Below are 115,343 nucleotides of genomic sequence, written 5' to 3'. Positions count from 1 at the left end.
AATCAACAATCAAATACATTCTGGAACGATAACAAGTCCATTATACCATCATTTGCTGGTGATGACGTTACCGTATTAAAAGATAAAATTTTCTAACGTTAATTTAGCTGTATTTTCCATGTTAAAAAAGGAATATATTTCTAAATAATCTTTTCCTAAAACACGATTCATCACAAAACGGCATTAATTATTGAAAAAAATATAAAAAAAGTGATTGAATTTCAAATCCCTTGGTACGCATGGGTTTAATTGGTATAAAACTTTTAAAAAGGCAAAATGTAATCGTTTACATATGGTGAAAACGGCTTAGAAATGTAATCTGAATTTTATGTTAACATCTTTTTTGTGATATAATATCGAACACAGATAAAGAACCTGTTTATGTAACGATTCTTTATGATGTATGACAAATAAGAGAGAGGAGCTGTTGTGATGACAAGGAATGGATTCCCAAAACAACAGGGCCTATATCGACCTGATTTTGAACATGAGGCATGTGGTATAGGCATGATTGCGAATATTAACGGCAAGAAAACTCACAATATTGTCCAAAACGCGATTAATATTCTGTGCAATTTAGAGCATCGTGGAGGACAATCTGCAGACACAAGCACTGGAGATGGAGCAGGAATTATGACACAAATACCTGACCGATTTTTCCAAAAGCAGTGTGCGAAGGAAAACATCGCTCTTCCGCGAGAAGGAGACTACGGGGTAGGGATGGTATTTTTACCTCGTGACAGACAGCTTCGTATGACGTGCAGAAAAATAATTGAACGTATTGTACAAGAAGAAGGGCAAGCCTTTTTAGGCTGGCGTCCTGTTCCTACAAATGAATCCTTCATCGGTATTGTCGCGGCAAAAAGTATGCCCGCAGTCCGTCAATTTTTCATCAAAAAGTCGGATGCTATAAAAGATCAAATGGCTTTTGAACGTAAACTCTACGTCATTCGGAAATGTATTGAGAAAGTCGTAGCAGAAGAACAGCAATACGAAGATGTCTATGTTTGCAGTTTATCAACACGTACGATTGTCTATAAAGGGATGCTTATTCCAGAACAATTAGATGCCTTTTATATTGATTTGAATCATCCGGAGTTTAAATCTGCTTTAGCACTCGTGCATTCACGCTTTAGTACAAACACTTTTCCTAGCTGGAAAAGGTCTCACCCAAATCGATACACCATACACAATGGAGAATTTAATACGTTACGCGGAAATGTAAATTGGATGCAGGCTCGTGAAAAGCTTTGTCAGTCTGAATATTTCACCGAGGAAGAGCTAGAGAAAATCCTGCCTGTACTCGATGTTGATGGCAGTGATTCATCCATTTTTGACAATACCTTTGAATTTCTGCATCTCTCAGGAAGGTCACTCGCACACAGTGCAATGATGATGGTTCCGGAACCATGGTCGAATGATGCGATGATTCGCGAGGAAAAGCGCGATTTCTATGAGTATCATAGTACGTTAATGGAGCCGTGGGATGGACCGGCGGCACTTGTATTTACCGATGGGAATCAAATCGGAGCATGTCTGGATCGGAATGGACTCCGCCCTGCAAGGTATTATGTAACTAAGGATGGCATGATTGTCCTTGGTTCTGAAGTAGGGGCACTGGATATTTTTGCGGACGATATTTTGTATAAAGATCGATTGACGCCAGGGAAAATGCTGCTCGTTGATTTGGAAAAGGGTGTTATTATTCCAGATGAAACGATTAAGATGCAAATCGCATCTGAACAGCCTTATAAGAAATGGCTGGAAAATAAAATCAATCTGGAGAATCTGGCGGACGCGCATCAGAAAGCGCCATTGTATCGTGGGGAGGAATTGGTCCAGCAGCAATTAGCATTTGGCTATACGCGTGAAGAGCTAACTAAAATTATGAAGCCGCTTGTATCGGAAGGAAAGGATCCGATTGGCTCCATGGGCTATGACTCTCCGCTCGCTGTATTATCGAAAAAGCCGCAGCTTCTGTATAACTATTTCAAACAGCTCTTTGCACAAGTAACGAATCCACCACTGGATGCGATTCGAGAAAAAATTATTACGATGGTAGAAACAACAATAGGAGCGGAAGGAAATCTCGTCCAGCCTACAGCAGAAAACTGTAGACATATTCGGCTTAAAACACCTATTTTACGAAACGAGGAACTTGAGAAAATTCGTGAGCAGCAGTTGGAGGCATTTCGGACCATAACACTGTCTTGCGTTTTCGATGCACAAGAAGGGCAAGGGAAAATGGAAGCGGCCCTCGAAGCTTTATTTGACAAAGCGGATTCGGCTATCGATGCAGGAGTTACATTACTGATTCTCTCAGATCGAGGAGTTTCAGAAGATAAAGCAGCGATTCCTGCATTACTAGCTGTATCCGGTTTGCATCATCATTTAATTCGTAAAGGAATTCGAACAAAGGTAAGCCTGCTTGTAGAGTCTGGTGAACCCAGGGAAGTGCATCACTTTGCTGCGTTAATTGGATACGGAGCAGAAGGGATTAATCCGTATCTAGCACTAAATACCTTTACTGATTTAATGGAAAAAGGTGAATTGGAAGTTGTTACGGAAAAACAAGCACACAAAAGATACGTAGCTTCCGTTACAGACGGGATTATTAAAATCTTATCGAAAATGGGCATTTCAACGATTCAAAGCTATCGTGGTGCACAAATATTTGAAGCGGTCGGTATTCGTGATGATGTGATTGACAGGTATTTTACTGGAACAGCTTCACGACTTGGTGGGATTGGCTTGGATATGATTGAGAAAGAAACGCTAATAAGACATGATGTTGCCTTCCAAGCAAATCGAGTAGGGAACCATAACCTGCCAGCGGGAGATGAGTTCCAATATCGTGAAAATGGTGAAGATCACCAGTATAATCCGAGGACGATTCAAACATTGCAGCATGCTGTCCGCTGCAATGACTATGCACTGTTTAAAACATATTCGAACATGCTGACGGATGAAACAAATAATCTCCAATCTCTTCGTGGGATGGTCCGTTTTAAAAAGCGTATCCCCGTACCGGTCGAAGAAGTTGAACCAATAGAAGAAATTGTTAGGCGTTTTAAAACAGGGGCCATGTCCTTTGGATCGATTAGTAAAGAGGCTCACGAAGCCTTAGCTATCGCAATGAACCGCCTCGGTGGCCGTAGTAATACAGGAGAAGGTGGAGAAGACCCGAATCGTTTTATCCAGGATGAAAATGGAGATTTGCGAAGAAGTGCAATCAAGCAGGTTGCCTCGGGACGTTTCGGGGTAACGAGTAATTATTTAGTTAATGCCGATGAGATTCAAATTAAAGTCGCCCAAGGGGCGAAGCCGGGTGAAGGTGGCCAGCTGCCAGGTGAGAAAGTATATCCGTGGGTAGCAGAGGTTCGTGGTTCCACCCCTGGTGTTGAACTAATCTCCCCTCCGCCACATCATGATATATATTCGATTGAGGACCTTGCTGAGCTGATTTTCAATTTGAAAAACGCTAATCCAAGTGCTCGTATTAGTGTGAAGCTCGTTTCAGCAGTTGGTGTCGGAACAATTGCAGCAGGTGTTGCCAAAGGCCGTGCTGACCATGTTGTAATTAGTGGCTATGATGGTGGAACAGGAGCTGCACCGCGCACAAGCTTAAAGCATACTGGGCTGCCTTGGGAAATTGGTCTAGCTGAAACACATCAAACGCTTCTTTTAAATGGCTTACGTGACCGAATTACCGTAGAAACAGACGGGAAAATGATGACAGGAAGAGATGTAGTCATTGCTTCCTTACTAGGTGCAGAGGAATATGGTTTTTCAACAGCACCCCTCGTTGCGCTTGGCTGCGTTATGATGCGTGTCTGTCATTTAGATACATGTCCGGTAGGGATCGCAACGCAAAACCCGGAATTAAGAAAGAAGTTTAATGGTGACCCGGAACATGTTGTTAATTTTATGCGATTCATTGCTGAAGAAACAAGAGAGCTAATGGCAGAGCTTGGTTTCCGAACGATTAATGAAATGGTTGGAAGGTCGGATGTGCTCGAGGCAAACAAGCTAGACCATTGGAAAGCAAAGGACTTAGACTTATCGGCCTTGCTCTATCGTCCAGAGCTTCCATTTCAAATCGATAATTATGCAACCAAAAGTCAGGATCATGGTATTGAGAAGACATTGGATTATCAAGAGCTTATTCCGATTTGCGAAACAGCAATTGAGGAAGGAAATCCAATTGAATTTACCGTTGCTATCCGGAATATTAACCGAGTTACAGGTACACTTCTCGGTAGTGAAATAACAAAACGCTACGGTGAAATGGGCTTGCCGGAGGATACGATTAAATTGAATTTTAATGGATCTGCTGGTCAAAGTTTTGGCGCATTTATCCCGAAAGGAATGGCGCTTAACCTGATTGGTGATGCTAACGATTTTGTTGGTAAAGGGTTATCCGGAGGTAAAATTATTGTTAAAACAGCTCCGTCTGTAACGTTCCGACCAGAGAAAAATACGATAATCGGAAATGTAGCATTTTACGGAGCATCGAGCGGTGAAGCTTATATTCGTGGGATTGCCGGCGAACGATTTGCAGTGAGGAACAGCGGTGCCACGATAGTAGTAGAAGGTATTGGTGACCATGGCTGTGAATATATGACAGGTGGAACAGTTGTCATCCTTGGTGAAACTGGAAGAAACTTTGCTGCTGGGATGTCTGGTGGCGTAGCTTATGTGTTTGATGAAGACAACACATTCCGTGATCGGATTAATCCAGCCATGGTAAATGTCGGCAGGATCGATGACCCAGAGGAATTAGATGCCATTTATCAACAAATCGAAAAGCATATTAGCTACACAGACAGCGCTCATGCTACACGAATACTTGCTTATTGGGAAAGTTATTCTAAGCAGTTTTTCAAAGTTATTCCAAAAGCTTATGTAAGAATGAGAGAACGAATTAATTACTTGTTAGATAGCGGTTTAGATAGATTGGAAGCAGAGATGACTGCTTTTGAGGAAAGCAAAAGTAACGTTGCAGAAAAGAAGAATCGGAAAATCAAAATTATGTAAAGGTGCGTATCAGAACAATAAAAGGAGGGGGCATTAAATGGGGAAAGTAACTGGATTTATGGAATACGAACGGAAAGCTCGTCCAGGTAGAAATCCTAAGGAGCGAATACAGGACTGGAATGATTATACGATACCGATGACAGACGAAGCGGTACAGCAGCAAGGAGCACGTTGCATGGATTGCGGTGTGCCAACCTGCCACTCTGGTATGGAAATTAACGGGGTAACCTCAGGGTGTCCCGTTTACCACCTTATCCCAGAATGGAATCAGCTCGTATACGAAGGGAAATGGAAAGAGGCGCTAGACCGCGGGCATCAGATGAATAATTTCCCTGAATTTACAGGGATCGCATGTCCGGCACCATGTGAGGGGGCATGTGTCCTTGGGATTAATGAACCAGCTGTTGCAGCTGTTGCTATCCGGACGGTGGAACGTTCGATTATTGAAAAAGGATTTGCTGAAGGGTGGGTAGTTCCCGAACCTCCAAAAATCCGTACAGGGAAGCGCGTTGCTGTCGTTGGTTCAGGACCAGCAGGACTTGCCGCTGCAGCTCAGTTAAATAAAGCAGGGCATTCCGTAACCGTATTCGAGCGTGATAAGCGTGTTGGTGGGCTACTAACTTATGGAATTCCAGAAATGAAGCTTGCATATGAGGTTGTAATAAGACGTGTGGCGATTTTAGAGCAGGAAGGCATCGAATTTGTTACCAACACAGAGGTTGGAAAAGATATAACAGTCGATGAATTAAAAGCTGATTTTGACGCAACCATCCTATGTGGTGGTGCTACCCTCCATCGCGATATGCCAGTTGAAGGTAGTGATTTGAAAGGTATTTATCCTGCCATGGACTTTTTACATGCCAATGTGGAAAGCTTGCTCGATTCCAATTTAGAGGATAAGAAATATATTTCTGCCGCGGATAAAGACGTTATTGTAATTGGTGGGGGAGATACGGGAACCGATTGCTTGGCAACGTCTGTAAGACATAATTGCAGGAGCCTCACACAGTTTGATATCTATGAAAAGAAAAACCTACTACGTGATGAAGAGACAAATCCATGGCCGCAATATCCAAAAATCCATCGTATCGAGTATGGACATATGGAAGCAGAAGCGTATCAAGGGGAGGATCCAAGAGCGTATGCCGTGCAAACAACTAAATTTGTTGGTGACGAAAATGGTCACGTAAAAGAAGTGCATACGATAAACGTTAAAACACGTTATGAGCGTGGGAAAAAGGTTCGTGAAGCAGTTCCTGGAACCGAAAAAGTATGGCCAGCAGACCTTGTGCTAATTGCCATCGGATTTAAAGGACCTGATCAAGATTTGATCAAGCAGCTGAAGGTAGAAACTACGAAAAGTACTACTGTAAAAGCAACCTACGGCAAGTTCACAACGAATGTGGAAGGTATATTTACGGCTGGCGACATGCGCCGAGGACAAAGTTTAATTGTATGGGCGATTAACGAGGGGAGAGCATCCGCGAGAGAATGCGACCGCTATCTAATGGGAGAAACGAAACTACCATAAAGGAAGTAGGAAGGCATGCTGTAATTGTGCAGCATGCCTTTTGGTGTGTTTAGGGTTATATTGTGAATTGATTGGAATTAAACGTATGGTGAATCGGTAATAATAGTATTGGAGCCAAACGGAGATGGAGCGATAAAAATGAAAATGGAGCCAAATTGAAGTGTGACGGTGCAATAATAAAGATAAAGGTGCTAAAGTGTTGTGCGGTGGAGCTATTAATTAGGATTATAGAGCGGTATCTCCAACAAAAACCATTTGCTACGAAAGGTGAGATAGAGTAATATGTACTATAGAAAGAAGTAGCAATGAAGCGAAATGAGGGTATACAATGAGTAAAACATCCATTTATGGACTGACATATAAGCAACTTACCGAATGGCTCGTTGAGCGTGGTGAGAAACGTTTCCGCGCTGATCAGGTCTGGAATTGGTTGTATAAAAAGCGGATTTCAAACTTCAGTGAGATGCGAAATGTAAACAAAGACACCATTGAATTGCTGGAAGAGAACTTTGTCCTGCATACGCTTGGTGAGGAAATCAGGCAAGAATCGAAAGACGGTACAATCAAATTTTTATTTAAACTATCCGATGGTAATTTAATCGAAACGGTTCTCATGCGTTTCCCATATGGATTATCTGTCTGTGTAACGACGCAAGTAGGCTGTAATATCGGTTGTACATTCTGTGCAAGTGGTCTTCTGCCAAAAAGCCGTGACTTAACAAGTGGAGAAATCGTTGAACAAATTATGAACGTGCAAAAGCATTTGGACACGAAAGGTGAAGGGGATCGTGTTAGTCATATTGTTGTAATGGGAATTGGTGAACCACTCGATAACTATAAGAACTTGATGGACTTCCTGTATGTTGTTAATGATGATGGTGGTCTGAACATTGGAGCACGACATATTACGGTATCAACTAGTGGACTTGCTCACAAAATGTATGAGTTTGCAGATACAGACATCCAAGTAAATCTTGCTTTATCTTTACATGCACCAAACAACGAGCTTCGTTCCCGAATTATGAAAATCAACAAAGCATTTCCGATTGAAAAGCTCATGAAGGCTGTTGACTATTATTTAGAGAAGAAGAACCGAAGAATCACGTATGAGTATATTATGTTAAGAGGTATCAATGATCATAAAGAGGAAGCAATTCAGCTTGCTAACCTAATTAAAGACCATCGCCACCTAGCATATGTAAATCTAATACCGTACAATACGGTTGATGAGCATAGTGAATACCAGCGAAGTGAATCTAGTTCCATCCAGCAATTTTTTGAAACACTGAAAGCAAGAGGGATTCATTGTGGTGTCCGTTGGGAAAATGGTGCTGACATTGATGCTGCTTGTGGACAATTAAGAAGTAAACAAATTAAAAAATCAAAAGCAATGTAAAAAAACAGCGCCAGTCTAACGTGGCGCTGTTTTTTATAACCTTTCCACAGCTTTATCCACATCTTGAACAGAAACTGCCTCATCCTGCATCACAGCAACTTGATTTCTGCCAAGTCTTTTAGATTGAAGGAGTAGATCGTCAGCATGGATGTATGCTTGCTTCATACTTAACTTCTGATTCGTTTTGAAATAATACATACCAAATGAAGCGGTATAATAGATGGTTGTATCCTCCGATTTATACTCCGCTTGTGCTGGATTAGCCGCTACATCACGATGTATCTGCTTGAGTAGCTCAACACATGCAGAAAAATCGCGATTCCGAAGAACAATCGTAAATTCCTCCCCACCACTGCGGAATAAAAAGTCACCTTCATCAAGGTGGCTTTTTATTGTATTTGCAAAGTGCTGGATGACAGTATCTCCGACAGTATGGTTAAATGTATCATTAATGATTTTAAATGTATCAATATCGGAGACGATAAGCGCAACATTTTCTTCCGTATGGTTTAATTCATTCATAATTTTATTCATATAGCTACGGTTATGCGTTTTTGTTAAGAAGTCTGTATAAGCCATCTGTTCAAAGCGGTCTCGCTCCATTTTGTGCTGTATGCTTTGATTTTTAATGGCCGCAGATCGACTAACAAGATAGTTGAGGACAAACAAGGCAATGACTGCTTCCCAATGCTGTTCTACAAGGAAAATAAACAATAGTCCATTGGATAATGCCATTTTTAGCGTATCAAAAATGCTTCTTCCTTTGATAAAATTAATCGCATCCTGCCTCGAACCTATATTCCCTGTTAACTTAAATACAGACAACAATAATAGGGACGATATGAAGTCCGTGAATGCAATAATAGCAATAAGGAGTCCCCAAAAACCAAATGGAATTCCCTCAACGTACGGATAAAGTGCATAAAATATGAAATAGCCAATCGTATGGAGGAGTGCTGGTCCTCCAATATTATAAAAGGTATGTAAAAATTCATCTTCGTCCGCGGTACCTGTTCGTTTGCGGTAAAAATAGATGTAAAAGCGATTAATAATTTCAAATAAAAATAGTCCCAAAGGCCCGGTTATTAGGATAAAGGAGAATCCGTAGGAAATACTGTAATCAACATTTACATTTCCTGTTCGGACAATTGTTTTCAAATGGGAATAGAGGGTTGTGAATAATAAATAAACGAGGAAAAATTGTATGTATAGAGACAGGTCTAAGTCAATTGGGCCAGAGACAATAGCTACAGTTAACGAAATGATAAATATACTAGCGATATAAACCTTAAGTTTGTTCATTTGTAGTATTACCTCCAACAAAAAATATAAACGAATATAATCACTGAAATAGAACTAGGTAATTAAGACTAATTTTAAGTCTATCATATCATAAAAAAGTAAAAAAATGCTAAAAAATTTAATTATTTCCGTTTTTTTCGTAACAGTAGCTGTAGAAATTAATAGATTTTGTTTTTATGACAGTGTTCGTGTAGATGGGAGAAGTATAACTCGTTCATTTTAGAGGGAGTGAGATGGCAGGTTTAGAGTACTGCCATCTGATAGTATTGCACGGGATGATTAAGCTCGTTTATGAAAAATAAACCAATTGATAGCTATAAAATATCCTATAATGGGGGAGATTCCATATCCCATTAAAATCACAGGAAAATTCCGGAAAAATGTTGTTATTATTGTCGTGATGAAGTATAAACCTAAGCTAATCGATGTTAATTTTCTTTTTTCTGGAGGAGAAAATAAAAAAGGAATAATAAGAATCAAAAGTGAAATGAAAGCAATAATAAACCAGCCTAATCCTAAACCTTTCGCCATAAACAAGATATCCTCCACATATGGGACAGGTGATAAACGATCTAACTGAATCCAAGAAATGATAATGAGAGTTAGTGGGAGAAATAGTAAAACAAAGCGAATCCTATTTACGTTGTATAAAAGTAAGATACAGCTTGATAGTACAAATGCCGTTACTGCTGATGCATCGGGCTGTAACACTAATAAAATCGCAGTATTAACAACAATTATATAGGAAAGCCACCATTGATTTTTTGCTACTAATGCACCTAGTAAGATAAGCAGAAATGGCAATAATATACTAGATGCATAAAGGCTAATCGGCCCCAAAGAAATCCATCTATGAACGCCTTCAATCCCCGCGTCAACAAAGGTTAATCCCAACAAAACGTAAATAGCAATAATTTTAAAGTAGTTTTTTGCTCTGGTATTTGGAACGCTTTTTGTCTTTTTAGCCATTAAAAAGGACAAAAAGACGAAAAGCTTTGCAGCGATAAGGTTCTGTATCCAGATACTTGTTGGAATATCGTTTAACAGCATAACAAAAGCACCAATGAAAACAGATGGTAGAGCGATTAGAGGTAAATAATTAATATGGAACATGGAATTCTCCTTAGAAGGTATTGATAAAGCCAGTAACAATATAGCATAGGCTGTACTCTTTTATACAATTTTAGCAGATAGATTCTATGTGAATCGAATATTGTTTTCCTTTAAGGTCACAGTATCTGCTAGTAATAGCAGTTGCACTAAATTCCTTCCTAATTGATATCTTATCTGAAAGATAAAGCACACACACTATTTTTCCTAAATCAAATCCAGCATACTTATCGAAGTTTCTGAGTTCGGTAATGACAGTTCACGTGTGTCAGAATCTAGCAAAGGAAACTCAAACGAACAATGCTTCTATTTCAATATAACTTTTGAAACGTAGGAGAGGGGAGAATTAGAAGCAAATGCCAGAGCAGTATATTTTCACCTGATTTTAACAAATTCCCACTTGATTACAAAAGTGCACACATGTATACTTTAATAGTAAAGTTGTTTGCAATAAAGAAAACATGTAAACAAATACGTTTGCATGTTGATGTAATAACGAATACAAAATGTAAACAAGTATACATAAAAGAATACATCGATAGACTCATTGTGTATTCTTTGGAAAAAGATTAATCTATTGATAGATGGAAAAAAGAGAGGGGATTTACAAAAATGGTGAAATCGAGAGTTGCAGCAGTGGATGTTGGAAACGATGCACTGAAAGGGAACTTTGGTAAATTAGAAAATGAATTATACATTCCGAATGTGATTGCACCTGACTTAGAGGATCGTCCTGTTATCGGAATCGAAGAGTTAGATGAAAAAGAGGTCTTGGATAATATTCATATCCGCGTACATTCCCCTGCTTTAGATGAAAATAATATTGTTTATCGCGTAGGGAACCTTGCAACAAAAACGAGCAATTCACAGGAGCTCGATCCAGGTAGCAGTAAATCGGAAGAAGACCAAACGTTAGTTATGCTTTTTGCTGCTTTAGCATTGGATGCAGTATCTACAAAAGATTTTAATGAAAAAAATGATGTGATTGATGCGACGTATACATTAGGGACAGGTCTTCCATTAAGAGAAGTAAAAGATGGAAAAGATGTGGGCTATCGCTCCCAACTACTAGGATCTGTGCACCAAGTGGAATTCCTTGTTACGCCGAAGCATCAAGGCAAAAAGGTAAATATTAAATTCGATGAAGTAAAAGTGTATCCAGAAGGATTTGCAGCATATGTCAATTTGATTATGGATAATGACTTAAAAGTTATTAATAAGGAATTGATCGATAAACAAATTTTAATCCAGGATATTGGTGGCTTATCGACAGATATCGCTGTCATTCGTAATCGAAATGTGGATGATGACAAGGCGCAAGGATTCAATTTAGGTGTCTCTGAGTCATTAGAAGCAATACGTGAAGAAATTCGCTCACGACATGGCGTGGAATTGGACAGCCGTCGTGATGTAGTCGACATTATTACACGAAAAAATGATCGACACCACATCATGGTGAAAGGAAGCAGAACGAACGTCCATGATATTACCGATCACATACTACTTGATTTGGCGAAAAAAGAATATCGCTTCCTAAGAAATGTCTGGGCCAAAAACTCACAATCTGAAATTTGTTATTTTGTAGGTGGCGGTTCTGCCGTATTGAAGGATTACATTAAAGCATTAAATAATAAACTGGATGGCTACAATATCGAATTCTTTGAGGATGAGAATGAAAGCATCTGGATGATGGCAAATGCATACTATAAGTTAATCACCGATTTTATTCGTAAAACAGAGAAAGATACAAAGGAAGAAAAAACGACCGCAAAAGCAAAATAAATAGGGTGAGATCATGTCGAAAAATAGTATAGAGCGTGGACAATCAATCACATTTCGTGTCCCCTCTGATACACCTGATTATCTATTAAAACAATTGCAGCATTTGAAGGAAACAGAGCGCAGAAATTTTTCTAGCACAATTGCGGGTTTTGTCCTAAAGGGGGCAGGTGAAACCTTCAAACGGGAAAGGGAAACGATTACGATTCCCTTGCCGAAGCAACTAACGAAGGAGCAAAGGAGCTGGCTGAAGCATGAGCATTCAGAAGCGCTTATCGGCAGCTTGCTTCATCAATTACTAAGTGATCCGCTGCGTGCAACGACTTTGTTAGCTGGGCTGAATCATAATGTTGCCGACTTGGATGAAGCATCGTACGTTCAAGAGGCACCGATCGAAGAGCCAGCTAGAAACATGGAAGCGGAAATTAACTTGGGTGATGTTGATTTGGATGGTTTGAATCTACATGATGAGGAATTCCCTGAAGAAGAAGAGGATGATGATCCATTAGGTGATTTCTTCTCAAGTATGAACAAATAATGTGGACTCCATTTAAGATAGATTTTATATGATACTAATGGAGAAAAAGATACAAATATCGGATAGGATGAGAATCTTATTCGATATTTTTTTGTTTTTAAAAACTTTTTGCTTTTGAAAAAGGTATATATAGTAAAGACCAGTAGAAGAAGGGGGTTATGCTGTTGGGTGATCAGGAAGCAAAACTCATCAAGAAAATTAAAAAGGGAAATCAACAAGCGTTCAAAAAGCTATATGACATCTACGCGGATTATTCTTTGCGAACAGCCTACGCCATAACAAACAATGCGAGCGATGCATCTGATATCGTTCAGGAAACATTTATCAAGGTATTCCGAAACATTGATTCCTATGATAGCAAAAAGCCATTTAAGCCATGGTTTTATCAAATTTTAGTCAATGAATCGAGAAGATATATGAAAAAGAAGACGAGGGAAGCAGTAAGTGTTGAATCCGAACAACTATTAGACCATTTGAATCAACATGAAACCGAACTGCAGGATTATGAACAACTTGAGATAGCGATGGAGCAGCTGGATGAGCATCATCGAACGATTTTAGTTTTAAAGTATATCAATGGGTTTTCAGAGAAGGAATTGGCTGACATGCTGCAATTAAACATTAACACCGTTAAGTCGAGGCTGTATAAAGCTAGACAAAGATTAAAAGCAGTCATAGGGGGTGCCCAAGATGAGTAGAGACAACTTCGATAAGAAAATTGAATTATTATTACAACAACAGACAGAGGAAGCCACCCATTTAAAAAAGGAAACATGGAATAAAATTAGTGATGAATTATTCCAGAACTCATCCCCATCCGGGCGAACAGCTAGAAGCAAACCTAAAAAGAAACGGAAAGGATTGGTTGTTGTGGGATTAAGTACAGCAGCAGTAATTACGCTATTGTTATTCGGGACGCTAACTGACCAAGGGCAAGCAATGTTCCAAAACCTAAAGGAAATGTTTGTTGACGAGAAGCAGGAAGAAATTGAACTGGAAGGACAAAAAGAAGAGACAAATGTTCAGCTGGAAACAAATGAGGAATTACGCTATATCATTTACGTTGATGAAGAGCGTTATAAGATGGTAGAGGGAGAAGAAAGTGACCGAATTGAACTGATCGAACCATTGGAAGATAGGTATCCAGATGTCTATATGGAAATAACGCGGATTGAGGATACAACAACCGAAGAAGTCGTCGCAGCAATTAAAGCTGAGATTGAACGTGATGAGAAAATGGAATTACGAAGAGAAGAGCGTGTAACAGAGCCAATCGAAGCGGAAATGGTTCAAGGGATGGGACTTGAGTATACAAACGATGCAGGCAAAACAGGGCATCAGTGGGATACACCTATCCACAGGTATTACGTTACAGACGAAGATGAGGGGCAAGTGTTTGTGATTAAGCAAGTATACTTCCTAGAAGCAGCAGAAGGACATGGAGCAAGGTTTCACTATATGCTGGAAAGCTTTAAGGTAGTTAAATAATCGTCGGTAGAAGGTGATTGGAATGTGTGGATTTGTAGGTGTATTACTAAATGAAGAGGCTCGGTTTTCTGAGGAGCATCTATTAGATATTGAACAAGCAAGTCAACTTATCAGCCATCGGGGTCCGGATGAAGCTGGCTTCTATCGTGATGATCATATCGCACTTGCATTTCGCAGGTTAAGTATTATTGATCTAGAGAGAGGCCAGCAGCCCTTTCTTTTTGGAGATGACAGGTACCGGATGGTGTTTAATGGGGAAATCTATAATTATGTGCAGCTTAGGAAGGAGTTAGTCGAAAAAGGTCATCATTTTCATACCGACTCTGATACGGAAGTCGTTGCTCATCTATTTATGGAAGAAGGAACAGGTGCTTTCTCTACCTTAAGGGGCATGTTTGCCATTGTTATTTGGGATAAAGAGGAAAGGAAACTATATGGCGCTCGTGATCGCTTTGGAATTAAACCATTTTACTATGTTGAAAACGAAAACGATCTTATTGTTGCGTCAGAAAAAAAGAGTATTTCATACTTGAATCAAGCTGATAATGTGATGGGTGAGGCACTTCAGCATTATTTATCCTTTCAATATGTTCCCGATCCATTAACGATAACAGAGTCTGTGAAAAAGTTACCAGCAGGGAACTATTTTGAAAAGGAATGGGGAGAGGCTATTAGATGTCGGCCGTATTTCCATGCGCAATTTCAGTCCGTATATGGAAACGAAAGTCAGATTATAAGGCGTGTAAGGGAAGTGTTGCTTGATTCAGTAGAAGTTCATTTGCAAAGTGATGTTCCGGTCGGTTCGTTTCTTTCTGGAGGAATTGATTCTACATTAATTGTTGCGATGGCTAAGCAATTCCAGCCAAATCTAAAAACGTTCTCAGTTGGATTTGCGGATAGCGGCTATTCCGAGATTGAGATTGCCCAGCGGAGTGCAGAAAAACTTGGTGTCGAAAACGTTTCATATGTGATTTCTCCGGAGGAATATGTAGCCCATCTTCCAGAAATTATGTGGCATATGGATGATCCTTTAGCTGATCCTGCGTGTGTCCCGCTATATTTTGTTGCTAGGGAAGCGAAAAAACAAGTCAAAGTTGTCCTGTCTGGCGAGGGAGCTGATGAATTGTTTGGTGGCTACAATATTTATCGCGAAGCAGAATCAATGCGTTTCTTAAATACGTTACCACAAGCGATGCTAACACTTCTTCAGCGTGTTGCAGCGGTAATGCCAGAAGGGATGAAAGGGAAAAACTTTTTGGAAAGGGGGACGACGCCATTACGAGAAAGATATATAGGTAATGCGAAGATGTTTGAGGAGGAAGAGAAACAGAATTTATTGAAAACCTACCATTCAAATTACTCGTATCAAGCGTGGACGAAAAAGCTTTTTGACGAGGTAGATGGACTTCACCCTGTTGAACAAATGCAGCATATCGATATGCATACATGGTTAACGGGAGATATTTTGCTAAAAGCTGATAAAATGACAATGGGACATGCATTAGAACTCCGTGTCCCATTTCTTGATCAGGAAGTATTTGAGGTTGCCAGGAGAATCTCGGTTGATTATAAAATTGCTGATCGAACAACTAAGTCAATTTTACGCAAAGCGGCTGAGGGATTTGTGCCAGATCATGTTTTAAATAGAAAAAAGCTCGGATTTCCAGTTCCAATCAAGCATTGGTTAAGAACGAATTTATACGATTGGGCAAAAGAACTGATTCGTTCAAGTAATACAGACGATATTTTAAATAAATTCGTTGTCCTCGAGTTACTCGAAACACATGCAAAAGGAAATGCTGATTATTCGAGAAAAATATGGACGGTACTCATGTTTATGCTATGGCATCAGATTTATATTGAAAAACACTATATCTTTGGAGGCAAATATGAAAATGAAGAACGGCAAACTTCATAAACAATTAGGAGCAAGTCATGACATATTTTTCGATTCACGCTTGTTCTTTCTCTTCGTTCGGTACTTTTGATTTTTAAAATTAAAAGTACCTCATTTATTGTCACTCAATCTAAAATTTTCTTGGAAACAATCCCTTTTAATGGATAAAAAGCACTGGTAATAAAGTATGTCGACGCTTACCTTGAAGGTTGATTAAAAAGGCTTTTGTGAAGTTTGAAAAAGTTATCGCAAATTAGTTAATAGTGTGCTATAATCACGTTTAAATATTTAGAAAATAATAATGGCAAATGGGGGAAATAGACGTGAAAAAGTTAATGTTACTATTGGCAATTATTGGTATGGCTGTATTAGCTGCCTGTGGTTCTGACGATACATCTGGTTCAGATGGCACAGCTTCTGAAGGTGGAGATACATACACAATTGGTGCGACACAAATTGTTGAGCATCCGTCGCTTGATGCAGCATACGAAGGATTTCAGGATGCCTTGGAAGATGCCGGACTTGATGTAGAATATGATTTTCAAAGTGCGCAAAATGATCAAAACAATGTTAAGCCGATTTCAGATGGCTTTGTAGCAGATGGTGTTGATTTAATCTTCGCAAACTCAACGCCAAGTGCACTGGGTGCCTTGCAGGCAACAAGTGATATTCCGATTCTCTTTACATCCGTTACAGATGCGGTCGATGCCGGGCTAGTCCCATCCATGGATGAAGCAGGTGAAAATATCACAGGTGTTGTTGATTTGCATCCAGATCAAATCGGTGCAACAGTTGAATTTATAAGCACTTATTTCGACGGTGCGAAAGTTGGCATGCTATACAATGCTGGGGAGCAAAATTCAGTTAAACAAGTAGAAACAGTAAAAGAAGCAGCGGAAGGTACAGGACTTGAAGTTGTTGAGCGAACAGTTGCTAACTCTTCAGAAGTACAGCAAGCAGCGAATACACTCGTAGGAGAAGCGGATATTTTCTATATTATTACAGATAACACAGTTGTATCTGCTCTAGAGAGTGTTGTAGGAGTTGCAAATGACCAAGATATTCCATTATTTGTAGGTGAGCCTGACTCCTTGGCAAAAGGTGGTTTCGCTACATTTGGAATTGATTACCATACAATTGGATATCGTACAGGAGAAATGGCTGCGGAAATTTTGACTGGTGAGAAGTCACCAAATGATATTCCGGCGGAGTATCCACCTGAAATTCAATTGTTTATTAATAAGCAAGGCGCTGAGGAGCAAGGTGTCGAGTGGAATGCTGACTGGGATGATACCGCGCAATTCATAGAATAATTCTAATCATAAGGTAACCTTTTTTGGAGCCAGATTATTGTCTGGCTCCCTTCATCATTGTAAGCCCCGTATTTAAAATTTCGTACAGGGGATGAGGATGAACAGGCACTAAAGTAGCGGGAGGAAAAGAATTATGTTTATATCCATGTTTGGAGCTGTTGAATCAGGTGTTATTTATGCCATTATGGCATTAGGTGTTTATTTAACCTTCCGTGTATTGGATTTTCCAGATTTAACAGTAGATGGTAGCTTTGTAACGGGTGCGTCGGTAGCGGCGCTCTCAATTGTAAATGGAGTTCCTCCTATTCTAGCGACCTTATTCGCGTTGCTTGCTGGTTTTTTAGCAGGATGTATTACAGGCTTACTGCATACAAAAGGAAAGGTAAATGCGTTACTTTCCGGAATTCTCATGATGACAGCTTTATATTCTATAAATCTACGCATTTTAGGTCAACCTACTTTATCCATGCTCCATGAAACGACCATCTTCAAGCAGCTTGGTTCGTTCTGGTCTGTGACAGGAATCGATAATGCGTTGAATAGCCTCCTTGGTGTCTTTGGGTTAGACCGATTTCCTTCTACGTGGGCAATCTTAATCATAATGGCAGTTGTGACGGTTATCATTAAGTTAGTTACAGACTACTACTTAAAAACAGAGGTAGGGTTAGCGCTTCGTGCCATTGGAGACAACAAGCGAATGATTCGTAGTTTTTCAGCAAATACAGACAATCTGACTATTGTTGGTGTTGGGTTGTCGAATGGCCTTGTCGCATTATCGGGTGCTCTGATAGGGCAGCTTGGTGGCTTTGCGGATGTGAATATGGGAATTGGAATGATTGTTATAGGACTTGCATCTGTTATTATCGGGGAAGCACTATTTGGCACAAAAACAATTGCACGTGCGACACTAGCTGTGATTGGAGGCGCAATTATTTACCGGATTATTGTAACGCTGGCACTACGCGTTGATTTCCTCGAAACAGGGGATATGAAGTTTATTACGGCTACGATTGTTATCATTGCATTAGTAGCACCAAAAATCCTTCACATGCAAAAGGAAAAGAAACGGCGCATCCAGAAACGCAAACAGCTAGGAGGGGATACGCATGCTTAATGTTGCAAATATATCTGTTACCTTTAATGAGGGAACATTAGATGAAAAGAAAGCTCTGAACGGCATTGAACTGGAAATGATTGCTGGTGACTTTGTGACGGTTATTGGCAGTAACGGGGCAGGGAAATCGACGTTAATGAATGTCATTTCTGGTAATATCCTTCCAGATGTTGGAGATGTCATTATTGATGGGAAGCAAGTTGTCCATCTGCCAGAATATAAACGATCAGCTTTTATTGGCCGGGTGTTCCAGGATCCGATGGCAGGCACTGCGCCATCCATGACAATTGAGGAGAACCTAGCAATGGCCTATTCGCGCGATAAAAAAAGAAGATTGAAGTTTGGTGTAACGAAGAAACGGAAGGATATGTTCCGTGATTATTTGAAAACATTAAATTTAGGCTTGGAGGATCGCCTATCTGCTAAAGTTGGTTTACTGTCAGGTGGAGAGAGGCAGGCGCTTTCTTTGTTAATGGCGACTTTTACAAATCCCAATATCCTACTTCTTGATGAGCATACAGCAGCACTCGATCCATCTCGAGCAGAACTAATCACCTCACTTACGGAGAAAGTAGTAAGAGAATCCGGATTAACAACCTTAATGGTTACCCATAATATGCAGCAGGCATTAGACCTGGGAAACAGGCTAATTATGATGGATAAGGGACAAATCATATTCGAAGCGAATGGCGAAGAGAAAAAGAGATTAACGGTTAAAGATCTCTTACAGGAATTCCAGCGAATTCGCGGCCAGCAATTTGAAGATGACCGTTCTGTACTAGGCTAACTGAGGTTTAACGCATTGATAAATACACACGAACGTTTCCAAGGGGAATAAGTCGTGTGTATTTTTACTTTTGTGATAGGAGATACTCTAAATTCTTATCGTAACAAAGGTTAGTGAGCATCGTTGTAAGGTCGCTCATCAACATTAATGCCTTCTGTGTCTAAATCCACGCTAAAAAAGCATGTAAGCCTCCAAAGAGACCTACATGCTTATTCTAATTTAAATCACACCATGTGCCACCATTGCATCGGCAACACGCTTAAACCCAGCGATATTTGAGCCGATTTCTAAGTTGCCTTCAGCTTCAAATTCTATTGAAGCTGCTAAACAACTTTCATATGTGTTTTTCATAATTTGTTGTAGCTTTTCGTCTACTTCTTCAAATGTCCACGACATACGCATGCTATTTTGTGCCATTTCTAATGAGGAAACAGCAACACCGCCAGCATTTGCTGCTTTAGCAGGGCCAAATAAAATGTCATTTTCTAAGAAAGCATCAATGGCTTCTGGTGTGCAAGGCATATTGGCTCCTTCAGCAACAGCTTTTACGCCGTGAGAAATTAGTTTTGCTGCAGACTCTGAATCAAGCTCATTTTGCGTCGCACATGGTAGAGCCACATCGCAAGGAATACCCCATATACCATTACAACCAGCAAAATAAGCTGCTGCTGGATGCTTTGCAAGATAAGTCTCAATTCTGTCTTTATTCACTTCTTTAATTTCTTTAATTGTATCTAAATCAATTCCATTTTCATCATAAATGAATCCATCAGAATCACTGCATGCAACGACTTTTGCACCAAGTGAAGTTGCTTTTTCTATAGCGTAAATTGCTACATTACCAGAACCCGATACAACTGTCGTGCTACCATTAATACTCAAGCCTTTGCTTTTCAGCATTTCCTCAACGAAATAAATCGCACCGTATCCAGTTGCTTCTTTGCGGGCCAAGCTTCCGCCGTAGCCCAATCCTTTCCCTGTTAGGACACCAGCTTCAAAGTTACCGCGGATTTTCTTATATTGACCAAACATATAGCCAATCTCGGTTGCACCTACACCGATATCTCCAGCAGGAATATCTGTATCGGGACCAATATGTCTTGCAAGCTCGCTCATGTAGCTTTGGCAAAAACGCATGATTTCATTATCTGATTTCCCTTTTGGATCAAAGTCAGCACCGCCTTTGCCACCGCCGATTGGCTGTCCGGTCAGTGCATTTTTAATGATCTGCTCCAGTCCTAGGAATTTAACAATACTAACATTTACAGATGGGTGAAAACGCAAACCACCTTTATAAGGTCCAAGCGCACTGTTGAATTGGACGCGGAATCCTCGGTTTACATGTACCTTTCCATTGTCATCAATCCATGGAACACGGAACGTAATAACACGTTCTGGCTCAACTAGTTGCTCCAAAATTCCTTTTTCCATATAATGTGGATATTTTCTTAAAATAGGGGAAAGGGATTTGAAGATTAAAGCTACTGCTTGATGAAACTCAGTCTCATTTGGGTTGCGGGAGACAACGGTTGAATATACCTCATCCAAATAATGTTGAACCTGTTCATCGATGTCATTTTTTTTACGCAGTATATAAGAATTTGTCATATGGCATCATGCCCTCCTTCATTACTATCCTTCTACACGATAACAAAATTACAATATACTATTCATTTTACGAAATTTAATTAATCGAAACAATATAAAAAATAGATATAAATAATGCCAGTATGAGATAATGAAGTAGAGGTGGTAATTTTGGAGCTAAAACAAATTAAGTATTTTATCGAAGTCGCAAAAAGAGAACATGTTACGGAAGCCGCAGATGCATTACATATCGCACAATCTGCAGTTAGTCGTCAGCTGTTTAAACTTGAGGAAGAACTCGGAGTCAATTTGTTTATTCGAGAAGGTCGAAATGTACGCTTAACACCGATTGGGAAAATATTTATGGAACATATGGAAAAGGCGGTCCATGTGATTGATGAAGCAGAACAGGTTATTAAAGAATATACGGACCCGGAAAGAGGGACGGTCCATATCGGCTTTCCAAGCAGCTTAGCTAGCAACATGCTACCAACATCCATTTCCGCATTTCGGGAGCAGAATCCGAATGTAAAGTTTAAATTGAAGCAGGGTACTTATTACGAATTGGTTGAAGCAGTTAAAAAGAGTGAAATCAATATGGCGCTATTAGGTCCAATCCCACAAAACGAGCCGAAATTAAAGGGAACCATTTTGTTTTCCGAAAATATGGTTGCATTACTACCAGTGAGTCACCCTCTTGCCAACGAGTCTGGCATTAAGCTAAATCAATTACGGAAAGATGCCTTTGTTTTGTTCCGTGAAGGATTTATTCTGCGAAATGTTGTTGTCGAAGCATGCCATCAGCTAGGCTTCAATCCTCAAGTATCCTTTGAAGGAGAAGATATTGAGGCAATAAAAGGGCTCGTATCTGCTGGTCTTGGTGTAACGCTAATCCCTGAAATTACATTAATCGACCATTTGCCACATGGAACGGTAAAAGTCCCAATCATTAATCCGAGTGTTTCCCGAACGGTTGGGGTCATGATTTCAGCAGAACGTTCGCTGCTCCCTACTGAAAAACGATTCTATGAATTTTTGAAGAGCTTCTATATGCGATTGGAGAAATTTCAAAATTAGTCGTAGAATTAAGTTGCTTAAATTTTTGTTATATGCTATCGTTGAATACAAGATATGGATAGTGAAAATGATGTTTAATACTATATATTGTATAATGGGTAAGGTAATCGTGATCTTGTAAAGAAACTCCATTCCAAACTGAAGCTATTAAAAGCATGGTAGATTTTTTATCAACTAATATAGCATAACGATAGAAGGATAGTTTGTAAAGGAAATAAGATCAGAAAATCTGCCCTCATTTTTTTGGCGGCTAAAAGATAATCGTGACCATTTTTACATAAGAAATTCATCAACCCACATCCAATAAAAGACCGAGATTAATTGGTATTTACATAGTTTTATATATAGGGAGGCAGTTAACATGATTACAGAAACGAAACAGGATTCAAGTACAATTGAGCAGATTGTCAAAATAGCAACAGAGGGGCTTTCTGTCGAAATTGATCACTTTATGGAGAAAGCATTACGAACCATTAAACCGGAAATAGGAATCGAAAAAGTTGCAGATCGATTAATTAAAATTGCATTGGAAAATATAGATGAGGCAAATCCTGCATGGACATACGTTGCAGCACGAATCTATTTGCAAGAGCTGTACCGCAAAGCAGGAGAAAACCGCAATTATGATGCAGAGGCTCGCTATGGATCACTGTATGAATTAATTCAAATGTTAACAGATGAAGGGGCATATGCGCCGAACATCATCTCAAAATATACGAAAACTGAAATTGACCATTTTGGCAGCATCATCGACCCGGATAGAGATTTCCTATTTAACTATCTTGGGATATATACAGTCGCTACACGTTATCTTGCAACGGATCATGAAAAAAACATTTACGAGCTGCCACAAGAACGCTGGATGGTTATCGCGATGTATTTGATGCAGGACGAGGATCCGTCTCACAGAATGAAGCTTGTTGAAGAAGCTTACTGGGCATTAAGTAATCTTTATATGACAGTAGCGACTCCAACCTTAACGAATGCTGGAAAAACACATGGTCAACTATCAAGCTGCTTTATTGATACAGTTGATGATAGCCTGCAATCCATTTATGACAGTAACACCGATATTGCGAAGCTTTCTAAAAACGGTGGCGGAATTGGTGTTTATATGGGGAAAATCCGTGCAAGAGGAAGTTCCATTAAAGGATTCAAAGGAATGTCCAGTGGTGTTGTTCCATGGATTAAACAGCTAAACAATACGGCGGTAAGTGTTGACCAGCTTGGTACGAGAAAAGGTGCAATTGCCATTTATTTAGATGTTTGGCATCAAGATGTTGAGTCTTTCCTAGATTTGAAGCTCAATAATGGAGACGACCGCATGCGTGCCCATGATATTTTCACAGGTGTTTGTTTACCAGATTATTTCATGGAGCAGGTTGAACAGCGCGGGGAGTGGCATCTATTCGATCCACATGAAGTACGTCAAGTAATGGGCTATTCCTTAGAAGATTTTTATGATGAAGAAAAAGGGAATGGAACATGGAGAGAAAAATATTTAGAGTGTGTGGCAAATGAAAACTTATCACGTAAAACAGTAAATGCTATTGATATTATGAAACGTGTCATGGTATCTCAGCTTGAAACGGGCACACCGTTTATGTTCTACCGTGATGAAGTAAATCGTCAAAATGCCAATAGCCACCAAGGGATGATTTACTGCTCAAACCTATGTACAGAAATTACGCAAAACCAATCACCAACACAGTTTGTGGAAGAGTACCTTGAAAAAGAAAACACGATTGTGAAGAAATATCAGCCTGGTGATTATGTTGTTTGTAACCTAAGCTCGATTAACTTAGGAAAAGCAGTACCAGATAATGTGCTCGACCGTTTAATTAAAATCCAAGTTCGTATGCTCGATAATGTCATTGATATTAACACATTGCCAATTATGCAAGCAGAACTAACCAATAAGAAATATCGCGCAATTGGATTAGGTACTTTTGGATGGCATCATCTACTTGCAAAAGAAAATATCGAATGGGAATCTGAGCAAGCTGTAGACTATGCAGATGAATTATATGAGAAAATTTCCTATTTAACGATTAAGAATAGCATGGAGCTTAGTAAGGAAAAAGGAAGCTATCCAGCCTTTGAAGGAAGTAAATGGAGTACTGGGGCTTACTTTAAACAAAAAGACTATACAACTGAAGAGTGGGCAACATTGCAACAAGAGGTACAGGAGAACGGCATGCGTAACGGTTATTTAATGGCAGTAGCGCCGAACTCAACGACTGCAATGATTGCAGGCTCAACAGCTAGTATCGACCCGATTTTCAATGTGTTCTATAGTGAAGAGAAGAAGGACTTTAAGATTCCTGTAACTGCACCGGAACTTGATCATAACACGTACAATATTTATCGCAGGTCTGCATATATCGTTGATCAGCGCTGGTCTGTTAAACAAAACGCAGTTAGACAGAAGCATATTGATCAAAGTATTTCATTTAACTTCTATGTGCCGAATACAATTCGTGCATCGATATTACTGGATCTTCATATGCAAGCATGGCGCGAAGGACTTAAAACGACGTATTATGTTCGTTCAACGTCGAATGATGTCGAAGAATGTGAGTGGTGTCAAAGTTGAGGGCGATTATCGCATATTTATCGTACAGTGGAAACACAGAAGAAGTAGCGGAATTGATTGAAAACAAATTAAAGCAAGATGGCATCTCTGTGGATATGCATCGAATCGGAATCGATGCACCATTTGATCCGAAAAGCTATGACTTTGTTTTTCTTGGAACGTTTACTTGGGAGATGGGGAGTACACCAGACGAAGTGAAAGACCTTATACTTGAGATCGGCTATAAGCCAGATAATATTGCAGTTTTTGGAACAGGAGATACCCAATTTGGCGGGGATGACTTATTCTGTAAAGCTGTGGATAAATTAGTGAAATTTTATGATAGTAAATGGACTGCTCTGAAAATTGAGCAGTCCCCTAGAGGAAGTCAAGAAGAAAAAGTGGAATTATGGTTGGAAGGAGTGTTGCATCATGCCAAGAGCTTTGCTTGAGAAGGCTAAAACCTTGGAGCCGTTGCATCCAAATAAATCGACCGCGTTATTCGGCGGAAAATCAAGTGGTATTTTAAACTGGAATGATATTGCTTATCCACATTGGTACAAAATGTATAAGCGACTTGTGGGTAATTACTGGCAAGCGGATGAAGTGAATATGTCTAGTGATGTGAAGCAATTCCCGACATTAACAGAGGAAGAGCGCGACGCTTATTTAAAAATAATCGGATTGTTATCCACATTGGATGCACCACAAACAAGAACTGCATTGTTAATATCATTGTACGCAACAGATCCTTCTGTACAATCAATCATGGCTGTAATTGCACAGCAGGAAGCAGTGCATAATGAGAGCTACTCTTACGTATTATCATCTGTCGTTTCATTGGATGAACAAAATAAAGCATTCCAGCTTGGGCGAGTAGATGAAGTACTGCTTAAACGGAATGAAAACTTAACGAAGCAATACAATGCATTTGTGGAAGATCCGACTGTGGAAAATATCTTAAAAACATTGGTATATACGTCACTATTGGAAGGTATGTTCTTCTACTCTGGATTTGCGTTCTTCTACAACCTAGCACGTCAAAATAAAATGGTAGGTACATCAACAATGATTAGCTACATTAATCGTGACGAGCTGGAGCATGGCCGCTTTATTGGAGAACTATTCCGTGCTACATTAGCAGAGAATCCAGAATACAATACGGGAGAATTTACGGATTGGGTATATGATCATTTCCGTGAATCGGTTGACTTAGAGATTGAATGGTCAAACTATGTATTGGCAGATGTAGAAGGTATTGATTTAGATGAAATGGCAGGATATATTAAATATCGTGCAAACAAAATGTTGCGTTTAATGGGCTTAAGTGAAATTTACCCACAGCATGTTGATAACCCAATGAAGTGGATCCGTGCATATGTGGATAACTTTGATGGGACGAAAACAGATTTCTTTGAACAGAAATCAAGACAATATACGAAGACAAGTGATTTGAATGGATTTGATGATCTATAAGGAAGAATGCGTTATCATAAGTGTTCTCTGCTAAATAAAAAATCCCCTTTTGAAATGAAAAGGGGATTTTTTGCTATTTAAAGTTCGTCCAATAAAATAACTTCTCCAGTAAAACTATCCACACCATATCCACAGTCTACTTTACCACATAAAATGTAGCGGTTTTGTGCCTTATCAAAAACGTAGACAGGCGCTATTTCAATATGTTTAGCAAGCTTTTCGAACGCCTCTTCTTCAGAAAACTTAGGCTCCTCTGCATGCTCGAAATGTTTGAACATATCCACAAGGGATTGGTTATCCACATAGTTAAGCGCTTCGAAATTCGCACCATCTATTAATAGCTTAATTTTCCGGTCGATAACACGTGCATCAGGCTTTGCTGTTCTTAATTCTGCAATGATATACGCTTTCTCACGCCATAATGCAGCAAGCTTCCAATCGCCACTAGCCTGTGGATATTCACGTTGCATGAAGTTTTGTACCGTTTTGATTGCTTGTTTTTGCTCATCACTGGACAGTGGTTTATTCTCTTGTGTTTGCTTTTTAGCAAATGCTTCTTCTACTGTAACTTCTTGTGAAAGATCAATGTCTTTTCTTGTTAAGGGCTCTTCGATTGCTTCGTCCCATTGTAAGACAAGGTCATGATGTGTATAAGATTCAGGACTTTCCACTTGTTCATAGGAAATCGTTTTATCCCCGTCATTTGTTACGAATACGGTTGTTATTCCATAAATCGCCTTCCATTTTTCTTCGTCTTCCAACGGAATTTCTAATAGCTTTGTCTGTGCTTTTGCGATCGGCTCAATTTTTTCCGATGTTAATGCAAATGGTTCCCAATTTAATTGTTCTTCATTCGGGAAATGACCATCAATTGAAAATAAAGCTAACTTATGCCCATCATTAAATTCCATTTGAATGGAACCAGATGGGAATACAGCAATATTATCCACAGCAGCTTGGAAAAAAAGTTCTTTATCATCTTCATGAACTAATTTAAACTGTCTGCCAAACTCCAAACCAGTTTCTTGTTCAATCCATTCAATCGCAAGCTCTGTATTGCCAGATTTCGGTAAATCAGCCTCTAGCTTGTTCTCTCCCTCTACGAAGATAACTCGGCGGATTAACCTTGTGTGAATATCGATATCGATGCTAACCGTTCCAGCAGGGTTTAAATCTTCATCTGAAATAATTGCGTCATTTGGAAACCACTCCATATTTAAAACAAAAGATTCGTCATTCTGGTCGACCTTCTCACGGAAGATCGAATGTCTTTTTAAGTAAAAAGCTTCAAGTTTAAACTTATCTGCTGTGAAATCAATTATTTTTTGAATGCGTTCGTCCACTTGTAAAACCTCACTTTTTGTGTCTTTGCCTATAGTATAACATTCGGCGGAGATATTATATCATGTCACCTTTGTTTGTGATACGGTTACAAGTAATCATTGTTCATTTATTTTAAAATATACCCTTTACCTTCCCGTTACGGAAGGGTTTATCTTGAATAAGAAGGGAGAGAGTTACATGCAAATCAACGAAGTAGCAAAACAGTTAAACACCACACCTCGGGCAATCCGTTTCTATGAAGAAAAAGGGTTAATTGCACCAAAAAAAGATGCAGAGAATGAGTATCGTTATTTTTCCGAGGCAGATGTAGTGCGGTTAAGTACAATTCTAGCATTGCGAGAGATTGGCGTACCTATAAAAGGGATTAAAAAAGCTTTGGAAGACCCGGACATGACAATCAAGGGATATTTGCAGGTACAGCGTATGGCGCTCGTTGCACAGTGGTTGGAAGTCAAGGATATGATAGACACGATTGATCAGATGGTGGAACGTTCTGATGGAGATATGTATGGGCTGGCACAGCATTTGAAGAAATTGAAAAGTCTTCGAAAGGGATGGGAGGATAAGTGGGATTTTGATAGTTGGGCGGAGGATTTTGACAACCATATTAAGCGAGAGGGACATGGCTTCAATGTGCATCAAGATTATGATGAAGCACTTGAAAAGATTGCACAAACGATTCAACTGGAAGAATGCACAATCTGTGCTGATATTGGAATTGGCACAGGAAACCTCGGAGCGAAATTTGTGGAAAAAGGAATCCATGTCATTGGGATTGACCAATCGGAAAAAATGCTAGAAATTTGTAAGGAAAAGCATTCGGAGATTGAGGTGCGTCATGGACACTTTCTAGCGCTGCCTTTATTGGATAACCAAGTTGATGCGGTGGTTTCAAGCTATGCCTTACACCACTTACCTGACTCGGAAAAGCTGTTAGCTTTAACAGAAATGACACGTGTGTTAAAGCCAAATGGTCAAATTTGCATAGCAGATTTAATGTTTCTGGATGAGACACATCGCAATGAGGTAATGGATGCGTTTCGGGAGGAAGGGAACACCGAGGCAATTGAATCAATTGAGGATGAATTTTATGCAGATCGGTCGTTATTAGTGAACTGGTTAGAAGAACATGGGTATGAAGTGGAAACCGTTATGTTTAACGATATTTTGAGCATGATTTATGCAAGGAGAGTGGAGGGGAAAGCTGCTTTGTAAGATGTGGCATTGCATCATTAAATAATGATCCCACTTAAAACCGTTTCAATGAGTATGACTATTATTATCTGGAAAAGGGTAAAGAATTATTAGTTCACTTTTTTAGGGGGCACATTAATGAATAATCATATTGTTGGAATATACGAAACGGAAGAACAAGCAGTGGAAGCTGTTGAACAATTAAAAAGCAAAGGCTACACAATCGATGAAATATCTATTATAGCCAAAAACACCAATAAGTTGAAAGAAGCATCGGAACAAGTCGCTCCTTCAACTACGGATGGAGCTGTTGCTGGTGCAGCAGCTGGGGGCGCTATCGGGGTAACCGGGCTATTTATCGGATTAAGCGCACTAGCAATCCCAGGAATTGGCCCAGTCATCGTTGCAGGTCCGATTATAACTACACTTGGAGGTGCAGCAGCTGGTGTTGCTACTGGAGCAGGCGGATTGAAACATGCTTTAATGGAAATAGGTGTTTCGAATGAAGAGGCAGAGCGCTACTCGAATGATGTAAAAGAGGGCAAAATACTTGTTTTTTTACATCCTAAGGAGTGAGTAATGTTTCAGTAGACAGGAAGTTTCCTAAGTAATAAGGTTGCAAAGGAACATATTATGGATGAGAGGTAGTTATTAAACTGATAACTACCTCTCTTTTTATGAGTATAATCTCAGTTGGAATTTTTAAAAATAAACAATACTTATTATATGGTAGACTTTAAATAGGTATGTGATGATAATCCATTAAAAAATCGCATTTAAATTATATCATTATTCGTACTGGTCCGCTTTATGTAAAGGATTTGAATAATAGTATCGAAAAACCTACCGAGAGAGTGATAGAAGAAGTTGAAACAAAAGTAATTTCTATGCAGCTGCAAATGTGTATAAGTCATTTAGAAATCTGCATGAATACTTTAATCTAATTGAATGAAAGCTATCAGGATTGAGCAATTGAGCGAGAGGTGAAATCGTATTAGGATACATATTATTGGTGGTGCAGGAAGTGGTAAATCGTATATAGCTGAGCAGTTAAGCAAAATACTTCATATTCCACACGTTGATTTGGATCATCTATTTTGGGATAACCTTGCAAGCGATTATGGTATAAAAGCTGAAGTAACGAAAAGGGATAATAAACTAAAAGAAATTGTAGAGAGTCCATCTTGGGTGATTGAGGGAGTTTACTTTAAGTGGGTGGCCCCGAGCTTTGATTTGGCAGATAAAATATTTATTTTGAATACCCCCATTTCGATTCAAGAAGAAAGAATATGGAACAGATATGAAAAAAGAAAAGCAGGAATTTTACCTACAACTAAAAATGAAACGGTCGAAAGCATTCAAGCATTGATTGTGTGGAATCGAAATTATAATACGGATCTTTTGCCGAATTTTGTTAGGGATAGTGTGTATAAGGACAAAATGATTCAGCTAGCAGATAATGAAAGCATCTTCAATTATCTAACTAAGTACGGCTTGCCCAGAAAATAATCTAGAATTAATAGCAAGCTTTTTAATCGGTAGACTTATTGGAGTAAATTGTGGATTATACGGCTATTAGTTAAGTTTAGAGATAATTAGGGGGCGATTTATAACATGGTCACAATTAAAAGAGCAGAAATAGAACATGTTAACGGAATAGCACGTGTTTGCTGTGAGGGATGCATGGATACATACAAAGGAATTAGGAGTCCTGAAAACATAGAAAGAAATAATCAACGTTTCTATAATCCTGAACGTATATCGAAGGAAATAGGTGAAAGTCCTGGCTGGGAAGGTTACATTGTAGCGCTTGACCAAAATAAAGTAGTAGGAGCAATTGGTGGAGGGATGCTAGATAATGAGGAAAGTGAAGTGTATGTACTGTTTTTGGACCCGAATAGACGTGGGGAAGGAATAGGGACAAAGCTTTTAGATTTTTTATCAGATATGCAGCGCGCAAAAGGCGCTAAGAAGCAATGGGTTTCGGTACAAAAAGGAAACATGAAAGGTATTCCATTCTATGAAAGAAGAGGATTTCGTAAAGTATCGGAACAGCTGGCATATTCAAACACGGGGGAAGAAGATTATCTTTCATTAAGGTATGTACGAGAAATCTAAAATAATATCGTGAGGAGAAAAATAAATGAAGCACGCTTTAGTAGTGGGTGGAACGGGTATGTTAGCAGACGTATCCCTTTGGTTGTTGGATCATGGCTATCAAGTGTCAATCGTTGCTAGAAACTCTGGACGTATGCAGCATATCGTGGAACGAGCAAGCTTTAAGAATAAACTCACACCAATCCTTGTTGATTATAGAAGTAACGCTGAATTGCAACATCAAATACATACGACAATCGAGCAAAATGGCGATGTTAACTTGGTAGTAGCCTGGATTCATTCGAATGCGCCAGCTGCACTGGGAATCATAGCAAAAGAGGTATCAACCCATAGCGCTGATTGGGAACTATTCCATGTATTAGGAAGCAGTTCGGAATTAGATAAAATTAAGCGAGAAATAACTGTTCCCAAAGGCTGTTCCTATTACCAAATTCGTTTAGGATTTGTTCTAGGAAACAATTATTCTAGATGGCTAACAAACAAAGAAATTTCAACCGGTGTAATTGAAGCTATAAAGCAAAAAGATTCCATACGAACGATTGGTCAAATAGATCCTTGGGAAAAACGACCCTAGAATGATAAAGCAAATTCTTATTTCGTTGGCGGAGAGATTTAAGAAGAGCTGACATCCTTCATTAAAATTGAAACCTTTTATTGGAAAATTACGTATAAGTTAGTATACAGAATTAAGGGATAGAAGGAGATGCCTGTTCAAGCATTGTTAGTCATGTTAATTGGACTTCTTTTTATTTATCTTGGATATCTAATTTCAAAGGAAAAATGCCGAACTTGCTTGATTATTTCTTAAAACAAGGTGTTGCTGCATATAATGATAAGCTATCACTTAAATTCTTTGGGCCCATTATTATGATAATAGGGATAATCGTTCTTATACTCCCATTTCTTTTAGGGATTGAAAATATGAATTTGTAAAAAAGACTCTAAGGTTAATTTGGATTCAAGCCTAAACACGAGGAGCTGTAAAACATGAAAAAATATATCGCTTTTGCTATTAGTTTTCTTTTCGCATATCCATTGTTGCAAATTTCGTCTGGAATGCTGCTCACATTTACCTACACGCCAGACATTGAAGAAGCCTGGAATCAGAGTGCTACGATGGCACAAGAAGCAATTATTAGCAGCAGTCCATCTTCATTTTCAATATCGCTATTGATTGCATTTCTTGCTGCCTCTATTGCGTATTTCATCGCCAATAAGTTTAGGAAGGTAAATGCAAAGTAAGATTTTTACTATCATTAAGTCAATTTGACTTGATATTCTTTACGTTTTACATTTTGAAACTTCAAAATGAAATACGGAGGTGTTACCATTGCCTAATGATAAAGAAACTCCTGAGGAAATAAGAGAGAGACTTAGGCAGGAAGAATTAAAAAGAAACCCTGCTGGCAATATCCATGGTGGTGGCTTGCCAGATTTAGTAGGTGGGTTAGGCTGGAAAGGAACTGGTCTCCTTATCCTTGTAATAATAGTGGCTTTTATACTCTTTACATTCTTCTTTCTCTAATGTTCTGACTGTCACTGTCGTAATCAAGAAAATGAAAGGTAGTTATTGAGGTTAATAATGATCATCTATCATGCTTAGTAATTCAGCTAGGCGTTATTGGTGTTCAGATTAACTAGGATATTTGTATCCTTTGTCTTTGAAAAATGGGATAACTTAAGAAAATAAATCTTCATATCCCTTACAAATAAAAGACAAAAGTCGCCAATTTTTATATGTAAAGCGTATATATTCGTGGAAATTTCCTCAGTTTTGTAAAATGTAAGATTTTCCCTTGAAATAGTACAATTTATGCGGTAGTAAGTGCCTCTTCTGTTGTATAATTATTTTCGTAGAGGTGAGGTCACATGGACAAGAAGATCGGACATCGAATCAAATATCATCGACTAAAGTCGAGGATGACACAAACGGAATTATCGAACGGAGTTATTTCTGTTTCTTACTTATCAAAGATTGAGAATGGAGAAGTAGAGCCTCGACAGGAAGTTGTCAGTTTATTATCGAAAAAGCTAAATATGGAATTAGAAGTCGATGATCAACGTGATATCGAGTTTTTAAAATCGTGGTTTCGTCATTTATTGGTTGGTAACCAAAAGGAAGCGACAAAAGGGTATCAGCACATGGAAGAGAATATGGATATTAGCGATACCTCGTATCGGAAGTTAATCGATATCCATAAGTTAAGCTATTACATACTTATGAACGATAAAGCTAAAAAGGAAAAACAGTATAAATATTTACACAGTATATCGCATAGCTTCACAGAAGCAGAAACCTATTATTGGTATAAATTTATGGGGGATTACCATTTTTCGTTGTTATCCTTTAAAAAAGCATTATCATTTTATCAGCGTACAGAAGATTATTTAAGATATCCAATCTATTCATTGAAGGATGAAGAAAATGATTTATATTTCTTAATTGCATTATCGGCTAGTAAACTGCGGCAGACACACCATACATTTTCGTATGCTACTAGAGCGTTAGATTATTACCAGAAGGTGTATAACCTAAAAAGGTGTGCGGAATGTCATATACTTTTAGGTATTTCCTATCGCAGGACATCTGAACTGGATAAGGCGAAGGAAAGCTATCAATTAGCAGCTACGATTGCTGAGCTTGCCCATGAGGATTTGTTATTCGCGCTATGTAATCAAAACTTAGGAAAGGTGTACTCTCTCTTAAACAAATCGGAAGAAGCAATTGAATACTATTTGAAGAGCTATGAACTACATGCTAGTGAACCAATAAGCGACCAAATTGTTCCTGTATCAAGCTTGATGAAGGAATACTACCAAAAAGGGGACCGCGTAAATGCTGAAAAGTGGTTGCAAAAAGGGCTCGATCTATCGGAGAGCTTAACCCCCTTAGATTCCATTTATGTTTATGAATTTAAAGTTTACTGGCACTTGATTCATGGAATTGAAGATAAGGAATTCGTGAATTTGCTCACAAAGAAAGTACTGCCTTTCCTGGATGAAATACAATTATCATATGAGAAATATAAGTATTTAAAGATTTTAGCAGATTACTATTTTGATAATCGAAAATATAAATTAGCTGCCAGCTATTATAATTATGCAAATAGTGTACTTAGTGGTGTTTACAAAGGAAGGTGGTGGTAATGTTGAAGAAGGTAATAATATTGCTTTCCTTAGCATTGCTACTCTTCTTTGCTCAAGAGGGCTGGGTACAATCAGATCCAATTGAGATGGCAACTGAAGAGGGCGTTCCTCCATCAAATGAAAAAGAGCCAAAACCAAAGTGTGGCGAATAATCTGTACGGCATTTATCACGTATATGGAATGATGATATATAGCTATTACATAAAGGAGCTGTCCTAATAATAGGACAGCTCCCGTGCGTGTTGGAAATATATTGAACTGGTATATTATCTATGGAAATAATCTACTAATCCATCTGTAATCGCTGTTGCAACTTGATTTTGGTATGCTGCAGTTTGAACAGTAGCTAAATCATTTGGGTTGGAAATGAATCCAAGCTCAATTAAAACAGATGGAGCTGTTGTACCACGAAGCACACTGAAATTACGTTGCATGATACCGCGATTATCTAAGCTTACGGTAGAAGCTAGTGACGATTGAATATTTTGTGCCAAGCCTCGATCAGAGCCATTGCCAAAATAAGTAGTTACCCCACTGACCCCAATTGCAGGATAGGAATCATAATGTAGGCTGACAAACGCATCTGTTTGATAGGAGTTACTAATATCTGCACGTTTATCGAGTGAAACGAAGTAATCACCATTACGAGTAACAATAACAGTTGCCCCAGCATTTCGCAGTTGATCTGCTACTTTAACAGCTGTGTCGGAAACAAGATCTTTTTCATAGACTCCATTAAGTGCAATTGCTCCAGAATCTTTTCCACCATGTCCAGGATCCAGTACAATATTATAGCCTTCTAATGATCCTGATTTCACTTTAGGCGTGTTAGTAGTATTCGTATTATTGCTTGTATTGTTCGGTTCGGATGTCTGCTCGCTATTTGACGAAGTGTTCGTTAACCATGCAGCAATCCATCCTGCCTGACCATTTGATAATTTAATTTGATGCCAATCGCTGTTTGTTTCTACTATGTTGTATGTATCTCCTGCTGATGACGATCCTATAACGTTGTAATTCGTACCAGGACCTGAACGTAAACGAACACTATTTGCTGTTACTGTGATCGAATCCGTCGTTGTTACAGATTGTGTATTAGTTGAACTGCTTTGGCTAGTATTAGCAATTGGAATTAGGTGGTGCTTCGCAACCCAAGCTACATTTCCACCGTAATAGGTTTGTACCCAACCGTGTTTCTCTTGAAATGCCATTACTTTATTCCCTTTACTTAACACGCCAATGATTTCACCATCAGAAGCAGGTTCACTCCGAACATTTAATACCGAAGAATAAACCTCGTAGGATTGACCTTCATTGGCATGTGTTAAACTGGGAACAAGAAATGATCCCAATAACAGAAAACCAATGCCGATGAATAGATATCGTAAATACTTCATTTGTTCCTCCTTTTGTCGAAAATAATTTTCCATAGATTAATAATAATAGTTAATACTTTCCTTAACAAGAGAAATTTAAACATTTTTCAGCAAAAACCATGCCAAATAACTAGAATTCGATCCTATTTATTACTAGATTTCATTTGAAGAGAGATAAAATACCTAGTTTTTAATAGAATGTTAGGTACGTAGAATTAATAATTAGCCTGTCCATAAGTACTAAAAAATAAACGTGCTTCTAAAGAAAAAAACACGCTGACTTTTCGTCAACGTGTTTCCTCTTTTATAAGTAAAGATGCAGCTTTTAATGCAGGTTTATCTTGGATGATTTCTCCGGGCTTGCTCGCTTTTCCAATTACATAGCCTTCAAACGACATCCCATAAAACTGACAAATATAATTAAATTGCTGGACAAGTGGGAGCCCTTTAACTGTTGGGGTATCTCCACCAACCGCAATCAGGTATACTTTTTTCTTTGCTAACGCTTCACGGAAATGTGTATATGCTGGATCTCTTAATATTTGCGACCAGCGATCAATAAACGTTTTCATCAACCCGGACATACTATACCAATAAATTGGAGTAGCGAATACGATACGATCATGAGCGAGCATCTGATCAATGAGCCAATGATGATCATCTTTAAGTGGGTCGAACCCCTTAGCATCATGGCGTTGATCGACAATTGGATTGACAGTATAATCACGTAGATAAATATGGGTGCCTTTCTCCTTTGGGACAGCTTGATACGCTAAAAATTCTGTATTTCCATGAACACGGGTTGAACCGTGAAAGACGATTATCTCCATCATACATCCTCCTTGAAGGTAAGAGCTACCTGCATAAGTGCAACTAAGACACCCACCAAAAATCTTGTGCTCCAGAGTATAAGGGTTTCTAAGAATCTCATTAGCGGAATGCCACGTTTTCTAATGTAAACCTCATTTATAGTATATGAGTCAACTTCCAATAAGATGTTAGTTTCTCTGAAGCATTTTCACTTATAACATAAAGGAAAAGCAGGCTCACATGAAAGGAAGCCCGCTTGTCATAAGAAATATAAAATTAAAAGTACATTACTAGCACAAGTTCGAAAATTAGTCCCAAACCTCACTTGCAATCACAAGACTTACGGAAAGACTTATACAAAAAGCGATTACCGCGATTAACATGAATAATGCCCCCCTTAACTCATAAAAAACCTCTACAATACGTTAAGTCTATTATAATATAGAATATGTTGAAAAGGAACGACATATTTCTGAATTATACAGAATCGATAGCTTCTTATACTGGAATACGTTTTTTCTGTTGGACTAAAAAGAAAAATACACCGATTAGAACAACTGCTCCTCCTGCAATTTGCATGCCACTTATACGCTCACCTAATAGTAAGACAGCTAATGCAGTGGCTCCAACAGGCTCACCTAGAATACTCATGGAAATGGTTGTTGTATTAACAAAATTTAGCAGCCAATTGTTGATAACATGTGAAATGGTAGGAACAACAGCTAACAATAGAAAGATTCCCCATTCACGTGATTCATATCCACTAAGCGAAATTCCTGCAATAAGATTATAGATTGTCAGTGTAATCGATGCAAACAGGAAAACACAGAAACTATAAATCCAATGCGAAACCTTTCTTACTACGTTTTGTCCGATTAGTAGATAACCAACCACCGCAATGACACTTAAGAATGACAGTATATCTCCAAGTACAGCTTCCCTGCTTAAGCCGAAATCACCCCAGCCAACCATGACTGCACCAATCACAGCAATCCCTACGGTTAATAATGCAGAGATGGTTGTTCGTTCTTTGTAAATAAAGAATCCACCAATCAAAGCGACAATCGGCTGTAGGGTAAGGATAATGGTTGAGCTTGCTACTGTGGTAAGCTGTAACGATCCAAACCAAAGGGCAAAATGTAATGCTAGAAACAGCCCGGAAAATAGTAATAAATAAAAATCCCGTTTAGAAATAAGCAGAAATTCTTTTCTCCTTTTCCATACAAATGGAAGCAATAAAATAGATGCAAACCACATACGATACATACTTGAAATCGTAGCAGGTGCATCAGACCATTTTACGAAAATGGCAGAAAAGGATATAGCTATAATCGATACGACTAATGGTATACCGATTTTTTTGTTTGATTGTACTTCTTGCAATTCTTACTCGCACTCCTTTATTGATACGTTATATCTGTTTTACTAGTATAACATGGGTGGAATGTTTTGGCGTTGGATGTTGATCGGGAAGTATTGGAAGAGGCAGCCACCTTGATGGCTACCTCCCATAGATTTAAGCACGAAGCCATTTCAAAATCTCACCTGGAGTAGCATTTTTCCCATACATTAAAATACCTACTTTAAAGATTTTTCCAGCAAGCTTCATAAAGATCCAGACACTTGCCATAATGACAATGAGGGAGATAATAATCTCAATCCATGGCCACTGTTCAAGTGTAGATAGACGCATAATGAGCACGCCTGGTGCTGTAAACGGAATGTACGTGCCAACTTGTGCAACGATACCACTTGGATCTTTAAAAACAGGTCCCATAATAACAAGTGGCGCAAATGGCAGCATCATCACAAACCCTTGGAAGTTCCCGGCAGTTGTAATATCAGACATCGTTGCACCGATTCCAACAAAGATGGATGCAAACATCAGATAGCTTAGAATCGCAATGAAAACAAGTAGAAGGGTTTCCGGAACGAGTAAGTATTCCATAATTGGAATATCTAATTTCCAAACTGCAAATGGCAATAGAACGACGAAGAAAACGACGACTTGAATGATTCCTAAAACAAAATAGCCAACAATTTTCCCTTGCATTAGATCAGATGGCGTTAGGGAAGATAGAATGATTTCAGCAATTTTATCCTTCTTCTCCTGTGATGCACTTTGGAAAGTTGCCATACCCGTCATAATAACAGAAAACATAATAATTCCAGCAAATATACCAGGTACAATACGTTCCATCGGATCAGCGCCAAGACCAGCTTCCGCTTCTTCTGCAGTCTCTTCGCTTGCGGCTGCATCTTCCATTGTTATTTCTTCAAAGGTGATTCCTTGCAGCAGACTTGCTGTTTCTTCTTCTGTTAAACCAAACTGTTCAATTTTTAATGCTTGCAGTGGTGTTGTTAGTACTTGCACTTGATTGATAAAGAACTGGTCAATTTCATTACTTGTATAAACAGGAACAATACCAGTCTCTAGTGCTTGGTCATTAATAAAAAGGATTGCCGTGTTATCGCTCGTTTCTAATATAGGTTCGACAGCTGTTTCCTCAATATCTGTTAGCTCCATTTCCCAATCCAAGTCACTTTGATTAATCGTTTCTTCTAATGCAGGATAAATGCCTGTCTGGTCATTAACATGTACCGTTGTAGGGCTATGTTCTGCATCATCTGATCCGCCAAATAGGCTGCCGATAAATCCGAAGGCAAGAATTAAGATAGGTGTTAAAAATAGTCCGATTAGAAAGGTCTTATTTTTCATATTTCGTTTAATTTCCCATTTCGCGACTTTCATTGTATTACGCATGAAGTTCACCTGCTTCCTGTAATAGATTTTTATCTGTTGCGATATCAATAAATATTTCATGAAGCGATATTCGGTCAATCGTTAATTCTTGTACGACAAGCTGTTCTGGTAATTGCTTCAGCCAGCTGGCCGGGTGGATGTCACTTGCTAAATAGAGAATTGATTTGTCATCCTCTTGCTCAACACGCTGCACACCAGGAATACGAACCAAGTCATCGTAAGCATTTTTTCCATGAATCGCACATTTAAAATTGGCATACTGGGTTTTCACGTCATCCATCGTTCCGTAAATTACCTTTTGTCCTCGGTGGATCATAAAGAGACGATCGGCCATTTCTTCAACGAGGTTCATTTGATGGGACGATAGTAAAATGGCAGTTCCTTTTTCCGCTAGACTGCGAATTTCTTGCTTGAACAACTCTTGACTGACAGGATCGAGTCCGGAAAATGGTTCATCCAATATGAGCAGCTCTGGCTCATGAATAACAGATGCGATAAATTGCACCTTTTGTCCCATCCCTTTGGAAAGCTCTTCAACAGAAACCTTATCCTTACCTTCTAGGTCAAACTTTTTCAAATAGTTCAGTGCACGTTCTTTTGCCTTGTCTAACGGGTAGTCTTTCAGCTCGGCTAAATAGAGCAGAATATCCATCACGTTGACATTTTTATAGAGCCCGCGTTCCTCTGGTAAATAGCCAATTTTATTGCGGGGAATATCTTTCCCATTGCTATTCTGAAATTCAATCGAGCCAGTATCTGGATACATAATCCCCATAATATTGCGGATCGTTGTTGACTTCCCAGCCCCGTTTGGCCCAAGAATTGCCATAATTTCACCTTTACGAACATCGAAGCTAATGTCTTTAATAATTTGCTTGTCTTTAAACGACTTTCCTAAGTTCTTTACCGATAACATTGTTTCCATTGCTATGGTTTCACCCTTTCTTTTTTTACTACATCATTTCGAACTAAAAATTCACCATCAAATCTAATTGGAATACCTATTCCATCTTTTTCAGCATGGATGTGAAGATGCGGCTCGGAAGTATTGCCGGAATTACCAATTTTCCCGATTGGATCACCTACTGTAAGTTGTTCACCTGCCTCCACTGTGATACTGCCTTCAAGTAGATGGGCGATATACAATATAGCACCAGTCCCATCACATGCAATGGCGACATAATTTCCTTCTGGTTGATTAGGGTTTGATTCTGGTGGTATTAAATCAGGTGAGTTATTTCTCGTTTCTACTACGCTTCCACTGCATGCACTGTAAAGTACATCCCCGTAAATTTCATAGTTATCGAGTTTCTTCGGGTATATACCATTTGCTCGTGTACCAAAGGGATTTAACTTCACAATATCAAGCGCATACTGTTGGGGCTCATAGGCATTGTGGTAGTTTATCTGTGTCGCGCTACCACCATGTGCAATATAATAAGACCCGTCCTTTAATGGAAAAGCAAGATCAATGGCTTCATCCTCTGTAGAATAACCACTCACAACAGAAGTCGTATATAGACCAAAAATAAGTAATAATACGATATTAAATCCTCTTGAAAATTTTTGACTCCTGTTTAGCTTCGTACGAAACGGAAGTGATTTAGTGTTTTTCCAAGACAGGTAAATAGCAGGAATTAACAAAAGCACCCATACAAACTTTAGATATATTCCTACCCAATCCCATCGCCCTGAAAGAAATGCCCACGTAATAAAAACAACTGTAAATAGTAACTGGATAATCCAATCAAGACGGTTTAGGTATTTTGTTTTCCATAAAGATAAAATAAAAGCGGCGGGTAGGATAACCTGTATGACAAATACTTGGATAATAGCTAAAGTCATAGACTACACCTCCTTTTATCTAGTGGGTGACAGTAGGAACGTAATAATCTCTTCCAAATCAAGTGAAGATTGGTTCGCCCATTGTAAACCATTTTCTCGTAAATAGTGTTCCGTTGCTTCTGGATGATTGGATACCACTTGAACACGGTCCCGAAAAACTTCACCAGGAATAGATGATTCAGTTAGTTCGTTGCGTAACCAATAACGTTTGTAGCGTTCTGTCAATGCTTCTTTTTCAAAGTTCCCTACCATCTCCCCATTACGTAATACGAATAGATAGTCAGAAAGTTTCTTTATATCTTCAATTTGATGACTTGCTATAACAATGGAACGTTCACCTTGGTCCATCCATTCTACTAGAATGTCCATAAGATGATTCTTCGCTGGAATATCAAGGTATGCTGTCGGTTCATCTAAAAGTAATAAAGCTGTATTTCTCGGGATGGTCAGTGCAAGCGTGAGCTTTTGCTGTGAACCTTGAGAAAGCTTAGAGAAACGTTGATCCAAAGGAATAGCAAAGAGTTCAACAAGGCGCTGGAAAAGTTGTTCATCCCACTGCTCGTAAAGTGGAGCAATAAAGTCTTTTAATTTCTCGCCAGTAAAAGCGTCCCATCCGATCATTTTTTGTGACTGGTAGGCAACAAATGATTTCCAGTGCTCTTCATCACCAGAAACATTTTGGTTAAATAATTTAATAATGCCACTGTCAGAGTTTGCTAGATTCATCATCAATTTCATTAATGTACTTTTCCCAGAGCCATTATTGCCAACAAGTGATGTAATTGTTCCGGGTTCAATTGTTAAATCGATTGGTCCAAGATGAAAATTATCTATTTTCTTTTTTACCTGGGTTATCTCTACAAAAGGTTGCAACGTTTACTCTCCTTTCTTATAGTTCATAAGAATGTTATGAAAGATTTCTTCAATCTGCTCAATCGTATAGTTATAACTCATTGCTGTTTCTATAGATCTTTCAATTGTTTCATAGACAGAGTTGATCTTGACTTGCTGTTTCAAGGCATCCTCAATGTCACATACAAAAGTTCCTTTTCCTTGCTTCGTTTCAATAAATCCTTGATATTCTAAATTTTGATAGGCACGTCGAATAGTAATCACACTTATTTCCAGATCCTTTGCAAGCCCACGAATAGATGGAAGTGCTGTACCTGCTTGAATATGCCCGCTAGCGATTAATGCCTTTAACTGATGTTCAATCTGATGGTATATAGGTTCACGGGATTCTTTGGAAAGATGAATTGGCAGCTGCAAAGCACACACCCCTTTCTAAAAACATTAGCTTAAAGATAATCAAGCTTTTCCATCGTTTTTTTCAATGAACGTGGCCAATAAAAGAAACCAAATCCAGTGAGGAAGATGGATACAAGAACTGATAGGAGCGGATACTCTTGTGCAATCAGCATCGTCCATTCCACAAAACCAACATCTAACACAGCATGGAAGAGAGTTAAGGTCGCTGTTCCTAAAAGTACTAAAAAGAGACTAGAACCTAATAATGTTTTCCAATTGATAATATCTCCTGCATCACTTGCAGGCAGGGAAAATCCGATATATATACTAATTGCTAGCCATATAATAACGAAAGTAAGATAAGCACTAAACCCCATGTTTCGGACTTCCGGTGTCAGTATGTACAAGCATAGTAATAAGGTAAGCTGAAACGGAAAAGAATAAAAAGAGTGAAAGATAAATCGACTTTTCACAATGACATTTTTTCTGATTGGTAGCTGTTGAAGCATAATAAAGGAAGGAGATGCCCAGATCTCTCCGCTAATTTTCTGTACATGGGATTCTTTCGGTTTTATCCAAGCCGGGAAAAGAAGAAAGATAACGATGAACAAAATATCCCCTACAATTGTTGTACCCCCTTCAAAGATAGGGAGGAATCCAAATACGATTACGATATATAGCAAACAAAGTGTATAGGTAAAGACAGCGTGCTTTGAAAAGTTCCTCCATTCCGTCCCAGCTAACCAGAAAGCTTGTTTCCATTCTTTCATAACAAATACCTCCTTAACTGTTATACTGTGTATATCTATATGAACAGTATATGACCTAGAAACATTTCTGTCAATAATAATTCTAGTTAAAAGAGAAGGTGGAAATAGCCTGGCTAAAGCATTAGTATGGGGATATCCGGATTCTTTTTCATTCTGAATAGCTATAGAAACCAACCTCGTTCACACTTTAGTCACAACTTTGTTTCCGAATTGTGAACACATTCACAAACTTGTTTTCATCTTGAAAATTTCTGTTATGATATAAGTGTAGTAAGGAAACACCTTTACAATATATTGTGAAATGATGAACAAATAAACAAATTAAATTAAGAATATAAAAGGAGATGGATGGAATGATTATGAATTTTATTCGTAACAGTAGGGTAGCAGCAGGTATTTGGACTTTCTTAAGAATTTATATTGGTTATCAATGGATGACAGCAGGTTATGGAAAAATTACAGGCGGACAATTTGATGCAAGTGGATTTATTCAAGGAGCAATTGCAAACTCTACTGGTGAAGGAGCAACTGTTCAAGCATGGTGGGGAACATTTCTTGAAGCTGTCGCATTGCCACAGGCTGAATTGTTTACGTACGCAGTTATGTGGGGAGAGTTATTAGTAGGTATCGCACTTATCCTAGGAATCTTTACAAACTTTGCAGCATTAATGGGTATTACAATGAACTTTGCTTTCCTTTTCAGTGGAACAGTAAGCACCAATGCACAGATGGTAGTAATCACTGTATTCCTTCTAGCTGCTGGATATAATGCAGGTAGATATGGTTTAGACAGATGGGTTCTTCCATTCGTGAAACAAACAATCCAAAACAAAAAGCATAAAGTAGAAAAAGAAGTTGCCGTTGCATCTTAACGAATTGAAAAGATCCTTGCAGGGGATGTAGTCCTCTGTAAGGTTCTTTTTTTATTAACATTTTTCTCGCATAGGACTTTCGATTTTTTTATCTAACTTAGCTAGTACAAATATAGGATTCTTGCACAGATATGTTTAACTACCTGCTAGATTGTGAAACATTAGTAATATAACCTTAAAAAGGAGATGACATAATGAAGCGTTGGGTGATGATTGTTTTCGCATTAATCTTTGCTACGGTATTAACGGCATGTGGAAATGCAGAGAATGAAACAGATACAGGAAACGAAAATGGTGCACCGATTGAGGACGACACGAACAATGAAGAGGGGGTAGAAGACCCTAATGCAACAGCAGAAGAAGAAGTCTTAGTCTCCTTACAAAATCCAGAAGGAGAAGTAGTTGGAACAGCAACGCTAACGCCTGCGGATTCGGGAGTAGACATCAAATTAGAAGGGGAAAACTTACCACCTGGAACAAAAGGCTTCCATATTCATGAGGTTGGACAATGTGATCCTCCAGATTTCGAATCTGCAGGTTCCCACTATAATCCGACAAACGATGAGCATGGATTTGATCATTCAGATGGTCCACATGCAGGTGATTTAGAAAATATTGAAGTGGCTGAAGATGGAACAGTAACAGCGGAAGTAACGGCTGATATGCTTACATTGGATAAAGAAGGTGAAAATACATTGTATACCGAGGAAGGAACAGCATTGGTCATTCACTCTGAAGCAGATGATTACACGTCACAACCTGCTGGAGATGCGGGCGATCGTATTGCATGCGGTGTAATTGGTGAATAAAAAAATCTTGAATTTACTGCGAATTTGTGTATAATCTAAGGTAATTGCATATACTGAATGTTTTCTAGGGTTCCGCAACAACCTGTTGGTCTGGTCCGAGAGAAAACTCACAGTATCTACTGTGTCACGGAAGGATAAAAGCCTGGGAGAAACTGTTTAACGGTTGTCTCTGAGGCTTTTTTCTTTTTTTGGCAGATAACGAACATGTTTTCTACGAGTGATGCAATTTTGATAAATGCCTATTTTATTGGTGAAAATAAACTTGGAGGTGCCGTTTCAAATGAATGCAAACTGGGTAAAAGTGTTTATTGCTGCTTTCTTTGAAGTGTTTTGGGTAATTGGATTAAAGCACGCTTATGATTTTTGGACGTGGACAGGGACGGTTATTGCAATTTTTATTAGTTTTTATTTAATGATAATGGCTGGACGAAAGCTACCCGTTGGAACGGTTTATGCCGTGTTTGTGGGGTTAGGGACAGCTGGTACCGTTTTTTCTGAAATTCTATTCTTTGGAGAAGCCTTTAAATGGAGTAAAATGCTTCTAATTTTATTATTACTAGCAGGTGTTATTGGGTTGAAATTAGTCACGGATGAAAAGGTTCAGGAAGGAGAGGTATCCTAATGGCATGGGGTTCTTTAGTTTTAGCAGGATTATTTGAAATGTTTGGCGTTGCCATGATTAATAAGTTGCATAAAGACCGAAGCTGGCAAGCGTTTGTCCTATTAATTGGTGGTTTTGGAGCAAGTTTTATATTCCTTGCTTATGCAATGGAAACATTGCCGATGGGTACAGCTTATGCCGTATGGACTGGGATTGGTGCTTCTGGTGGAGCAATACTTGGCATGATTTTATATGGGGAGTCGAAAAACTGGAGACGGATATTATTTATAGCAATGGTTTTGGGTGCGGCGATTGGACTAAAATTAATCTCCTAAATGGCCCTAATTTAGTTGATATAGAACTGAATATTGAAAGCAGATAGGGAAGGTACATATATGGGAACGTATATGTACCTTTCTTTATTCATCTTGAAAAAACTTCGTAACTCGAATTGTTTGCATATTAATTCTGCATGAACTCATGTATAATAGAATGTTAGCAAGGAAGAAAGGAAGGCGTTTATGCGTCCGAAACTTAAGGTGAATTCAGCCGAAACTCGTGAGAGGATATGGACACGTGATTTTGTGTTTATTTGTATAGCAAACTTTTTTGTCTTTTTAGGCTTTCAGATGACACTTCCAACGCTCCCATTGTTTGTAAAGGAGTTAGGTGGCAGTGACCAATTAGTCGGAATGGTTGTAGGGATTTTTACATTTTCTGCATTGATTTTTCGTCCATATGCAGGTCATGCCTTAGAGTCAAAAGGGAGAGGGTTTGTTTACATGCTAGGTTTAGCAATCTTCGTTCTCTCTATTGGTGCCTATGCTTTTATTGCGAGTATTGTGCTCTTATTTGTCATCCGAATCGTACAAGGAATTGGCTGGGGATTATCGACAACAGCTGGTGGAACGATTGCGACCGATATAATCCCGCCTGATCGTCGAGGAGAGGGAATGGGTTATTTTGGATTATCCGGTAACCTGGCACTTGCATTCGGTCCCGCACTCGGTTTAACGTTAGTTGGAATTATTTCCTTTTCAGAGCTTTTTCTAATATGTGCTGCACTTGGACTCATCGCATTCATTATTGCTTCTCGCATTCATTATAAAAAAGTCGATCAATCGGAGCATAAAACCGCTACGGTTGCGTTTGATATTTTTGAAAAAACAGCATTACAGCCATCGCTATTATTATTTTTTATCACTGCTACATTTGGTGGGATTGCAACATTCCTTCCGATTTATGCGATTGAACAAAATGTGGAAGGAATACAACTCTATTTTCTCGTCTATGCTATCTTTTTAATGATATCTCGAACGTTTTCTGGGCAGATTTATGATCGAAAAGGGCATCTGTATGTATTTTTACCAGGAACAGTCCTTATTTTTATTGCGATGCTCTTGTTAGCATGGCTCCCAAATACGACCACTTTACTGATTGGTGCTGGGTTATACGGTCTTGGGTTTGGTAGTGTGCAGCCTGCATTACAAGCTTGGTCGGTTGAAAAGGCCCCTAATCACCGAAAAGGAATGGCGAATGCAACCTTCTACTCCTTTTTTGATTTAGGAATCGGAATTGGAGCCATTGCCTTTGGTCAGCTTGCCTATTTCCTAGGCTATGGATCCATTTACATTGCTTCAGCTGGATCGGTGTTGCTATCCATGCTGTTATACATTTACTTATACATCAAAGCGAAAAGACGTGCCTAAGAAACGTACCATATAGTATGATTTAGCAAAGAATCGGCTACGCTTGGCAGATAGGCAAGTTTATACATTTGCCTATCTGTATAAGTGCAACGAATGCGTCCACTTAAAGGCTTGAGAGTGACAATTTTGCTAATATTGATTGGAATAATTTCACAATCGCAGCTCCCTCGTTTACAATAAATCTAAAGAAATTCGATGTTTCATTTATACCGGATTTTTGAACATCCTATAGAAGGTAGGTTACACATATTTTGAAAAAAATAAGCGATATTAATATCCAAAAACTGTTCCCGCCGACTACCTATAAGCGCGGAAAGGATTATTATAAACAAAATAAAGTGAGCGATCTTTTATATGATATCAATTACCAAGTGTGGACGGCTACGGTCCATGGTTCGGAGGATTACTTTGTTGAGATCAATATGAAGGATTATACAAACGGATCGATTGATACGTATTGCGATTGTCCTGCTTTTGAAACCTTTGGCACGTGTAAACATATTGCAGCTACGTTAATGCAAATAGCGAATAAGGAGCAAGCTGTTCCGAATGCGCCGTCCAAACCAAACTATCAGCTGACAAATAAGTTTATACAGGCATTACGTACGCTTCCGCAGCAAAATGTGCAGCCAGAGATATTGCCAAATAAGCATCCGATGCACGTAGAATATTACTGCAACTGGGGATTTGACCATCAGTTACAAATAGAGATACGAACAGGTGAAAAACATTGCTATGTTGTAAAGGATGCATACCAATTTCTCGGTAACATATTACAAGGGAACGAATACTATTTTACGAAAAAATTTATCTTCCATCCAGATACGCATTATTTTCTGCAAAAGGATTTGGAGTTATTTGAAATGCTCTTTGCTATTAAACGAAATGAGGAAATGTATCAAGGCTATAGCAGATTTCATTATGAAGGAAATAGCGGAGATAAGCGTTATATTACGATTCCACCGCTTGCAGCGAAAGAGCTGCTTGAAAAGCTTGCAGAACGGGATTTTACAGTAGAATCACAACAGAAAAGCTTTCAGCATATTGGGGTGGAAAGGGATGTGTTACCGTTTCGCTTTTCACTGACGAAAAACGATCAAAACGATCTGCTAATGAAGATGGCAGATGCAGAAGAAGCGACGTATTTTCCGTATTATGACATGCTATTCCATGAAGGTATGTTTTACTACCCAACAAAAGAGCAGGTACAGGTTCTTGAAGAAGTTACGAAATTCGGGATGCATGATTTACAATTACCGATACCTAAAGCACAAGCTGACGTCTTTTTATCAGAAGTACTTCCATCGCTAAAAAAGATTGGTGGGGTAGAGGTATCGGAGACGATTACAGCAGAAATTATTCAAGTGCCTTTACGAGCAAAATTGTATTTAGAAGTAAAAGCAGATTGGATTATTGGTAGGTTGGAATACCATTATGGTGAGCAATTGATTGATCCATTTAATGGTCGAAAGGATAATGAGCTTATCATTATCCGTGACGTGGAAAAAGAACAGCAAATTATGCAGCTGATTGAACAAGCAAATTTCCATTATAATGGGAAGGAACTCTATATTGAAGCGGATGAGGAAGAGCTGTATGACTTTCTGTATTATATCCTCCCATTATTGGATAAAGAGGTTGAACTGTTCTTAACATCGGAAATCCGCGGGATGATTATTGAAAACGAAGCACAGCCGAGTACGAGTGTTCGTTTAGAAGGTACATCAAATCTGTTAGAAATCGGCTTTGACATTAATGGTGTTGATGATTCTGAAATCAATCAAATTTTAAATGCTGTGATTGAAAAGAAACGCTATTATCGTTTAGGAAGTGGAGAGCTGCTATCACTAGAAGGAGAAGAATTCACTTCTATCAAGCGTTTTTTTGACGAGATGCAAATTCATAAAGAAGACTTGCTAAATGGCAACGTTCATATGCCAGTTTATCGAGGAACACAGTTAGATGAGCTTATCGATACGAAAAAGAATTACGATCCGTCCTTTCGACAATTGTTACATCAGTTGAAGTCTCCGGAAGAACAGGTATACGAGCTGCCGGAACAGCTGCAAGCGTCGTTGCGAAACTATCAAATGACTGGATTTCAATGGTTTAAGTCGTTGAGTAACTATCACCTTGGTGGTATTTTAGCGGATGATATGGGGCTTGGGAAAACATTACAAAGCATTGCCTATATCGCATCAGAGAAACAAGAAGGTGCTGGAACACATCTAATTGTAGCTCCTTCCTCAGTCGTCTATAACTGGAAGAATGAATTTGAGAAATTTACTCCCCATATGTCTGTCGTTGTTCTTACAGGAACCCCTGAAGAACGTCATCAATTGATTGAAGCTTCAGCAGATACGGATGTTTGGATTACTTCCTATGCAACGTTAAGACAGGATATTGAAATTTATCGTGAATTTTCATTTCAATCCATGTTTTTGGATGAAGCGCAATACATTAAAAATTATGCGACGAAAACATCACGCGCCATCCGTGAAATAAAGGCAGCACGTCGATTTGCATTAAGTGGCACACCAATCGAAAATTCAATCGATGAACTATGGGCTATTTTCCAAGTTGTTTTGCCAGGACTGATGCCAAATCAGCGGAGCTTTAAACAGTTATCGAATGAAAAGATTGCGATGCTTACACGGCCGTTTATTTTAAGAAGGCTGAAGAAGGATGTGCTGAAAGAGCTGCCTGATAAAATTGAATCGGTTCATGTTTCTGAGCTGACTAAAGAGCAAAAGGATTTATATGTCGGTTATTTAAGACAGGTACAGCAGGAAGCAGCACAATCCATGAAGGAAAGTGGCTTCCAGCAAAATAGGATGAAGATTCTTGCTGGTTTAACACGTCTTCGCCAACTCTGCTGTCATCCTTCGTTATTCATTGAGAATTATGAAGGCTATTCTGGTAAGCTGGAACAATTGATGGATACCGTTAAAACAGCGATTGAAAGCGGAAAGCGCATGCTGATTTTTTCCCAGTTTACAAGCATGCATGACATTATTAAGGGGCGTTTGGAGCAGGAAGGGTTCGGCTATTTTTACCTTCACGGGCAAACCCCTGCAAAAGAGCGTGTTGAAATGAGCGATCGATTTAATAATGGTGAGAATAGTATTTTCCTTATTTCTCTAAAAGCTGGCGGAACGGGTTTGAACTTGACCGGGGCTGATACAGTTATTTTATACGATCTATGGTGGAACCCTGCTGTAGAAGATCAGGCGACCGGACGCGCACATCGATTTGGTCAAAAGAATGTTGTTCAAGTTATTCGACTCGTAACAGAAGGAACGATTGAAGAAAAAATTTATGCATTACAGCAGAAAAAACGCGAACTAATCGATCAAGTTATTCAGCCTGGAGAAACCATGCTTTCTAGCTTGAGTGAAGATGACATTCGTGAGCTGCTAAGTTTATAGGAGCTACTTGTTACCTTTTATTTGCGGCAGCTAGGGAAGTAATTGGACTTCCCTAGCTGCCTTTGCTTTCTCAAAAAGGTAAGTTATTCACAGATATGTTTGTTTTCTGTAAATAAGGGAACGATACGTACAAACCTTCGAAGGGATGTACACGTCTATGTCACGAAAAATTCTCGCTTATTTTGACTCAGAGAATAATGCAGAATCGGCACGATCTGCACTCCAAGTACTTAGAGTTAACAACATTATTGTTGATCAGATTCCCGATACGGATGAAAAAATTAGTTATGTACCACTTATCCCAATTGGACAGTCATGGGGAGCTATCGGCACAATCGGTTTGAGAAATCATGATGCAGAAGGAAGTGAAGGGCAAGTAACACATTTGCTTGAAGCTCAGGTGGAAGAGGAAGATTTGGATGAGGCGATGCAACGCTTAATAGAGAATAATGGCTTTAAAATAGGTGAATAAAGAAGAAGTAGCAGGGTTTAGCGCTGTAACCCTGCTATACTTGTTAATTATTAAGTGAAAATAGTTTCCGTGGTCTTCCTTTTAAATAAGGACGTTCTTCTCCAGATACTTTAATGACGTTACCAGAGAGGAGTTTATTGACGGTTCTCTCTGCACTTCGCTTTGTAACTTTGTAATAGGCGGCAATATCATTTGAAGAGAACGGTTCATTATTTCTATCCGTTATAAAATCAATGAAATTATAGGAAAGCTCATTATTTAATCGTGCTTTATGAATTAGTGCATGGAATAGTCGAGATGTATCGATATCTCTGCGAATGCCAATCGGGCCAATTGTATCCTTTCTTTCATTGACAATATAACAGAGGCTATGATTTTCATTTTTGCATTTTTCCAAGGCTAAATGTGCATGTGCTTCAGCTTCACTTGCAGATAGACCGAGACCAAATCCGATGTCGATCGGGAGATTTAACTCCGCTTCAAATTCACGCGTAAGCGGAAAGTCTCGATAATGATTTTGTAAATGATCGATTAATTTTCCCGTGCCAACAATCACAAATTGATAATCATTTTTATCCGTGAGCAGTGAATCGGTTCGCTCAGCAAATCGATCTAAAATGTGTTGCATTTTAGTGGTGAGTGCTTCCAATTCTTGCTCGCCAAGTTGATCTTGGTTTTTAATGCGGATATATCCTGCTACAAGAAGGGCGCTCTTGTGTTGGTTCAGTTCGGTAAGTGATTTGGCAGATTGAATGGCATGTAATAAATTTATCTCTGGAATAATCATGCAACTGCCAGGAATACCAGCTTTCTTTAATTGTATCTCTACTTCTTTACTTGATGTAAGTATATAATCGATTTTACCTTCATCCCAGAGCTTTCTGTGGAAGCTAGTGATTTTTTGAATATCAAGGGATTCATCCTCCCCATAGCTATAATGATAGATTTGTTTCGTATCAAAGTTAAGTTCTTTTCTAACCGCCTCAACATGCTGTCCGTTAAGTATATCAATGGAAATACGATCAAGTTCTTGTTTATAATCGTTTCTTAAACGATAAAAAGAGGTGAGTATCATGTATTCATCAAAAGCAACCTGTACTGCTGGTAATCGTTTCTTTTTTATTTTGTCTCTGACATATAAATAGGACGTTGCTTCCGTAAATAAATAAACATCACACATGAAAGCCCTTTCAATTAATTCGAGCGTTTCACTTGAATGTGTATATGTAAACGGAAGGACTTCAATATTTTCATCATACTTTGCTAGTGTATGTACACGCTTTATCATTTCTTCAATTCCAAAAACTGCAATTTTAACTTTCATGCCGTACACTCCGATCCCTTACTGTTTTTTAGATAATGACCCATTTGTTACATAGTTCATTAAATACCTGCCGACTTCTCCCATGAAATGATGTGCTATGCCATTATTTTCCCATCCTTCCGTTAATACAGCAACCTCTAACTTCTTTCCATTTGATTCCATAATAGCTGCATCATGCTCTACGCCGGGCAATTCACCTGTCTTATGGTAAATCTTTAGCTTACAATCATCCATTTGAAATGCTGATAATTTATGATTGAATTGTTGATTTTTAAGTATCCTTCGTACTTCCCTACGAATACTGCTGCTATAGGGACCGTTTTCATTTGAAAAAAGCTTAAGTAAGTAAGCGACATCAGTTGCGGTAGTCATATTTTCGTCCCCGTTTGCTTGTGCTTGATGATCCATAAATTTACGATTAATCGTGGTATGCTGACAACCGAGCTTTTTGATAGAATAATTCAGACGTTCGATACCGATCGTATCGAGTAATATGTTTGAAGCAGTGTTATCGGAAACGATGATCATGAGCTCCACTAAATTCTGGTAACTATACGTGTCATGGTTTGTTAAATAGTTGATGACCCCAGCACCTTCTACCATTTCCTCTGGTTGAATAGAAATAAGTTGTTCCTTTTGGACGCTACCAGCCTCAATTTGTTGCAATACCTCAGCAAGAATAAATAATTTAACAATACTTGCAGCCTTTCTTGGAGTATTTGCATTAATTCCGATAGACCCTTCTGAACTTTGAACAACAATGGATATCTTGTCGAGATTACTAGGGGAAATAGAAAGTAGAGCTGTTTTTAATTGGTTTAGATTCATTGCTTATTTCCACCTAACTATCGTTTAAGACAGTATTCTTTTTAAAGTATATCATATTGAATTTTCATAATATTGTCAAGAAATCTGGTTAATTTGTAAGAAGACAAAGTACAAGACAAGGGCTATAGTAGTCCATCTACTCCCTCTATGAATTTATAAAGATAACAATTGACCCTAAGAAAAGATTATACTTTTGACCCAATTAAATCGCTTACATAACGGAAGTTCAGTCTAATAACATGATTATATACCTAGAGCGTAGTGACTATGAAAATAATCAAATTATATTGAAATATTATCATATAACATTGTAAATTTTAGAATTATAGGGTAATATATTGGAAGATAGCTTTATTAAAATTTATTTACAAAGCTATTACAAAGAAATTGGGGGTTAGAAAACATGAAATTGTCTAAAAAGTCATTATTATTGTTAGTTTTTGGACTGTTACTTAGTGTTTTAGTAGCATGTGCAAGCGAACCAGATGAAAATGATGCTGGTGATGACGGAGCAGATGAAGGTACAGAAGATGCTACACCTGCTGGAGATCAAGATCTAATTATTGCAACTCTATCAGATGCTGTTTCTTTAGATCCAGCTGGTTCAAACGATACTCCATCAAGTAACGTTCAAGCAAATATCTTTGAATCATTAACAAAGCAAGATCAAAATATGGAAGTACAACCAAGCCTAGCAGAAAGCTGGGAAGCAATTGATGATACAACATGGGAATTTAAATTACGTGAAGGCGTAAAATTCCATGATGGAACGGACTTTAATGCAGAAGCTGTTAAAGCAAGCATTGAACGTATATTAGATCCAGAAGTTGCATCACCACGTCTGTTTCTCTATGAAATGATTACAGATATTGAAGTAGTAGATGACTATACAATTCGCTTTACAACAGAATACCCATTTTCACCACTTCCAGCTCACTTAGCGCATAATGGTGGCGGAATCATTTCTGCAGATATCATTGAGGAAGACTACGCTGCAATGGAAAATGGACAAGATCCAGGAAGTGTTATTAACGAAAAACCAATTGGTACCGGCTTCTTTAAATTTGAAGAATGGCAACCAGGAACACAAATTACAATTGTTAAAAACGAAGATTATTGGGGAGAGCAAGCTTTGCTTGACTCTGTAACATTTAAAGTTGTTGGGGAAGGCTTAACACGTGTTGCTGAATTAGAAACAGGCACATCACATATTTCTGATCCTATTAGCCCGAACGATGTTGCTCAAATTGAAGCAATGGACGGTGCAAACCCAGCGAAACAAGATAGTGTAAGTTTATCTTATATCGGATTTAATATGGAAAAAGAGCCATTTGACGATCCATTAGTTCGTCAAGCAATCAACTTGGCTGTTGATAAAGAGCAAATTATTACAGGTATTTATGATGGTAATGGTACACCAGCAGTTGGACCTTTAGCACCAGGTGTACTTGGATATGATGAAAATGCACCTGGACTAGAATATGATCCAGATCGTGCTAGAGAACTATTGGCTGAAGCTGGTTATGAAGATGGATTCTCTACAACACTTTGGACAAACGATAGCCCAGAGCGTATGGATACAGCAACAAACCTACAAGCTCAACTTGCTGATTTTGGTATTGAAGTAGAAATTGAAGTTCTTGAGTGGGGTGCATACCTTGAGCAGACTGCCCAAGGTGAACACGATATGTTCATCCTTGGCTGGTCAACAGTTACAGGAGATGCAGACTATGGACTATATCCATTGTTCCACTCTGACAATGTTGGAGAACCAGGAAACCGTACATTCGTAAAAGATGATGAGTTAGATGCATTGTTAGAAGAAGCTCGCCAAGAGGCAGACCCTGACGCTCGTCTTGAGCTATACAGCGAAATTCAGACGATGTTAACTGATATTGCACCAATGCTTTATATCCATCATCAGGAGTTCCTATTAGGTGTTAGTGATAAGGTACAAGGATTAACACAACTACCTACTGGGATCCTGCAGTTACAAGAAGTATCTATTCAAGAATAATAAACGCTTTGCATTCTCGGAGTGTATCCGTGTTTGAAGGATTCGACAAAGGCCCTAAGGTACAAGTAAAATACCTTAGGGCCTTTTTATTTTGGCTTAGGAAACTATCAGATTTCAATGCTGTGAGACAACATAATAATCAAAGAAACTATCAATACCGTTGCGTAATCAACAAAAAGAAGCGCTCATTTTAATAATGAACGCTTCTGTTGATAACGATTAAACTGTGGTAGGTTGGTGCTTCCCGGCTTTAATGTCCTCCATATAATGACATGCTGCCATATGCCCCTCTAACATTCCATCTGCTGTACGAAGCTCTGGTGTTTCTGTTCGACATAGATCGGTTGCAAATGGACAACGGGTATGGAATCTACAGCCTTTTGGTGGATCAATTGGCGAAGGTACATCACCTTTTAAGATGATCCGTTCTTTTTTCTTTTCTACATCTGTACTTGGAATTGCAGAGAGCAATGCCGTTGTGTACGGATGCATTGTGTTTTCAAACAAAGATTTTTTATCTGCAATTTCTACGATTTTTCCTAGGTACATCACGATAATTCGATCTGAAATATGACGTACAACACCTAGATCATGGGAGATAAATAAATACGTTAATTTGAATTCACGTTGTAGCTTTTTCAATAAATTAATAACCTGTGCTTGAATCGAAACGTCTAACGCTGATACAGCCTCATCGGCAATGATTAGCTGTGGATCAACAGAGAGAGCTCGGGCAATTCCGATACGCTGACGTTGACCACCACTGAATTCATGCGGAAGTCTGTCTGCTTGGTGTGGCCCAAGACCAACGGTTTCCATTAATTCAATTACACGATCATTCCGTTCATTTTTTGGTACGGAGTTTTGAATTTCCATCGCTTCTGTTAAAATTTGGCGTACTGTGTGGCGTGGGTTAATCGACGCGTATGGATCTTGGAAAATGATCTGCATGTTTTTACGAATTTTATTCATTTCTTTTTTATTGTATGCAAGCAGATTTTTCCCATCGAATTCAACTTCACCGGATGTTGGTTCATCAAGACGTAAAATGGCTCTTCCTGTTGTGGATTTTCCACAACCAGATTCACCTACAATACTTAATGTTTCCCCTTCATACACTGTAAAGGATACACCGTCCACAGCTTTTACATGATTTACGGTACGACCTAAAATCCCACCTTTAATCGGGAAATATTGTTTTAAATCAGTAACTTTCAGTAGTTCTTTCTGTTTCTGCATGAACATTCACCTCCGGATCGCCATCCCATTCATCTGAATAGATCCAGCAACGAATTTGATTTCCTTCTTCATCTGTAACGAGGTCAGGCAATTTTTCTCTACATAATTCTGTCGCAAATGGACAGCGTGGTGCAAAGCGACACCCTTTAGGCATTTCTGCAGGGCTAGGAACTGATCCTCTAATTACAGCTAGATCACCTTCAATATCCTGGTCGTGTTGGGGAATAGACTTCATTAACCCAACAGTATACGGATGCTTAGCATCCTTAAATAATGTTTTCGTATCGGTATACTCGACAACTTTTCCGCAATACATAACAGCAACGTAATCACATGTTTCCGCTACGACACCAAGGTCATGCGTAATTAATAACACACCCATACCGAGTCGTTCTTGTAAGTCTTTAATTAAGTCTAAGATTTGTGCTTGGATTGTTACGTCAAGTGCTGTTGTTGGTTCATCAGCGATGAGTAATTCTGGATTACAGGCGAGCGCCATTGCAATCATAACACGCTGTCTCATTCCTCCTGAAAGCTCGTGTGGATATTGATTCACACGCTTTTCTGGTGAAGGAATTCCAACTAATTTCAGCATATCAACGGAACGTTGTTTTGCTTGTTTTTTATTTAACCCTTGATGGATTTTATAAGCTTCACTAATTTGTTGGCCAACTGTAAACGTAGGGTTTAACGAAGTCATTGGCTCTTGGAATATCATTGATATTTCATTACCGCGTATTTTACGCATGTTAGCTTCACTTTTATCAAGCAGGTTTTCCCCTTTAAACTTGATTTCACCACCAACTATTTTTCCGGGCTCTTTAAGAAGGCGAAGAATGGAAAGGGAGGTAATACTTTTACCTGATCCTGACTCCCCAACGACGCCGAGAATTTTCCCTTTTGGAATTGCAAAAGAAACACCGTCAACTGCTTTAACCTCTAAGTCTTTTGTAAAGAAGGAGGTCTGTAAATCATTTAGTTCCAATATATTTTCATAGGAATTTGGTGCACTTGTCATATTGAGAAACTCCTTTCTGACAATCTAGTAAAGGATGTTCAAATAGTACTTTTTGAACATATGTTTAAAATTTAAAACGATCAGTCTAAATCAATACGTTTATTTAAATAGCGATACGTAATATCAACTGCTAAGTTGACGAAGATAAATAATAGAGCTACAACTAAAATGGTCCCTTGGACAACTGGGAAGTCACGAGCTCGGATGGAATCAATAATTAATTTACCCATACCGTTAACAGCAAATACACTTTCTGTAAGAACAGCTCCTCCAAGTAGTCCTCCAAATTGAAGACCAACTACCGTAACAACAGGTATTAATGCATTTTTTAGTGCGTGTCGGTAAATAACAACGCGTTCTTTAACACCTTTTGCTCTTGCAGTACGGATATAGTCTTGGTCAATTACATCGAGCATACTTGAGCGTGTCATTCTTGCAATAATGGCTGCGCTAGCGGTACCCAGGGTTACAACTGGTAATACGACCTGTGCGAAGCTCCCCCAACCAGATGGTTTAAACCAACTAGTGTCATTAATGAATGGAACCCAGCTAGGGAGATCAATACCGATGGCAAACCATTGGATAAGCATAAGTCCAAGCCAGAAGTTAGGCATGGATAACCCGAAAAGTGCAATAATCATAAGCGATGTATCAGCGAAAGAGTATCGTTTCGTAGCTGATATGACTCCTACAATAAGTCCCACAAATACGGCAAGAACTGTACTGTAAATCGCAAGTTCTAATGTAACCCAAAACCGTGCGCCAATTTCAGTTGTTACATCTCGTCCACTACGCATGGAGTTTCCAAGATCACCCTGAACAGCATCCTTTACATAATTAAAATATTGAACTGGTAATGGATCATTTAGACCCAATCTTTCTCTAATATTTTCAACTTGTTCCTTTGGTGCACTTTCACCTGCCATAATTTGAGCAGGATCCCCTGGTACTAAGTGCATCATACTAAATACTAGAATTGAAACCCCGATTAAAACAGGAATTGTTTGAATGATTCTTCGGATAATAAACTTAAACAAGATCTTTCACCTCTTTCTACTCTTTTGTCTTCGGATCGAATGCGTCTCTTAAACCATCACCAAGCATATTGAATGCTAGTACTACGAGTACAATGGCAAGCCCAGGGAAAAGAGCAACATGTGGTGCATTATATAGGAAGTTACGCCCATCACTTAGCATCGCACCCCATTCAGGTTGTGGTGGCTGTGCTCCGAGTCCTAGGAAAGACAATCCACTAGCAGATAAAATAGCAGTAGCTATATTAAGTGTTGCTTGTACAATAATTGGTGAAGTAATATTTGGAAAAATGTGTTTAAAAATAATCCGAGCGTCACTAGCTCCTAGAGCTCGCATTGCATCAATGTATTCGAGCTTCTTCACAGATAACGTAGAACCACGAACAATTCTAGCAAATACAGGAACTGATGAGATAGCAACAGCGATAATAACATTTTGCAGGCTTCCTCCAAGCACGGTTACGATTGCAAGTGCAAGTAAAATACTAGGGAAAGCAAGTAGTATGTCCATTAATCTCATAAGGATACTATCTATTCTTCCTCCATAATAACCAGCGGTAATTCCAATAAGAACTCCTGCTGCACCACCAAGTAGAACAGAGAAAAACCCGACGATTAAGGTAAGATGGGTGCCGTGAATAATTCGGCTAAAAATATCTCGTCCGAAGTTATCCGTCCCCAACCAATGATCCGCTGACGGAGATTGGAGTTTATTAAGAATATCTTGTGTACTCGGTGCATATGGCGTAAAGTATGGACCGATTATTGCGACAATTATAAGAAATAGAATGAGAAAACCGCCAACCATTGCTGATTTATTCTTTTTTAGTTTTCGATATACTATTTTCCAATTTTTGAATCGCGGGTTAGGAGGTTTTATCACGGTCCTAGTGTTTTCAATATGTTCTGTCGACTGGCTCATAGATTACTAACTTCCTTTCATAAGTAGATTAAAAAGGTAGTTCAAAAAGCCTGGTGAAGATGGTACATCTAGACGAGAGATTTGACAATGACCGACACGACCTGTGGACAACACAGAAGTCAATACATCGTTTGCAAACCCGCACACTAAAGCCATCTTATCGTTTTCATCCACCTTTTGAACATGTACCTAAATTGCATATTTACCCACCATTTCTTGATTATAACACGAAAAATTGAATTTACAATTTGATTAAAAAGTGGGACTATTGTCGAAAAAAGCAAAATACTGGAGAACCAACGATTCACATAAATGAATGTAAATTGGTATTTTTCTGTAATTAAGTCGTCTAATTAATTTGTCTATGCTATGCTAGAGAGGAACGGAGCACATATCTGGACAATTGTGAATTTAATTTTAGTAAGTCATAAGTCTTGTATTCTAATAGTGAAGACATTTTACAAAGTTAATTTTTAAAAAAGGAGAGGTTAAGGATGGCAAGCGTATTGGAAAAATTAAAAATTACAATTCCTATCATTCAAGCTGGTATGGCTGGCGGGATTACGACGCCGGAACTTGTAGCCGCAGTGTCGAATTCTGGCGCACTTGGGACGGTTGGCGCTGGCTATATGAACACACTCGTATTAAAAGAAGCTATTCAACGTGTAAAACAATTAACGGACAAACCCTTTGCGGTAAATCTGTTTGCTGCAAATCTGGAAGCCTTCTCAACGGATGTAGATGAGATGCAAGCACTTTTAAACAAGCAAAGGGATGAAATAGGCTTAGATCAGCAGGAAAATCTAGTAAAAGTAAATGACTATTTACAAGAGAAAGTTTATATACTTATAAAAGAGAAGGTTCCCATTGTTAGTACAGCCTTTGGTGTACTTTCTTCTGTATTAATTGAACGGTTAAAAGAAAATAATACGATACTTATTGGAATGGCAACAAATATTGACGAGGCAAAGCTTTTAGAGGATATGGGATATGATATTGTTGTAGCTCAAGGTGTTGAAGCTGGTGGTCATCGTGGCACGTTTGACATAGAAAAGTACCCAAATGGAAGTGATATGGGTTTAATTGCACTGGTGCAATCCATTTTAGAGAATACCTCTTTACCAGTTGTTGCGGCAGGAGGGATTTATACGAAAAAGCAACTTGATGCACTACTTATAATGGGGGCTAGCGGCGTACAATTGGGAACAAGATTCTTACTGGCTAAAGAAGCGGGTACGAACAAAACGTATCGTAGAGCATTAATGAAAGCAAATTATGAAGATACCGTGATAACAAAAGTGTTCTCAGGTAGACCTGCAAGAGCAATAAAAAATGGCTTCATCGATGAAGTAGAATCAAGTGGGCTAGATATTTTACCTTTTCCAATTCAAAATGAACTAACGAAAGACCTAAGATCAGCCGGAGCGGAATTTGCTATTGCTGATTTACAATCACTTTGGGCTGGACAAGGAGTAGGGGCATTACATAAAGAAGAAAGTGTGGAAGATATTATCGGTTTGTTCGTCGGTAATACGGAAGTGAAAGTAACATAATATACAGCAAAAAACAGCCAAGTACTCAGATAAATCTGGTGTTTGACTGTTTTTTTCGGTGAAACGATCATAATGTTATATATGCTTCTGGTTAACGATTAAAAATACCTATTACTTTCATCATAGAGTGAATATAAAATAATTTTGCTGTAAATGATGAATTGTGATTAAATAATAAATATAGTAATCCTTTGGAATTGTTTGACATCTAATAATGGTTCAGTTAATATAAATTTATTGAAATAGTAGAACAAAAGGGGTGTCTTTTATGAGAAAGATGAAATTGTTTTTATCGACAGTATTATTGATGGGAATGGCACTATTTCTAGCAGCATGTAGTGAGGACGAATTTCTTCAAATGCTAACAGGGGGGACAAGTGGTACATATTACCCGCTAGGTGGTGAAATGGCTACTAATATTTCAGAGGCAACAGGTATTCAGACGGATGCAGTTTCATCGAATGCTTCGGCAGATAATGTAATCGCTTTAAGTGAGGGAGATGCTGAGTTAGCGTTTGTGCAAACAGACGTTATGTCAAATGCCGTTGATGGTATAAATTCTTTTGAAGGAAATCCGGTTGATAATGTACTTGCAATTGGAGCACTTTATCCAGAAACAATTCAAATTGTTACAACTGGAAACTCTGGTATTACCTCTGTAGAGGATTTGGCAGGGAAGTCTGTTTCAGTTGGTGCGCCGGGATCAGGAACGTATGTGAATGCGGAGCAAATACTCGAAATTCATGGAATGACAATGGATGATATTAGACCACAAAACCTTGACTTTGGTGAATCTACCGGAGGAATCCAAGATGGCAATATCGATGCTGCCTTTATTACAGCTGGAACTCCAACAGGTGCTGTTGAAGGGCTATCCGCTACGGTAGATGTTTCAATAGTTCCGATTGACCAGGAAAAAATTGATGAAATGGTTGAGCAATATCCATACTATGCAGCTGACACTATTCCAGCAGGAACGTATGGATTAGATGAGGAAGTAAATACGGTTGCCGTTTTAGCGATGCTTGCAGTAGTAGATAGCGTTTCAGAAGATACGGCTTATGAGATTACAAAAGCTATTTATGAAAATGCAGATAGTATGGCACATGATAAGGCCCAATTTATTCAGCTGGAAACTGCGTTAGATGGGATTGGAATTGATGTACATCCAGGAGCGCAAAAGTACTACGAGGAACAAGGAGTAAGCGTAGAATAAGCTGCATTTATAGGCTACTATAGCCGGCTGTCCGCCCTTTTATATGGGAATGGCTGTCGGCTATTTTTGGCAAATAGAAAAGCAACTATACAACTAAACCATAATGGAAACACAATCTAGGTGGAACATCATGTTACATAATAAAAGGATTACAATTGTTATTCTTATCATAGCAAGTTTATTAGGTATTTTCCTGTTTGCCCCAGTTGATACAGCTTTAGTTTTCTATGAGAAAAACACAAGACAGCTGGCAGCATTCAAACCAATTGAAATAGACGACAAATTCCAAATCGTCTTTACACATTCCATTCATTTAACAGATGTTGTAGAAAAATACACGGTAACAGAGAATCTGGACATTAAGCAATACGAAATTGTCTATGAGGAATTTGGTATTGGCATGCCTGCGAATGCAGGAGAAGGTCAAACGTTTATCTATGAAGATGGGAAATATCATGTAAAAGATTTGGATAATTACTTTGATTCGATGAAAATTCGCAATGGGAAAACCGTTTCTGAAAATCGATTCTTATGGGAATCGAATACAGGACAGGAGCATATGGTCTGGTTTAATGATTATTTTGATCCTGGTGATTGGTTTACAGTGAAGGTAGAAAAAATCACATTATGGGAATATATGAGAGGAGTGAAAATCCATGAGTGAAAACAAAGAACCAAAACAACTAACATTGGAAGAGCAACAGGAACTCATGCAGAAATATGACGCTGAGTCAAATACTCGAAATGTCGGTGGCTTGATTGCTAAAGTAATCTTTATTATGTTAATTGCTTTTTCTCTCTTCCAAATTTATACAGGAATCTTCGGGCAATATACAGCTTATATTCAACGAACGGTCCATTTAGGCTTTGCATTAACACTAATCTTTCTATTATTCCCTGCCCGAAGAAAAACAAAAAAGCAGACGATACCTTGGTATGATTACACTCTTGCATCATTATCCATTGTTGTCACTGGTTATTGGCCAGTATTCTATCAATCATTAGTGCAGCAAATTGGCGGAATTGATGGTGTACAAGTATTGATTGGTGGGATTGCAGTACTCTTAGTATTAGAAGCTGCTAGAAGAGCTGTCGGTCTACCAATAACAATTATTGCTGCATTATTCCTTGTGTATGCTATTTTTGGACCATATATGCCAGGAATCCTTGCACACCGGGGGTTAAGTTTCCAGCAATTAATTCAATCGATGTTTTTTACGACGGAAGGTATTCTTGGTACCCCATTACAAGTATCTTCTACGTATATTTTCTTATTTCTATTATTTGGGGCTTTTCTCGTTCAAACAGGAGTTGGAAACTACTTTAATGACTTGGCGATTTCGATTGCTGGTCGTCGAATTGGTGGACCTGCAAAGGTTGCGATATTTTCTAGTGCACTGAATGGGACAATTTCTGGAAGCTCTGTAGCAAATACGGTTACGACGGGAGCATATACGATCCCAATGATGAAAAAGCTTGGCTATAAGAAAGATTTTGCAGGAGCAGTAGAAGCGGCAGCATCCACTGGGGGACAAATTATGCCACCAATTATGGGAGCTGCAGCATTTCTTATGATTGAGTTTGCGGGAGAAAGTTATTGGAATATCGCGAAAGCAGCAACGATCCCAGCTATTCTATACTTCTCCGGTATTTGGATCATGACACATTTTGAAGCGAAACGTATGGGTCTTCTTGGTTTGCCTAAGGAGGAGATTCCAAGTAAAAAAACAGTACTTAAAAAAATCCATTTGCTTCTACCAATTTTAGCGATTGTTTATTTCTTGTTCATCGGTATGAGTGTAGAACGTGCTGCTCTTTATGGAATTCTATCAACAATTATCGTAAGTTTGTTTAGGAAAGATACACGTATCACACCAAGTAAGTTTGTTATAGCGTTGGAATCAGGTGCTCGGACAGCGCTAGGTGTTGCTGCAGCTACAGCCTGTGCTGGGATTATTGTTGGAGTTGTTACCAAAACAGGTTTAGGCCTAAAATTAGGCAATGGTCTTGTTGGTATTGCAGGTTCCATTGCAGGCTCTCCAGAGATTCAATTGATGTTAACCTTGTTCTTTACAATGATTACATCGATCATTATTGGGATGGGCTCACCTACAACAGCAAACTATATTATTACATCAACCATTGCTTTACCGGCAATCATTGCACTAAATGGTGAACTAGAAGTAGCGATTCCAGTACTTGCTGCACATATGTTTGTATTCTACTTTGGTATTGTTGCAGATATTACACCACCAGTGGCACTCGCGGCCTTTGCAGCAAGTGGGATATCTGGAGGTGATCCGATTCGTACGGGTCTTAATGCATCGAAACTAGCGATTGCGGCTTTCATCATACCGTACATGTTCGTTCTGAATCCAACGCTTTTAATGATAGAAGGAACCTTTATCGATATTGGCTGGTCACTCATTACCGCAATGATTGGAATGATCGCTGTTGGTGCTGGGCTTATCGGGTTTTGGTATCGTAAAATCAAATGGTTTGAAAGAATTATTTCTGTTATTACGGGATTGTTGCTAATGTATCCAGAAGGCTATTCGGATACGATTGGGTTTATCGCTTTTGTTATATTAGTAGCTATTCAGTTTATGACAAAGGATAAAGGTCAAGATGATCAACGTGATGATCTGAAAAAAGCAGGATCTGCGGGGTAAAAGTTAACATTAAGGTGATCAGATTTTTATCTGATCACCTTTCTTTGATTTCTTATGTGAATACGCTATGCTTAACTTATGGATGATATAAAAATAGAAAGAGGATTACCATCATGAAGCAGTATGATTTTACAGAGGGGAATATATTTAAGCAATTGCTCCGATTTTCTTGGCCGATTATGCTTACGAATTTATTGCAAACATCCTATCAGCTTATTGATAGTTTGTGGGTTGGTAATTTATTAGGTGCTAACGCTTTGGGAGCAGTTGCAGTTTCGGGGACAATTTTGTTTACGGTACTTTCCTTTATTATTGGTTTAAATAATGCAGCACTTACCATTCTTTCGCAGCAAAAGGGAAAGGATAATGAAATAGGATTAAAACGATATTTAAATGCATTTGTCGTAATTCTAACAACGATAGCGGTTGGTTTAGGTGCCATAGGATACTTTTTTTCAGAACAGTTTCTAGGTGTGCTTGGTACACCAGAAGTTATGATGGAACAAGCAAAAGCTTATTTACAAATTAACTTTCTTGGGATTTTATTTCTATTTGGCTATAATTTTATTAGCACCGTTCTTCGGGCTTTGGGCGATAGTAAAACGCCAGTACGCTTTGTTATGATTGCTGTGGCACTAAATGCGGCACTCGATCCAATATTTATAAGTGTGTTTAAATGGGGAGTGGAAGGTGCTGCATATGCAACTGTACTTTCGCAAGGAGTCGCTTTTCTATATGGTTTGATTTATATTTTATCTAAAAAGCTTGCACCGTTTAGTATGCCAACATTACCAGCTAAAGCTGAAGTAGGTTTGATTTTGAACCTGGGAATTCCTTCAGGTCTACAGATGTCCGTTATTTCAGCAGGCTCAGCAGCAATTATGAGTGTTGTTACAGGATTTGGCGGTGGCGTTGTGGCTGGATTTAGTGCTGCACAGCGCTTGGATAGTTTATTGATGCTACCTGCACATGCGCTTAGCACTGCTGTTAGTAGTATGGCCGGCCAAAACATTGGCGTGAAAAATTGGTCACGTGTAAAAGGGATTGCGAAGTATGGTGTCCTTTACAATTTCTCCATTATGTTTGCAATCGGTATTGTCGTTGTATTTTTAGCAGAATATGGTGTCAGACTGTTTATTCGGGATGAAGCAGCGGTCGCATTTGGAAAAACGTATTTACAAATTATTGCTTTATGTTATCCGTTTTTAGGAATTAATTTTATCTTAAATGGAATCGTTCGTGCGGCAGGTGCAATGTATCAAGTGCTTGTACTTAATATTATTTCATTTTGGGTATTGCGATATCCGCTGACAGCTTTATTTGCAAAGGTGTTTGGTGAGATCGGAATAGCGATTGGAATGGGAGCAAGCTTTGTGATTAGTAGTGTAATAGCGATGCTCTACTATCGTTTTGGAAAGTGGCGAGAGAAGGAATTATTCAAAAAGGCTAATTAATATTGGAGCAATGCGATGAAACGATTATGGAAACTTATAAGTGTTGGCGTCATTTCAGGATTTATATTGGGCGGATTTTTGAAGATGGTAGAGCATGATACAGGAAAAGCTGTTTATGTTCTGTTATTAAATGTGGATTATATTCCTGTTATAAAGGATTGGAACATGAATGAAGCTGTTGAATTTGGCTTACATTTGCTTGTTTCTGTGTTGCTTGTACTATGTATCTACTTTTTATTTAAAAGGTGGAAGGTTCAAAATCAAATACTGCCATACATAATCGTAAATGTTCTGATTGGATGTGTCCTCTATTTTACCACTCAATTCTCAGAGCGCACTCCAGATCTGACTGATATGACGGCGTTGATGTATTGGATTGTCGGACATCTTATGTATGGAATCAGTGTCTGGGTGTTGGTACTACTATTGGTAGAGAAAAGGGAAGATCGTGTATGAAGCTAAAAAGAAAGATACGAAAAATAATGAAGCAGGTCGCATCTGTTACGTTCATTTTGATTGGTTTATTTCTACTATTATCGTTTTTGACATTTGAAAAACAAGGCGGGTTGAGTCCTACTAGGTCATCATCTCTCTTAATTAGTGAGGAAGTTCGGAACTATGAGCCGTTAATTCAAACCTATGCGAAGGAGTATGGGATTGAAGATTATGTTGATGTTCTGCAAGCGATGATGATGCAGGAATCAGGAGGACGAGGGAATGATCCGATGCAGTCCTCGGAAAGCTATTGTGGAAAAATTGGGTGTATAAAAGACCCAGAGCTTTCTATTAAACAAGGAGTCTATTATTTCTCGAAAACGTTGGAGGATGCAGATGGTGACCTAGAACTTGCCATCCAGTCGTATAATTTCGGCCGAGGATTTATTGATTATGTCCAAGCCGAGTCGAGGAGCTACTCACAGGATATTGCAATTGCGTTTTCCAAGGAAATGTACGAGAATGCCTCTGATCCATCGGTTTATACATGTCGGCGAGAAGAAGCAAAACAATACGACGCCTGTTATGGAGATATATACTATGTCAGGTCTGTTATGCAATATAAAGATGTATTAGCTCTTGAATGAAGAATCATGAAGAAACTGGTATGATTAGTGAAAAGGAAGAAACTGAATTTATACAAAACACACACTATAGGAGGATTAAAATGGTAAAAGCAATTCAAACAGAAAAAGCACCAGCAGCAATTGGACCATATTCACAAGCAATTCAGGCAGGGGACTTTGTCTATGTGTCAGGACAGATTCCGATAGATCCAGCATCAGGTGAAATTGTTGATGGCATTACAAATCAAACCAAACAAGTACTTGAAAATTTAAAAGCAATTTTGACAGAAGCGGGAAGCGATTTTTCTCAAGTCGTTAAATTTACGATTTACTTATCTTCAATGGATCATTTTGCTGAGGTAAATGAAATCTATGGCAGCTTTTTAACAGAGCCATATCCGGCTAGAGCAACTGTTGAGGTAAGCCGACTACCCAAGGATGTTTTAGTAGAAATGGATGTCGTAGCATATACCAAATAATATTGGAGGAATCTAATTTGGAAAATTTTACGTATCAGAATCCGACGAAATTAATTTTCGGTAAAGGACAGTTGGAAAAGCTCGCTGATGAAATAAGACCTTATGGCAAGCGTGTTTTAATTGTCTATGGTGGGGGAAGCATTAAAAAGAATGGCATTTATGATGATGTGAAGAGAGAGCTTGATAGGCTTGGAGCAGATGTCTTTGAATTGCCTGGAGTAGAGCCTAATCCACGTATTTCAACCGTTCGTAAAGGAGTAGCTATATGTAAAGAGCATCAAGTTGATTTCCTGCTTGCAGTTGGTGGTGGAAGTACTATTGATTGTACGAAAGCAATTGCTGTCGGCGCAAAAACAGATGTGGATATGTGGGATATTGTGACAAAGAAAGAGCGTGCAAGTGGAGCGTTACCATTCGGAACTGTTCTTACATTGGCTGCAACAGGCTCCGAAATGAATAGCGGCTCGGTAATCACAAACTGGGAAGAAAATGAGAAGCATGGCTGGGGGACGCCGTATACGTACCCTGCATTTTCTATTTTAGATCCAGAGCATACATTCACGGTACCACGTGACCAGACAGTCTATGGAATTGTTGATATCATGTCCCATGTACTCGAGCATTATTTCCACCAAACGCAAAACACATTGGTGCAAGATCGTTTTTGTGAATCGATTTTATTAACTGTAATGGAAACAGCGCCTAAATTGCTTGATGACCCTGAGAATTACGATCATCGGGCGACGATTATGCTTAGTGGTACATTAGCATTAAATAATATGCTGAACATAGGTTACCGAGGCGATTGGGCGACCCATAATTTAGAGCATGCGGTATCAGCAGTACATGACATTCCACATGGTGGAGGATTAGCGATTCTTTTTCCGAATTGGATGAAGCATGTTTTGGATGAAAATAATGCACCACGCTTCAAACAGTTAGCGGTTCGTGTATTCGGTGTAAGTACGACAGGTAAATCAGATCAGGAAATTGCTTATGAAGGAATTGATAAACTCCGAGAATTTTGGAATTCTATTGGAGCACCAGCAACATTAACAGACTATGCTATCGATGAAGGCACGGTGGAATTAATGGCTGAGAAAACGGTTAGTGCGAATCCGGAATTTGGTAACTTTAAGCGACTAACTAAAGAGGATTCGATTGCGATTTTTACAGCTAGCTTAACCGAATAATTTCGACTATTTCCCAGGAAATATTTTGTCAAATAAAGTAGAAAAAGAACTGGTATCATTGATAGATAGCCAGTTCTTTTTTTATTTGCTCGCGTATTTTCTCAAGACATTCTTCAGGTGTCTTGCCAAACACGCGTTTATTGTTAACGAGTGCATACGGTCTTACTCGACATAATCCGCAAAAGGATAAGCATTCATTCATTAGCACTGCTACTTCCGGAAACTCTGCTTCGATAATTTCTTCTATATTTAATGTAGTGATTGCATTACCGTCACAAACCTCGACAACGACTATACCCATTGCTATCACTTTCTTTCCTTAATAATTAAGACTTAGTTAGTTTTAGCATATATGGTTATAGAAATCAATCTTTCTGTCTCGAAATAAAAAAACAGGGGCAATAAGTCGTTTACCTCGATGAGAAGGAATGGGCGTGCTTCGGTGAACCTTCACCTTTATACCATGCAACAAGCATAATGACTCCGCTAAGAATAAGCAATACGCTTGTAATAACGAATACAGATGAGAAGCCCCAAGTAGCAGCAACTAAGCCGCCGAGTGCAGGACCGATAATATTGCCAAGGAAGCGGAGACTTGTATTATAGCCCAACACTTCACCTTGCATGGACAACGGTGCCTCCTGGCGAATATATGCGATTCGCAGTGGAACAATACCACCGATTGAAACACCGAGTAAGAATCTTAATACAACAAGCTGCCAGATATTCGTTACAAATGCTCCTGGGAAGTAGACAATCCCTGCCATAAATAAAAGAATGATTAATATCTTAATATAGCCAACACGATCCCCAATCTTGCCCCATCTTCTGGACATGAGAAGATTACCTAAACCGGCTGCTGAAAAAGCTAAACCGGCAAAGAATGCAATATTAACGGTGCCATGAATCTCTGCAACAAATAAAGAGAGGATAGGCTGAATGCTGAAATGTGCAATCTGTACTAACGTAGAAAGCAGCATGACAACAAGCAATACTGGTTTACGTATAATATGCTGCAATACTTCTTTACTGCTATACGATTTAAAGTCGTTTTTATCATTAGAGATAGTGATTTGCAGCTCCTTGATTCCAAACATGACAAGGAATCCGGAGATGAATATAGTAATGGAAACCCACTTGAATGTGCTTGAATAGCCAAATATATCTGCTAATGCACCACCGAGCATTGGCCCCATTAACGCTCCAGTGATTCCCCCGGTTTGAAGCGTACCGAGCACTTTTCCTGCAACTTCTTTCGGTGTCTGTACAGCAATAAATGCTTGTGACATTGGGATGAATCCGGTCACAATCCCCATAAATAATCGCAATAAAAAAAGCTGCCATACTGATGTGGCAAACCCCATTAAAAATACAGACAATCCGATTCCGAATGCAGATATAATTAAAATTTTCTTTCTGCCATATTTATCTCCAATTCTTCCCCATATTGGAGAAAAGATAAATGCAGCAATGAATGTTACTGCAAACGTTAACCCCGACCAAGTTTGCACATAAGAGTCGGAGAAGTTCCCCATTGAATCAATATATAAGGAGATAAATGGAATTACCATTGTCATACTACCACTAACAAAAAAATTGGCAAACCACATAATAGCCAAATTACGTTTAGCCGCTTGGTCAGTATCTATGATTCCAAAAACCTTCTTTCTTAAAAAATATTTCGATACTCTAAATATACACTAACACGAAATAAATTTAAAGTTATCTGCTCACTATTCCAAATCAATCCGTGAAAAAAGATGTTCAAAATTAGCCCTAAGCGTTATAATAGATAAAAATTGGATATGTTTAATAAAAGCTCTAAGCAGATTATAGGAATGAGAATGAAAAAGGAGACATATAACATGAAATTTAATGTAAAGGTAGTTCGAATATCACTGTTGATGCTAGCATTATTTATTGCGTTTGTTATGCCGGTATCAGCAGCATCCAATACGATTCTTATTTATGGGGAAAAATTAAATGATTCACAGCGAGCCCAAGTTCGTGAGGCTTTGGATATTTCAGATACGGATACCTTTGAAGCGCATGACGTTACTGGACAGGATTATGCAGACTTTATTAATGGAAACCCAAATGCCAATATGTATTCTTCTGCAAGAATCCTTCTGGAAAATGAAGGTGCTGGACTAACGGTTAATATTGTTACCCCGGAAAATATAACAGAAGTGACGGCTTCGATGTATGAAAATGCATTACTTACTGCCGGAGCAGAAAATGCAACTGTCGATGTGGTCTCACCAGTCAAGGTTAGTGGACATTCAGCGTTAACGGGTATTTATAAGGCATATGACGTAGAAGGCGAAGAGCTCGACAAAGAACGAATGGAGCTAGCAAATGAAGAATTGAACGTGGCTACAGACCTTGCTGAAAATGAAGATATTACCCAAGATGAAGTAAGTACACTGCTTACGGAAATCAAGCAGATGATTGCCGAACAAAATCCAGCAACAAAAGAAGATGTAGAACGAATTGTTAGTGAGCAATTGGACAAATTAGAGATTCGATTAAGTGATGAAGATCGTCAAATGCTTGTTAATCTTTTTGATAAAATGCGTGATTTAAACATTGACTTTGGTGCGGTGAAAAACCAGCTCGAAGATATTGCTAATTCGATTGCGGACAAGGCGGATGAATTGGGACTTGATGCAGGATTCTGGGAAAAGGTCGCTAATTTCTTCAGTGAACTATTCAAATCTCTAGGCGATTTCCTAGGTGGATTATTTAATTAACGTTGAATAAAAGGATGAAAAAAAGAAAAGTAGCTTTTGAGTGAGAAGCTACTTTTCTTTTTTTATGTCTATTCTCCCATCTTGTGATAGAAATAAGTGGTAATTTGAGCCTTTTCTATCAAAAATATTACGGAATGTAACAAAAATATGAAAATAGTAATCCTTGTAATAGACTCTTAAACATCCTGTAACTGTATTTGTAGTTTTCCTGTGGTACGATAGGCATTGTCATAAATTCAAGGAGGTACATCAGATGAAAAAACTAGTAGCAGCACTCGCCGCAGGTATTTTTATTGTTGGCGCGGCTACAACAACAGTTTCAGCTGAAGAACACGAAGTACAAAAGGGAGAAAGTCTCTGGGAGATTGCAGATAAATACGATACAACCGTTGAGGAATTAACTGAAATAAATGATTTAAAATCTACTGTCATTCACCCGAAGCAATTGCTGTTTATTAACAATATCTATTCAGTAAAGCAAGGGGATACATTGATCGGTATCGGAAAAGAATATAACATAACTGTAGATGAATTAAAGGAATGGAATGATCTTAAAAACGATATTATTGTTATCGGACAAGATCTAAAAATAAATGGTGTGAATGTTAGTCAAGAAGATTCAGTACCAGCTGAGACTGTAGAAGCACCGAAGCAAGAAAAAGAAACGGAAAAACAAGCTGAAGAAAAGACAGCTACGGTTAAAACAGAGCAAGTAGAAGAGGGTTCAGAGCCAAGTTCAGAACAAAGCCCTGAAGGTGAAACAATTTCTGTAACAGCAACAGCCTACACAGCAAAATGTGATGGTTGCTCAGGAGTTACGTATACAGGGGTAGATTTAAATTCTAATCCAAATGCAAAGGTTATTGCTGTAGACCCTAATGTAATACCTTTAGGCTCAGAGGTCTACGTTGAAGGCTATGGTTATGCAACTGCAGCTGATATTGGTGGCGCCATAAAAGGTGATAAAATTGATCTTCACGTTCCAACAAAAGAAGAAGCAATCAATTGGGGCGCTCAGCAAGTTAACGTAACGATTGTTAAATAATGTCTAGCCCGCAGCAATAAACAAAAAGGAAAGCACCGATATTATGTGCTTTCCTTTTTTTGCGGTAAAGGAAACATAAAATTTCCCTATCTGCATAAGTTTTCCAATATGGTAAACTCTTTCACCCGAGTTTTTAATTCTGTTAAACAATTATAAATGTATTTCTTTGGAATGATCTGTTTCTTCAATAACCTCATTTGGTTTATTGTTTATTTCAGTATACCCGACTATTCCAATTGTAAGAATCATAATAACGAATAACCCCAATAAGATCTTTCGCATGCAAGCTTCCTCCAAGATGTTAAATTTCTACTAACTAGTATAGTAGAAATACAATAAAACTACTACAGGGAATTACAGTAAAATAAAAAAAGCGAAAAATATCTAATTAAATTCTGAAAAGTCGAAGAGAAATGTAAGCGTTTTTATGATAAACTAACATGTGGAAGTATTTCTGTCTTTAAGGAGGAGTTTGCCGTATGACTAGTAAGACATTAGACAGCTTTTTAAATGATAGTATCTTAGATTTAAAGGAACGTGGGCTATACAATGAAATTGATGCAGTAGAGGGTGCAAATGGTCCGGTTATTCAGATTCAGGGAAAAGAGTTAATTAATCTTTCGTCTAATAATTATCTTGGGTTGGCAACCGATGAACGTTTGAAGCATGTAGCAAAAGCAGCTATTGAATCACATGGTGTTGGTGCGGGAGCAGTTCGAACAATCAACGGTACACTCGATCTTCACATTACGTTAGAAGATAAAATTGCTGCATTTAAAGGAACGGAGGCTGCCATTTCCTATCAATCCGGGTTCAATTGTAATATGGCTGCTATATCAGCGGTTATGGATAAACATGATGCTATTTTGTCGGATTCACTCAATCATGCATCCATTATTGATGGGTGTCGTCTTTCGAAGGCGAAGATTATTCGCTTTGAACACTCCGATATGGATGATTTACGTACGAAGGCGAAAGAAGCAGTTGCGTCAGGTCAGTACAATAAAATAATGGTGATTACCGATGGTGTGTTTTCCATGGATGGAGATATTGCGAAGCTTCCAGAAATTGTAGAAATTGCAGAAGCATACGATTTGATTACGTATGTTGATGATGCGCATGGCTCTGGGGTTACTGGAAAAGGTGCCGGTACTGTAAAGCACTTTGGCTTACAGGATAAAATAGACTTCCAAATGGGAACGCTCTCAAAAGCGATTGGAGTAGTTGGGGGTTATGTAGCGGGGAAGGCCAACCTTATCAACTGGCTAAAGGTAAGCTCACGTCCATTTTTATTTTCAACAGCTGTGTCGCCAGCAGATGCGATTGCTAGTACAAAGGCGATTGAATTACTAATGGAAAGTACGGAATTAAATGAAAGACTATGGGAAAATGGAAATTATCTGAAAGAGGGATTGAAAAAAATAGGTTTTTCGATTGGAAACAGTGAAACACCAATAACGCCATGTATTATTGGCGATGAAAAAGCAGCACAGCAATTTAGCAAACGTTTATTTGAAGAAGGGGTTTATGCGAAATCGATTGTTTTTCCAACTGTCCCTCGTGGTACAGGACGCGTTCGTAATATGCCGACAGCTGCACATACAAAAGAAATGCTGGATGAATCGATAGCTGTGTATGAAAAGGTTGGAAAAGAAATGGGTTTGATTTAAAAAGATATAGAGACTTCCTTAGAGGGGATTTAAGCGATGAAAAAAATTCTAGTTACAGGTGCTCTCGGTCAAATTGGATCTGAACTAACAGGCAAGTTAAGGAAAATTTATGGGGACGATCAGGTTATTGGGACAGATATACGAAAGTTTGATGGTATAGAAGAACATGGTCCATTCGAAGTGATGGATGTTACCGATATAGAACAAGTCTTAAATGTAGTTAAAAAGCATGAAGTGGACACGATTATGCATCTTGCAGCACTTTTATCCGCAAAAGCAGAGGCATTTCCGAAGGTTGCTTGGGATATAAATATGGGTGGTTTGCTCAATACATTAGAGGTTGCAAAGGAATTCCATTTACAATTTTTTACACCAAGCTCCATTGGTGCATTTGGTTCAACAACACCACGGGATAATACGCCACAAGATACGTTACAACGCCCAACAACGATGTATGGCGTGAATAAAGTTGCGGGAGAGCTTTTATGTGATTACTACTACCAACGCTATGGGGTTGATACAAGAGGGGTTCGTTTTCCAGGCTTGATATCTTATGTGGCTCCACCAGGTGGCGGAACAACGGATTACGCTGTTGAAATTTATTATGAAGCGGTAAAACATAACTCCTATGAATCGTATATTGCTGCGGGCACCTATATGGATATGATGTATATGCCAGATGCTTTAAATGCGATTGTTCATTTAATGGAAGCAAATCCAGAGAGATTGATTCATCGTAATGCCTTTAATATATCGGCAATGTCTGCTCAACCAGAGGATTTTGCCAAATCGATTCAAAAACAGCTGCCAGATTTTAAGCTGACGTATAAAGTCGATCCGGTTAGACAACAAATTGCGGATAGCTGGCCAAATTCGATCAGTTCTCAAGCAGCAATGGAGGAATGGGGATTCCAAGCAGAATATGATCTCGATCGCATGACGATTGATATGCTTGATAAGATAAGGAAGAAGGCATCTATCTAATGAATAAGTGAATAAAAAGGAGTGAAGGTATCCTCGGGAAAGGGCACCTTCACTCACTATTTTTATGCATACATTGCTGCAATTTGCTTTTGTAGCTTGCGATCTTGTACGTATTCATCATAGCTCATTTCTTTATCGATAATACCTTTAGGTGTAATTTCGATTAAACGATTTGCAATACTGTTAATGAACTGATGGTCATGTGATGTAAATAGAATGGACCCTTTAAATTTAATCAACCCATTGTTCAGTGATTGAATAGATTCTAAATCTAAATGGTTTGTCGGTTCATCAAGCATTAGTACGTTTGCATGGGAAAGCATCATTTTCGACAGCATACAACGTACTTTTTCACCACCAGATAGCACATTCGCTTTTTTCAGTGCTTCTTCACCAGAAAACAGCATTCTTCCTAAAAATCCACGTAAAAACGTTTCGGTTTCATCTTCTGGAGAATATTGACGAAGCCAGTCTACTAATGTTAGGTCACCATTTTCGAAGTACTTCGCATTATCTTTCGGGAAATAAGATTGCGATGTTGTAACACCCCAGTTGAACCTACCTTCATCAGGCTCCATTTCACCTGCTAAAATTTTCAACAAGGTCGTTTTCGCGATATCATTTTTCCCTACGAGTGCCAATTTATCATCCTTGTTCATCGTAAAGCTAACATTGTCTAGGATTTTCACGCCTTCAATTGTTTTACTTAATCCTTCCACACGTAATAAATCGTTTCCGATTTCGCGCTCAGGTGTAAATGCAATGTACGGATATTTACGTGAAGAAGGTCTAATATCATCTAATGTAATATTATCCAACATTTTCTTACGTGATGTTGCCTGCTTCGATTTCGACGCATTTGCGCTAAATCGAGCAATAAAGGCTTGTAGTTCTTTAATTTTCTCTTCTTTCTTTTTGTTCGCATCCTGTGCCATTTGCGAAGCAAGCTGACTGGATTCATACCAGAAGTCATAGTTTCCAATATAAATTTGGATTTTCCCATAGTCAACATCTGCAATATGTGTACATACTTTATTTAAGAAGTGTCTATCGTGAGAAACTACGATAACCGTGTTTTCGAAGTTAATTAAGAATTCTTCCAGCCACTGGATTGCTTGAATATCAAGTCCGTTTGTCGGCTCATCAAGTAATAGAATATCTGGGCTACCAAATAATGCTTGAGCAAGCAAAACTTTTACTTTTTGGTCAGCAGTAAGCTCAGCCATTTTCATCATATGAAGCGATTCTTCAATGCCAAGACCTTTTAGTAATACAGCAGCATCCGATTCAGCTTCCCAACCATTCATCTCAGCAAATTCGCCTTCTAGCTCGGCTGCACGCATGCCATCTTCTTCAGAAAAATCAGCTTTCATATAAATTGCATCTTTTTCTTGCTTTACTTTATAAAGCTTTTCATGTCCCATCAAAACAGTATCAATTACTTCATTGTCTTCATAAGCGAAGTGATCCTGCTTTAATACAGCAAGTCGTTCACCAGGAGACATCGAGACATTACCAGACTGTGCCTCAACTTCACCAGATAATACCTTTAGGAAAGTTGATTTTCCAGCACCATTTGCGCCAATAACTCCATAACAGTTTCCAGGAGTAAATTTAAGGTTTACATCTTCAAAAAGCTTTTTATCACCATATCGTAAACTAACGTTAGTAACAGTTATCATTGTGGGTCTTTTCCTCCAATAAAATAAATAGTAATCATCGTAAGCTTACGTTATTTGAAGCAACTTTGCAAGAACCCCACAGCATGTTTTACAAAATTGGTAATGTTTTATAGGTTTCCTATTTCCTTGTCCTATAATATGCTATATTAATAGGAAGTTATTATTTCTATTGAACAATTCAACTTCCGCATCATGGCGGCATTGTTAAAAAATAACTTGTATATTTGTCTTTTTTTTGTAATAGTAGTACAAAAGACTATAAATAAAGTATCATTGTTTTATCGCCCAACAACGGGAAGGGGGGAAGGGCATGGGTGAAAGGATCATTTATTTCCTTTTTACCGATACAGGCAGTTATCTGTCAAAAGCAATAAATTTCTACACGAAGAAATCATTAAATCATGTCTCCATCGGTTTTGATCCGCAATTAAAGGAACTGTACAGCTTTGGAAGAAAGCAGCCGAGAAATCCATTTATCGGTGGATTTATTAAGGAAGACATTCATAGTGAATTTTTAAAGCGTTCATCTTGTGAGATCTACAGTTTCACAGTTACGGACGAAGAGTACGAAGGCATCATTCATAATATAAAAGAGATTGAAGCAAAGAAACAGCTTTATAAATATAATTTTATTGGTTTATTTGGTGTTATGTTAGAGTTAGAAATTAATCGAAGATATGCGCTATTCTGCTCCGAATTTGTTGCAACAGTATTGCGTGATGTGAAGAGGTTTCAATTCGGAAAGCCAATTAACTTTATTACACCAGCAGATATTCGGAACTACCCAGGAATGCAGCTAATCTATCAGGGGATTCTTGGCGATTATCAGAAACAGAAAAAACCTGAAAAAGTAATACAAGATCAAGCCTTACCAAAGCAATCATTTATATTTCTAATATCTTCTCGATTTAAACGGTTAGGTTTAAAATAACAAAAAGAACCATCTACAATGTAAATGGTTCTTTTTGTTATCTTGAAATTTGTAATAGAGTTTGACGAGGGTATAGATATGGATAGGTTTTGGCTGTTTTGTTTACCACGGACCTAGCATTTCCAGACCTAGTGTTTCATACGGAATCTTTAACCTGAAAGCGAGATTGTTTGCTTCAAGGTCAATGGTATCAACTGCAACTTGAAAATTACTTCGAATATCCATGTTTGTGACGGCAACATAAATTTCTTGCTCTTGCGGATTGACGGTAACCCAGTCTGGCATTGGAAGTAAGTTATCCATATATTCCATGATTTTTTTGTTTGGTAGCTCTAATAAGCCAACCGATATCGATTTTTGTTTTAAAACGAGATCACCGTTTTCCTGCACCAATGGTTCAAAATGAACAGAAAGTGGAACAGTTGTTGAAAATATAGGGAGTTCCCCGATTAGATGGACATCTTCATCAAGTGATATACGATAGTAATGATCTGAATCACCCAACAATTGTTCAATATAAGCATTGACGAGATTATTCAAATTCTGTTTCGACGTTCGTATAATAAATTCAGAGCTTTCTTGATCGCCTCGCTCAAAGCGATCAGGCGCTTTATTTTCCGGGACAGGTCCAAATAAGAGTGCGAGAAGCACTACAATAACAATGCCATTAAAGATGATCAAGCTGTAGAAAGCTTTTTTCCATTTGTTATGTTTCAAACGCTGTTTTCTATCTGACATAGCGTTCATCCTTTATCTAGTCGTAATGTATTCAAGAACTCGTTCAGCCATGAGATAATAGCCTTCATAATTTGGGTGGAAATTATCATCGGCAAACAAGTTCGTGGTTGTCACTGTAAATAAATCCTCCGTTGGTATAAATGTAATGTTTTCGTATTCATTAGCAATATTGCTACTCGCTGTGTTCCAGGCTCCGACAATTAAATCAAACTCTTTAATATCCTTAAAGTATTGTTTAAAAGGATTATAAAAGCCGACAAGGTATATATCTGTTTCAGGATTTAAGGCAATAATTTTATCAAATATTTGTCGAATTCGCATTTCATAGCCCTCTTTTTCGGCAACAAAGTCATCGATAACTAGGTGCATGATGTTTTCTCTAGCAACCTTCATAATATCATTTGCCCCAATCGTAATCAGTACTAAATCAGAATCAGCAATCTCTTGGGCTATTTCCTCCTGATCTAAACGCTTGAGCAACTGGTCTGTGCGATTTCCTCGCTTTCCAAAATTAATAATATCTGCCGTTTGTAATCCGTCATTAATCGTTCGATCTAATATTCCAACATAGCCACCTTGCTCTGTTTCATCACCAACCCCTTGTGTGAGTGAATCACCAATGGCAACAATTTTTGTTTCTTGATTACTAAAGAAGCCAATCGTACTTTGCAGTGCACCAGATACAATTGGTGGAAATCCCGTTTGCTCAGTCTCTTCTGCTTGTTCTTGGTTTTCTTCACTCGTATCCGATTCATCCTCTGTGTCATGATCCTCTAATTCTTGTTCTATATCTTGTTCAGGGTCAGTGGTAGGTTCCGTAATCGTTTCAGTTGACTGTAGCATAAAGTAAATAATTACAGCTCCAGCAATCAGAATGGAAAAGGCTATATAAACATACTTTTTCAAGTTCATCACACCTATGCAGTTATCTCTTAATATAATATGGAAAAAAAGGCTAATCTGTCCGCTTTATAACCATTCGAAAAAAATTCATAAATTATATACCCTTTAAAACAATCCTGTAAAAAAGATACTATGAAAAAACTACAGGATACAAGAAAATCATGTGATATCCTCTCGTATTTTCATATGTATTGCTTATTATCCGTTCATCTTAAAGAAAAGCGTCGTTACCCTAGTTGCTTATTTATAACATCCTTTATAAGTTTAATCAATAATATAAAAAGTTAAACTTGAAGTTGATCTCCATAACGGGATGTTTTTCAAAAAATCTGGATCTGCGATTACGCTCTATGTAAAAAAAGCTGTTGTTTTTTATACAGAAGATATAATTTGCGAACTAACTTCTCGGCTGTTTTCTTCAAGTGTGTACAAAAATCGCCGTCCGGGATCGCTTCGGGCGGATGATTCTGCTGGATACGTGGCCAGAGTGGAACTTCACAGAATGATAGTTCAAGAAGCGTCGGGTCACCCGCGAAAAGCGTAGTGTGTTTCCGTAGCGAGTATACGCACAATCCATAATTGCACATTACGTCTCAGTTTCCTTCAAATACGATGTGAATGGGCGTAATGGACTTAAATAAAAAATCGCCCTCTATGAAGAAGGCGATTTAAATTTTAGGTCTACTATTTTAGAACGTTCCCTGTTTAATGGATGCGTAAACCTGATCATGTATAATTGTTAAACAGAAACGGTTTCCTGCTTGTTATTGCTGCGAAGTTGGATTGCTAATGTTGCTGGGTTTGCATCCGTTACAATTATTCCGGCAGCATTTGCATGCTGTACGGTTTGATTTGCGCTTGCTGTACCTTCTGCAAAAATAAACTTGATTTCTTTATTTACCAATTGTTCAATGACCGCAGATGGAAGCTCTTCATTGTTAACCCACAATGCATCAATTGGGGAAGGTACTTCTGATAATTCGTTATATGGACCTGTTCCAACAGGGACGATTTCAAATCCAATTTTTTCTAATGATTTAGCTTTGCTTGGTTCAATACCGATACTAGCAATAACTTTTTTGCGTACTCCTTCTTTGCGATCAAATGGAGAAGAAAGTAAGCCTTTAATTGCAGCATCATCTGATTGTTTTGCAACTTGATTAACGCCAGTTGCTTGACTAATCGCTTGCTCTAAGTCTGCTAGAACATCTTCAACAGCTTCTAATCCAACCGACAAGCGGACAAGCTCTTCGGTTACACCGCTTTTCTTCAAGTCCTCAGTATTTAACTGCTGATGTGTTGTTGAAGCAGGGTGGATAATTAATGATTTAGCATCCCCGACGTTTGCTACATGTGACCATAGTTTTACATTGTCAATTAGTTTTCTGCCTGCATCACGTCCACCTTGGATACCGAATGTAATAATGGAGCCATAGCCTTTTTTGAAATATTTTTTAGCAAGTGCATGTGATGGGTGTTCCTTTAGACCAGGGAAGTTGACCCATTCCACTGCATCGTGCTCCTGTAAATAGGAAGCTACTTTTTCGGCATTTTGTAGATGTCTTTCAATACGAAGATGAAGTGTTTCTAGTCCTTGTAAAAATAAAAATGCGCTTTGTGGACTTAAGCATGCACCGATATCACGTAATAATTGCACACGTAGTTTCGTAATGAATGCGGTTGGACCAAGATCCTTAAACTTTAAGCCATGATATGTTTCATCTGGCTCGGTGAAGCCAGGGAACCGTCCGTTATCCCAGTTGAATCTCCCACCATCTACGACAACACCACCAATTGTTGTACCGTGGCCACCAATCCATTTTGTTGCCGAATGAATCACAATATCGGCACCCCAAGTAAGTGGTTTTGCAATATAAGGAGCAAATGTATTGTCAATAATTAACGGAATACCATGTGCGTGTGCAATGTCAGCAACAGCCTCAACATCAAATACGTAAAGACTTGGGTTTGTGATAATTTCACCAAACACTGCTTTTGTTTTATCGGTAATCGCAGCTTCAATTTCCTCCGGCTTTGTACCATCAACAAACTTTACTGTAATCCCGTAACGTGGAAGGGTTGCTGCAAACAGATTGTACGTACCACCATAAAGGTTACTATCCGCAATAATTTCATCTCCAGCTTCCGCGATATTCAAGATAGCTAGTGTGATAGCAGCCATACCTGATGAAGTTGCTACAGCACCAACACCATCTTCCAATTGAGCCACACGCTGTTCAAATGCATCAACTGTTGGATTCATAATACGAGAATATATATTACCTGTTTCTGCTAAGCCAAATAAGTTCTGAGCATGCTCTGTATCACGGAAAACATAAGAAGTTGTTTGATAGATTGGGACAGCACGTGCCCCTGAAGTTGGATCGGGCTGTTGACCTCCGTGAAGTAGTACCGTTTCTGGTTGAAAATGTGACATAATAAAATTCCTCCTTAAAATGTTATGTTTTTTTGAAGAGGGAAAACGAAAAAGCCCTCTTCCTAAGAAGAGGGCGTATGTACGAACGTTCCTCCTCTTATCTTCCAGGCCGTTCTTGACCTGTAGGATTTAGCACCGTTACAAGCAGATTAATGCTTTAAGGTTGCCGGGTTTCATAGGGCCTATTCCCTCCACCGCTCTTGATAAGAGATGTTGCATTATTTAAGTTAGTGTGAGTATACAATGTATTCTAGCATCTGTCAACAACGTTTTCTGAAAAGTTTAAAATAAATAGTGTACAACCTTTTGTTTTCGCACATTGTACAGATTTATTTAGTGGGCCTTCAAATGACGCTGTGAATTTTTATAAATTGAGGCCATGTATAGAAATAAAGCAGTCCATATAAAGACAAATGTAACGAGATGAGCTTGTGAGAATGGCTCTTTATAGAAAAATACACCGATTACTAGCATCATTGTCGGAGTAATATATTGTAAAAATCCTACCATGGCTAGAGGGATCTGTTTTGCACCACTGGAAAATAATAATAATGGAACGGCAGTAACAATACCTGCTCCAATTAAAAATAAGTTCGTAACCGTGGTGAATGGTGTTAATGTAAATGAACCATTTGGAATAATCCATAAGTAAATAAGTGCAACTGGTGTAATAAGTAATGTTTCAATTGTTAGACCAGCTATTGCGCTAACATCGACTGTCTTTTTCAGCAATCCGTATAATGCGAATGTTGTTGCTAATAGTAATGAAATCCAAGGAAATACACCATAACTGAAAGTTAAATAAAGGACGCCGATAGCTGCCAGAATAAAGGAGAGCAATTGACTTTTCGTTACAGGTTCTTTCAAAATGATAATTCCTAGTAAAATACTAATGAGCGGGTTGATATAATATCCAAGACTCGCTTGCAGGATATGTCCATGAACAACTGCCCAAATAAATAGAAACCAGTTTAAAGTAATCACAATCGCTGCAGTTGTGATACCAAATAATTGCTTTTTCTTTTTCAAAATTCCTCGGCATTCTTGTATGAAGTCATCCCATTTTCCAAGGATAATGACGAGAAGTAGCATGAATACAGCTGACCACGCTATTCGGTGTGCTAGAATTTCTCCTGCTGGAACATATTCAATTTGTTTCCAGTATATTGTAATGATTCCCCACAAGAGGTAGGCACTGAATGTATAGATGATGCCAATTTTCGTATGCCGATTATCCATTAAAATTTCCCTCCCAAACTGACTTTTGCTCACAATCCTCTAATAGTAGATGGAATTTAGTAATTTAGCAATCAGTTAGCTTAGCATTATGTAGTAAACGCTTTCATATATAGGTTTTTTCCGTTATGATAGATACGGGTATAAAAGTATACGAAACATGCATAGAAGGGGGCTTGTTTGATGACACAAAAACAAAAACATTTTGAAACGGCTGTCATTCATGAAGGGTATGATACAAAAGAAATGCTTGGAAGTCTTTCCCCGCCGATTTTTCAAACATCTACCTATACATTTGAAACTGCGGAACAAGGGGAACGCCGCTTTGCTGGTGAGGAATCGGGTTATATTTATTCGCGGCTAGGGAATCCAACCGTCCGTGTACTCGAAGAGCGGATTGCGACATTAGAAAAGGGAGAAGCTGGGCTAGCATTTGGCTCTGGTATGGCAGCGGTCTCGGCTGTTCTTATTGCACTCACCAAAGCAAATGATCACATTATATGTTCTTCCGGCTTGTATGGATGTACATTTGGATTATTAACGATGATGCGAGAAAAATATAATATAACGACAGATTTTTCAGAGATGAAATCAAAGGAAGCGCTTCGTAATCTTATTCGACCAGAAACAGCAGTTATTTATGTAGAGACACCGATTAATCCAACGATGCGTTTAATCGATCTGCAGCGGGTGACAGAAGTTGCGAAGGAGTATGACATTCCGGTTGTGGTGGACAATACATTTTCTTCTCCCTATTTACAACAACCATTGGAATTAGGATGTGATATTGTTATTCATAGTGCAACGAAATATATTGGCGGACACGGAGATGTGATTGCTGGTTTAGTAGTTGGGAAAAAATCGTTTATTGATATGCTTTCCCAAACAACACAAAAGGATATTGGCGGGATTATTTCCCCCTTTGATGCATGGCTTTTGTTGCGTGGTTTAAAAACATTGCCAGTTCGTTTGGACCGTCACTGTGACAATGCCGAAAAAATTGTAAACCAGCTGAAGAATCATCCGAAAGTCGCTCATGTATATTATCCAGCAGACGACGATAATCCAGATCTTTCGATTATGAAAACACAAATGAAACGTGGCGGTGGAGTCATTTCCTTTGAAGTGGAAGGAGATAAAAGTCGAGCACAACAGTTATTGAATCGATTAGGCTTCTTAAAAATCGCAGTCAGTCTTGGAGATGCAGAAACGTTAATTGAGCATCCAGCTACCATGACACATGCAAGTATACCGTTCGACGTACGCCAGCAAATGGGCATTACAGATCAGCTCATTCGCTTATCTGTTGGATTGGAAGCGTGGGAGGATATTTGGGCAGATTTAGAACAGGCTTTAGATCAATTATAGGTGAAGCACTTATTTATAGTACACGTCTTATGCGAATTATTTTCTAGCATAGACGTGTATTTTATTTGTTCTTTGATAATAGAATTGGATAGGAAGAAACGATATTTTAACTTGAATTTTATATAAAATTCGCACTAACCTAATTGCTAGTATGAGCAACTATTGCCGCCCGGGATCGCTTCGGCCGGATGCGCACCTTAGGACACGGCTTCAGCCTCTCCGGAAGAAGAGCACTTCCGGTGAGTCTTCAGACACGTGCTGTTCCCGCAGGCAAGGAATGCTTCGTCAGCTTTTACATCGCACGAAGAAAATTGGTTTTTATTTTCGAGGAGTCACCGCCCTACGCTCACCCGGACTGGATTGAGCAACGTTTTTTATTTTTGATAACGATGTTAATACTAGGTAACGCGCCAATTCTAGCGAAGGAAACACACGAAGACTTCTGAGGGATACGTGTCCAGAGTTCGAAGAGGCTCAAGGGTCACCCGCGAAAAGCGTATTGTGTTTCCGTAGCGGGGTATACACACGCTTAATCCATAATTGCAGTAGTTCGGAGTTTCTTTCAAATACGAATTATAAAAAAGAAAAATTCCCTTCAATGTTTTAATGTCTCTTGGATAGGCTAAATAGTATGCATAAATCATTGCAAAAGTAGCTTCACTAACTTGGATTAAAATTCTGTGCTATATTAGATAGTGGAAATATACGTTTAGAGGGAGATTGATACGATGGGGATACTGTCGTTTTTACTCGGACTTATAATCATTTTGAATATTGCTTTAGGTATTTCTATTGTATTTTTGGAAAGGAAAGATCCGACCTCTTCGTGGGCATGGTTAATGGTATTGCTGTTTATTCCGATCGCAGGGTTTTTCCTTTATTTAATTTTTGGTAAGCCAATAAGTAACAGACGAATTTTCACATGGGATAAGAAAAGCAGGATGGGTGTAAAAACTACTGTTCAATCACAGTTGCGCTCCTTGGAGGATAAGGATTTTCATTTTAATGATAAAGCACTGAGTCAATATGGTGACTTGGTATACTTGCTATTACGAAATGATGATGCTATTTTTTCACAAGATAATGCGGTAGAAATTTATACCGATGGAGAAGAGAAGTTCAATGCGCTGATTCATGATTTGCAAAAAGCAAAGGACCATATTCATATGCAATACTATATTATGCGAAGTGACGAGCTTGGTCAGCGCATAGCAGAGGTTCTCATAAAAAAAGCGAATGAAGGGGTGGACGTACGTGTTCTCTATGATGACATGGGGTCGCGTTCTCTAAAAAGAAGCTATGTAAAACGATTAAAGAATGCTGGTGTTATGGTCGAGGCGTTTTTCCCATCAAGGCTCATCATCAACTTCAAAATAAATTATCGAAATCATCGTAAGCTAACGATTATAGACGGAAAAATAGGGTATATCGGTGGTTTTAATGTTGGGGATGAATATCTTGGGAAGAAAAAGAAATTTGGATATTGGCGTGACACGCATTTACGTGTAATGGGAGAGGCCGTTCAAAGTTTACAGACTCGTTTTATTCTCGATTGGAATCAAGCGTCCAAAAATGATATTCTATATGATGATCGATACTATAACACGAGTGTAAGTGGAGATGTAGGGATCCAGATTGTTTCAAGTGGTCCGGATACGGAATGGGAACAAATAAAAAACGGTTATATAAAAATGATTATGGCTGCAAAGGAATACATCTATATTCAAACACCTTATTTTATACCAGATGAAAGTGTGAAAGATGCATTGCGGATTGCTGCATTATCCGGTGTAGACGTGAAAATTATGATTCCGAATAAACCAGATCATCCATTTGTGTACTGGGCAACGTTGTCTAGTAGTGGAGAACTATTAACAGCTGGTGCAGAGGTATTTATTTATCAAAACGGTTTTCTCCATGCAAAAACACTAGTTGTTGATGGGAAAATCGCATCGGTTGGAACTGCAAACATTGATGTTCGCAGCTTCCGCCTCAACTTTGAAGTAAATGCATTTTTATATGATTCCGAAATAGCAAATCAATTAGTTCAGAAGTTTAACAGTGATATCGAGCTATCGACGCAAATGACGAAGAAACTATACGATCAAAGAACACTCGGCATCCGATTTAAGGAGTCGATTTCTAGGTTAATTTCGCCGGTATTATAGTGAACGGAGAGACATCAGGAGGAAAAGAAAATGGAAGAAAAACCATGTTCAAACTCATTAGCAATTAAAACCACGCATGTACTCCCGCCAGATACAAATGCTTTTGGAACACTATTTGGTGGAAAATTAATGGCACATATTGATGATATTGCAGCAATAGCGGCAGTAAAGCATGCACGGAATCCCGTTGTGACAGCATCTACGGATTCAGTTGATTTTCTGGCACCTGTAAAGGTGGGGCATGCAATTTCTATTGAGGCCTTTGTTACGTGGACGCATCACACATCGATGGAAGTTTTTGCAAAAGCAGTAACAGAGGATTTAGTAACAGGAGAAAGAAGAGTAAGTGCAACTGCGTTTATGACGTTTGTAGCTATCGATGAAAAAGGAAAACCTGTTCCAGTACCATCTGTTTATCCAGAAACAGATTTGGAAAAAATGCTCCATGAAAATGCAGCATTACGAGCAAAGCGTAGGGGAGAAAGAAGACGTCATTCCCAAAATTTAGCTACAACCTTTGGAACAAAATACGCAATGGAATAGAAATTTCGATTCTGAATTTCAAGTTGGACATAAAGAAAAAAGGCTGTCACTACGCGTAACAGCCTTTTTGTACTTTAATCGCCTATATCGTTAGTCGTTTAGCTTTTCAGTATCTTCTTGAACTTCATCCGCGGTAACATGGTCATCGGCCCAAGATTGAATTTCTTTGATAACCGGTTCTAAATCCCTGCCTTTTTGAGAAAGAGAATATTCAATCCGAACAGGAAATTCGGAATAGATATTTCGCTCTACAATACCTTCTTTTTCAAGTAACTTCAATCGATCGGACAGCAGTCTTCCGCTAATAGGCAAATCAGCTTCCATTTCGGAGAAGCGTTTTGTTCCTTTTAATAATTCAAATAAAATTAAGCCAACCCAGCGTGTACTAAGGAGACCCATCGCCTTTTCAAAACGTGGACATAATTTCTCCATCATGATCACCTCATTTCATATACGGTCATTTCAATGTACTTTATATTAAAAATCTACAGTGATTACAAAAAGTAACTTCTATATTAATATAATATCATAATCTGCTGAACACGTAAATAGGACTGCCTTACTCGTTGGGGTTTTGGGAAATCAGAAGGTGATTTTGGCAATTTTCTATTGATTATGGAATAATGACTATATGGTACGTTCAGCCCAATTATGAAAGACCTACAATTTAATTGGGTGGCGCCATTATCTGAAATATTCTTGGAGGTTAAATTATGGTAAGTCAAAAAACACAAGAAAAGTATGCGGAATTAGCATTGCGCACAGGTATTAATTTACAAAAAGGGCAAGCATTAATGATTAACGCGCCACTTGAGGGAGCAGATTTTACAAAAATCGTTGCTCGTAAAGCATACGAGTTTGGTGCAAAAGATGTGCATATTAATTGGGTCGATGATGAGTTGACTTTATTGAAGTATGAAAACGCTCCAGATGAAGTTATTGAAGACTTTCCGGAGTGGCGAGTAAAGCTTCATGATACATTTGCAGAAGAAGGCGCAGCAGTCCTACACATCCGTTCAACGAACCCTGATTTATTACAAAATATTGATCCATCACGTGTTGCGAAAGCAAACAAAGCTGCAGCAGAAGCAATGGTTAATTTCCGTAACTATACAATGAATGACAAAATTCCTTGGTCAATTATTTCAATCCCCTCTGGTGATTGGGCACAGAAAATTTTCCCGGATAAGTCAAAAGAGGATGCAGTGGAAAGTCTGTGGGAAGCTATTGTAAGCATTGTACGTGTTGACCAGGATGATCCAATTGCTGCATGGGATCAACATAATGCAACTTTAAAAACAGCACGTCAAGTTCTGAATGAGAAAAACTATCAAAAATTGATTTTTAAAGCACCTGGGACAGATCTGGAAATGGAGCTTCCGCAAGGCCATATTTGGAAGGGCGGATCTGCAGAAGCAGAAACAGGCGTGACGTTCAACCCGAATATCCCAACGGAAGAAGTATTTACAATGCCACATAAATATGGGGTAAATGGAACGGTTGCAAGCACGAAGCCACTTAACTATGGCGGTAGCTTAATCGATAATTTCAGCCTGACTTTTAAAGATGGTAAAGTAGTTGATTTTAAAGCGGAAACAGGAGAAGAAGTATTAAAGCATCTGCTTGACTCAGATGAAGGAGCAGGTAGACTAGGAGAGATTGCATTAGTTCCAGACGAATCTCCGATATCACAATCGGGATTAATTTTCTACAATACATTATTTGATGAAAATGCATCCTGCCATATCGCTTTAGGGAAAGCTTATCCGACGAACTTAGAAAACGGTTCTGAAATGAGTGCAGAAGAACTTGATAAACATGGTGTCAATGATAGCTTAATCCACGTTGACTTTATGATCGGCTCTGCAGAAATGGATATCGATGGTATAAAGGCAGACGGAACAACAGAAGCTGTATTCCGCAATGGAACATGGGCATTGAATGTAAAAGGTGAATAAATAATAGAAATCCAGCGCTCAAATGAAGCGCTGGATTTTCATTTATCTGGAACACACCTCCATGCTAAGGCACCATTCGTCCAAATAAAGCACCATCGCCGCGCACTATGGCACCATAAATCCACGTAACGCACTTGCCGCCGACCTACATCAACTCATTCTTAACCAACACCGCTTTAATTTTAGTATAATCATATTCCTCTGGCAGCAATTCTTTCAATGGTTTTAGCTTTGGCTCCTCTAGCTTTTCGTGAGCAGTAAGTACAGCTTCTTCCTCTTGTCCATTAAAAAAGATCTCCCAGGCTAATGGATAGCCATCTTGCACGGCTTTGAAAATATGATTCTCAATCGTCATTTTAGAAAAACCTCGAATAGTTGCAATATCCTTCAATGATTTCCCCGATTGGAACATCTGGTAGCTGACAAGGTGACTAGGTCGGTCATCTGCAGTTTTCTTTTCCTTCGGTTTCGCTGAGGTGGTATCACCAATTCGAATTTTTTGCTTGATATCTGGGTGTTCTGCACGCCATTCTTGAATAACTGCTAAAAATTCCTCACCATACTGGTCGTATTTTTTCTCACCAATTCCCTTAATTTCCAGCATATCCTCTCTATCCGTAGGAAAATAACGGCTTAGCTCCTTTAACGTAACATCGGAGAAAAGAACATATGGTGGCACATTTTTCTCGTCGGCAATTTGTTTCCGTAATGCACGTAATTTCGCAAATAGATCTTCATGGTAATCGGCGTCTTCAATTGTTGGAATTAGTGCAGTAAACATTTCAACAGGGCGTTTTCCTTTTAAAACTTCTACTGAATTTTGATTCAAACGCAGTGTTGGGTATTGTCCTTCTTCGGTTGCTAATAACTGTTCTGCAATGAGGAAGTGTATCCGCTCCGTTAATTCCTTCTCTGTATAAGCAGAAAGTATTCCATAGGTTGTAATTTTATCAAGCCGGAAATCACGAAGCTTTTTATCTTTGGATCCCTTTAGAACCTTTGCTGTCATTCCGACACCAAAGCGCTCGCCCATACGCTTCACACAGGAAAGAATCATTTGTGCTTCTTCTGTAATATCCATTTTTTCCTGACGTTCTACACAATTACTGCAACGATTACAGGAACCCTTTATTACATTTTTATCAAAATAATCGAGAATAAAGGAAGTTAGGCAGCCATGGGTATGGCAATAGTTAATCATCGCTTGTAATTTACGATATTCATTTTGCTTGGAAGCTTCATCCATTTGGGACTGCTCAATTAAAAACTTCTGCAACTGCACATCTTGTGGAGAGAACAAAAGAATACAATCACTTGGCTCGCCGTCACGTCCAGCACGACCTGCTTCCTGATAATACGATTCAATGTTCATTGGCATCGCATAGTGAATGACATAGCGAACATTCGATTTATCGATCCCCATTCCAAAAGCATTCGTGGCAATCATGATCGATTTCTCATCATGGATAAATGCAGCCTGTGCTTCCTTTCTTTCTTGTTCCGTTAAACCTGCATGATATTTAGAAACAGAAATCCCGCGCTTCGTCAGTTGATCATATAATGCATCTGCTTGCTTTCGTGTGGCTGTATAAATAATGCCAGATTCCTCACGGTGCTCCTCTAAAAAAGATCGGATGTAGGACTGCTTATCTTTCCCTTTTACAAGATGGAAGGATAAATTTTCCCGTTCGAATCCAGTATTAACCACATGGTCATCTGAAATATGTAGCAATTCTTGAATATCATGAATAACCTCTTCTGTCGCTGTTGCAGTTAGTGCGACGAATACAGGGATGTTCGATAGTTTTTTCAAATTAGGAACGATTGAACGATAGCTTGGTCTAAAGTCGTGTCCCCATTGTGATATACAGTGTGCTTCATCAAATGCAACAAGTGCTAGTGGGATACGTTTAATCACATTCACAAATGTCATGGATTCAAAACGCTCTGGTGCTACATAAACAAACTTATAACGACGATTTGCAACATCACGTAATCGGGCTTGTTGTTCTCCGCTGGAAAGAGAGCTGTTAATGTAAGTAGCTGGGATACCTAAAGCTTGAAGTGCATCCACTTGGTCTTTCATAAGAGAGATTAATGGGGAAATGATGATAGCGGTTCCGTCCATCGACATACCAGGAATTTGGTAGCATAGTGATTTACCACCACCCGTTGGCATCACAGCAAGGGTGTTATGGAATTGTAAAATATGATTAATTGTTTGTCCTTGCCCTGGACGAAATGTTTCGTAGCCAAAATAGGTTTGTAGAATTTTTTCTTCTTTTACTAACGTCATGAGGGAGCCTCCTTTTCATAGATTTATCCTAACATATTTTTGATTGGACTGTCAGTAGGAGAGAATAGGGAAGCTAGTCGGCTCCTGAATAAAAGCTGACCTCAGAAGGTCAGCTTTTCCATTTGGAAACAAATAAACCAATCAGGCCCCCAACAAATGCTGGAACAACCCAGCCTAGTCCTAAGGGGAAGAATGGGAGATACTCCATGAATTTAGTCATGGCTTGCAGTTCAAAACCGAATGCAGTTAATCCATCGTATAAGCTAAATGCTGCTGTTAGTAGAACAACTCCACGATAAACAGCCTTCGCGCCCCCGAATAGCTTATCCAAAAATGTAAGAAGGATGAGGACGATTGCTATTGGATAGATAAACACTAGCACTGGAACAGAGTAGCTAATAATTGTATTTAACCCTTGGTTTGCAATGAAAAAGCTGACAATTGTTACAGTTAAAATCACCCAATTATAAGGGAGCTTCGTTGTTTTCGAGAAAAATTCCCCAGAAGCTACGACGAGACCAATAGACGTGGTGAAGCATGCTAGTATAACGATAGATCCAAGTAACAATGTTCCGAAATTACCAAAAATGATGTTCGCTGCACGAGACAATATTTCTCCACCGTTGGTAAATGATCCATAAGTTGCCATCTTACTTCCAATCCAACCAAGTGAACCATAAACAATGATTAAGCTAATTCCAGCTATCGCTCCAGCTTTTAACGTCGATTTGACTAAATCTTTTCTAGTTGTTATACCTCGCTCCTTAAACGCATTTACAACGATAATTCCAAATGCAAGAGCTGCAATCGCGTCCATCGTCAAATACCCTTCCATAAAGCCTGTAAAAAAGGGTGCATTTATATATTTTCCATTTGGTGAAACCAATGGGGTATCGAGGGTTATAAAACTACCGATACTTAAACTGATAATGGCCACTAATAAAATTGGGGTAAGGTACTGACCGATTTGATCCACCATTTTCGATGGATTGATGCTACATAAAAAGACAAGTATAAAGAAAATAGCTGTAAAAATGAATAATGCAAGTGATGAGTTACCAGCTAAAAATGGCTCGATACTCATTTCGTATGCTACTGTTGCTGCACGTGGTATTCCGAAGAATGGAGCAATCGCAAGATAAACAATGGAAGTAAAAATCAATCCAAATAATGGATGAACACGATCTGCTAATTCCCTTGTGTCATTTTTCACAAATGAAATAGCAGTTACTGCAAGAATAGGTAGTCCGACTCCGGTAATAATAAATCCACTCATTGCAGCCCAATAAGCAGTCCCTGCGTTAATCCCGAGGATTGGTGGGTATATTAAATTGCCAGCCCCAAAGAATAAGGCAAAAAGCATAAAGCCGATTGTAAATGTATCTTTTTTCATGATGTATAGCCTCCGACATATGTAAGTAGACATTCTTCTACTTTCGTTGTATTTCGAAAATTTAAGTTAAAGATATTGTCAGATAATAACAATAATTAATGCGGCAAATTTTGCAGCAAAAGTCATCGTAACAAGAACTGATAGCACTTGTCAATGCTCTGTATGAATTGCTCTAGCTAACCATTTTAAATTCATTTTTCTAATTAAAAGGCAACATAAAACTTATGTGGATTATGCCATAATTTAAACCGGTTGCACGCTTAAAAAACGCTTATAAAAAACGCATAAATCATTTACATTTCATAGGCACATCTATAAAATAACGTTTATAAAATTTGCATAGGGGGGTTGAGATGGTTCCTTCATTGTTATTTGAAATCATGATCATTGGATTACTTGGAATTGGATCACAATGGGTGGCATGGCGTTATCGATTGCCTGCGATTGTAGTAATGGCCGTCACCGGATTATTAGTTGGTCCAATTTTTGGATTTATAAACCCAGAAGAGAGTTTTGGACCGATGTATAGTCCGATTATTTCAGCGGCGGTTGCGATCATTCTCTTTGAAGGGAGCTTGAATTTAAGGTTTAGCGAGCTGCGTGGAATAGGGAAATCAATCTTCCGAATTTCAACGGTTGGCGCATTTATTGCATGGATACTCGGGTCTTTAACTGCACACTATGTGGCAGGACTTTCTTGGGCGGTAGCGTTTGTTATTGGTGGTTTGTTTATTGTAACAGGTCCAACTGTAATTATGCCGTTACTTAGACAGTCAAAATTGAAATCCCGACCTGCTAAAATTTTAAAATGGGAAGGAATAATCGTTGACCCAATCGGTGCTTTGCTTGCAGTCTTTGCTTTTGAAATCATCACATTTATTACGGCAATCGATCCAGATGGTACGCAACTGCTTATGTTTTTTGCTGCTTCGTTATTTGCGATTATTCTTGGTTGGGCGTTGGGCCGTGGTTTAGGATGGATATTCGAAACTGGTCACATTCCTGAATTTTTAAAGTCACCGGCAGTAGTTGTTGTCGTTATCTTTTGTTTTACAGCTGCAGATGAAGTAATGCATGAAACAGGGCTCTTATCTGTAACAGCTATGGGTATAACTCTTGCCAATATGGGGATTAGTTCAATCTCAGATATGCGGCACTTTAAAGAAAATATTTCAGTGCTTCTTATATCGACGATTTTTATTATGCTGACAGCTTCGTTAGAAATGGAAACCATTGTGCATATATTCAGCCCGAATATTATTGGCTATGTTCTATTAATGATGTTTGCTGTTCGTCCATTGTCTATTTTTATAGCTACGATTGGGACGGGATTATCTTTTAATGAGCGGGCACTTGTTGGTTGGATTGCTCCGCGAGGGATTGTTGCATTAACGGTATCAGGCTACTTTGCCACTGTTTTGGCAGATGCAGGATATGAGGATGCTTCGATCTTAACAACATTGACATTTGCACTTGTTATTTTTACAGTTTTGGCACACGGCTTTTCCATTGGGTGGCTAGCGAAAAAATTAGACCTATCGATGACCGGAAATCCTGGTGTGCTGATTATTGGCAGCAATCCATTTACGGCTGAATTATCCAAGTCCTTGTCGAAGGTGGATGTTCCATCTATGATCATTGATTCATCATGGGAGCATCTAAGTATAGCAAGAAAGTCGGGGGTACCTTTTTATTATGGGAATATGCTCTCGGAACAAACAGAACATCATTTGGACACGATTCCGTATGAGTACTTGCTTGCTGTAACCGATGATCGGGCGTTTAATTCCTTAATTTGTACAACATTCTTACCAGAATACGGTAGGACAAACGTGTTTAAGGCAAGTCCTTATACACAGCTTGATAATGGCAATGCAAAGGGAGTTGTATCTCAAGTAGGAGGAAGAATCTTATTCGATAAAAAGTTTCCACTCGAAACATTGATTGAAAAAGTGGAGAGTGGTTATGTATTCCGCCAAACAACATTGACGGAGCAATTCACCTTTGAGGCTTACAAAGAAGAGAAGGATCCTTCAACTATTTTCTTATATTTAATTAAGCCTTCAGGACAGTTGAAGTTTTTCTCGGAGGAGATGCGTACGGTCCCTGCGATCGGCGACAAAATCGTTAGCTTGACTCCAACAACAAAGGAGCAAGCAAAAATTCAGGCAAAACTGGAAAGTAATCGATCGTTAGACGAGTAAAAAAGGAAGGGAGGAGAGCGTAATGTGTTTTCCTCCCTATTTAGTACGTTCGTCTCCAAGACTAACCAGATGCTTGTCCTTTAGCTTTTACTTAATCATCTATTTCGTCCAGCTGGCGATTCACCTCAGCGATTTCACCCTCCAACCGGATTAGCTGCTCTTCTGCAGAGGATACTCTGCCTTTAACATATTCTAATTTGTCCATATCACCCTGAATCCGAACATAATCGGATTTCAATTCATCCAGCTTTGCTAGCAACTGCTGCTTTGTCAAGAATCATCCCCCCTTTGATCTGATGTGTCTATTATAGCAAAGCATCGTCTTAATTTATCTTAAAAACTATTTAAAAAAGGAATATGATACGATTCTCCTGCATAGGATGGTATAGCGTACTAAAAAGGCTACTAGTAATTATTGGTAAGTGTGTGCAAAAGCTATTAACCGAACGATATTTGGAAAAATAGATTGGACAATCTTTATTCGAAAACAACTTCCAGATATTATGATAAAGAGTTATAGTATAAAGCACAAAAGTATGCTAAAATTTTGACATATATATAATTGGCAGATAAGAAAGTATAAAACTTTCTTATCTGCATAAGTGCAACTAAGGCATTCGCCTAAGGGCTTGAAGCATGCCAAGTTTTCTAATATGGGGGTAATGATGTGAGCAATTGGGAAGCAATCTATCAAAAATGGGAATCATTTGAAGATCTCGATAAGGATTTGAAAACAGAATTACATACGATTAAAGATAATAAACATGCACTAGAAGACGCATTTTATAAAGAATTAACATTTGGTACCGGTGGCATGCGAGGTGTGCTCGGTGCCGGCATTAATCGGATGAACGTATATACGGTAAGGAAAGCTGTTAATGGACTTGCGAACTATTTATTAGCAAACCAAGTTAATGTTCGTGATAGAGGTGTTGTTATCGCCTATGATTCAAGAAATATGTCAAAGGAATTTGCCGTTGAATCGGCCAAGGTGCTTGGTTCCTATGGAATTAAAACACATGTATTTGAATCGTTACGCCCAACGCCACTACTTTCTTTTGCTGTGCGCTATTTGCGGACTGTTGCAGGGATCATGATTACTGCAAGCCATAATCCTCCGGAATACAACGGATTTAAAGTGTACAATGAAACTGGTGCTCAAATTGTTCCAGAAGAAGCAAATCTTATTATTGAGTCCATCCAGAAGACGGAAGATGAATTGACGGTACCATTTTTGAAAAAAGAAGAGTTGGAAGAAAAAGGGCTTCTTAATTGGTTGAGTTATGAAATCGATAATGCGTATTTGGAACGTCTGTATCATATGACAAAAATGAGCGAGGCTGTGCATCAAGAGGAAAAGGATCTTCAGATTGTTTTCACGCCATTACATGGAACGGCTTATAATCTTGTAACAAAAGGACTTGAGCAGCTTAATTTTCCGAATGTAGCTATTGTGAAAGAACAAGCTGAACCCGATGCAATGTTTTCTACGGTAGCATCACCGAACCCAGAAGAGCATCAGGCTTTTACGATGGCAATTGAGCTTGGTAAGAAGACGGATGCAGATATTTTACTCGGAACGGACCCTGATGCAGATCGTTTAGGGGTGGCAGTTAAGAATAAAACTGGTGAATACCAAGTATTAACAGGCAACCAGCTTGGGGCATTGCTGCTTGATTATATTTTGTCGCATACAAATCCACAAGTTTACCAAAATCCACGTATGATCAAGACAGTTGTTTCAACAGAGCTTGGAAGAGCGATTGCAGAATCATACGATGTAAAAACACTTGATACGTTGACAGGATTTAAATTTATTGGCGAGAAAATTAATCAATTTGACGCAACTGGCGAGACGTTTATATTCGGCTTTGAAGAGAGCTATGGCTATTTAATTAGTAGTTTTGCTCGTGATAAAGATGCAGTTCAAGCTGCAATGATGGCAACAGAAATGGCCCATTATTGGAAGAAACAAGGAAAAACGTTATTTGAGGCATTGGATGTTTTATTGGAGAAGCACGGTTATTTCTTGGAAGGAATGTCTTCATTAACATTGAAAGGGAAGGAAGGATCGGAACAGATTACTAAAATTATGGATGAAATCCGTTCCAACCCACTTCAAGAAATTGCCGGAATAAAAGTTGAACAAGTAGAAAATTATTTAACGAGCGAACGCATACTAATGGCTGAAGCAAGAAAAGAAACAATCGACTTGCCACAGGAAAACATGATGAAATTTATTTTGGAGGAAGATGCTTGGGTCTGCTTACGTCCATCTGGAACGGAGCCAAAAATTAAATGCTATTATGGTGTACGTGGTAAGGATAAAGAAGATAGTGAAGCGAAGCTAGCTTCGTTAAAAGAAACGATGGATCAAATTATTTCTGATATTTTAGCCAATAAGTAAAAAAGGTGCTACTTGCATACGTCTTTTAAGAATGACATTACAAAAAACAGATACGGCATGTGACCTCCTGTCAAAAGCTAGATACATGATAGCTGATTATCTTTCGTTTAATTGGGAATTATAATTTTAGCAAGGTATCAAATCGATTCAAAACGTTGGTCAATGCTGTAAAGGTCAAGAAGTTATTGTGAGTGAAAGCTGTGAGCGTTTACGACTTCTAGTTGAACAAATCTCCCAAAGCGAAATTTGACATTTTGCGATAAATAGGGTTTAATATGAGTAACTTAATATTTCCTAAAGGGGAGTAGCTGTACAATTTAAGTCGTCATTACGAGATTCTATCTCCGGCTTAATTGGCAATGAACGTTGTTAGCGAGACCTTTACCCATCAACAGGTAAAGGTCTCTTTTTGTGTTCTTTTCCCTGTTGATGAGACTACATTTTAAGGAGCGTACACATGGGAACAGAATTGATTTTGGAATACTTATGGGTTTTAGTTGTTTTAATTGGACTGGAGGGGCTCTTAGCTGCTGATAATGCATTAGTATTGGCTATCATGGTAAGGCATCTTCCAGAAAAACAACGGAAGCGGGCCTTGTTTTACGGATTAGCAGGGGCGTTTATCTTACGCTTTGGATCATTATTTGTCATCTCGTTCCTTGTGGAGTTTTGGCAAGTTCAAGCACTAGGTGCAGCATACTTGTTGATTATCGCCTTTCGGAATCTATACAGTAAATTTAAATCGAAATCCGAAGATGATATTGAAAAAGGGAAAAAGGTTATTAAGCTTAATGAGAATGGAGAAGCTTCTCCAAAGGAATTTTGGCTTACTGTTCTTAAAGTAGAGTTTGCTGACTTAGCATTTGCAGTGGATTCGATCCTTGCAGCGGTTGCCTTAGCGGTAGCACTACCGGCAACAGGATTGGGTACGATTGGAAGTCTTGATGCTGGACAATTTGCTGTCATATTTGCTGGTGGGATGATTGGTCTAATCATCATGCGTTTTGCAGCTAATATCTTTGTTGGCTTGCTCCATAAACGACCAGGCCTAGAAACGGCAGCTTTTGTTATTGTTGGCTGGGTTGGTGTGAAGCTAGCTGTGATGGTATTGGCGCATCCGGATATTGCATGGATTCCATATGAATTCCCGCATTCTACGTTATGGAAATCTATTTTCTATGGTGTATTAGTATTAACAGCAGTTGTTGGTTGGGTTGCTTCTGGTACGAAAGGAAGCAAAGAACAAGAAGCTTAATGAAGAAAAACACTCCACTTCTTTTTTGGGAAGTGGAGTGTTTTTTTCTCGAATTAATTCGTGCTATTATTCGCCGCATTGCTGGCTGCAGTAGTTGAAGCGATTGTAGCAATCATAACCGCTTGTTGTGCCTGCAGGATGGATTCTAATGTCGTTTGAAGAGTTGTTGCTGCTAGGCTTTTATTGTCAATTTTCTCATTTACGTAGAAGGAAACTGCTGTAATCAGGTTCATATCCTTTTGCCATCGAAAGCTTTTTTCGTTATTTAGTTGATCAAACATCCGTGAAATCTCATGCATTTGAAATTGTTCTTCTGGCAGTAAACTAAGCATGCCAATAATAGGATAATACATTGGTCTTGGCCTAATACCAGCATCTCTAAAGCTATCCATTATTGTCGTAGTCCGACTAACTAAACGATCAACAGACGTGTTTGTATCCAATGAAAGAATATGACTTAGAAACTGTAGGTCATTCCCTTTTCGAAAACCGTTTTTACTTAATGATTCATAGTATCTTTCAATCTGTTCAATAATGCTATTGTGGTTATCGTATGCGAGCAATACGGCAAGTGGATAATCACTTGCACTTGTAAGGAAGGGATGCTCTTTTTTCATGCCATCATAGATTTCCTTTGCTCGGACAATCATTTGCTCCTCATTTTCTCTGTGATCGGCATGAGTCAGCAATGTAGATGCAGCTAAATATGTGTACACACCACTACTGAATTTAGCTTTTCTTAATTTATCATAGAAAACGAAAAGGTTATTAATTTGATTTTCGGGACGATCAAATTTTATATCAAGTGTTGCTGCAGTAGTAAATCGTGAGGTAGACTTCATTGGTGAAAAGAAACCGGCTCTAGCTTTTATACGATCAGCAAGCTGTATAAATGCATCGAAATGGAATTCTTTCTTGCTCATCACATAGAGAGAAGCGATCGCCATTAAAGTCCGTCTATCGGATACTTTCCATTTCATTGCAGCGTATAGTTCCTTATAAATAGCTCTGTATTGGTTAATTTTTTCTGAATACATCAATCATCCCGCCTTTCTTCTAAGGGGTATACAAGTAATACGATTTATAACCGTAAAAGTTTCAGTGAATTTATGTGAATTTTTTCCTTGACGGAGTAAATAAGGATCTTGGTGAAAGGGATTAACGTAGAGGATGTTGCATTTGTTTTTAATTCCCTGAGAACTTAGGTTAAAATGGAAGTGAAGAGGTGATTGGAATGGCAGAGCATCATTTTCATTTGAAAGCAAGCTGGCCTGGTGGACGAAATAGTGAGGGGCATATCGAATCAGGAAATTTACAAACAAAGATTTCGATTCCTGAAGAGATGGATGGACCTGGTATTGGGACAAATCCAGATGAAATGCTGCTAGGTGCTGCAGCAACATGCTATATTATTACATTGGCAGCAATGATCGAGCGTGCTGACTTACCACTTGACCGTATGTCGCTAGAGTCAGAAGGGATTGTCGATGTAACAAACGGTGTCTTCACCTATAAAAAAATAATTCATCGACCAACTGTTTCCTTACAAACGCGTGCTACCGATGAACAACGTAGAAAATTAAGTAAGCTTGTGGAGAAGGCGGAAAAAAGCTGTATGATTTCGCGGGCAATTCAAGGTAATGTGGAGCTTGAACTAGAAGCAAATTTATCATAAATAATGATGTAAAGGTCGCACTAATTGTAAGATGGTGTGATCTTTTTTAGTTACATGCTGTTACATAAATTGGTAATTTTAAAAGATGGATTTTCTTCCAATCATTCGCCACGCTGATTACAAAGCTGCATCAATTTTTCACAGTGCTTACAAACTGTTAACAAATTGATGAAATCACTTCATATTTTATGATTTTTTCATAAAAAAAGGGTAAAGTGTTTATTACAATGTAAACCGACATAATTTAGAGGGATGAGAAATGATGAAACGAAATTCATTTTTTGACAATGCGAAAGTTATCTTGATTTTCTTAGTTGTTTTTGGACATATTATTCAGCCATTTGTTAGTGATTCAGCAGGGATGAACACACTGTATATGTGGATTTACACGTTTCATATGCCTGCGTTTATTCTATTGTCTGGGTTCTTTGCGAAAGGGTCTGGTAATAAAGATTATATTTTAAATCTAGCAAAACGCTTATTAGTTCCGTATTTAATCTTCCAAATTCTGTACACCATTTATTACTTCTTTATCGGAAAAGAAGGCTGGCAAGCAGGGATATTCTATCCACATTGGTCACTATGGTTCTTGTTTAGTTTGTTCAGCTGGCATATTTTATTATCATGGTACAAAAAACTACCAGCGCTACTAAGTATATCTTTAGCGGTACTGGTTGGTCTGATTGTTGGGTATTTCGGTGAAATTGGGCATACATTCAGTCTTTCTCGTACATTTGCTTTCTTTCCTTTCTTCCTTATCGGTTTCTGGCTAACGCAAAAGCAAGTGATGTGGGTGAAGCATCGATTGGTGAAAATTGCATCGGTTGTAGTAATGACACTATTAGCAGTAGCAATATATTACTTACCAGACATTAATACAGGATGGTTACTTGCATCCAGTTCTTATGGAGATTTAGGAATGGAGCAGTATGGAGGGTTTGCGAGGTTCTTGTACTATATCGTTGCTACTTTGATGGTAATTAGTATTCTCGCCTGGATACCACAGAAAAATTTTGGATGGGTTACGAAGCTAGGTACACGTACGTTATATGTATATCTACTCCATGGATTCATTGTTCAATATTTCCGCCAAAACAATTACTTTGAGGTAAATGGAATTATCGACGTACTCGGACTTGCAGCTATTTCAGCCTTAATTGTTATTGTACTATCGAGTAAGCCAATCCTAGGCTTGTGGCAGCCATTTATTGAGGGAAGAGCTTCTTTATTGAAGCAGACAATAAAGTGAAGCTACTTTCAGAGGCGCTTTCCCCACTGAATAATTCGTTAAACAGTATTAGGATAAAAGATGAGAGAAATAGCAACACGACGCAAACGGAAAAATGTAAATGAAAAATAAATGAAACCAAAACATTGGTGAAACGTATGATTACTACCCCCCCTTTAATAACATAAAAAGAAGCAGGCGATCGTTTTCGATCGCCTGCTTCTCTTTTTGCGTGCATCTTGTTTTCTAAAAGATGAAATGTGCAATAAGCGTTATAATTGGTAGTGTAATAATCGTACGTAATAGGAAAATGAAAACCAGATCGATAAAGGATACTGGAATCTTTGTTCCGAGTATCAATCCGCCAACCTCAGACATGTAAATCAATTGGGTTACGGATAATGCAGCAATGATAAAGCGGGTTATTTCTGCTTCGATCGACGAACCGATAATTGCTGGCAGGAACATATCTGCAAAGCCAATTAAAATCGTTTGCGATGCTTCCTGTGCATTAGGGATCTGCATCAGTTCTAGTAATGGAATAAATGGTGCGCCGAGCCATTGGAATAATGGTGTGTATTCGGCGATAATAAGTGCTATTAATCCAAAGGCCATAACAATTGGTGCAACACCCATCCACATATCAAGAATATTCTGGGCGCCTTCTTTAAAGAAGTTAGCAAAGCTTGTTTCTTTTTTCGCGCGCTTTAGTGCATTCCGATAGCTAAATCCTAAGATGTTTTCCCCCGCAGGAAGAGTCTCTTCTACCGGGTCGGCTGATTCATTGATATACGTATCCGACTTTCTCGATAGTGGAGGGATACGTGGCATGATTAATGCTGCAACTCCACCGGCTATAACAATTGTTAAATAAAATGGAAGAAACATATGCCCTAAACCAACCTCAGTTAGAACAACTAAGGAAAAAGTAATCGATACGATTGAGAATGTAGTACCAACTACGGCCGCTTCTCGCTTTGTATAAAGCCCAGCTTCATATTGTTTACTCGTAAGTAAAACACCAATTGTACCATCCCCAACCCATGAAGCTAGTGCATCAACAGAAGAACGTCCAGGCAATCGGAATAACGGTCGCATTACTTTTGTCATTAACGTTCCAAATAGCTCCAGCAAGCCGAAATTCGTTAATAAGGGGAGGAACATCCCAGCAAATAAGAAAACAGCAAATAATACATGAAGCAAGCTGTCTAATAGTGTCTGTCCCGTATCTTCTCCATGAATTGCTTCTGGACCGAGCTGGAAAAAGACCATAATCGCAAAAACGGCGGCTAGTACTCTAGTGATTGTCCAAAAGTTACTCGTATAAAATAATTGCTGAAAAAATGGGCTTTTCCCCATCGCTTCTCTGCCAATAATTTTCGCAACTAATGTCATCACTGCCGTTACTACAATAATGATCATCATGATGGCAGATAGCTGTTCTTCCAGCAAAGTTTGAACCCAATTTGCTAAAATAGCAATCGGTATCGTAACACCCTCAGATGTTTTAACGGGAATGATAAATATAAATACTCCAATCAACGATGGAATAATAAATTTTAAATGATCGATCAATCGATATTGTTTCATAATAACCTCCAACAACCTCATACCCAAATACTGTATAGATAAATCCAACTGTATGATTATACAACTTTGCGAGAAAATATTCAATCCCAGTTTTTTCATATGAATCAATGGGAACTCAATCGGATAATGGACGTACACTCTGACTCAAAGCGATCAATCTCTCGTTCAAAGTGCGCACCCTGCAGTCAAAGCGACCGCCCTCCAAAGTAAATCCGTACACCATCGTCCAGTACCGCTAAATCACACCGCAAACCAATGGTAACCCAAATCATATCAATATAAATAACTGGATCATTGCTCATTCTGTACAAACTGTTCATAATTCGATATCGTTAAAAGTAATAAGATTAAGCTGTTCGGGGTAAAAGAATGATGAGGTGTTATTGTGGCTAAGACATTCAAATATAATTCACTTTATCGGTGTACAGTAATTGTATGGATGGCATTAAAATTTATTATTAAGATATATTTCTTCTCTTTTCGAAATAAAATATGGGATAAGAAGACCGTAGAGCAATGGGATAATATGCTCTGCGATATGGCGAGGGAGTACCGCGACAAAGCCGAAAAACTAGGTGGCATTCTTATCAAGCTCGGTCAATTCCTTAGTACGAGAACTGACTTTATGCCAGATGTTTTCATCAAAGAATTGGATGATTTAGTTGATCGCGTACCGCCGATGCCATATGAAGATGCTGTAGCTACAATGGAAGAAGAATGGGGGACGAAAATTGCAACCCACCTGATAGCATTTGAAAAAAAAGCAGTTGCATCGGCATCGATTGGAGATGTGTATCGCGCCATGCTAACAGACGGCTCTGAGGTGGCAATTAAAGTACGGAGAAATCGTATCGATGAAATTTTCCACAAGGATTTTGTAGCCTTACGAATGGTTTTTTGGATCTTAAAAGTGTTTACGACATTCGGGAAAAAGGCAGATTTAAATGCACTATACAAAGAACTTGTTCTCGTCATGAATCGTGAGCTAGATTATGAACAAGAACTGGAATTTGGGGAATACTTTTATAATCGATATAAAAATGATGCCAATATACGAATCCCCAAGTATAAAAATGAACTATGTACCGAAAAAGTACTTGTCATGGAATGGATAGAGGGAGCAAAAATAACGGATGTCGAATTTATGAGGAGACATCGTATTGATCGGGAAAGAACAACAAAAATATTATTCGACCATTATATTGACCAGTTTCTTAATCCGGGGAAATTCCATGCTGACCCACATGCAGGGAATATCCTTATTCAAAAGAATGGTACAATCGCTATTCTAGATTTTGGAATGGTTGGTGAAATTAAAGTAGAAGATACGAAGCAATTTAAGCTGCTCGTACAAGGCTTTATTATCGATAATTATGATATCGTTCTTTCAGCCCTCGATAAAATGAACTTCATTTTACCAAATGCAGACAAAAAGAAATTGAAGAGAGTAATTAAAGAAACAGTAGATATGTATTCAGATGGATCAATGAAAAACATCGATTCAAAGGTGATGAACCAGTTAAGCGAAGACATTAGTTTGATTATGAAAGACCAACCAATTCAATTGCCAGCAGACTACGCATATTTATTAAGAGCTGTTTCCATTGTGATTGGAATATTATTTGCCATCTATCCTGAAATGGATATTAAAAAATGGGCTGTTCCTAAAATTAAAACCTGGTTCGGTAGAAAAAGTTTATTGGAATCTGTTTCCAAACAATATGCAAAAAATCTGACCGAACCAGTCCTATCCTACCCGCGTGCTTTGCTTAGCTTTTTAGAAAGTGGGGAACAAGACAGGAAATGGGATAAGGAAAAGCATCATGTACAATTGAAGCATCAATTTTATTTACTACTTGAGGTTCTTTCCTTTATGATGGTAGTAATAGCGATTGGTATTTCCATTTGGGGATTTATTGGAAGTATGAAATTGATGGCAATCATTGGCCTAATCGTGCTAGGCATCTTTATCTTTTTACTAAACTTGATATTCATAAGCCACTTTAGGTTGATTCGAAAAGCAAGGGCACAAGTGCTTGATTAGCGATGTGTGGACCTGACTAACTAAATAGTAAGGAGGTGTTGAAAATGAGTGATTACTTAAAAAAAGGCTTTTTACTAGGACTTGGTGCTGCTCTTAGCGGTAAAGAAAAATTAGAACAAAAATTAAAAGAGCTTGTAGACAAGAATGAATTAACACAAGAACAAGCCAAAACAGTAATGAAAAATTTCATCGAAAAAGGTGAAATGAAGAAAGATGAATGGAATGCCAAGCAATTTGAGAAAACGAAAAATATGGCTGATGAATATGGAATTGCAACAAAAGAAGATATTAACGAATTGAGAGCTCGTATCACAGAGTTAGAAGATAAATTGGATCAACTGAGCTAATGTGTAGGTGAACTGGCTAATTGCTGGTTCACTTTTTCTTTAGTTTAAACAGAAATATGAAAGCGTTTTAAAAACCTTCAATTGTACACGTATTCTACTTTCCCCCCATTAATCGACAATATGGGTGAATTATTAATCAGTAAATTCTGTCTAATCTTAAATTTTAGTATTGATTCCTGTAATCAAATCCGTTATAATGAACGTGTAAACTTCAGCGGTACAGTATAGGGGGAGTGTATGCGGGATGGAAAGCTTTTTTACGATAAGTAACGTGATGACTAAGAAGCTTGGCAGGAAGTTGCAGGACGAAGAATTGAAATTTTTGCAATGGATGTATGAACGCTATACCGAGGAACAACTGGAAACTGAATTAGAACAAACAGATGCGGATGCTTTAATTACATTAAATTCATAGTTAAAAACAGGGTCTTGGGATTACCAAGGCTTTTTTTGTTGATGGATTTAGTAACTATGTGGTTTTCTATAAATGAAATAATAATCATGCTATAATGAAACCGTTATGTATGACAGCAGTAATACGAGGAGTGATAACAATGGCAGTGGCGAATGATACTATTATAAAAAAGATGCAAAATGAATTATATCTCGCAAAAGAAAACCAACATGCGCATGATCAGCTGGTCGCGCATATTGCAAATGTTCGTTTACTCTGTGACCTATTTTTAGATGGGGATCAGCCTGTAGTGAAACAGGAGAAGTCAGGTTTTAGCGATGCGGAAATGAAGGTGATGCTCGGTGAACAAAAGGCGAACAATAACGCATTACAGGTAAATAAACCATTGAGCAAGAAAATAGATAATGATGCAAATGGAGATTCAATCTTTGATTTTTAATATTTGAAAGGGAGGGAACTTGAAAATGAAATTATTTTTATTATTAGGAGCGATTAATGGCTTTATAGCAGTTGCGCTAGGTGCATTTGGTGCGCATGGCTTAGAGGGAAAGTTGTCAGAAAAGGCGATTGCGACATGGGAAAAAGCAGTTGATTATCAAATGTTCCATACGATGGCTCTGTTTGTTACTGGTTTGCTTTTAGCAAAATTCCCAAATGTTAGCTCCCTTGCCGCTGCGGGATGGCTATTCCTGATTGGAATTATTTTATTTTCTGGAAGCTTGTACATTTATTCCACAACATCCATTAAGACGTTTGCAATGATAACGCCAATTGGTGGAGTTGCATTTTTAATTGGTTGGGTTTTGATTGGAATTGCAGTGATGCGAAACCTATAGCTGGAATAGTAAGTAGGTGGTAAAGAGAAAGAGAATAATTCCACGCATTACTTGTTTTCCTGCTTCAACTGAGTGACGTGTCTGCAATAGAATCATCGCATCACAAAGAATGCTCAGCACGATAAAATAGAAGGCTAGAAACAGGATAATAAAATAACCGAGAACAAGTGCTGCAAGACCGAATAATAGAGCAAGAAACAATGAAATTAATTCAATCTGGATGAATTTTCGATATGGATGTCTCATTAGAATCATCGCCTCACTTCGTTAACAACTTCGTTAAGCAAATGGAATAAAGGATGACCCGATGGAGGTGGAGTCATCCTTTTTCTACTTGCTTTGGAACTAAAAAATGGTGTGAACTTCATTTCACTCAACATGAATGAGAATAGATTTGCTCATCGCAACGTTCAAAATGAACAGTGCTATACACATTACCTTTAACTACAGTCTTCAGTAGTAATTCACAGGAAGTTAGCGTGGCGAATAGCCGGCCATCTGCTGTCCTCCACCAAATGGATAATCATAATTAATCTCTTCGTCAAATGTTACATAATCTAAATAAATCATAAGTAGAAGAAACCGTTCGCCTGTTTCTGGATCACTTATAATAATGTGATCTCTTCCTGCCGCTTCGATAACACCAGTAAATATTTTTGCATTCCATTCGGTGTTGTTTTCAAATGTCATGTAAAAGTTTGCTAGCTTTCCTCTGTTCAATCGCAAAATATTTTCAATGTATGATTGCTGCAGTGGTAGCATGCCAGGTACATCTGTCCCAGGTGCCTGCTGTGTTTGTTGAGGTTGCTGGCTGGGCTGTTGTGTTTGCTGGAATTGCCTCGTGTTGTAAACTGGGTAATATGCCGGGGAAGTAGGTGGGTAATAATAGTATGGATAGCCTGGCATCTGGTATTGGTTTGCATACTGTGGTTGACTGCTATTCTCCTTTTCGCTCATAAAAAAACCTCCTGTTAATGAATTACTTTTTGTTTCACTTGACTCTCTCGTTATGATAGGAAGAGTAATAGATCTCAGATTTTATTTACTAAACCAACCACAATGTTCACGAATGGTCGATACGCTCGGTTTAGTTCCAGTTACTTATTATCTGTAGACCCGTGGACAATCTTCCTGTGTTGGAGCATAAAAACAATGTGATTTGAATCTGCCGACGTTCCATTGATCGTACCATTGTGCTGGGCAATCTCCTGCCGGCATAAAAAACCATAGAGAATTCGTTGCAGGGTGCTGCCGTTCACCCTGGATAATACGGCGTGCTAGTCGCTTATCGGATTCTCTCGCCCGCTGATAGAAATATCCTTTCTGTGTTGCTTCAAAGCCGCCCGGACTTTGATAAACCATGTCATCAATATTTCGTAACTGGGTAAAATCAAGACAATTGGAAATAACTCGATTAATTCCGGTATTACCAACCATTAGCATCCCCAGCTCGCCATCTCCCTCAGCTTCGGCACGCATCAATCTTGCAAGCAGTGCTATATCATTATCTGTATGGGCAACAAGAGCCATAGGCTTATACCTCACTTCTGTCTAATCTTGATGCTGAACTCACTACATATATCTATGCCAAACGATGAAGGAACATGACAATAAAAATAGGCATTCGCTTCAAAACACATCACGAGAGGATTTTCCTATCGTTCAGTCTTCTAAAAACGAATGCCAGCTTGTAGTAATGTTGTTGTCCATAGTGATGTGATGGATAAAAAACTCAATCATGCAATTGTACATTGCATGATTGAGCTTGAAAAATTATAATCGGTTTTGATTACAGTGCAAAATACGCGTCTACATCTTCTGCTGGTAAATAATTACCGACAACGAAATCCCCGAATTCAGCGTATTTTGTTGTTACTTCATCAAAGCGCATTTCATAAACAATTTTTTTGAATTGCAGTGGGTCGTGCGCAAATAAAGTAACACCCCATTCCCAGTTATCCAAACCAATCGAACCGGTAATGATTTCTTTTACTTTACCTGCATATTTGCGCCCAGTCATACCATGATCATAGAGTAGTCTTGTACGCTCTTCTTTATCGATAGTAAACCAGTTTGCCTCTTCCCAGCGACGACGGCCCATTGGATAGAAACATGCATGCTCCCATTTGGGGAGGATTGGATACAAGCGTGCTTCAACCTGTGGTGATAATTTACGATCCTTTCCTTCGTTCATTGGGTTATGCATCGTCATCTCAACAATGGAAACATAAGAATAATCAGGAATGAGATAATCCCCAAGCTTCGATTTGTTGATTTCGCGTTTAATTTCCTCTAATTCTTCCATTGTAGGACGAAGGAAAATAAACATTAAGTCGGCTTTGTTTCCGACAACTTTATAAAGGGATTGGCTGCCAAGCTTTGCTTCTTCCACCGTATCCCATTTTTTCATTAATTCTTTAAATTCCTTTACTGCTGCGTTTCTTTCTTCTTCTGATGTTAGTTTCCATGAAGCCCAATCAAATGTGCGGGTATCATGTACAACGGACCATCCATCCATGGTTACTACTGCTTCAGCCATGTTCATTCACTCCTTACAGTTGATAAAAGAAAATTGTTCTTCTATGTTTTTACTATAGCACATTAAGGGTACTCTAATCATATGAAAGGGGTAACAAAGTCGATACTTTTTTCATTTTGTCGAATCTTTGTCATAGATTGTTGAAAAACAAGGCTATACCCTTTAAAAATAAGGAAAAATCAGCTATGATTTAAGGTGCACAAATTATTGTGATGGAGGTTTTTTTATGGGATCATTATTTGATCAGCTCACAGCAAAGGTATCGAATGCAAACAAAAAAATTGTTTTTCCAGAAGGTCTTGATGAACGAATTCTAACCGCGGCAAGCCAACTAAGTGCTGCAGGTGTTGTCGTTCCAGTTTTGATTGGCAATCAAGAAAGTATTGAAAAAAAAGCGGCAGAACATGGCATTGACATTGCTTCCTGTATGATTCTTGATCCACAAGAGTATGAGGAATTCGATGCGATGGTCGAAGCTTTCGTAGAGCGTCGTAAAGGAAAGGCTACAGAAGAGGATGCTCGTAAAATTCTTCTCGATGAAAACTATTTCGGAACGATGCTCGTTTATATGAATAAAGCAGATGGGCTTGTAAGTGGAGCAGCACATTCGACTGCTGACACAGTACGTCCAGCATTGCAAATTATTAAAACAAAAGAAGGCATAAAGAAAACATCAGGCGTATTCATTATGGTACGTGGCGATGAAAAATATGTTTTTGCAGATTGTGCTATTAATATTACTCCAGACAGCCAAGATTTAGCTGAAATCGCAGTGGAAAGTGCACAAACGGCTCGACTGTTCGATGTTGATCCACGAGTAGCAATGCTTAGCTTTTCAACAAAAGGTTCTGCAAAGTCACCGGAGACAGAAAGAGTTGTCGAAGCGCTTGAAATTGCGAAAGAAAAAGATGCATCACTCGTTATTGATGGGGAATTTCAATTTGATGCAGCGTTTGTTCCAAGTGTTGCAGCGAAAAAAGCTCCAGACTCCGTTATAAAAGGGGATGCCAATGTATTTGTTTTCCCTAGCTTGGAAGCAGGAAACATTGGCTACAAAATCGCCCAGCGCCTTGGTGGTTTTGAAGCGGTAGGTCCAGTCCTTCAAGGATTAAATCGACCTGTAAACGATCTTTCTCGCGGTTGTAGCGCAGATGACGTTTATAAGTTAGCGATTATTACAGCGGCACAAGCGACTGAATAAACACCATAGAAGAACCAGATTAAAAACAACTCCACGGGATTCATTTCTCTGCGGAGTTGTTTTTTTCTAATCGTTGGGTTTCTGCAACAGTTTCATTACGTTTGATCATTTGGATGTATCTTTTTTCAAATGTATCGAGCTCTGTATTAGAAAAAGGTGTCGTCACAATTTCTTCGCATATATCCTGTAATGCAGCGTACACTCTTTTTTTCATATCTTCCACGGTTAAATGGACTCCAAGTAATTCAGAGAGTGATCCCATTACATCCGGTTCAACTGTTGGATAAACGAATTTTGTTTCTGTTTCCTTTTTAGCAAGCGCATAGAAGTCACGAATAACAGCCGCCCTTTCCTTGCTGTTACCCTCCACATCAAGGTAAATTTGCACCGCCGCACCGTCCTTTACGCGCCGCTGTGAAATTCCTGCGAATTTTTTCCCATCGATACTTAAATCAAAGTCACCAGGGCAATAGGAACCAACGATTTCATATGCTTTGATATCGGTTGTTAAATCGCGCAGCATATATTCAATTAGACGAACCATTGCCTCGTAGCAGTCGTAAATTGAAAGCTCACCAACGCCAGGAATGACTAGGGATATATTCAGCACGCCACCATCCAGTGCAACTGCAAGTCCACCAGAGTTTCGAACGACAACATGGTAGCCTTGTTCAGCTAAAAAAGGAATGCCCTCTTCCAGAAAAGGGAGTCTCGCATCTGGGATGCCAAGCACAATTGTTTTTTCGTGAACCCAAAGTCGTATGGCAGATGGTGAAGTTCGATTGCTTACGGATATAGCTAGTGCGTCATCAACAGCGAACGAAGTAAGTGCAGTATATTTCTTTTCCTGAAATGTTTTTTCTTGGGAGTGGTCGATATATCGTAACGTCGATTGACCGATAATTTCTTTCCAATTTTTCATAAAAATCTCCTTACCCTTTTAAGCTTTGCCTTCTTATTATATAATAAACTAAATGAAGTTGTATTAAAATCGTAGAAAAAGAACGGATGGGGAATGAATGGCATATAAAGATGAACAATTGTCGGAGGAAAAGGTATTTAAAGATCCAGTTCACCGGTATGTCCATGTGCGAGATCGTGTTATTTGGGATCTGATTGCAGCTCCAGAGTTCCAGCGCTTACGCCGGATTAAACAGCTTGGGACAACAAATCTGACGTTTCATGGAGCAGAGCATAGTCGGTTTAATCACTCACTAGGAGTGTACGAAATTGTCCGCCGAATTATTAATAATTTTCAGGACAGGCCCCATTGGAATAAAGACGAGCGGCTTTTATGCCTTTGTGCGGCTCTATTGCATGATCTTGGGCACGGACCTTTTTCACATTCCTTTGAAAAAGTATTTAAATTGGATCATGAGTATTTTACCCAGCAAATTGTTCTGGGAGATACAAAAATAAATGAAATATTAGAGCGTGTAGATAAAGGATTTGCACAAAAGGTTGCGGACGTTATTGCCAAAACCTATGAGGATAAATTAGTTGTCAGTTTAATTTCCAGCCAGATTGACGCTGATCGCATGGATTATTTACAGCGCGATGCTTACTTTACTGGGGTGAGCTATGGTCACTTTGATATGGAGCGGATTTTACGAGTGATGCGACCAATTGAGGATCAAGTTGTCATTAAATCAACTGGAATGCATGCGGTTGAGGATTATATTATGAGTCGTTATCAAATGTATTGGCAAGTTTATTTTCATCCGGTTACAAGAAGTGCCGAAGTAATCTTGACCAAAATCCTTCATCGGGCAAAACATTTGTATGAAACGGAGGATTTCACCTTTAAACTACAGCCGACGCATTTTGTTTCCTTTTTTAAAGGGGAAGTGAATCTTGCCGATTATTTAAAGCTGGATGAGATGGTTGTCCATTATTATTTCCAGCTTTGGCAAGAAGAGGATGACGAAATCCTACGTGATTTATGTGAGCGATTTATGAACCGACGCTTATTCAAATATGTTGAATTTAATCCCAATCTGCAAATGAATGAATGGATGGAGCTGTATAAGCTGTTTCAGGAAGCAGAAATTGATCCGGAATATTATTTAGTTGTTGATTCGTCATCTGATTTACCGTATGACTTTTATCGACCGGGGGAGGAAGAGGAGCGGTTGCCAATCCATCTATTAATGCCAGATGGCAGCTTGAAGGAACTCTCGAGACATTCCGATATCGTTGAATCCATTTCAGGTAAAAAACGGACAGATCATAAACTATATTTCCCAAAAGATCGGTTGAATGAATTGAAGGATCAGGCACTACGTGCGCGCATTATGGAAATTCTTTACGGGCAAGGAGAGAAAGTAGATGTTGAATAATCATGCCAAATTAATCCGTTTCTTTTCAGAAGCAAATGGAGTAACGGGGCGGAAAAAGTTGCAAAAAATGATCTATATTTTGCAGAAATGCGATATCCCTTTTGAAGAAAAATATCAATTCCACTTTTATGGACCATACTCAGAGGAGTTAACGTTACGCGTAGAAGAGCTTTGTAATCTTGGATTTTTACAGGAAGAAAAAGAGGATAAAAGCAATTATTATCAATATAATTATAATATAACACCTGCTGGAACAGAGTTTCTGAATCAATTTTCAATGGAAATGCCGGATATGGCTACAAAAGTGGCAATGCTAAAGGAGAAGAGCTCACGTTTTCTAGAGCTTGTCTCCACTATGTTTTATTTCGATGATTTGCCGCTTCGGGAGAATATTGAAAAAATCCACATGGTCAAGCCAAAGCAAAAGTATAGTGATGAAGAAATTCAGGAAGCGATACGTTTTATGGAAGAAATGAAGCAGGAAGGCAAATAACCTCTCAAACAGGATTGCCTTATGCTACAATAGCAACTAGTAATAATGGAGGAGGATCATTTATGAGCTCAGATCAATCTTCGAATAAAAAGAAGAATAGCTTTACGATTATTAAGGATGATTCCACAGATGGCCATGGCGGCTATGGCGTTGGTGCAATCAGTTTGGAAAACATGTCATCCGTGATTGTCGATCCAAATGAAAATAAAGCATACGTAGACATGGGAGCGATGCATGCACGTAGTGAAGTAGAACGCCGAGTGAAGTGGCTACCTGATAGAAATGAAGTGCCAAACGGCAAGCTATATTGGATCGTTTGGGTAAACGTGGCACGCGGAGAAAATGGTCCTTACTATTCCGGTGTAACAGGCTGTGAAATCCGTGTTGATCGCGAAATAAGACGTGCCTACAAATCAATGGGCCAGCATGTCAAACATATGGAAAAATCGCTTAAAGGGCATATCATCGTTGATCATATGGATGAGCACTCGAAAAATCTGTTAAGAGATTTCCTTATCGATTTTAACAGTGACATGTGGGAGAACAGTACAGACGAATTAAAAGAATCACTTCCACTGTAATAGAGAATTTGACAATTTTGTGTCTGAATCGTGAATCATTTGTTAAATCATTGTACTTTGTGACAATAATTTGTAAACTATTGGTACATGGACTAACTCATGTTTACTAGGACAATAAAACAGCCAGCCTTCAGGTGAAAACGGACTCACCTTGAAAGTTGGCTGTTTTATTGCCTTCTACTGATAACGCTCGTAAAGCACTCGTCTATAGCACCATTTCTGAAAATAAAGCACCATCCTACGCCGTTAAGACACCATTTCCAAAAATAAAGCACGATTCCACGCCATTATGGCACCATTTACAAAAATAAAGCACCATTCCACGCTCCTATGACACCATTTCTGAAAATAAAGCACGATCCCACGCCGTTATAGCACCATTTCCGAAAATAAAGCACCATTCCGCACATCTAACACTTATAAATCATTAATTAAACAGATCAAACCAGCGCTCGAAAAAGCCCTTGTCATCTTCATTTACACCTTCTTCTTCAACCGGATGTTCGGAGCAATAATTTCTCGGCTCCGTACCTTTTTCAAAGTACATAATTCTACTTGCGTCACAGTTAGGCGTCGCACGTGCGCCGGTTTCGGGATCAATCGGGATGCCAACAACACCAGATGGCATAGCAAAAACATCCTGTGCCATCCCTTCATGAGCATACTCCATAAAGCCTGCCCACATCTCTTTTGCATAGGCTGACTCAGCAACGAGCTCCATATTTCGGTTATCATCGTAACCTACCCATATACCTGTTACAAGGGAAGGGCTATAGCCAATCATCCAGCTATCCGAATCGGTTGTTCCAGATTTCCCGGCGTATAGGCGACTAAGCTCTTTTGCAATTGTCGCACCCGTTACAGAGGTATAGCCATTCATTTCAACATCAAACATCCCTGTCATGAGATGTGTTAAAATAAATGCTTTTTTCGAATCAAGTACTTGTTCTGATATATCCTCATGCTCGTAAACTACTTTACCATTCCGATCCGTAATTTTCTCTACCGTATACCCGGAAATTGACCGTCCCCCGTTTGCTAGCATTCCGTAAGCGCTCGTCATTTCCTTAACAGAAACAGAAGCTGTACCCAATGCCAATGCAGGAACAGCTGGAAAATCCCCACGAAGGCCAAATTCTCTAGCTGTCTCAATTAATGTTTCAGGACCAAGATACATATTTGTTTTGACAGCATAGACGTTATCGGACAAAGCAAGTGCTTGGGCCAGTGTTATCGGCTTATTTGCATAATAACCGTTAAAATTACTCGGTTGATAGCTATTCCCATCACCTAATGCAAAAGAAGTTGGTTTGCTCATTAATTTCGTGCTTGGTGTATAGCCATATTGCAATGCAGCGTAATATAAAATAGGTTTAAAGGTTGAGCCCGACATTCGCTTGGAACTCATTGCCCGATTATAAGCGCTTTCTGCATAATCCTTTCCGCCAATCAAGGAGAGAATTGCGCCACTAGCAGGATCCATTGCAATAGCTGCCGTCTCCACTTCACTAGAAGGATTAATTGTTGCACGTACTTGTTCTTCCAGATTTTGCTGGTATT

Annotated in this window: 104 protein-coding genes and 2 riboswitches (1 of these 106 cut by a window edge); of the genes, 65 read left to right on the top strand and 39 right to left on the bottom strand. The window is 38.7% G+C overall.

What is annotated here, in order from left to right; genetic code table 11:
- Positions 1-432 precede the first annotated feature (432 nt).
- The 3 genes from gltB to rlmN all read left to right on the top strand — a co-directional run bounded on the left by gltB (position 433) and on the right by rlmN (position 7,964).
- The gene (gene gltB, locus F1560_RS14175; protein ID WP_149475285.1) at positions 433-5,037 is read left to right on the top strand and encodes a glutamate synthase large subunit; all 4,605 of its coding nucleotides are present in this window, start codon (positions 433-435) and stop codon (positions 5,035-5,037) included.
- A 37-nt stretch (positions 5,038-5,074) separates the two neighbouring features.
- Positions 5,075-6,568 (top strand): glutamate synthase subunit beta, encoded by a 1,494-nt coding sequence (locus F1560_RS14170; RefSeq protein WP_149475284.1) that lies wholly within the window; start codon positions 5,075-5,077, stop codon positions 6,566-6,568.
- A gap of 328 nt (positions 6,569-6,896) precedes the next feature.
- A complete protein-coding gene (gene rlmN, locus F1560_RS14165) occupies positions 6,897-7,964 on the top strand; it encodes a dual-specificity RNA methyltransferase RlmN (protein ID WP_149475283.1) in 1,068 nt (355 codons plus the stop codon).
- Between the two features lie 33 nt (positions 7,965-7,997).
- Here rlmN and F1560_RS14160 read toward each other — a convergent pair whose 3' ends face one another.
- Positions 7,998-9,266 carry a GGDEF domain-containing protein gene (locus F1560_RS14160; protein WP_149475282.1) on the bottom strand — a complete coding sequence of 423 codons (1,269 nt, stop codon included), beginning with the start codon at positions 9,264-9,266 and terminating at the stop codon, positions 7,998-8,000.
- A gap of 279 nt (positions 9,267-9,545) precedes the next feature.
- Entirely contained in the window at positions 9,546-10,379 is an 834-nt protein-coding gene (locus F1560_RS14155; RefSeq protein WP_149475281.1) for a cell division protein, read from the bottom strand.
- A 609-nt stretch (positions 10,380-10,988) separates the two neighbouring features.
- Here F1560_RS14155 and F1560_RS14150 point away from each other — a divergent pair.
- From F1560_RS14150 to F1560_RS14115, 8 genes are all read left to right on the top strand, one after another.
- Positions 10,989-12,158 (top strand): ParM/StbA family protein, encoded by a 1,170-nt coding sequence (locus F1560_RS14150; RefSeq protein WP_149475280.1) that lies wholly within the window; start codon positions 10,989-10,991, stop codon positions 12,156-12,158.
- Positions 12,159-12,171: 13 nt separating this feature from the next.
- Positions 12,172-12,693, top strand: coding sequence for a hypothetical protein (locus tag F1560_RS14145; RefSeq protein ID WP_149475279.1), 522 nt, complete (start codon positions 12,172-12,174; stop codon positions 12,691-12,693).
- Between the two features lie 158 nt (positions 12,694-12,851).
- The gene (locus tag F1560_RS14140; RefSeq protein ID WP_420874401.1) at positions 12,852-13,391 is read left to right on the top strand and encodes an RNA polymerase sigma factor; all 540 of its coding nucleotides are present in this window, start codon (positions 12,852-12,854) and stop codon (positions 13,389-13,391) included.
- A complete protein-coding gene (locus F1560_RS14135) occupies positions 13,384-14,181 on the top strand; it encodes a hypothetical protein (protein ID WP_149475277.1) in 798 nt (265 codons plus the stop codon). Before F1560_RS14140 ends, F1560_RS14135 begins: the two co-directional genes overlap by 8 nt.
- A 22-nt stretch (positions 14,182-14,203) precedes the next feature.
- Positions 14,204-16,099 carry an asparagine synthase (glutamine-hydrolyzing) gene (asnB, locus tag F1560_RS14130; protein WP_149475276.1) on the top strand — a complete coding sequence of 632 codons (1,896 nt, stop codon included), beginning with the start codon at positions 14,204-14,206 and terminating at the stop codon, positions 16,097-16,099.
- A 302-nt stretch (positions 16,100-16,401) separates the two neighbouring features.
- Positions 16,402-17,391 carry an ABC transporter substrate-binding protein gene (locus tag F1560_RS14125; protein ID WP_149475275.1) on the top strand — a complete coding sequence of 330 codons (990 nt, stop codon included), beginning with the start codon at positions 16,402-16,404 and terminating at the stop codon, positions 17,389-17,391.
- A gap of 133 nt (positions 17,392-17,524) precedes the next feature.
- Positions 17,525-18,505, top strand: coding sequence for an ABC transporter permease (locus F1560_RS14120; protein WP_149475274.1), 981 nt, complete (start codon positions 17,525-17,527; stop codon positions 18,503-18,505).
- Entirely contained in the window at positions 18,498-19,292 is a 795-nt protein-coding gene (locus F1560_RS14115; protein ID WP_149475273.1) for an ABC transporter ATP-binding protein, read from the top strand. The genes F1560_RS14120 and F1560_RS14115 overlap by 8 nt, the downstream gene beginning before the upstream one ends.
- 219 nt (positions 19,293-19,511) lie before the next feature.
- Here F1560_RS14115 and gdhA read toward each other — a convergent pair whose 3' ends face one another.
- A complete protein-coding gene (gdhA, locus tag F1560_RS14110; protein WP_149475272.1) occupies positions 19,512-20,900 on the bottom strand; it encodes an NADP-specific glutamate dehydrogenase in 1,389 nt (462 codons plus the stop codon).
- Between the two features lie 150 nt (positions 20,901-21,050).
- Here gdhA and gltC point away from each other — a divergent pair, with 150 nt between their 5' ends.
- The 4 genes from gltC (at position 21,051) to F1560_RS14090 (ending at position 26,007) form a co-directional block, all read left to right on the top strand.
- Positions 21,051-21,956 carry a glutamate biosynthesis transcriptional regulator GltC gene (gene gltC / locus F1560_RS14105; RefSeq protein WP_149475271.1) on the top strand — a complete coding sequence of 302 codons (906 nt, stop codon included), beginning with the start codon at positions 21,051-21,053 and terminating at the stop codon, positions 21,954-21,956.
- 361 nt (positions 21,957-22,317) lie between these two features.
- Positions 22,318-24,552 carry a ribonucleoside-diphosphate reductase subunit alpha gene (locus F1560_RS14100; protein ID WP_149475270.1) on the top strand — a complete coding sequence of 745 codons (2,235 nt, stop codon included), beginning with the start codon at positions 22,318-22,320 and terminating at the stop codon, positions 24,550-24,552.
- Positions 24,537-24,983 (top strand): flavodoxin, encoded by a 447-nt coding sequence (locus tag F1560_RS14095; protein WP_149475269.1) that lies wholly within the window; start codon positions 24,537-24,539, stop codon positions 24,981-24,983. Before F1560_RS14100 ends, F1560_RS14095 begins: the two co-directional genes overlap by 16 nt.
- The gene (locus F1560_RS14090) at positions 24,964-26,007 is read left to right on the top strand and encodes a ribonucleotide-diphosphate reductase subunit beta (protein ID WP_149475268.1); all 1,044 of its coding nucleotides are present in this window, start codon (positions 24,964-24,966) and stop codon (positions 26,005-26,007) included. Before F1560_RS14095 ends, F1560_RS14090 begins: the two co-directional genes overlap by 20 nt.
- Before the next feature lie 77 nt (positions 26,008-26,084).
- Here the strand turns inward: F1560_RS14090 and F1560_RS14085 are convergent, their stop codons facing one another.
- Complete coding sequence (locus F1560_RS14085; RefSeq protein WP_149475267.1) at positions 26,085-27,350, bottom strand: hypothetical protein; 1,266 nt, start codon at positions 27,348-27,350, stop codon at positions 26,085-26,087.
- 178 nt (positions 27,351-27,528) lie between these two features.
- Here F1560_RS14085 and F1560_RS14080 point away from each other — a divergent pair, with 178 nt between their 5' ends.
- The 9 genes from F1560_RS14080 to F1560_RS22170 all read left to right on the top strand — a co-directional run bounded on the left by F1560_RS14080 (position 27,529) and on the right by F1560_RS22170 (position 33,962).
- Positions 27,529-28,566, top strand: coding sequence for a MerR family transcriptional regulator (locus tag F1560_RS14080; RefSeq protein ID WP_149475266.1), 1,038 nt, complete (start codon positions 27,529-27,531; stop codon positions 28,564-28,566).
- Between the two features lie 117 nt (positions 28,567-28,683).
- Positions 28,684-29,121: a general stress protein gene (locus tag F1560_RS14075; RefSeq protein WP_149475265.1), complete on the top strand. Its 438-nt coding sequence runs from the start codon at positions 28,684-28,686 to the stop codon at positions 29,119-29,121.
- Positions 29,122-29,628: 507 nt separating this feature from the next.
- Positions 29,629-30,054: a P-loop NTPase family protein gene (locus F1560_RS14070; RefSeq protein WP_149475264.1), complete on the top strand. Its 426-nt coding sequence runs from the start codon at positions 29,629-29,631 to the stop codon at positions 30,052-30,054.
- 105 nt (positions 30,055-30,159) lie between these two features.
- Complete coding sequence (locus F1560_RS14065) at positions 30,160-30,663, top strand: GNAT family N-acetyltransferase (protein ID WP_149475263.1); 504 nt, start codon at positions 30,160-30,162, stop codon at positions 30,661-30,663.
- Positions 30,664-30,688: 25 nt separating this feature from the next.
- Positions 30,689-31,237, top strand: a complete 549-nt coding sequence (locus F1560_RS14060; RefSeq protein ID WP_149475262.1) for a short-chain dehydrogenase — start codon at positions 30,689-30,691, stop codon at positions 31,235-31,237.
- A 413-nt stretch (positions 31,238-31,650) separates the two neighbouring features.
- A complete protein-coding gene (locus F1560_RS14055) occupies positions 31,651-31,905 on the top strand; it encodes a hypothetical protein (RefSeq protein WP_149475261.1) in 255 nt (84 codons plus the stop codon).
- A gap of 88 nt (positions 31,906-31,993) precedes the next feature.
- The gene (locus tag F1560_RS14050) at positions 31,994-32,188 is read left to right on the top strand and encodes a DUF6366 family protein (RefSeq protein WP_149475260.1); all 195 of its coding nucleotides are present in this window, start codon (positions 31,994-31,996) and stop codon (positions 32,186-32,188) included.
- Positions 32,189-32,532: 344 nt separating this feature from the next.
- Positions 32,533-33,810 carry a helix-turn-helix domain-containing protein gene (locus tag F1560_RS14045; RefSeq protein ID WP_149475259.1) on the top strand — a complete coding sequence of 426 codons (1,278 nt, stop codon included), beginning with the start codon at positions 32,533-32,535 and terminating at the stop codon, positions 33,808-33,810.
- Positions 33,811-33,812: 2 nt separating this feature from the next.
- Positions 33,813-33,962, top strand: a complete 150-nt coding sequence (locus F1560_RS22170; RefSeq protein ID WP_187773732.1) for a hypothetical protein — start codon at positions 33,813-33,815, stop codon at positions 33,960-33,962.
- A gap of 114 nt (positions 33,963-34,076) precedes the next feature.
- Here the strand turns inward: F1560_RS22170 and F1560_RS14040 are convergent, their stop codons facing one another.
- The 9 genes from F1560_RS14040 to F1560_RS14000 form a co-directional block, all read right to left on the bottom strand.
- Positions 34,077-35,207, bottom strand: a complete 1,131-nt coding sequence (locus F1560_RS14040) for an N-acetylmuramoyl-L-alanine amidase family protein (protein WP_149475258.1) — start codon at positions 35,205-35,207, stop codon at positions 34,077-34,079.
- A 266-nt stretch (positions 35,208-35,473) separates the two neighbouring features.
- Positions 35,474-36,016, bottom strand: a complete 543-nt coding sequence (locus F1560_RS14035) for a flavodoxin family protein (RefSeq protein ID WP_149475257.1) — start codon at positions 36,014-36,016, stop codon at positions 35,474-35,476.
- 478 nt (positions 36,017-36,494) lie between these two features.
- Positions 36,495-37,379: a DMT family transporter gene (locus tag F1560_RS14030; RefSeq protein WP_149475256.1), complete on the bottom strand. Its 885-nt coding sequence runs from the start codon at positions 37,377-37,379 to the stop codon at positions 36,495-36,497.
- A 133-nt stretch (positions 37,380-37,512) separates the two neighbouring features.
- Positions 37,513-38,760, bottom strand: a complete 1,248-nt coding sequence (locus F1560_RS14025; protein WP_149475255.1) for an ABC transporter permease — start codon at positions 38,758-38,760, stop codon at positions 37,513-37,515.
- A complete protein-coding gene (locus F1560_RS14020) occupies positions 38,753-39,685 on the bottom strand; it encodes an ABC transporter ATP-binding protein (protein WP_149475254.1) in 933 nt (310 codons plus the stop codon). The genes F1560_RS14025 and F1560_RS14020 overlap by 8 nt, the downstream gene beginning before the upstream one ends.
- Positions 39,686-39,687: 2 nt before the next feature.
- Positions 39,688-40,605 (bottom strand): M23 family metallopeptidase, encoded by a 918-nt coding sequence (locus F1560_RS14015; RefSeq protein WP_149475253.1) that lies wholly within the window; start codon positions 40,603-40,605, stop codon positions 39,688-39,690.
- 15 nt (positions 40,606-40,620) lie between these two features.
- Positions 40,621-41,478 carry an ATP-binding cassette domain-containing protein gene (locus tag F1560_RS14010; RefSeq protein ID WP_149475252.1) on the bottom strand — a complete coding sequence of 286 codons (858 nt, stop codon included), beginning with the start codon at positions 41,476-41,478 and terminating at the stop codon, positions 40,621-40,623.
- 3 nt (positions 41,479-41,481) lie between these two features.
- Positions 41,482-41,874: a GntR family transcriptional regulator gene (locus tag F1560_RS14005; protein WP_149475251.1), complete on the bottom strand. Its 393-nt coding sequence runs from the start codon at positions 41,872-41,874 to the stop codon at positions 41,482-41,484.
- 29 nt (positions 41,875-41,903) lie between these two features.
- Positions 41,904-42,623: a hypothetical protein gene (locus F1560_RS14000; RefSeq protein ID WP_149475250.1), complete on the bottom strand. Its 720-nt coding sequence runs from the start codon at positions 42,621-42,623 to the stop codon at positions 41,904-41,906.
- 353 nt (positions 42,624-42,976) lie between these two features.
- Here F1560_RS14000 and F1560_RS13995 point away from each other — a divergent pair, with 353 nt between their 5' ends.
- The 7 genes from F1560_RS13995 to F1560_RS13965 all read left to right on the top strand — a co-directional run bounded on the left by F1560_RS13995 (position 42,977) and on the right by F1560_RS13965 (position 50,514).
- Positions 42,977-43,495 carry a DoxX family protein gene (locus tag F1560_RS13995; RefSeq protein WP_149475249.1) on the top strand — a complete coding sequence of 173 codons (519 nt, stop codon included), beginning with the start codon at positions 42,977-42,979 and terminating at the stop codon, positions 43,493-43,495.
- A 194-nt stretch (positions 43,496-43,689) separates the two neighbouring features.
- Complete coding sequence (locus F1560_RS13990; protein ID WP_149475248.1) at positions 43,690-44,304, top strand: superoxide dismutase family protein; 615 nt, start codon at positions 43,690-43,692, stop codon at positions 44,302-44,304.
- Between the two features lie 53 nt (positions 44,305-44,357).
- Positions 44,358-44,455: riboswitch (guanidine-I (ykkC/yxkD leader) on the top strand.
- A gap of 129 nt (positions 44,456-44,584) precedes the next feature.
- Positions 44,585-44,926 carry a DMT family transporter gene (locus F1560_RS13985; RefSeq protein ID WP_149475247.1) on the top strand — a complete coding sequence of 114 codons (342 nt, stop codon included), beginning with the start codon at positions 44,585-44,587 and terminating at the stop codon, positions 44,924-44,926.
- Positions 44,926-45,240 (top strand): DMT family transporter, encoded by a 315-nt coding sequence (locus F1560_RS13980; RefSeq protein WP_149475246.1) that lies wholly within the window; start codon positions 44,926-44,928, stop codon positions 45,238-45,240. Before F1560_RS13985 ends, F1560_RS13980 begins: the two co-directional genes overlap by 1 nt.
- 186 nt (positions 45,241-45,426) lie before the next feature.
- Positions 45,427-46,614 (top strand): MFS transporter, encoded by a 1,188-nt coding sequence (locus F1560_RS13975; RefSeq protein WP_149475245.1) that lies wholly within the window; start codon positions 45,427-45,429, stop codon positions 46,612-46,614.
- Positions 46,615-46,865: 251 nt separating this feature from the next.
- Positions 46,866-50,042: a DEAD/DEAH box helicase gene (locus tag F1560_RS13970; RefSeq protein WP_149475244.1), complete on the top strand. Its 3,177-nt coding sequence runs from the start codon at positions 46,866-46,868 to the stop codon at positions 50,040-50,042.
- Between the two features lie 157 nt (positions 50,043-50,199).
- On the top strand, positions 50,200-50,514 hold the full coding sequence (locus F1560_RS13965; protein WP_149475243.1) for a hypothetical protein: 315 nt from the start codon (positions 50,200-50,202) through the stop codon (positions 50,512-50,514).
- A 43-nt stretch (positions 50,515-50,557) separates the two neighbouring features.
- On the opposite strand, the gene F1560_RS13960 is transcribed toward F1560_RS13965, so the two are convergent.
- Together F1560_RS13960 and F1560_RS13955 are read right to left on the bottom strand one after the other, a co-directional pair.
- Entirely contained in the window at positions 50,558-51,838 is a 1,281-nt protein-coding gene (locus F1560_RS13960) for a hypothetical protein (protein ID WP_149475242.1), read from the bottom strand.
- 18 nt (positions 51,839-51,856) lie between these two features.
- Positions 51,857-52,666: a serine hydrolase gene (locus tag F1560_RS13955; protein WP_149475241.1), complete on the bottom strand. Its 810-nt coding sequence runs from the start codon at positions 52,664-52,666 to the stop codon at positions 51,857-51,859.
- 403 nt (positions 52,667-53,069) lie between these two features.
- On the opposite strand from F1560_RS13955, the gene F1560_RS13950 reads away from it, so the two are divergent.
- Positions 53,070-54,683 (top strand): glutathione ABC transporter substrate-binding protein, encoded by a 1,614-nt coding sequence (locus F1560_RS13950; protein ID WP_149475240.1) that lies wholly within the window; start codon positions 53,070-53,072, stop codon positions 54,681-54,683.
- A 219-nt stretch (positions 54,684-54,902) separates the two neighbouring features.
- On the opposite strand, the gene F1560_RS13945 is transcribed toward F1560_RS13950, so the two are convergent.
- The 4 genes from F1560_RS13945 to nikC form a co-directional block, all read right to left on the bottom strand.
- Positions 54,903-55,922 carry an ABC transporter ATP-binding protein gene (locus F1560_RS13945; RefSeq protein ID WP_149475239.1) on the bottom strand — a complete coding sequence of 340 codons (1,020 nt, stop codon included), beginning with the start codon at positions 55,920-55,922 and terminating at the stop codon, positions 54,903-54,905.
- Positions 55,888-56,940, bottom strand: coding sequence for an ABC transporter ATP-binding protein (locus tag F1560_RS13940; RefSeq protein ID WP_149475238.1), 1,053 nt, complete (start codon positions 56,938-56,940; stop codon positions 55,888-55,890). The genes F1560_RS13945 and F1560_RS13940 overlap by 35 nt, the downstream gene beginning before the upstream one ends.
- An 80-nt stretch (positions 56,941-57,020) precedes the next feature.
- Entirely contained in the window at positions 57,021-57,977 is a 957-nt protein-coding gene (locus F1560_RS13935) for an ABC transporter permease (protein WP_149475237.1), read from the bottom strand.
- 16 nt (positions 57,978-57,993) lie between these two features.
- The gene (gene nikC / locus F1560_RS13930; RefSeq protein ID WP_149475236.1) at positions 57,994-58,896 is read right to left on the bottom strand and encodes a nickel transporter permease; all 903 of its coding nucleotides are present in this window, start codon (positions 58,894-58,896) and stop codon (positions 57,994-57,996) included.
- Positions 58,897-59,390: 494 nt separating this feature from the next.
- On the opposite strand from nikC, the gene F1560_RS13925 reads away from it, so the two are divergent.
- The 9 genes from F1560_RS13925 to F1560_RS13885 all read left to right on the top strand — a co-directional run bounded on the left by F1560_RS13925 (position 59,391) and on the right by F1560_RS13885 (position 68,524).
- Positions 59,391-60,449, top strand: coding sequence for an NAD(P)H-dependent flavin oxidoreductase (locus F1560_RS13925; protein WP_149475235.1), 1,059 nt, complete (start codon positions 59,391-59,393; stop codon positions 60,447-60,449).
- Positions 60,450-60,717: 268 nt separating this feature from the next.
- Positions 60,718-61,665: a TAXI family TRAP transporter solute-binding subunit gene (locus F1560_RS13920; protein ID WP_149475234.1), complete on the top strand. Its 948-nt coding sequence runs from the start codon at positions 60,718-60,720 to the stop codon at positions 61,663-61,665.
- Positions 61,666-61,795: 130 nt separating this feature from the next.
- Positions 61,796-62,329, top strand: a complete 534-nt coding sequence (locus F1560_RS13915) for a DUF1850 domain-containing protein (protein WP_149475233.1) — start codon at positions 61,796-61,798, stop codon at positions 62,327-62,329.
- Entirely contained in the window at positions 62,322-64,337 is a 2,016-nt protein-coding gene (locus tag F1560_RS13910) for a TRAP transporter permease (protein ID WP_149475232.1), read from the top strand. The genes F1560_RS13915 and F1560_RS13910 overlap by 8 nt, the downstream gene beginning before the upstream one ends.
- Before the next feature lie 113 nt (positions 64,338-64,450).
- Entirely contained in the window at positions 64,451-65,791 is a 1,341-nt protein-coding gene (locus F1560_RS13905) for an MATE family efflux transporter (protein ID WP_149475231.1), read from the top strand.
- Positions 65,792-65,806: 15 nt separating this feature from the next.
- Positions 65,807-66,247 carry a hypothetical protein gene (locus F1560_RS13900; RefSeq protein WP_149475230.1) on the top strand — a complete coding sequence of 147 codons (441 nt, stop codon included), beginning with the start codon at positions 65,807-65,809 and terminating at the stop codon, positions 66,245-66,247.
- Complete coding sequence (locus F1560_RS13895) at positions 66,244-66,873, top strand: lysozyme family protein (RefSeq protein WP_149475229.1); 630 nt, start codon at positions 66,244-66,246, stop codon at positions 66,871-66,873. The genes F1560_RS13900 and F1560_RS13895 overlap by 4 nt, the downstream gene beginning before the upstream one ends.
- 80 nt (positions 66,874-66,953) lie before the next feature.
- Positions 66,954-67,331, top strand: a complete 378-nt coding sequence (locus tag F1560_RS13890; protein ID WP_149475228.1) for a RidA family protein — start codon at positions 66,954-66,956, stop codon at positions 67,329-67,331.
- A 17-nt stretch (positions 67,332-67,348) separates the two neighbouring features.
- Positions 67,349-68,524, top strand: a complete 1,176-nt coding sequence (locus F1560_RS13885) for an iron-containing alcohol dehydrogenase (protein WP_149475227.1) — start codon at positions 67,349-67,351, stop codon at positions 68,522-68,524.
- 55 nt (positions 68,525-68,579) lie between these two features.
- Here F1560_RS13885 and F1560_RS13880 read toward each other — a convergent pair whose 3' ends face one another.
- Both F1560_RS13880 and F1560_RS13875 read right to left on the bottom strand, forming a co-directional pair.
- Positions 68,580-68,825: a YuzB family protein gene (locus tag F1560_RS13880; protein WP_149475226.1), complete on the bottom strand. Its 246-nt coding sequence runs from the start codon at positions 68,823-68,825 to the stop codon at positions 68,580-68,582.
- A 109-nt stretch (positions 68,826-68,934) separates the two neighbouring features.
- Positions 68,935-70,134 carry an MFS transporter gene (locus F1560_RS13875; RefSeq protein ID WP_149475340.1) on the bottom strand — a complete coding sequence of 400 codons (1,200 nt, stop codon included), beginning with the start codon at positions 70,132-70,134 and terminating at the stop codon, positions 68,935-68,937.
- A gap of 255 nt (positions 70,135-70,389) precedes the next feature.
- Between F1560_RS13875 and F1560_RS13870 the strand changes: the two genes are divergently transcribed.
- Positions 70,390-71,277 carry a DUF1002 domain-containing protein gene (locus F1560_RS13870; protein WP_149475225.1) on the top strand — a complete coding sequence of 296 codons (888 nt, stop codon included), beginning with the start codon at positions 70,390-70,392 and terminating at the stop codon, positions 71,275-71,277.
- A 253-nt stretch (positions 71,278-71,530) separates the two neighbouring features.
- Positions 71,531-72,322, top strand: a complete 792-nt coding sequence (locus tag F1560_RS13865; RefSeq protein WP_149475224.1) for a LysM peptidoglycan-binding and 3D domain-containing protein — start codon at positions 71,531-71,533, stop codon at positions 72,320-72,322.
- A gap of 150 nt (positions 72,323-72,472) precedes the next feature.
- Here F1560_RS13865 and F1560_RS22595 read toward each other — a convergent pair whose 3' ends face one another.
- Positions 72,473-72,604 (bottom strand): hypothetical protein, encoded by a 132-nt coding sequence (locus tag F1560_RS22595; protein ID WP_275955844.1) that lies wholly within the window; start codon positions 72,602-72,604, stop codon positions 72,473-72,475.
- A gap of 197 nt (positions 72,605-72,801) precedes the next feature.
- Between F1560_RS22595 and F1560_RS13860 the strand changes: the two genes are divergently transcribed.
- On the top strand, positions 72,802-73,992 hold the full coding sequence (locus F1560_RS13860; protein WP_149475223.1) for a glycine C-acetyltransferase: 1,191 nt from the start codon (positions 72,802-72,804) through the stop codon (positions 73,990-73,992).
- Between the two features lie 36 nt (positions 73,993-74,028).
- On the top strand, positions 74,029-74,976 hold the full coding sequence (locus F1560_RS13855) for an NAD-dependent epimerase/dehydratase family protein (RefSeq protein ID WP_149475222.1): 948 nt from the start codon (positions 74,029-74,031) through the stop codon (positions 74,974-74,976).
- A 62-nt stretch (positions 74,977-75,038) separates the two neighbouring features.
- Here the strand turns inward: F1560_RS13855 and F1560_RS13850 are convergent, their stop codons facing one another.
- Positions 75,039-76,658: an ABC-F family ATP-binding cassette domain-containing protein gene (locus F1560_RS13850; protein ID WP_149475221.1), complete on the bottom strand. Its 1,620-nt coding sequence runs from the start codon at positions 76,656-76,658 to the stop codon at positions 75,039-75,041.
- Between the two features lie 310 nt (positions 76,659-76,968).
- Here F1560_RS13850 and F1560_RS13845 point away from each other — a divergent pair, with 310 nt between their 5' ends.
- Positions 76,969-77,589, top strand: a complete 621-nt coding sequence (locus F1560_RS13845) for a hypothetical protein (protein ID WP_149475220.1) — start codon at positions 76,969-76,971, stop codon at positions 77,587-77,589.
- Positions 77,590-77,691: 102 nt separating this feature from the next.
- Here the strand turns inward: F1560_RS13845 and F1560_RS13840 are convergent, their stop codons facing one another.
- The 4 genes from F1560_RS13840 to rarD all read right to left on the bottom strand — a co-directional run bounded on the left by F1560_RS13840 (position 77,692) and on the right by rarD (position 82,906).
- Positions 77,692-78,327 (bottom strand): YpmS family protein, encoded by a 636-nt coding sequence (locus F1560_RS13840; RefSeq protein ID WP_149475219.1) that lies wholly within the window; start codon positions 78,325-78,327, stop codon positions 77,692-77,694.
- Between the two features lie 12 nt (positions 78,328-78,339).
- Positions 78,340-79,239 (bottom strand): SGNH/GDSL hydrolase family protein, encoded by a 900-nt coding sequence (locus tag F1560_RS13835; protein ID WP_149475218.1) that lies wholly within the window; start codon positions 79,237-79,239, stop codon positions 78,340-78,342.
- A gap of 730 nt (positions 79,240-79,969) precedes the next feature.
- Positions 79,970-81,667 (bottom strand): PLP-dependent aspartate aminotransferase family protein, encoded by a 1,698-nt coding sequence (locus F1560_RS13830; protein WP_149475217.1) that lies wholly within the window; start codon positions 81,665-81,667, stop codon positions 79,970-79,972.
- Between the two features lie 94 nt (positions 81,668-81,761).
- Positions 81,762-81,877, bottom strand: a riboswitch (SAM riboswitch).
- Between the two features lie 123 nt (positions 81,878-82,000).
- Positions 82,001-82,906, bottom strand: coding sequence for an EamA family transporter RarD (gene rarD, locus F1560_RS13825; RefSeq protein WP_149475216.1), 906 nt, complete (start codon positions 82,904-82,906; stop codon positions 82,001-82,003).
- 180 nt (positions 82,907-83,086) lie between these two features.
- On the opposite strand from rarD, the gene megL reads away from it, so the two are divergent.
- From megL to F1560_RS13805, 4 genes are all read left to right on the top strand, one after another.
- The gene (gene megL, locus F1560_RS13820) at positions 83,087-84,271 is read left to right on the top strand and encodes a methionine gamma-lyase (RefSeq protein WP_149475215.1); all 1,185 of its coding nucleotides are present in this window, start codon (positions 83,087-83,089) and stop codon (positions 84,269-84,271) included.
- Positions 84,272-84,510: 239 nt separating this feature from the next.
- Complete coding sequence (locus tag F1560_RS13815) at positions 84,511-84,717, top strand: hypothetical protein (protein ID WP_149475214.1); 207 nt, start codon at positions 84,511-84,513, stop codon at positions 84,715-84,717.
- A gap of 282 nt (positions 84,718-84,999) precedes the next feature.
- Entirely contained in the window at positions 85,000-86,439 is a 1,440-nt protein-coding gene (gene cls / locus F1560_RS13810) for a cardiolipin synthase (protein WP_149475213.1), read from the top strand.
- Positions 86,440-86,469: 30 nt separating this feature from the next.
- Positions 86,470-86,982, top strand: coding sequence for an acyl-CoA thioesterase (locus tag F1560_RS13805; RefSeq protein ID WP_149475212.1), 513 nt, complete (start codon positions 86,470-86,472; stop codon positions 86,980-86,982).
- A 90-nt stretch (positions 86,983-87,072) separates the two neighbouring features.
- Here F1560_RS13805 and F1560_RS13800 read toward each other — a convergent pair whose 3' ends face one another.
- On the bottom strand, positions 87,073-87,414 hold the full coding sequence (locus F1560_RS13800) for a winged helix-turn-helix transcriptional regulator (protein ID WP_149475211.1): 342 nt from the start codon (positions 87,412-87,414) through the stop codon (positions 87,073-87,075).
- Positions 87,415-87,695: 281 nt separating this feature from the next.
- On the opposite strand from F1560_RS13800, the gene F1560_RS13795 reads away from it, so the two are divergent.
- Positions 87,696-88,940 (top strand): aminopeptidase, encoded by a 1,245-nt coding sequence (locus tag F1560_RS13795; protein ID WP_149475210.1) that lies wholly within the window; start codon positions 87,696-87,698, stop codon positions 88,938-88,940.
- Between the two features lie 145 nt (positions 88,941-89,085).
- On the opposite strand, the gene recQ is transcribed toward F1560_RS13795, so the two are convergent.
- Positions 89,086-91,236, bottom strand: a complete 2,151-nt coding sequence (recQ, locus tag F1560_RS13790; protein ID WP_149475209.1) for a DNA helicase RecQ — start codon at positions 91,234-91,236, stop codon at positions 89,086-89,088.
- Between the two features lie 109 nt (positions 91,237-91,345).
- Positions 91,346-92,629 (bottom strand): branched-chain amino acid transport system II carrier protein, encoded by a 1,284-nt coding sequence (brnQ, locus tag F1560_RS13785; RefSeq protein ID WP_149475208.1) that lies wholly within the window; start codon positions 92,627-92,629, stop codon positions 91,346-91,348.
- 353 nt (positions 92,630-92,982) lie between these two features.
- Here brnQ and F1560_RS13780 point away from each other — a divergent pair, with 353 nt between their 5' ends.
- On the top strand, positions 92,983-94,833 hold the full coding sequence (locus F1560_RS13780) for a cation:proton antiporter (protein WP_149475207.1): 1,851 nt from the start codon (positions 92,983-92,985) through the stop codon (positions 94,831-94,833).
- A 91-nt stretch (positions 94,834-94,924) separates the two neighbouring features.
- On the opposite strand, the gene F1560_RS13775 is transcribed toward F1560_RS13780, so the two are convergent.
- A complete protein-coding gene (locus tag F1560_RS13775; protein ID WP_149475206.1) occupies positions 94,925-95,107 on the bottom strand; it encodes an SE1832 family protein in 183 nt (60 codons plus the stop codon).
- A gap of 393 nt (positions 95,108-95,500) precedes the next feature.
- Here F1560_RS13775 and F1560_RS13770 point away from each other — a divergent pair, with 393 nt between their 5' ends.
- Both F1560_RS13770 and F1560_RS13765 read left to right on the top strand, forming a co-directional pair.
- Positions 95,501-97,240, top strand: coding sequence for a phospho-sugar mutase (locus tag F1560_RS13770; RefSeq protein WP_149475205.1), 1,740 nt, complete (start codon positions 95,501-95,503; stop codon positions 97,238-97,240).
- 457 nt (positions 97,241-97,697) lie between these two features.
- Positions 97,698-98,495: a TerC family protein gene (locus F1560_RS13765; protein ID WP_149475204.1), complete on the top strand. Its 798-nt coding sequence runs from the start codon at positions 97,698-97,700 to the stop codon at positions 98,493-98,495.
- A gap of 53 nt (positions 98,496-98,548) precedes the next feature.
- Here F1560_RS13765 and F1560_RS13760 read toward each other — a convergent pair whose 3' ends face one another.
- The gene (locus F1560_RS13760; RefSeq protein WP_149475203.1) at positions 98,549-99,532 is read right to left on the bottom strand and encodes a DUF4003 family protein; all 984 of its coding nucleotides are present in this window, start codon (positions 99,530-99,532) and stop codon (positions 98,549-98,551) included.
- Positions 99,533-99,729: 197 nt separating this feature from the next.
- Between F1560_RS13760 and F1560_RS13755 the strand changes: the two genes are divergently transcribed.
- Entirely contained in the window at positions 99,730-100,170 is a 441-nt protein-coding gene (locus F1560_RS13755; protein WP_149475202.1) for an OsmC family protein, read from the top strand.
- Positions 100,171-100,432: 262 nt separating this feature from the next.
- Entirely contained in the window at positions 100,433-101,419 is a 987-nt protein-coding gene (locus F1560_RS13750; protein WP_149475201.1) for an acyltransferase family protein, read from the top strand.
- 225 nt (positions 101,420-101,644) lie between these two features.
- On the opposite strand, the gene F1560_RS13745 is transcribed toward F1560_RS13750, so the two are convergent.
- On the bottom strand, positions 101,645-102,988 hold the full coding sequence (locus tag F1560_RS13745; protein WP_149475200.1) for a YjiH family protein: 1,344 nt from the start codon (positions 102,986-102,988) through the stop codon (positions 101,645-101,647).
- 385 nt (positions 102,989-103,373) lie between these two features.
- Here F1560_RS13745 and F1560_RS13740 point away from each other — a divergent pair, with 385 nt between their 5' ends.
- From F1560_RS13740 to F1560_RS13725, 5 genes are all read left to right on the top strand, one after another.
- Positions 103,374-105,032 carry an ABC1 kinase family protein gene (locus tag F1560_RS13740; RefSeq protein ID WP_149475199.1) on the top strand — a complete coding sequence of 553 codons (1,659 nt, stop codon included), beginning with the start codon at positions 103,374-103,376 and terminating at the stop codon, positions 105,030-105,032.
- A 44-nt stretch (positions 105,033-105,076) separates the two neighbouring features.
- Positions 105,077-105,379: a phasin family protein gene (locus tag F1560_RS13735; RefSeq protein WP_149475198.1), complete on the top strand. Its 303-nt coding sequence runs from the start codon at positions 105,077-105,079 to the stop codon at positions 105,377-105,379.
- A gap of 244 nt (positions 105,380-105,623) precedes the next feature.
- Positions 105,624-105,794 carry a hypothetical protein gene (locus F1560_RS22165; RefSeq protein WP_187773731.1) on the top strand — a complete coding sequence of 57 codons (171 nt, stop codon included), beginning with the start codon at positions 105,624-105,626 and terminating at the stop codon, positions 105,792-105,794.
- Between the two features lie 139 nt (positions 105,795-105,933).
- The gene (locus F1560_RS13730; protein ID WP_149475197.1) at positions 105,934-106,233 is read left to right on the top strand and encodes a YwdI family protein; all 300 of its coding nucleotides are present in this window, start codon (positions 105,934-105,936) and stop codon (positions 106,231-106,233) included.
- 25 nt (positions 106,234-106,258) lie between these two features.
- Positions 106,259-106,630: a DUF423 domain-containing protein gene (locus F1560_RS13725; RefSeq protein ID WP_149475196.1), complete on the top strand. Its 372-nt coding sequence runs from the start codon at positions 106,259-106,261 to the stop codon at positions 106,628-106,630.
- On the opposite strand, the gene F1560_RS13720 is transcribed toward F1560_RS13725, so the two are convergent.
- The 4 genes from F1560_RS13720 to hemQ form a co-directional block, all read right to left on the bottom strand.
- Positions 106,625-106,876 carry a hypothetical protein gene (locus F1560_RS13720; protein WP_149475195.1) on the bottom strand — a complete coding sequence of 84 codons (252 nt, stop codon included), beginning with the start codon at positions 106,874-106,876 and terminating at the stop codon, positions 106,625-106,627. The two genes, F1560_RS13725 and F1560_RS13720, sit on opposite strands and share 6 nt — an antisense overlap.
- A 228-nt stretch (positions 106,877-107,104) precedes the next feature.
- Positions 107,105-107,587, bottom strand: a complete 483-nt coding sequence (gene gerQ / locus F1560_RS13715; protein ID WP_149475194.1) for a spore coat protein GerQ — start codon at positions 107,585-107,587, stop codon at positions 107,105-107,107.
- A gap of 147 nt (positions 107,588-107,734) precedes the next feature.
- Positions 107,735-108,160: a cell wall hydrolase gene (locus F1560_RS13710; protein ID WP_149475339.1), complete on the bottom strand. Its 426-nt coding sequence runs from the start codon at positions 108,158-108,160 to the stop codon at positions 107,735-107,737.
- A gap of 259 nt (positions 108,161-108,419) precedes the next feature.
- Positions 108,420-109,169, bottom strand: a complete 750-nt coding sequence (gene hemQ / locus F1560_RS13705) for a hydrogen peroxide-dependent heme synthase (protein ID WP_149475193.1) — start codon at positions 109,167-109,169, stop codon at positions 108,420-108,422.
- A gap of 226 nt (positions 109,170-109,395) precedes the next feature.
- Between hemQ and pta the strand changes: the two genes are divergently transcribed.
- Positions 109,396-110,370: a phosphate acetyltransferase gene (gene pta / locus F1560_RS13700; RefSeq protein ID WP_149475192.1), complete on the top strand. Its 975-nt coding sequence runs from the start codon at positions 109,396-109,398 to the stop codon at positions 110,368-110,370.
- Positions 110,371-110,410: 40 nt separating this feature from the next.
- Here pta and F1560_RS13695 read toward each other — a convergent pair whose 3' ends face one another.
- Positions 110,411-111,292 (bottom strand): lipoate--protein ligase family protein, encoded by an 882-nt coding sequence (locus F1560_RS13695; RefSeq protein WP_149475191.1) that lies wholly within the window; start codon positions 111,290-111,292, stop codon positions 110,411-110,413.
- A 97-nt stretch (positions 111,293-111,389) separates the two neighbouring features.
- Here F1560_RS13695 and F1560_RS13690 point away from each other — a divergent pair, with 97 nt between their 5' ends.
- The 3 genes from F1560_RS13690 to F1560_RS13680 all read left to right on the top strand — a co-directional run bounded on the left by F1560_RS13690 (position 111,390) and on the right by F1560_RS13680 (position 113,783).
- Positions 111,390-112,709, top strand: coding sequence for an HD domain-containing protein (locus tag F1560_RS13690; protein ID WP_149475190.1), 1,320 nt, complete (start codon positions 111,390-111,392; stop codon positions 112,707-112,709).
- Entirely contained in the window at positions 112,699-113,202 is a 504-nt protein-coding gene (locus tag F1560_RS13685; protein ID WP_149475189.1) for a YwgA family protein, read from the top strand. Before F1560_RS13690 ends, F1560_RS13685 begins: the two co-directional genes overlap by 11 nt.
- Before the next feature lie 62 nt (positions 113,203-113,264).
- Positions 113,265-113,783 carry a YwhD family protein gene (locus F1560_RS13680; protein ID WP_149475188.1) on the top strand — a complete coding sequence of 173 codons (519 nt, stop codon included), beginning with the start codon at positions 113,265-113,267 and terminating at the stop codon, positions 113,781-113,783.
- A 427-nt stretch (positions 113,784-114,210) separates the two neighbouring features.
- On the opposite strand, the gene F1560_RS13675 is transcribed toward F1560_RS13680, so the two are convergent.
- Positions 114,211-115,343, bottom strand: partial view of a transglycosylase domain-containing protein gene (locus F1560_RS13675; RefSeq protein ID WP_149475187.1) — the 3' portion only. 880 nt of this gene lie beyond the right edge of the window; 1,133 of the gene's 2,013 nt are visible here — the last part of the coding sequence; its start codon lies off the right edge, out of view; its stop codon occupies positions 114,211-114,213.

The sequence above is a fragment of the Oceanobacillus polygoni genome, assembly GCF_008304605.1.
Taxonomy (GTDB): Bacteria; Bacillota; Bacilli; order Bacillales; family Amphibacillaceae; genus Oceanobacillus; species Oceanobacillus polygoni.
The sequence above is the reverse complement of the archived record's forward strand: the minus strand, read 5'-3'. Positions and strand labels throughout refer to the sequence as shown.

What these genes read in the sequence shown, in the direction of transcription:
- gltB (WP_149475285.1), top strand. Translation starts at nt 433, where the DNA reads ATGACAAGGAATGGATTCCCAAAACAACAGGGCCTATATCGACCTGAT.
- F1560_RS14170 (WP_149475284.1), top strand. Translation starts at nt 5,075, where the DNA reads ATGGGGAAAGTAACTGGATTTATGGAATACGAACGGAAAGCTCGTCCA.
- rlmN (WP_149475283.1), top strand. Translation starts at nt 6,897, where the DNA reads ATGAGTAAAACATCCATTTATGGACTGACATATAAGCAACTTACCGAA.
- F1560_RS14160 (WP_149475282.1), bottom strand. Translation starts at nt 9,266, where the DNA reads ATGAACAAACTTAAGGTTTATATCGCTAGTATATTTATCATTTCGTTA.
- F1560_RS14155 (WP_149475281.1), bottom strand. Translation starts at nt 10,379, where the DNA reads ATGTTCCATATTAATTATTTACCTCTAATCGCTCTACCATCTGTTTTC.
- F1560_RS14150 (WP_149475280.1), top strand. Translation starts at nt 10,989, where the DNA reads ATGGTGAAATCGAGAGTTGCAGCAGTGGATGTTGGAAACGATGCACTG.
- F1560_RS14145 (WP_149475279.1), top strand. Translation starts at nt 12,172, where the DNA reads ATGTCGAAAAATAGTATAGAGCGTGGACAATCAATCACATTTCGTGTC.
- F1560_RS14140 (WP_420874401.1), top strand. Translation starts at nt 12,852, where the DNA reads ATGCTGTTGGGTGATCAGGAAGCAAAACTCATCAAGAAAATTAAAAAG.
- F1560_RS14135 (WP_149475277.1), top strand. Translation starts at nt 13,384, where the DNA reads ATGAGTAGAGACAACTTCGATAAGAAAATTGAATTATTATTACAACAA.
- asnB (WP_149475276.1), top strand. Translation starts at nt 14,204, where the DNA reads ATGTGTGGATTTGTAGGTGTATTACTAAATGAAGAGGCTCGGTTTTCT.
- F1560_RS14120 (WP_149475274.1), top strand. Translation starts at nt 17,525, where the DNA reads ATGTTTATATCCATGTTTGGAGCTGTTGAATCAGGTGTTATTTATGCC.
- F1560_RS14115 (WP_149475273.1), top strand. Translation starts at nt 18,498, where the DNA reads ATGCTTAATGTTGCAAATATATCTGTTACCTTTAATGAGGGAACATTA.
- gdhA (WP_149475272.1), bottom strand. Translation starts at nt 20,900, where the DNA reads ATGACAAATTCTTATATACTGCGTAAAAAAAATGACATCGATGAACAG.
- F1560_RS14100 (WP_149475270.1), top strand. Translation starts at nt 22,318, where the DNA reads ATGATTACAGAAACGAAACAGGATTCAAGTACAATTGAGCAGATTGTC.
- F1560_RS14090 (WP_149475268.1), top strand. Translation starts at nt 24,964, where the DNA reads ATGCCAAGAGCTTTGCTTGAGAAGGCTAAAACCTTGGAGCCGTTGCAT.
- F1560_RS14080 (WP_149475266.1), top strand. Translation starts at nt 27,529, where the DNA reads ATGCAAATCAACGAAGTAGCAAAACAGTTAAACACCACACCTCGGGCA.
- F1560_RS14075 (WP_149475265.1), top strand. Translation starts at nt 28,684, where the DNA reads ATGAATAATCATATTGTTGGAATATACGAAACGGAAGAACAAGCAGTG.
- F1560_RS14065 (WP_149475263.1), top strand. Translation starts at nt 30,160, where the DNA reads ATGGTCACAATTAAAAGAGCAGAAATAGAACATGTTAACGGAATAGCA.
- F1560_RS14060 (WP_149475262.1), top strand. Translation starts at nt 30,689, where the DNA reads ATGAAGCACGCTTTAGTAGTGGGTGGAACGGGTATGTTAGCAGACGTA.
- F1560_RS14055 (WP_149475261.1), top strand. Translation starts at nt 31,651, where the DNA reads ATGAAAAAATATATCGCTTTTGCTATTAGTTTTCTTTTCGCATATCCA.
- F1560_RS14045 (WP_149475259.1), top strand. Translation starts at nt 32,533, where the DNA reads ATGGACAAGAAGATCGGACATCGAATCAAATATCATCGACTAAAGTCG.
- F1560_RS14040 (WP_149475258.1), bottom strand. Translation starts at nt 35,207, where the DNA reads ATGAAGTATTTACGATATCTATTCATCGGCATTGGTTTTCTGTTATTG.
- F1560_RS14035 (WP_149475257.1), bottom strand. Translation starts at nt 36,016, where the DNA reads ATGGAGATAATCGTCTTTCACGGTTCAACCCGTGTTCATGGAAATACA.
- F1560_RS14025 (WP_149475255.1), bottom strand. Translation starts at nt 38,760, where the DNA reads ATGCGTAATACAATGAAAGTCGCGAAATGGGAAATTAAACGAAATATG.
- F1560_RS14020 (WP_149475254.1), bottom strand. Translation starts at nt 39,685, where the DNA reads ATGGAAACAATGTTATCGGTAAAGAACTTAGGAAAGTCGTTTAAAGAC.
- F1560_RS14015 (WP_149475253.1), bottom strand. Translation starts at nt 40,605, where the DNA reads ATGACTTTAGCTATTATCCAAGTATTTGTCATACAGGTTATCCTACCC.
- F1560_RS14000 (WP_149475250.1), bottom strand. Translation starts at nt 42,623, where the DNA reads ATGAAAGAATGGAAACAAGCTTTCTGGTTAGCTGGGACGGAATGGAGG.
- F1560_RS13995 (WP_149475249.1), top strand. Translation starts at nt 42,977, where the DNA reads ATGATTATGAATTTTATTCGTAACAGTAGGGTAGCAGCAGGTATTTGG.
- F1560_RS13990 (WP_149475248.1), top strand. Translation starts at nt 43,690, where the DNA reads ATGAAGCGTTGGGTGATGATTGTTTTCGCATTAATCTTTGCTACGGTA.
- F1560_RS13985 (WP_149475247.1), top strand. Translation starts at nt 44,585, where the DNA reads ATGAATGCAAACTGGGTAAAAGTGTTTATTGCTGCTTTCTTTGAAGTG.
- F1560_RS13980 (WP_149475246.1), top strand. Translation starts at nt 44,926, where the DNA reads ATGGCATGGGGTTCTTTAGTTTTAGCAGGATTATTTGAAATGTTTGGC.
- F1560_RS13975 (WP_149475245.1), top strand. Translation starts at nt 45,427, where the DNA reads ATGCGTCCGAAACTTAAGGTGAATTCAGCCGAAACTCGTGAGAGGATA.
- F1560_RS13965 (WP_149475243.1), top strand. Translation starts at nt 50,200, where the DNA reads ATGTCACGAAAAATTCTCGCTTATTTTGACTCAGAGAATAATGCAGAA.
- F1560_RS13960 (WP_149475242.1), bottom strand. Translation starts at nt 51,838, where the DNA reads ATGAAAGTTAAAATTGCAGTTTTTGGAATTGAAGAAATGATAAAGCGT.
- F1560_RS13955 (WP_149475241.1), bottom strand. Translation starts at nt 52,666, where the DNA reads ATGAATCTAAACCAATTAAAAACAGCTCTACTTTCTATTTCCCCTAGT.
- F1560_RS13950 (WP_149475240.1), top strand. Translation starts at nt 53,070, where the DNA reads ATGAAATTGTCTAAAAAGTCATTATTATTGTTAGTTTTTGGACTGTTA.
- F1560_RS13945 (WP_149475239.1), bottom strand. Translation starts at nt 55,922, where the DNA reads ATGCAGAAACAGAAAGAACTACTGAAAGTTACTGATTTAAAACAATAT.
- F1560_RS13940 (WP_149475238.1), bottom strand. Translation starts at nt 56,940, where the DNA reads ATGACAAGTGCACCAAATTCCTATGAAAATATATTGGAACTAAATGAT.
- nikC (WP_149475236.1), bottom strand. Translation starts at nt 58,896, where the DNA reads ATGAGCCAGTCGACAGAACATATTGAAAACACTAGGACCGTGATAAAA.
- F1560_RS13925 (WP_149475235.1), top strand. Translation starts at nt 59,391, where the DNA reads ATGGCAAGCGTATTGGAAAAATTAAAAATTACAATTCCTATCATTCAA.
- F1560_RS13920 (WP_149475234.1), top strand. Translation starts at nt 60,718, where the DNA reads ATGAGAAAGATGAAATTGTTTTTATCGACAGTATTATTGATGGGAATG.
- F1560_RS13915 (WP_149475233.1), top strand. Translation starts at nt 61,796, where the DNA reads ATGTTACATAATAAAAGGATTACAATTGTTATTCTTATCATAGCAAGT.
- F1560_RS13910 (WP_149475232.1), top strand. Translation starts at nt 62,322, where the DNA reads ATGAGTGAAAACAAAGAACCAAAACAACTAACATTGGAAGAGCAACAG.
- F1560_RS13905 (WP_149475231.1), top strand. Translation starts at nt 64,451, where the DNA reads ATGAAGCAGTATGATTTTACAGAGGGGAATATATTTAAGCAATTGCTC.
- F1560_RS13900 (WP_149475230.1), top strand. Translation starts at nt 65,807, where the DNA reads ATGAAACGATTATGGAAACTTATAAGTGTTGGCGTCATTTCAGGATTT.
- F1560_RS13895 (WP_149475229.1), top strand. Translation starts at nt 66,244, where the DNA reads ATGAAGCTAAAAAGAAAGATACGAAAAATAATGAAGCAGGTCGCATCT.
- F1560_RS13890 (WP_149475228.1), top strand. Translation starts at nt 66,954, where the DNA reads ATGGTAAAAGCAATTCAAACAGAAAAAGCACCAGCAGCAATTGGACCA.
- F1560_RS13880 (WP_149475226.1), bottom strand. Translation starts at nt 68,825, where the DNA reads ATGGGTATAGTCGTTGTCGAGGTTTGTGACGGTAATGCAATCACTACA.
- F1560_RS13875 (WP_149475340.1), bottom strand. Translation starts at nt 70,134, where the DNA reads ATGTGGTTTGCCAATTTTTTTGTTAGTGGTAGTATGACAATGGTAATT.
- F1560_RS13870 (WP_149475225.1), top strand. Translation starts at nt 70,390, where the DNA reads ATGAAATTTAATGTAAAGGTAGTTCGAATATCACTGTTGATGCTAGCA.
- F1560_RS13865 (WP_149475224.1), top strand. Translation starts at nt 71,531, where the DNA reads ATGAAAAAACTAGTAGCAGCACTCGCCGCAGGTATTTTTATTGTTGGC.
- F1560_RS22595 (WP_275955844.1), bottom strand. Translation starts at nt 72,604, where the DNA reads ATGCGAAAGATCTTATTGGGGTTATTCGTTATTATGATTCTTACAATT.
- F1560_RS13860 (WP_149475223.1), top strand. Translation starts at nt 72,802, where the DNA reads ATGACTAGTAAGACATTAGACAGCTTTTTAAATGATAGTATCTTAGAT.
- F1560_RS13855 (WP_149475222.1), top strand. Translation starts at nt 74,029, where the DNA reads ATGAAAAAAATTCTAGTTACAGGTGCTCTCGGTCAAATTGGATCTGAA.
- F1560_RS13850 (WP_149475221.1), bottom strand. Translation starts at nt 76,658, where the DNA reads ATGATAACTGTTACTAACGTTAGTTTACGATATGGTGATAAAAAGCTT.
- F1560_RS13845 (WP_149475220.1), top strand. Translation starts at nt 76,969, where the DNA reads ATGGGTGAAAGGATCATTTATTTCCTTTTTACCGATACAGGCAGTTAT.
- F1560_RS13840 (WP_149475219.1), bottom strand. Translation starts at nt 78,327, where the DNA reads ATGTCAGATAGAAAACAGCGTTTGAAACATAACAAATGGAAAAAAGCT.
- F1560_RS13835 (WP_149475218.1), bottom strand. Translation starts at nt 79,239, where the DNA reads ATGAACTTGAAAAAGTATGTTTATATAGCCTTTTCCATTCTGATTGCT.
- F1560_RS13830 (WP_149475217.1), bottom strand. Translation starts at nt 81,667, where the DNA reads ATGTCACATTTTCAACCAGAAACGGTACTACTTCACGGAGGTCAACAG.
- rarD (WP_149475216.1), bottom strand. Translation starts at nt 82,906, where the DNA reads ATGGATAATCGGCATACGAAAATTGGCATCATCTATACATTCAGTGCC.
- megL (WP_149475215.1), top strand. Translation starts at nt 83,087, where the DNA reads ATGACACAAAAACAAAAACATTTTGAAACGGCTGTCATTCATGAAGGG.
- cls (WP_149475213.1), top strand. Translation starts at nt 85,000, where the DNA reads ATGGGGATACTGTCGTTTTTACTCGGACTTATAATCATTTTGAATATT.
- F1560_RS13805 (WP_149475212.1), top strand. Translation starts at nt 86,470, where the DNA reads ATGGAAGAAAAACCATGTTCAAACTCATTAGCAATTAAAACCACGCAT.
- F1560_RS13800 (WP_149475211.1), bottom strand. Translation starts at nt 87,414, where the DNA reads ATGGAGAAATTATGTCCACGTTTTGAAAAGGCGATGGGTCTCCTTAGT.
- F1560_RS13795 (WP_149475210.1), top strand. Translation starts at nt 87,696, where the DNA reads ATGGTAAGTCAAAAAACACAAGAAAAGTATGCGGAATTAGCATTGCGC.
- recQ (WP_149475209.1), bottom strand. Translation starts at nt 91,236, where the DNA reads ATGACGTTAGTAAAAGAAGAAAAAATTCTACAAACCTATTTTGGCTAC.
- brnQ (WP_149475208.1), bottom strand. Translation starts at nt 92,629, where the DNA reads ATGAAAAAAGATACATTTACAATCGGCTTTATGCTTTTTGCCTTATTC.
- F1560_RS13780 (WP_149475207.1), top strand. Translation starts at nt 92,983, where the DNA reads ATGGTTCCTTCATTGTTATTTGAAATCATGATCATTGGATTACTTGGA.
- F1560_RS13765 (WP_149475204.1), top strand. Translation starts at nt 97,698, where the DNA reads ATGGGAACAGAATTGATTTTGGAATACTTATGGGTTTTAGTTGTTTTA.
- F1560_RS13760 (WP_149475203.1), bottom strand. Translation starts at nt 99,532, where the DNA reads ATGTATTCAGAAAAAATTAACCAATACAGAGCTATTTATAAGGAACTA.
- F1560_RS13755 (WP_149475202.1), top strand. Translation starts at nt 99,730, where the DNA reads ATGGCAGAGCATCATTTTCATTTGAAAGCAAGCTGGCCTGGTGGACGA.
- F1560_RS13750 (WP_149475201.1), top strand. Translation starts at nt 100,433, where the DNA reads ATGAAACGAAATTCATTTTTTGACAATGCGAAAGTTATCTTGATTTTC.
- F1560_RS13745 (WP_149475200.1), bottom strand. Translation starts at nt 102,988, where the DNA reads ATGAAACAATATCGATTGATCGATCATTTAAAATTTATTATTCCATCG.
- F1560_RS13735 (WP_149475198.1), top strand. Translation starts at nt 105,077, where the DNA reads ATGAGTGATTACTTAAAAAAAGGCTTTTTACTAGGACTTGGTGCTGCT.
- F1560_RS22165 (WP_187773731.1), top strand. Translation starts at nt 105,624, where the DNA reads ATGGAAAGCTTTTTTACGATAAGTAACGTGATGACTAAGAAGCTTGGC.
- F1560_RS13730 (WP_149475197.1), top strand. Translation starts at nt 105,934, where the DNA reads ATGGCAGTGGCGAATGATACTATTATAAAAAAGATGCAAAATGAATTA.
- F1560_RS13725 (WP_149475196.1), top strand. Translation starts at nt 106,259, where the DNA reads ATGAAATTATTTTTATTATTAGGAGCGATTAATGGCTTTATAGCAGTT.
- F1560_RS13720 (WP_149475195.1), bottom strand. Translation starts at nt 106,876, where the DNA reads ATGAGACATCCATATCGAAAATTCATCCAGATTGAATTAATTTCATTG.
- gerQ (WP_149475194.1), bottom strand. Translation starts at nt 107,587, where the DNA reads ATGAGCGAAAAGGAGAATAGCAGTCAACCACAGTATGCAAACCAATAC.
- F1560_RS13710 (WP_149475339.1), bottom strand. Translation starts at nt 108,160, where the DNA reads ATGGCTCTTGTTGCCCATACAGATAATGATATAGCACTGCTTGCAAGA.
- hemQ (WP_149475193.1), bottom strand. Translation starts at nt 109,169, where the DNA reads ATGGCTGAAGCAGTAGTAACCATGGATGGATGGTCCGTTGTACATGAT.
- pta (WP_149475192.1), top strand. Translation starts at nt 109,396, where the DNA reads ATGGGATCATTATTTGATCAGCTCACAGCAAAGGTATCGAATGCAAAC.
- F1560_RS13695 (WP_149475191.1), bottom strand. Translation starts at nt 111,292, where the DNA reads ATGAAAAATTGGAAAGAAATTATCGGTCAATCGACGTTACGATATATC.
- F1560_RS13690 (WP_149475190.1), top strand. Translation starts at nt 111,390, where the DNA reads ATGGCATATAAAGATGAACAATTGTCGGAGGAAAAGGTATTTAAAGAT.
- F1560_RS13685 (WP_149475189.1), top strand. Translation starts at nt 112,699, where the DNA reads ATGTTGAATAATCATGCCAAATTAATCCGTTTCTTTTCAGAAGCAAAT.
- F1560_RS13680 (WP_149475188.1), top strand. Translation starts at nt 113,265, where the DNA reads ATGAGCTCAGATCAATCTTCGAATAAAAAGAAGAATAGCTTTACGATT.